This is a genomic window from Acidovorax sp. Root568 (assembly GCF_001427445.1).
In the GTDB taxonomy this organism is placed as follows: domain Bacteria; phylum Pseudomonadota; class Gammaproteobacteria; order Burkholderiales; family Burkholderiaceae_C; genus Acidovorax; species Acidovorax delafieldii.
The window spans coordinates 111567-223493 of sequence record NZ_LMGP01000018.1 but is presented as its reverse complement, the minus strand read 5'-3'; the positions used below and the strand labels follow the sequence as shown (position 1 = coordinate 223493).

The 111927-nt window shown below is 64.3% G+C and carries 111 protein-coding genes, 4 tRNA genes and 1 pseudogene (2 of these 116 running past the window's edge); 64 read left to right on the top strand and 52 right to left on the bottom strand.

Features of this window, described 5'->3' with window-relative positions; translation table 11 throughout:
* The 6 genes from ASD75_RS18930 to ASD75_RS18905 all read left to right on the top strand — a co-directional run.
* Positions 1–215 carry the 3' end of an ABC transporter substrate-binding protein gene (locus ASD75_RS18930; RefSeq protein WP_056747372.1) on the top strand. The gene continues 784 nt to the left of window position 1, outside the view, so the window shows 215 of its 999 coding nt (coding positions 785–999); its start codon lies beyond the left edge, outside the window; it ends in the stop codon at positions 213–215.
* Between the two features lie 197 nt (positions 216–412).
* A complete protein-coding gene (locus ASD75_RS18925) occupies positions 413–1243 on the top strand; it encodes an ABC transporter ATP-binding protein (protein ID WP_056747371.1) in 831 nt (276 codons plus the stop codon).
* A complete protein-coding gene (locus ASD75_RS18920) occupies positions 1240–2160 on the top strand; it encodes an ABC transporter permease (RefSeq protein WP_082565090.1) in 921 nt (306 codons plus the stop codon). Before ASD75_RS18925 ends, ASD75_RS18920 begins: the two co-directional genes overlap by 4 nt.
* Before the next feature lie 101 nt (positions 2161–2261).
* Positions 2262–3650 (top strand): FAD-binding oxidoreductase, encoded by a 1389-nt coding sequence (locus tag ASD75_RS18915; RefSeq protein WP_056747370.1) that lies wholly within the window; start codon positions 2262–2264, stop codon positions 3648–3650.
* 92 nt (positions 3651–3742) lie between these two features.
* Positions 3743–4579: an urease accessory protein UreD gene (locus ASD75_RS18910; RefSeq protein ID WP_056747369.1), complete on the top strand. Its 837-nt coding sequence runs from the start codon at positions 3743–3745 to the stop codon at positions 4577–4579.
* Between the two features lie 23 nt (positions 4580–4602).
* On the top strand, positions 4603–4830 hold the full coding sequence (locus ASD75_RS18905) for a hypothetical protein (protein WP_146872253.1): 228 nt from the start codon (positions 4603–4605) through the stop codon (positions 4828–4830).
* A gap of 44 nt (positions 4831–4874) precedes the next feature.
* Here ASD75_RS18905 and ASD75_RS18900 read toward each other — a convergent pair whose 3' ends face one another.
* The gene (locus tag ASD75_RS18900; protein WP_056747367.1) at positions 4875–5252 is read right to left on the bottom strand and encodes a DUF4288 domain-containing protein; all 378 of its coding nucleotides are present in this window, start codon (positions 5250–5252) and stop codon (positions 4875–4877) included.
* Between the two features lie 148 nt (positions 5253–5400).
* Positions 5401–6627 carry an alanine transaminase gene (gene alaC / locus ASD75_RS18895; RefSeq protein ID WP_056747366.1) on the bottom strand — a complete coding sequence of 409 codons (1227 nt, stop codon included), beginning with the start codon at positions 6625–6627 and terminating at the stop codon, positions 5401–5403.
* 174 nt (positions 6628–6801) lie between these two features.
* On the opposite strand from alaC, the gene ASD75_RS18890 reads away from it, so the two are divergent.
* Both ASD75_RS18890 and ASD75_RS18885 read left to right on the top strand, forming a co-directional pair.
* The gene (locus tag ASD75_RS18890) at positions 6802–7548 is read left to right on the top strand and encodes a haloacid dehalogenase type II (protein WP_056747365.1); all 747 of its coding nucleotides are present in this window, start codon (positions 6802–6804) and stop codon (positions 7546–7548) included.
* A gap of 127 nt (positions 7549–7675) precedes the next feature.
* A complete protein-coding gene (locus tag ASD75_RS18885; RefSeq protein WP_056747364.1) occupies positions 7676–8770 on the top strand; it encodes a beta-propeller fold lactonase family protein in 1095 nt (364 codons plus the stop codon).
* Positions 8771–8882: 112 nt separating this feature from the next.
* Here the strand turns inward: ASD75_RS18885 and ASD75_RS18880 are convergent, their stop codons facing one another.
* Both ASD75_RS18880 and ASD75_RS18875 read right to left on the bottom strand, forming a co-directional pair.
* Positions 8883–9965 carry an adenylate/guanylate cyclase domain-containing protein gene (locus ASD75_RS18880; RefSeq protein WP_056060658.1) on the bottom strand — a complete coding sequence of 361 codons (1083 nt, stop codon included), beginning with the start codon at positions 9963–9965 and terminating at the stop codon, positions 8883–8885.
* Positions 9966–10279: 314 nt separating this feature from the next.
* Positions 10280–11068, bottom strand: a complete 789-nt coding sequence (locus tag ASD75_RS18875; protein WP_056747363.1) for a metallophosphoesterase — start codon at positions 11066–11068, stop codon at positions 10280–10282.
* 197 nt (positions 11069–11265) lie between these two features.
* On the opposite strand from ASD75_RS18875, the gene ASD75_RS24320 reads away from it, so the two are divergent.
* The gene (locus ASD75_RS24320; RefSeq protein ID WP_353937047.1) at positions 11266–11883 is read left to right on the top strand and encodes a hypothetical protein; all 618 of its coding nucleotides are present in this window, start codon (positions 11266–11268) and stop codon (positions 11881–11883) included.
* On the opposite strand, the pseudogene ASD75_RS24315 reads toward ASD75_RS24320, so the two are convergent.
* Positions 11877–12203 (bottom strand): annotated as a pseudogene (locus ASD75_RS24315) (diacylglycerol kinase family protein); the annotation flags it as partial. The gene ASD75_RS24320 and the pseudogene ASD75_RS24315 sit on opposite strands and share 7 nt — an antisense overlap.
* A gap of 312 nt (positions 12204–12515) precedes the next feature.
* On the opposite strand from ASD75_RS24315, the gene ASD75_RS18865 reads away from it, so the two are divergent.
* Positions 12516–13367, top strand: a complete 852-nt coding sequence (locus tag ASD75_RS18865; RefSeq protein ID WP_056747361.1) for a phosphatase PAP2 family protein — start codon at positions 12516–12518, stop codon at positions 13365–13367.
* Between the two features lie 22 nt (positions 13368–13389).
* On the opposite strand, the gene ASD75_RS18860 is transcribed toward ASD75_RS18865, so the two are convergent.
* From ASD75_RS18860 to ASD75_RS18850, 3 genes are read right to left on the bottom strand one after another with little or no spacing between them, the layout of a single operon-like run.
* Entirely contained in the window at positions 13390–15291 is a 1902-nt protein-coding gene (locus tag ASD75_RS18860) for a CocE/NonD family hydrolase (RefSeq protein ID WP_235511658.1), read from the bottom strand.
* A 13-nt stretch (positions 15292–15304) separates the two neighbouring features.
* Positions 15305–16270 (bottom strand): tripartite tricarboxylate transporter substrate binding protein, encoded by a 966-nt coding sequence (locus ASD75_RS18855; protein WP_056747718.1) that lies wholly within the window; start codon positions 16268–16270, stop codon positions 15305–15307.
* Between the two features lie 25 nt (positions 16271–16295).
* Entirely contained in the window at positions 16296–17309 is a 1014-nt protein-coding gene (locus tag ASD75_RS18850) for a porin (protein WP_056747359.1), read from the bottom strand.
* A gap of 199 nt (positions 17310–17508) precedes the next feature.
* Between ASD75_RS18850 and ASD75_RS18845 the strand changes: the two genes are divergently transcribed.
* Complete coding sequence (locus ASD75_RS18845; RefSeq protein WP_056747358.1) at positions 17509–18429, top strand: LysR family transcriptional regulator; 921 nt, start codon at positions 17509–17511, stop codon at positions 18427–18429.
* Positions 18430–18549: 120 nt separating this feature from the next.
* Here the strand turns inward: ASD75_RS18845 and urtE are convergent, their stop codons facing one another.
* The 5 genes from urtE to urtA form a co-directional block, all read right to left on the bottom strand.
* The gene (gene urtE / locus ASD75_RS18840) at positions 18550–19242 is read right to left on the bottom strand and encodes an urea ABC transporter ATP-binding subunit UrtE (RefSeq protein ID WP_056060636.1); all 693 of its coding nucleotides are present in this window, start codon (positions 19240–19242) and stop codon (positions 18550–18552) included.
* A 75-nt stretch (positions 19243–19317) separates the two neighbouring features.
* Positions 19318–20193 carry an urea ABC transporter ATP-binding protein UrtD gene (gene urtD / locus ASD75_RS18835; protein ID WP_056747357.1) on the bottom strand — a complete coding sequence of 292 codons (876 nt, stop codon included), beginning with the start codon at positions 20191–20193 and terminating at the stop codon, positions 19318–19320.
* The gene (urtC, locus tag ASD75_RS18830; RefSeq protein WP_056747356.1) at positions 20190–21329 is read right to left on the bottom strand and encodes an urea ABC transporter permease subunit UrtC; all 1140 of its coding nucleotides are present in this window, start codon (positions 21327–21329) and stop codon (positions 20190–20192) included. The genes urtD and urtC overlap by 4 nt, the downstream gene beginning before the upstream one ends.
* Before the next feature lie 20 nt (positions 21330–21349).
* Positions 21350–22930 carry an urea ABC transporter permease subunit UrtB gene (gene urtB, locus ASD75_RS18825; RefSeq protein WP_056747355.1) on the bottom strand — a complete coding sequence of 527 codons (1581 nt, stop codon included), beginning with the start codon at positions 22928–22930 and terminating at the stop codon, positions 21350–21352.
* Positions 22931–23083: 153 nt separating this feature from the next.
* On the bottom strand, positions 23084–24346 hold the full coding sequence (gene urtA, locus ASD75_RS18820) for an urea ABC transporter substrate-binding protein (protein WP_056641426.1): 1263 nt from the start codon (positions 24344–24346) through the stop codon (positions 23084–23086).
* A 415-nt stretch (positions 24347–24761) separates the two neighbouring features.
* Between urtA and ASD75_RS18815 the strand changes: the two genes are divergently transcribed.
* A complete protein-coding gene (locus ASD75_RS18815) occupies positions 24762–25946 on the top strand; it encodes an MFS transporter (protein WP_056747354.1) in 1185 nt (394 codons plus the stop codon).
* Here ASD75_RS18815 and ASD75_RS18810 read toward each other — a convergent pair.
* Complete coding sequence (locus ASD75_RS18810) at positions 25943–26281, bottom strand: darcynin family protein (protein WP_056747353.1); 339 nt, start codon at positions 26279–26281, stop codon at positions 25943–25945. The two genes, ASD75_RS18815 and ASD75_RS18810, sit on opposite strands and share 4 nt — an antisense overlap.
* 54 nt (positions 26282–26335) lie before the next feature.
* The gene (locus ASD75_RS18805) at positions 26336–27112 is read right to left on the bottom strand and encodes an SDR family NAD(P)-dependent oxidoreductase (protein WP_056747352.1); all 777 of its coding nucleotides are present in this window, start codon (positions 27110–27112) and stop codon (positions 26336–26338) included.
* Positions 27113–27237: 125 nt separating this feature from the next.
* Here ASD75_RS18805 and ASD75_RS18800 point away from each other — a divergent pair, with 125 nt between their 5' ends.
* The 3 genes from ASD75_RS18800 to ASD75_RS18790 all read left to right on the top strand — a co-directional run bounded on the left by ASD75_RS18800 (position 27238) and on the right by ASD75_RS18790 (position 30710).
* Positions 27238–27837 (top strand): Crp/Fnr family transcriptional regulator, encoded by a 600-nt coding sequence (locus ASD75_RS18800; RefSeq protein ID WP_056747351.1) that lies wholly within the window; start codon positions 27238–27240, stop codon positions 27835–27837.
* Between the two features lie 120 nt (positions 27838–27957).
* Positions 27958–30228, top strand: a complete 2271-nt coding sequence (locus ASD75_RS18795; protein WP_056747716.1) for a xanthine dehydrogenase family protein molybdopterin-binding subunit — start codon at positions 27958–27960, stop codon at positions 30226–30228.
* A gap of 20 nt (positions 30229–30248) precedes the next feature.
* Positions 30249–30710 carry a (2Fe-2S)-binding protein gene (locus tag ASD75_RS18790; RefSeq protein WP_056747350.1) on the top strand — a complete coding sequence of 154 codons (462 nt, stop codon included), beginning with the start codon at positions 30249–30251 and terminating at the stop codon, positions 30708–30710.
* Here ASD75_RS18790 and ASD75_RS18785 read toward each other — a convergent pair.
* Both ASD75_RS18785 and ASD75_RS18780 read right to left on the bottom strand, forming a co-directional pair.
* Complete coding sequence (locus ASD75_RS18785; protein WP_235511657.1) at positions 30701–31756, bottom strand: sensor domain-containing diguanylate cyclase; 1056 nt, start codon at positions 31754–31756, stop codon at positions 30701–30703. The genes ASD75_RS18790 and ASD75_RS18785 overlap by 10 nt on opposite strands.
* 57 nt (positions 31757–31813) lie before the next feature.
* Positions 31814–32998 carry a DUF917 family protein gene (locus ASD75_RS18780; protein WP_056747349.1) on the bottom strand — a complete coding sequence of 395 codons (1185 nt, stop codon included), beginning with the start codon at positions 32996–32998 and terminating at the stop codon, positions 31814–31816.
* A gap of 167 nt (positions 32999–33165) precedes the next feature.
* Here ASD75_RS18780 and ASD75_RS18775 point away from each other — a divergent pair, with 167 nt between their 5' ends.
* Positions 33166–33852 (top strand): DUF3334 family protein, encoded by a 687-nt coding sequence (locus ASD75_RS18775; RefSeq protein WP_056062049.1) that lies wholly within the window; start codon positions 33166–33168, stop codon positions 33850–33852.
* 106 nt (positions 33853–33958) lie between these two features.
* On the opposite strand, the gene mgtA is transcribed toward ASD75_RS18775, so the two are convergent.
* The 4 genes from mgtA to ASD75_RS18755 form a co-directional block, all read right to left on the bottom strand.
* On the bottom strand, positions 33959–36685 hold the full coding sequence (gene mgtA, locus ASD75_RS18770; RefSeq protein WP_056747348.1) for a magnesium-translocating P-type ATPase: 2727 nt from the start codon (positions 36683–36685) through the stop codon (positions 33959–33961).
* A 284-nt stretch (positions 36686–36969) separates the two neighbouring features.
* Positions 36970–37215 carry a hypothetical protein gene (locus ASD75_RS18765; RefSeq protein WP_056747347.1) on the bottom strand — a complete coding sequence of 82 codons (246 nt, stop codon included), beginning with the start codon at positions 37213–37215 and terminating at the stop codon, positions 36970–36972.
* A gap of 398 nt (positions 37216–37613) precedes the next feature.
* Positions 37614–38684 carry a response regulator gene (locus tag ASD75_RS18760; RefSeq protein ID WP_056747346.1) on the bottom strand — a complete coding sequence of 357 codons (1071 nt, stop codon included), beginning with the start codon at positions 38682–38684 and terminating at the stop codon, positions 37614–37616.
* Positions 38684–42322 carry an ATP-binding protein gene (locus ASD75_RS18755; protein WP_056747345.1) on the bottom strand — a complete coding sequence of 1213 codons (3639 nt, stop codon included), beginning with the start codon at positions 42320–42322 and terminating at the stop codon, positions 38684–38686. The genes ASD75_RS18760 and ASD75_RS18755 overlap by 1 nt, the downstream gene beginning before the upstream one ends.
* A gap of 269 nt (positions 42323–42591) precedes the next feature.
* On the opposite strand from ASD75_RS18755, the gene ASD75_RS18750 reads away from it, so the two are divergent.
* The 9 genes from ASD75_RS18750 to ASD75_RS18710 all read left to right on the top strand — a co-directional run bounded on the left by ASD75_RS18750 (position 42592) and on the right by ASD75_RS18710 (position 48463).
* On the top strand, positions 42592–42894 hold the full coding sequence (locus ASD75_RS18750) for an urease subunit gamma (protein ID WP_015012806.1): 303 nt from the start codon (positions 42592–42594) through the stop codon (positions 42892–42894).
* Between the two features lie 38 nt (positions 42895–42932).
* Positions 42933–43547 carry a HupE/UreJ family protein gene (locus tag ASD75_RS18745; RefSeq protein WP_056747344.1) on the top strand — a complete coding sequence of 205 codons (615 nt, stop codon included), beginning with the start codon at positions 42933–42935 and terminating at the stop codon, positions 43545–43547.
* A 61-nt stretch (positions 43548–43608) separates the two neighbouring features.
* The gene (locus ASD75_RS18740) at positions 43609–43914 is read left to right on the top strand and encodes an urease subunit beta (RefSeq protein WP_056747343.1); all 306 of its coding nucleotides are present in this window, start codon (positions 43609–43611) and stop codon (positions 43912–43914) included.
* A 93-nt stretch (positions 43915–44007) separates the two neighbouring features.
* Positions 44008–45726 carry an urease subunit alpha gene (ureC, locus tag ASD75_RS18735; RefSeq protein WP_056747342.1) on the top strand — a complete coding sequence of 573 codons (1719 nt, stop codon included), beginning with the start codon at positions 44008–44010 and terminating at the stop codon, positions 45724–45726.
* 11 nt (positions 45727–45737) lie between these two features.
* Positions 45738–46217: a GNAT family N-acetyltransferase gene (locus ASD75_RS18730; protein WP_056747341.1), complete on the top strand. Its 480-nt coding sequence runs from the start codon at positions 45738–45740 to the stop codon at positions 46215–46217.
* A 75-nt stretch (positions 46218–46292) separates the two neighbouring features.
* Complete coding sequence (gene ureE, locus ASD75_RS18725) at positions 46293–46958, top strand: urease accessory protein UreE (protein ID WP_056747340.1); 666 nt, start codon at positions 46293–46295, stop codon at positions 46956–46958.
* A 10-nt stretch (positions 46959–46968) separates the two neighbouring features.
* The gene (locus ASD75_RS18720; protein ID WP_056747339.1) at positions 46969–47679 is read left to right on the top strand and encodes an urease accessory protein UreF; all 711 of its coding nucleotides are present in this window, start codon (positions 46969–46971) and stop codon (positions 47677–47679) included.
* Complete coding sequence (gene ureG / locus ASD75_RS18715) at positions 47676–48356, top strand: urease accessory protein UreG (protein WP_056060569.1); 681 nt, start codon at positions 47676–47678, stop codon at positions 48354–48356. Before ASD75_RS18720 ends, ureG begins: the two co-directional genes overlap by 4 nt.
* 19 nt (positions 48357–48375) lie before the next feature.
* A tRNA-Ser gene (locus ASD75_RS18710) sits at positions 48376–48463 on the top strand.
* Here the strand turns inward: ASD75_RS18710 and ASD75_RS23495 are convergent.
* Positions 48449–48700: a hypothetical protein gene (locus ASD75_RS23495; RefSeq protein WP_156401054.1), complete on the bottom strand. Its 252-nt coding sequence runs from the start codon at positions 48698–48700 to the stop codon at positions 48449–48451. The genes ASD75_RS18710 and ASD75_RS23495 overlap by 15 nt on opposite strands.
* A 401-nt stretch (positions 48701–49101) precedes the next feature.
* Here ASD75_RS23495 and ASD75_RS18705 point away from each other — a divergent pair, with 401 nt between their 5' ends.
* The 13 genes from ASD75_RS18705 to ASD75_RS18650 all read left to right on the top strand — a co-directional run bounded on the left by ASD75_RS18705 (position 49102) and on the right by ASD75_RS18650 (position 56747).
* Positions 49102–50316: a replication initiation factor domain-containing protein gene (locus ASD75_RS18705; RefSeq protein ID WP_056747338.1), complete on the top strand. Its 1215-nt coding sequence runs from the start codon at positions 49102–49104 to the stop codon at positions 50314–50316.
* Between the two features lie 21 nt (positions 50317–50337).
* The gene (locus ASD75_RS18700; protein ID WP_056747337.1) at positions 50338–50658 is read left to right on the top strand and encodes a hypothetical protein; all 321 of its coding nucleotides are present in this window, start codon (positions 50338–50340) and stop codon (positions 50656–50658) included.
* A gap of 16 nt (positions 50659–50674) precedes the next feature.
* Positions 50675–50896 carry a hypothetical protein gene (locus ASD75_RS23810; RefSeq protein WP_156401053.1) on the top strand — a complete coding sequence of 74 codons (222 nt, stop codon included), beginning with the start codon at positions 50675–50677 and terminating at the stop codon, positions 50894–50896.
* Positions 50886–51092 carry a hypothetical protein gene (locus ASD75_RS18695; protein ID WP_056747336.1) on the top strand — a complete coding sequence of 69 codons (207 nt, stop codon included), beginning with the start codon at positions 50886–50888 and terminating at the stop codon, positions 51090–51092. The genes ASD75_RS23810 and ASD75_RS18695 overlap by 11 nt, the downstream gene beginning before the upstream one ends.
* Complete coding sequence (locus tag ASD75_RS18690; protein WP_056747335.1) at positions 51085–51297, top strand: hypothetical protein; 213 nt, start codon at positions 51085–51087, stop codon at positions 51295–51297. The genes ASD75_RS18695 and ASD75_RS18690 overlap by 8 nt, the downstream gene beginning before the upstream one ends.
* A 1-nt stretch (position 51298) precedes the next feature.
* Positions 51299–51502, top strand: a complete 204-nt coding sequence (locus ASD75_RS18685; protein ID WP_056747334.1) for a major capsid protein — start codon at positions 51299–51301, stop codon at positions 51500–51502.
* Positions 51503–51624: 122 nt separating this feature from the next.
* Entirely contained in the window at positions 51625–53295 is a 1671-nt protein-coding gene (locus ASD75_RS23950; protein ID WP_200947622.1) for a virulence factor TspB C-terminal domain-related protein, read from the top strand.
* Positions 53296–53299: 4 nt separating this feature from the next.
* Positions 53300–53599: a DUF2523 family protein gene (locus ASD75_RS18675; RefSeq protein WP_056747332.1), complete on the top strand. Its 300-nt coding sequence runs from the start codon at positions 53300–53302 to the stop codon at positions 53597–53599.
* Complete coding sequence (locus ASD75_RS18670) at positions 53596–54786, top strand: zonular occludens toxin domain-containing protein (RefSeq protein ID WP_056747331.1); 1191 nt, start codon at positions 53596–53598, stop codon at positions 54784–54786. The genes ASD75_RS18675 and ASD75_RS18670 overlap by 4 nt, the downstream gene beginning before the upstream one ends.
* A gap of 160 nt (positions 54787–54946) precedes the next feature.
* Entirely contained in the window at positions 54947–55393 is a 447-nt protein-coding gene (locus ASD75_RS18665) for a hypothetical protein (protein WP_056747330.1), read from the top strand.
* Entirely contained in the window at positions 55390–55968 is a 579-nt protein-coding gene (locus ASD75_RS18660; protein WP_056747329.1) for a recombinase family protein, read from the top strand. Before ASD75_RS18665 ends, ASD75_RS18660 begins: the two co-directional genes overlap by 4 nt.
* Positions 55969–56065: 97 nt before the next feature.
* Entirely contained in the window at positions 56066–56419 is a 354-nt protein-coding gene (locus tag ASD75_RS18655; protein ID WP_056747328.1) for a hypothetical protein, read from the top strand.
* A gap of 112 nt (positions 56420–56531) precedes the next feature.
* Entirely contained in the window at positions 56532–56747 is a 216-nt protein-coding gene (locus tag ASD75_RS18650; RefSeq protein ID WP_056747327.1) for a hypothetical protein, read from the top strand.
* A gap of 475 nt (positions 56748–57222) precedes the next feature.
* Here ASD75_RS18650 and ASD75_RS23800 read toward each other — a convergent pair whose 3' ends face one another.
* Positions 57223–57573, bottom strand: coding sequence for a hypothetical protein (locus ASD75_RS23800; RefSeq protein WP_156401052.1), 351 nt, complete (start codon positions 57571–57573; stop codon positions 57223–57225).
* A gap of 325 nt (positions 57574–57898) precedes the next feature.
* Here ASD75_RS23800 and ASD75_RS18635 point away from each other — a divergent pair, with 325 nt between their 5' ends.
* A complete protein-coding gene (locus ASD75_RS18635) occupies positions 57899–58393 on the top strand; it encodes a hypothetical protein (RefSeq protein ID WP_235511656.1) in 495 nt (164 codons plus the stop codon).
* Between the two features lie 564 nt (positions 58394–58957).
* On the opposite strand, the gene ASD75_RS18630 is transcribed toward ASD75_RS18635, so the two are convergent.
* On the bottom strand, positions 58958–60709 hold the full coding sequence (locus ASD75_RS18630) for a GGDEF domain-containing protein (RefSeq protein WP_056747324.1): 1752 nt from the start codon (positions 60707–60709) through the stop codon (positions 58958–58960).
* Positions 60710–61050: 341 nt separating this feature from the next.
* On the opposite strand from ASD75_RS18630, the gene ASD75_RS18625 reads away from it, so the two are divergent.
* A complete protein-coding gene (locus tag ASD75_RS18625) occupies positions 61051–61392 on the top strand; it encodes an I78 family peptidase inhibitor (protein ID WP_056747323.1) in 342 nt (113 codons plus the stop codon).
* 86 nt (positions 61393–61478) lie between these two features.
* Here ASD75_RS18625 and hemW read toward each other — a convergent pair whose 3' ends face one another.
* From hemW to ASD75_RS18600, 5 genes are all read right to left on the bottom strand, one after another.
* Complete coding sequence (gene hemW, locus ASD75_RS18620) at positions 61479–62657, bottom strand: radical SAM family heme chaperone HemW (protein WP_369817511.1); 1179 nt, start codon at positions 62655–62657, stop codon at positions 61479–61481.
* Between the two features lie 82 nt (positions 62658–62739).
* Positions 62740–63339, bottom strand: a complete 600-nt coding sequence (gene rdgB / locus ASD75_RS18615; RefSeq protein ID WP_056747321.1) for an RdgB/HAM1 family non-canonical purine NTP pyrophosphatase — start codon at positions 63337–63339, stop codon at positions 62740–62742.
* 49 nt (positions 63340–63388) lie between these two features.
* The gene (gene rph / locus ASD75_RS18610) at positions 63389–64123 is read right to left on the bottom strand and encodes a ribonuclease PH (protein WP_056747713.1); all 735 of its coding nucleotides are present in this window, start codon (positions 64121–64123) and stop codon (positions 63389–63391) included.
* A gap of 125 nt (positions 64124–64248) precedes the next feature.
* On the bottom strand, positions 64249–65151 hold the full coding sequence (locus tag ASD75_RS18605) for a PP2C family serine/threonine-protein phosphatase (RefSeq protein ID WP_056747320.1): 903 nt from the start codon (positions 65149–65151) through the stop codon (positions 64249–64251).
* Positions 65152–65233: 82 nt separating this feature from the next.
* Positions 65234–66250, bottom strand: a complete 1017-nt coding sequence (locus ASD75_RS18600; RefSeq protein WP_015012787.1) for a serine/threonine-protein kinase — start codon at positions 66248–66250, stop codon at positions 65234–65236.
* Between the two features lie 90 nt (positions 66251–66340).
* On the opposite strand from ASD75_RS18600, the gene ASD75_RS18595 reads away from it, so the two are divergent.
* From ASD75_RS18595 to ASD75_RS18580, 4 genes are all read left to right on the top strand, one after another.
* Positions 66341–67243 (top strand): YicC/YloC family endoribonuclease, encoded by a 903-nt coding sequence (locus ASD75_RS18595; RefSeq protein WP_056747319.1) that lies wholly within the window; start codon positions 66341–66343, stop codon positions 67241–67243.
* A 36-nt stretch (positions 67244–67279) separates the two neighbouring features.
* On the top strand, positions 67280–67900 hold the full coding sequence (gmk, locus tag ASD75_RS18590; protein WP_056060545.1) for a guanylate kinase: 621 nt from the start codon (positions 67280–67282) through the stop codon (positions 67898–67900).
* A 16-nt stretch (positions 67901–67916) separates the two neighbouring features.
* Positions 67917–68120, top strand: coding sequence for a DNA-directed RNA polymerase subunit omega (gene rpoZ / locus ASD75_RS18585; RefSeq protein ID WP_005794722.1), 204 nt, complete (start codon positions 67917–67919; stop codon positions 68118–68120).
* A 97-nt stretch (positions 68121–68217) separates the two neighbouring features.
* Positions 68218–70497 carry a bifunctional (p)ppGpp synthetase/guanosine-3',5'-bis(diphosphate) 3'-pyrophosphohydrolase gene (locus tag ASD75_RS18580; protein WP_056060542.1) on the top strand — a complete coding sequence of 760 codons (2280 nt, stop codon included), beginning with the start codon at positions 68218–68220 and terminating at the stop codon, positions 70495–70497.
* A 71-nt stretch (positions 70498–70568) separates the two neighbouring features.
* On the opposite strand, the gene greB is transcribed toward ASD75_RS18580, so the two are convergent.
* The 4 genes from greB to hrcA all read right to left on the bottom strand — a co-directional run bounded on the left by greB (position 70569) and on the right by hrcA (position 72629).
* A complete protein-coding gene (gene greB, locus ASD75_RS18575; protein WP_056060541.1) occupies positions 70569–71135 on the bottom strand; it encodes a transcription elongation factor GreB in 567 nt (188 codons plus the stop codon).
* 79 nt (positions 71136–71214) lie between these two features.
* Positions 71215–71291, bottom strand: a tRNA-Arg gene (locus ASD75_RS18570).
* Positions 71292–71496: 205 nt separating this feature from the next.
* A tRNA-Ile gene (locus tag ASD75_RS18565) sits at positions 71497–71573 on the bottom strand.
* Between the two features lie 51 nt (positions 71574–71624).
* Entirely contained in the window at positions 71625–72629 is a 1005-nt protein-coding gene (gene hrcA, locus ASD75_RS18560; RefSeq protein ID WP_056060538.1) for a heat-inducible transcriptional repressor HrcA, read from the bottom strand.
* 28 nt (positions 72630–72657) lie between these two features.
* On the opposite strand from hrcA, the gene ASD75_RS18555 reads away from it, so the two are divergent.
* From ASD75_RS18555 to rapZ, 3 genes are read left to right on the top strand one after another with little or no spacing between them, the layout of a single operon-like run.
* Positions 72658–73554, top strand: a complete 897-nt coding sequence (locus tag ASD75_RS18555) for an NAD kinase (protein ID WP_056060503.1) — start codon at positions 72658–72660, stop codon at positions 73552–73554.
* Positions 73555–73556: 2 nt separating this feature from the next.
* Entirely contained in the window at positions 73557–75266 is a 1710-nt protein-coding gene (gene recN, locus ASD75_RS18550; RefSeq protein WP_056747711.1) for a DNA repair protein RecN, read from the top strand.
* Entirely contained in the window at positions 75266–76129 is an 864-nt protein-coding gene (gene rapZ, locus ASD75_RS18545; protein WP_056060499.1) for an RNase adapter RapZ, read from the top strand. Before recN ends, rapZ begins: the two co-directional genes overlap by 1 nt.
* A 117-nt stretch (positions 76130–76246) precedes the next feature.
* On the opposite strand, the gene mutY is transcribed toward rapZ, so the two are convergent.
* The 3 genes from mutY to mutM all read right to left on the bottom strand — a co-directional run bounded on the left by mutY (position 76247) and on the right by mutM (position 80193).
* Positions 76247–77317, bottom strand: a complete 1071-nt coding sequence (gene mutY, locus ASD75_RS18540) for an A/G-specific adenine glycosylase (protein ID WP_056747318.1) — start codon at positions 77315–77317, stop codon at positions 76247–76249.
* Positions 77314–79275 (bottom strand): dynamin family protein, encoded by a 1962-nt coding sequence (locus ASD75_RS18535; RefSeq protein ID WP_056747317.1) that lies wholly within the window; start codon positions 79273–79275, stop codon positions 77314–77316. The genes mutY and ASD75_RS18535 overlap by 4 nt, the downstream gene beginning before the upstream one ends.
* Positions 79276–79377: 102 nt before the next feature.
* Positions 79378–80193, bottom strand: coding sequence for a bifunctional DNA-formamidopyrimidine glycosylase/DNA-(apurinic or apyrimidinic site) lyase (gene mutM, locus ASD75_RS18530; protein ID WP_056747316.1), 816 nt, complete (start codon positions 80191–80193; stop codon positions 79378–79380).
* 29 nt (positions 80194–80222) lie between these two features.
* On the opposite strand from mutM, the gene ASD75_RS18525 reads away from it, so the two are divergent.
* The 7 genes from ASD75_RS18525 (at position 80223) to pth (ending at position 86190) form a co-directional block, all read left to right on the top strand.
* The gene (locus tag ASD75_RS18525) at positions 80223–82001 is read left to right on the top strand and encodes a tetratricopeptide repeat protein (protein ID WP_056747315.1); all 1779 of its coding nucleotides are present in this window, start codon (positions 80223–80225) and stop codon (positions 81999–82001) included.
* A gap of 125 nt (positions 82002–82126) precedes the next feature.
* Entirely contained in the window at positions 82127–82528 is a 402-nt protein-coding gene (locus tag ASD75_RS18520; RefSeq protein WP_099732208.1) for a lipoprotein insertase outer membrane protein LolB, read from the top strand.
* Positions 82529–82598: 70 nt separating this feature from the next.
* Positions 82599–83456 (top strand): 4-(cytidine 5'-diphospho)-2-C-methyl-D-erythritol kinase, encoded by an 858-nt coding sequence (gene ispE / locus ASD75_RS18515; protein WP_056747314.1) that lies wholly within the window; start codon positions 82599–82601, stop codon positions 83454–83456.
* A 30-nt stretch (positions 83457–83486) separates the two neighbouring features.
* A tRNA-Gln gene (locus ASD75_RS18510) sits at positions 83487–83563 on the top strand.
* Between the two features lie 46 nt (positions 83564–83609).
* On the top strand, positions 83610–84584 hold the full coding sequence (locus tag ASD75_RS18505; RefSeq protein ID WP_056060480.1) for a ribose-phosphate pyrophosphokinase: 975 nt from the start codon (positions 83610–83612) through the stop codon (positions 84582–84584).
* A 160-nt stretch (positions 84585–84744) separates the two neighbouring features.
* On the top strand, positions 84745–85380 hold the full coding sequence (locus ASD75_RS18500) for a 50S ribosomal protein L25/general stress protein Ctc (protein ID WP_056060476.1): 636 nt from the start codon (positions 84745–84747) through the stop codon (positions 85378–85380).
* Between the two features lie 201 nt (positions 85381–85581).
* A complete protein-coding gene (gene pth, locus ASD75_RS18495; protein ID WP_056747313.1) occupies positions 85582–86190 on the top strand; it encodes an aminoacyl-tRNA hydrolase in 609 nt (202 codons plus the stop codon).
* A gap of 101 nt (positions 86191–86291) precedes the next feature.
* On the opposite strand, the gene ASD75_RS18490 is transcribed toward pth, so the two are convergent.
* Positions 86292–86549, bottom strand: a complete 258-nt coding sequence (locus ASD75_RS18490) for a YfhL family 4Fe-4S dicluster ferredoxin (protein ID WP_056747312.1) — start codon at positions 86547–86549, stop codon at positions 86292–86294.
* Positions 86550–86757: 208 nt separating this feature from the next.
* On the opposite strand from ASD75_RS18490, the gene ASD75_RS18485 reads away from it, so the two are divergent.
* The 9 genes from ASD75_RS18485 (at position 86758) to ASD75_RS23795 (ending at position 96579) form a co-directional block, all read left to right on the top strand.
* Positions 86758–87720, top strand: coding sequence for an ABC transporter permease (locus ASD75_RS18485; RefSeq protein WP_056060468.1), 963 nt, complete (start codon positions 86758–86760; stop codon positions 87718–87720).
* Positions 87721–87725: 5 nt separating this feature from the next.
* Positions 87726–88604 (top strand): ABC transporter permease, encoded by an 879-nt coding sequence (locus ASD75_RS18480; protein WP_056747311.1) that lies wholly within the window; start codon positions 87726–87728, stop codon positions 88602–88604.
* 177 nt (positions 88605–88781) lie between these two features.
* The gene (locus ASD75_RS18475; RefSeq protein WP_056747310.1) at positions 88782–89819 is read left to right on the top strand and encodes an ABC transporter ATP-binding protein; all 1038 of its coding nucleotides are present in this window, start codon (positions 88782–88784) and stop codon (positions 89817–89819) included.
* Positions 89816–90709 (top strand): ATP-binding cassette domain-containing protein, encoded by an 894-nt coding sequence (locus tag ASD75_RS18470; protein WP_056747309.1) that lies wholly within the window; start codon positions 89816–89818, stop codon positions 90707–90709. The genes ASD75_RS18475 and ASD75_RS18470 overlap by 4 nt, the downstream gene beginning before the upstream one ends.
* A 105-nt stretch (positions 90710–90814) precedes the next feature.
* Positions 90815–92305, top strand: coding sequence for an ABC transporter substrate-binding protein (locus ASD75_RS18465; RefSeq protein WP_056747308.1), 1491 nt, complete (start codon positions 90815–90817; stop codon positions 92303–92305).
* 130 nt (positions 92306–92435) lie between these two features.
* Positions 92436–93839 carry an amidase gene (locus ASD75_RS18460; protein ID WP_056747307.1) on the top strand — a complete coding sequence of 468 codons (1404 nt, stop codon included), beginning with the start codon at positions 92436–92438 and terminating at the stop codon, positions 93837–93839.
* Positions 93840–93944: 105 nt separating this feature from the next.
* Positions 93945–94553 carry a hypothetical protein gene (locus tag ASD75_RS18455; protein WP_015012762.1) on the top strand — a complete coding sequence of 203 codons (609 nt, stop codon included), beginning with the start codon at positions 93945–93947 and terminating at the stop codon, positions 94551–94553.
* A gap of 23 nt (positions 94554–94576) precedes the next feature.
* On the top strand, positions 94577–95923 hold the full coding sequence (locus ASD75_RS18450) for a tetratricopeptide repeat protein (RefSeq protein ID WP_056747306.1): 1347 nt from the start codon (positions 94577–94579) through the stop codon (positions 95921–95923).
* A 23-nt stretch (positions 95924–95946) separates the two neighbouring features.
* A complete protein-coding gene (locus ASD75_RS23795; protein WP_156401051.1) occupies positions 95947–96579 on the top strand; it encodes a hypothetical protein in 633 nt (210 codons plus the stop codon).
* Between the two features lie 22 nt (positions 96580–96601).
* Here the strand turns inward: ASD75_RS23795 and ASD75_RS18445 are convergent, their stop codons facing one another.
* From ASD75_RS18445 to ASD75_RS18410, 8 genes are all read right to left on the bottom strand, one after another.
* Positions 96602–97273 carry a histidine phosphatase family protein gene (locus ASD75_RS18445; RefSeq protein WP_056747305.1) on the bottom strand — a complete coding sequence of 224 codons (672 nt, stop codon included), beginning with the start codon at positions 97271–97273 and terminating at the stop codon, positions 96602–96604.
* A 390-nt stretch (positions 97274–97663) separates the two neighbouring features.
* Complete coding sequence (locus tag ASD75_RS18440) at positions 97664–97882, bottom strand: hypothetical protein (RefSeq protein ID WP_056747304.1); 219 nt, start codon at positions 97880–97882, stop codon at positions 97664–97666.
* Between the two features lie 84 nt (positions 97883–97966).
* Positions 97967–98815, bottom strand: a complete 849-nt coding sequence (locus ASD75_RS18435; protein WP_056747303.1) for a DUF429 domain-containing protein — start codon at positions 98813–98815, stop codon at positions 97967–97969.
* A complete protein-coding gene (locus ASD75_RS18430; RefSeq protein WP_056747302.1) occupies positions 98812–99693 on the bottom strand; it encodes a DMT family transporter in 882 nt (293 codons plus the stop codon). The genes ASD75_RS18435 and ASD75_RS18430 overlap by 4 nt, the downstream gene beginning before the upstream one ends.
* A gap of 206 nt (positions 99694–99899) precedes the next feature.
* Entirely contained in the window at positions 99900–100322 is a 423-nt protein-coding gene (locus tag ASD75_RS18425; protein ID WP_056060427.1) for a BLUF domain-containing protein, read from the bottom strand.
* 2 nt (positions 100323–100324) lie between these two features.
* Positions 100325–101050, bottom strand: a complete 726-nt coding sequence (gene folE, locus ASD75_RS18420; protein ID WP_056747301.1) for a GTP cyclohydrolase I — start codon at positions 101048–101050, stop codon at positions 100325–100327.
* A 117-nt stretch (positions 101051–101167) separates the two neighbouring features.
* Positions 101168–102412, bottom strand: a complete 1245-nt coding sequence (gene clsB, locus ASD75_RS18415; protein WP_056747300.1) for a cardiolipin synthase ClsB — start codon at positions 102410–102412, stop codon at positions 101168–101170.
* A gap of 37 nt (positions 102413–102449) precedes the next feature.
* On the bottom strand, positions 102450–103187 hold the full coding sequence (locus tag ASD75_RS18410) for an endonuclease/exonuclease/phosphatase family protein (RefSeq protein WP_056060418.1): 738 nt from the start codon (positions 103185–103187) through the stop codon (positions 102450–102452).
* A 356-nt stretch (positions 103188–103543) separates the two neighbouring features.
* Here ASD75_RS18410 and ASD75_RS18405 point away from each other — a divergent pair, with 356 nt between their 5' ends.
* On the top strand, positions 103544–105310 hold the full coding sequence (locus tag ASD75_RS18405) for a tetratricopeptide repeat protein (protein ID WP_056060415.1): 1767 nt from the start codon (positions 103544–103546) through the stop codon (positions 105308–105310).
* Between the two features lie 52 nt (positions 105311–105362).
* Here the strand turns inward: ASD75_RS18405 and nudB are convergent, their stop codons facing one another.
* The 7 genes from nudB to ubiB form a co-directional block, all read right to left on the bottom strand.
* Entirely contained in the window at positions 105363–105839 is a 477-nt protein-coding gene (nudB, locus tag ASD75_RS18400; RefSeq protein WP_056747299.1) for a dihydroneopterin triphosphate diphosphatase, read from the bottom strand.
* 11 nt (positions 105840–105850) lie between these two features.
* Positions 105851–106678, bottom strand: a complete 828-nt coding sequence (locus tag ASD75_RS18395) for a CsgG/HfaB family protein (protein WP_056747298.1) — start codon at positions 106676–106678, stop codon at positions 105851–105853.
* A 137-nt stretch (positions 106679–106815) separates the two neighbouring features.
* Positions 106816–108633, bottom strand: a complete 1818-nt coding sequence (gene aspS, locus ASD75_RS18390) for an aspartate--tRNA ligase (protein ID WP_056060406.1) — start codon at positions 108631–108633, stop codon at positions 106816–106818.
* Between the two features lie 53 nt (positions 108634–108686).
* On the bottom strand, positions 108687–109307 hold the full coding sequence (locus tag ASD75_RS18385; RefSeq protein WP_056747297.1) for a DUF502 domain-containing protein: 621 nt from the start codon (positions 109305–109307) through the stop codon (positions 108687–108689).
* 8 nt (positions 109308–109315) lie between these two features.
* The gene (locus ASD75_RS18380) at positions 109316–109666 is read right to left on the bottom strand and encodes an FmdB family zinc ribbon protein (protein WP_056747296.1); all 351 of its coding nucleotides are present in this window, start codon (positions 109664–109666) and stop codon (positions 109316–109318) included.
* A gap of 64 nt (positions 109667–109730) precedes the next feature.
* Positions 109731–111176 (bottom strand): sodium:solute symporter family protein, encoded by a 1446-nt coding sequence (locus tag ASD75_RS18375; protein WP_056060397.1) that lies wholly within the window; start codon positions 111174–111176, stop codon positions 109731–109733.
* 99 nt (positions 111177–111275) lie between these two features.
* Positions 111276–111927 carry the 3' end of a ubiquinone biosynthesis regulatory protein kinase UbiB gene (ubiB, locus tag ASD75_RS18370; RefSeq protein WP_056747295.1) on the bottom strand. 914 nt of this gene lie beyond the right edge of the window, so the window shows 652 of its 1566 coding nt (coding positions 915–1566); the start codon falls outside the window, past its right edge — the gene reads right to left on this strand; the stop codon is at positions 111276–111278.

Below are 111927 nucleotides of genomic sequence, written 5' to 3'. Positions count from 1 at the left end.
ACGAGCAGCTCGCCTACAGCGTGGCCAAGCTCAAGGAAATGGGCATGGCCACGGGCGGCGATGCCACCACCATGGGCATCGGCATCATGACCGACGCGCGCGCCAAGGCCAGCTACGACTTCCTGGTGGACGCCAAGCTCATCGACCCTGCCAAGGTGAAGCTGGCCGAGACCTACACCACGTCGTTCGTCAAAGACCTCAAGGTTCTTCCTTGATCCCCCCTGAGTCGCTTCGCGCCTTCCCCCAAGGGGGACAACGCCCTCGCTGCGGGGCGGCCCTTGCTCGGCGTTCGCTGGCTCGGGCCGCGCCAGTTTCCAGCGGCTGGCGCCAAGCCAAGCGCGACGACAGATAAGCCCCATCGCCCTGACACAGCGGCCAGCCTCCCCGGCCACATCCATCGAAAGGCACCACCATGTCCATTCCCGCTGCCTCGCCACCTCTGGCACCCGCGCCGCGCCCCACACCTGCCGTGGAGGTGCTCTCGGCCGAAAAAACCTACCCCAATGGCACCCAGGCCCTGCTGCCGGTGGACCTGACCATTGAGGAAGGCGAATTCGTCACCCTGCTCGGCCCCTCGGGCTGCGGCAAGAGCACGCTGCTGAAAATGGTGGCGGGCCTGCTGGAGCCCACCGACGGCCGCCTGCACCTGTGGCGCAAACCTGTGGCACAGCTGGACGAAAGCGGCAAGAAGATGGCGTTTGTCTTCCAGTCGCCCACGCTCATGCCCTGGGCCAGTGTGCAGACCAACGTGCGCCTGCCGCTGGACCTGGCAGGCGTGCCGCGTGCCGAGGCCGACGCGCGCGTGACCGAAGCGCTGGCGCTGGTGGGCTTGTCCAAGTTTGCCAACGCCCTGCCCCGTGCACTGTCGGGCGGCATGCAAATGCGCGTGTCGATTGCACGCGGCCTGGTCACCCAGCCCGACCTGCTACTGATGGATGAGCCCTTTGGCGCACTCGACGAAATCACGCGCCACAAGCTCGACGCCGACCTGCTCGACTTGTGGCGCAAGAAGAAGCTCACCGTGATCTTTGTGACGCACTCGATCCACGAGGCGGTGTTCCTCTCCAGCCGTGTGGTCATGATGGCTGCGCGCCCGGGCCGCGTGGTCGAAGAGTTCCGCATCGACGCGCCCTACCCCCGCACGGCCGACTTCACGGTGTCGCCCGAATTCAGCCGCTACGCCAAGCTGCTGCAGGACAGCCTGCTTCGCGCCAGCGTGGACACCGAGGAGACCGTGGCATGAGCACCCCCTTCCCTTCCGCACCGATGGCGTCGCCCGTGGTCACCGCCCACCCCGCAGCCGCCCCGCGCTCAGCGCCTGCGGCAGTCGCTGCCAAACCTGCCGCCAAGGCCACACCCAAACGCCCGCCGCTCATGGCCCAACCCCGCGTGCAGCGCGTGGTGTACCCCGTGCTGGTGGGCCTGGTGCTGATCGCGCTGTGGCAGGGGCTAGTCACGGCCATGGAGCTACCGCCCTATCTGGTGCCCTCACCCATCCTGATGATGAAGACGCTGTTCACCGACTGGGCCGCCCTGGGCGGCTCGCTATGGGTCACCGTCAAGATCACGGTGCTGGCCTTTGTGGTGGCCACGGTGGCGGGCGTGCTGATCTCGTTCCTGTTCGTTCAGAGCAAACGCATCGAGACCGCGCTCTTTCCCTACGCCGTGCTGCTGCAGGTCACGCCCATCGTGGCCGTGGCACCGCTCATCATCATCTGGGTGAAGGACCCGACGGCGTCGATGGTGATCTGCGCCGCACTGGTGGCCCTGTTCCCCATCATCAGCAACACCACGCTGGGTTTGCGCAGTGTGGAGCCTGACCTGCAAAGCTACTTCCAGCTCAACCGCGCCACGCGGCTGCAGACGCTGCTGCGTCTGCGCATCCCGAGCGCGCTGCCCTACTTCTTTGGCGGGCTGCGCATTTCCAGCGGCCTGGCGCTCATCGGCGCCGTGGTGGCCGAATTTGTCGCGGGCACCGGTGGCCAGGGTGCGGGGCTTGCGTACCAGATTTTGCAGGCGGGCTTTCAGCTCAACATCCCCCGCATGTTTGCTGCACTGCTGCTGATATCGCTCACCGGCGTCGCGCTCTTCGTGCTCATGGCATGGCTCACACGCGTCGCCCTGGGCGGCTGGCACGCCAGCGAAACGTCGCACGACTAGCCCTTTCACCCCCATCGCCAACACACCGCGCGCAGCCACTGGCGCGCGGCAAGGGCTTCCTTTTGCCCCAAACGGCCACCAGCGGCCAAGGAGATACAGAAATGACCACCACCACCGCCCAACAACTCCCCGACCTGCTGCCCGACCTGGACTGGATCGCCGACCCGCTGCGCGTGGGCCGCCTCTCGCAGGACTTTGCCTGGTTCAGCCCCGTGCTCAAGCGTGACCTGGCGGGCAAGCGCGGCGACATCGCCGTGCGCCCGCGCACCGAAGCAGAAATCCGCCAAGTGGTGGCCGCCTGCGCCAGCGCGGGCATCCCCCTCACCGTGCGCGGCAGCGGTACCGGCAACTACGGCCAGAGTACGCCGCTGCACGGCGGCGTGATCCTGGACCTGTCGGGCTACAACGCCTTTGGCTGGGTACGCGGCGGGGTTGGCCGTGCGCAGTCAGGCATCCGGCTGGCGGACTTTGACGCGCAGGCCAAGCCCCACGGGCAAGAGCTGCGCTGGCTGCCCAGCACCTACCGCAGCGCCACGCTGGGCGGGCTGTTTGGCGGCGGCTTTGGGGGTGCGGGCTCCATCAACCACGGCCCGCTGGCCGCGCCCGGCAATGTGCTGGCCGTGCGCGCCATGACGGTAGAGCCGGAACCCCAAGTCATCGAACTGCGCGGCCCCGAGGCCATGCTGCTACACCACACCTACGGCACCAACGGCATCGTGCTAGAGCTGGAAGTGGCCCTGACCCCCGCCGTGGAGTGGACCGAATGCATCGCCACCTTCGAGCAGTTTGACGCCGCGCTGGACTTTGCCGACCGCTTTGGCAGCGCCCCCGGGCTGGAGAAAAAAGAGGTGTGTTTTGTGGCCGCCCCCATCCCGCAGTACTTCACCAGTCTGGCAGAGCACCTGCCTGCCGACCAGCACGCGGTGCTGCTGCTGGTGGCCCCGCACTCCGAGGCCGGCATGCGCGACATGGTGGCGCAGCACGGCGGCCAGGTCACCTACCGCAAGACGGCCGACGAAGTGGCCAGCAGCCACAAGACGCTGCTCGAATACACCTGGAACCACACCACCCTGCACGCCCTCAAGGTGGACAAGGGCCTGACCTACATCCAGAGCGGCTTCAACCCCATGCACCGCCTCAAGCAGGTGAAGGCGCTGGAGGCCGCGCTGAAGGGCGAGGTGATGATGCACCTGGAGTTCTTGCGCACCAAGGAAGGCGCCTTCAACTGCAGCGGCCTGCAGATCATCCGCTACACCACCGAAGAGCGCCTGAACCAGATCATGCAGATCTACCGCGACCACGGCGTGCAGATCAACAACCCACATGTGTACATCGTGGAAGACGGCAAGCAGAACAACCTGGACCCGGCCGTGGTGGACATGAAGCGCCGCTTTGACCCCCAGGGCCTGCTCAACCCGGGCAAGCTGCGCAGCTGGTACACGGCCGAACCCACAGCCCCCGTGCAGACACCTGTACGCCAAACAGCGTAGAGAAAACGGGTGGCGCGTGTCGCACCCACGGGCCTCTACCGCTTACCTGCAGGGCATAATCAGCTACTCATTTAGTAGCAACCCATCGAAACATGCCCTGGCACGCCCGCCTTCAGCTCGACTACACGGCAGAACATAGCGCCCGCACGGTAGCCCGCTACGAGCACAACGGGCCGCTGCGCATCCTGCAAAGCCTGTACCCCGAGGGCGACGCCATCTGCCACAACGTGCTGGTGCACCCGCCCGGCGGCCTGGTGGGTGGCGACACGCTGGACATCACCGCCACCGTGGGCCCAGGCGCCCACGGCCTGATCACCACGCCCGGCGCCACACGCTTCTACCGCTCCACCGGCCCGCTGGCGCTGCAACGCAGCCACCTCACCCTGGCCGAAGGCGCGCGCCTGGAATGGCTACCGCTGGAAGCCCTTTGCTACAGCGCCTGCCACGCCGAAAACCACCTCACGCTGAACCTGGCCTCCGGCGCCGAATGCATCGCCTGGGACGTGACCGCGTTGGGCCTGCCGCACGCGGGCCAGCCGTTTGAACAAGGCCGCTTCACCCAGCACCTGGAAGTGCCCGGCCTGTGGCTGGAGCGCGGCGTCATCGACGCCGCCGACGACCGGCTGCTGAGCAGTCCCTTGGGCTTGGCAGGCCACCGTTGCATGGCCAGCATGTTCTTTGCCGCAGGCACGCCCCTTGACCGCACCCGCCGCGACGCGGCCCTGGACGCGGCCCGTGCAGTGATGGATCAGCACCCCCAGGTCAAGGCCACTGCAGGCGCCACCAGCCCCAACGACCGCATGGTGGTGGTGCGCGTGCTGGCGCCGCAGGTGGAGCCCGCGATGAGGCTGCTCAAGGCCGTGCGGGTGGTTTGGCGGGAGGTGTTGTGGGGGTTGGAGGGGGAGGCGCCCAGGATTTGGGCGATGTAGGTGGGCCGCGTGAGGCGGCGCATGTGGCCGACGACAATCCGGCTGAATTGAAAGGTTGTATGGACGCCCTTTTTGAACTGATCACGATGTTGGCGTTTCACTGGCGCATTGGACTCGCGGTGCTTTTTGCGCTGATTTCAGCCGTCTTTTTGGCTATCAACATCAGTTGGTTCACCGGGTGGTACGGCGTGTTGCTAGTGATATTCAGCTTTGGCGCAGGGCTGATTTGGGAAAGCGCCCCCAGGGATTGATTTCGAAAGCCGATGATTTCCAACATCCGCGTAGGGATTGGCATCTACTGCCGAAAATCCCCCTTCTGCCTGACCATCTGTTTGAGGTTCTTGAGCTTTCGAGGGGCACGCTCCGTCCACATGATTTCCGCCCCATCTGCCAGCTCTTCGTAGATAGGCAGGACATCAGTGATACCTACCAACCTCCATTGAACAGGTACACCTTCGGGCCCACCCTTGTAGGGTTTCGAGTTCTCGCGAGCAACCGACAGACCCTTTTGATGGGCTTCATCGAGGTTTGACGCACGTACAAGAACGGTGTTTTCCCAAGACAGGAATCGAGCTTCATCATCGTCTTTCCTGTCGTCATTCAACTCCACGAAGCGCAGCAGGTAGGAAACCACATACCAGCCCACAGGTGAAATATTCTTGTCGTATTCCATTGAAGAATTCCATGCATGGGGCCGCTACAGCCTGTCAATTGAAATGCTCTGCAGCGGTTTTTTCGGACACCGAACGGTGGCCCCGTTCAAGGCCAACCGCTCGGAGTCCGTGTGTAGTGTGATCCTCAAACCGGCAGTTCTCGCTGGCTTACACCGGCGCCACAGTTGGCACCTTCAGTAAGCCATCGGCCTTGAACATCCCCCGAATCCCCCGCACCGCCTGCCGAATCCGCGCCTCGTTCTCGATCAACGCAAACCGCACGTACTCGTCCCCCTGGTCGCCAAACCCAATGCCAGGCGACACACACACCTTGGCCTTGTCCAGCAACTGCCGCGCGAACTCCAGCGAACCCAGCGCGCGGTAGGGCTCGGGGATGCGGGCCCAGATGTACATGCTGGCCTTGGGGCAGTCCACGGCCCAGCCGGCTTCGGTGAGGCCCTTGTAGAGCACGTCGCGGCGGCGCTGGTACTGGGCGGCGATGTCTTTCACGCACTGCTGGTCGCCCTCCAGCGCGGCGATGGCGGCCACCTGCAGGGGCGTGAAGGTGCCGTAGTCGTGGTAGCTTTTGATGCGGGCCAGCGCGGCCACCAGGTCGGGGTTGCCCACCATGAAGCCCACGCGCCAGCCAGCCATGTTGTAGCTTTTGCTGAGCGTGAAGAACTCCACCGCCACGTCCTTGGCGCCGGGCACTTCCATGATGCTGGGCGCGCGGTAGCCGTCGTACACGATGTCGGCATAGGCCAGGTCGTGCACCACCAGGATGTCGTGCTTCTTGGCCAGGGCGATGACGCGCTCGAAGAACGAGAGGTCCACGCACTGCGCGGTGGGGTTGCTGGGGAAGCCAAAGATCATCATCTTGGGCTTGGGGTAGCTGCCGCGGATGGCCTTTTCCAGCTCGGCAAAAAAGTCCACATCGGGCGCCACGGGCACGCTGCGGATGTCGGCACCCGCAATCACCGCACCGTAGATGTGGATGGGATAGCTCGGGTCAGGCACCAGCACGGTGTCGCCCCGGTCCAGCGTGGCCAGCATCAGATGGGCCAGGCCCTCCTTGGAGCCGATGGTGACGATGGCCTCTGTGTCGGGGTTGATGTCCACCGCGTAGCGGTCTTTGTACCAGTGGCTGATGGCGCGGCGCAGGCGCGGGATGCCTTTGCTGGCGCTGTAGCCGTGGGTATCGGGCCGCTGGGCCACTTCGGTGAGCTTGGCGACGATGTGCGGTGGTGTGGCCCCGTCGGGGTTGCCCATGCTCATGTCGATGATGTCTTCGCCCCGGCGGCGGGCGGCGAGCTTGAGCTCGGCCGTGATGTTGAAGACGTAGGGAGGGAGGCGATCGATGCGCGCAAAACGGCGCTTGCCCTGCGATGCAGACATGCGGTGTGACTTTCACGTAAGCGCCCGGAACCGTCCGAGCGACGTGGCTGGCAGAAAGGCCAGCCCGCAGCCAATGTAGCGCAAGCTGCGGGTAGCGCTCCAGCCCTTTGTGCGCAGTGTGGCGGCAATGCCGCAGTGGGGACGAGGGCTTGCCGCCGCCTCTACGATGGGCGCATGAACACCCTCCCATCCACCAACCCCACTGCCCTGCCTGCCGACCATCCCTTTGCCCAGGTGCAGGTGCTGGCCTTCGACATCTTTGGCACCGTGGTGGACTGGCACGGCAGCATTGCGCGCGAGGTGCGGGCACTCTATCCCCAGGTGGATGCCGATGCGTTTGCACTGGCGTGGCGCGCGGGCTACCAGCCCGCCATGGCGCGGGTGATGCGCGGCGAACAGGGCTGGACGCTGATCGATGCCCTGCACCGGCAAATCCTGGACGAGATCCTTCCGCGCTTTGGGCTGGCACACCTGGGCGATGCCGAGCGCCACCACCTCAACCGCGCGTGGCACCGGCTCCATGCCTGGCCCGACAGCGTGCAAGGCCTGACGCGGCTCAAGCAGCGCTACACCATCACCACGCTATCGAACGGCAACTTCGGCCTGCTGACCAACATGGCCAAGCGCGCCGGGTTGCCCTGGGATTGTGTGCTGAGCGCCGAGGTGTTCAAGGCCTACAAGCCGCATCCCAACACCTACCTGGGCGTGGCGCGGGTGTTTGACCTGCCGCCACACCAGGTGGCGCTGGTGGCGGCGCACCACGACGACCTGGCCGCTGCGCGGGGCTGTGGCCTGCGCACGGCGTACATCGAACGGCCACACGAGTTTGGCGTGGCACAGCCCAAGGATGTGTCGCCGCAGCCGGGCAATGACTTGCATGCCAAGGACCTGAACGATCTGGCGCAGATGCTGGGCTGCTGAATGTGTGCCGGACACGCCATCTACACAGGCGATGGCCCCTTGTTGTGGACTCGCCACAAAGGAAACAAAACACGGAGTTACGCTTGCTCCACCCCCACGCCCTGCCCCTCTCACCAAAGGTTTTCCCATGCGACCTTCACTCCCCACCCTGCGCGCCGGCCTGCGGAACCTGCTGCTGCTCACTGCCTGCGCCCTGGCCAGCCTCGCCCAGGCGGCGCCATTCGCCTACATTCCCAACCTCAGTTCCAACAATGTCTCGGTGATCGACCTGGCCAGCAACGCCGTCACCACCACCGTACCCGTGGGCAACAGCCCCTATGGCGCGGCGGTGAACCCGGCCGGCACCCGCGCCTATGTGACCAACGCCGACTCCAACACGGTCTCGGTGATCGACCTGGCCACCAACACCGTCACCACCACCGTGCCCGTGGGCTTCTTCCCCCATGGCGTGGTGGTGAACCCGGCCGGCACCCGCGCCTATGTGACCAACAACGGCACCAACACGGTCTCGGTGATCGACCTGGCCAGCAACACTGTCACCGCCACCGTGACGGTGGGCTTCTTCCCCCATGGCGTGGCGGTGAACCCGGCCGGCACCCACGCCTATGTCGTCAACAACGGCACCAGCACGGTCTCGGTGATCGACCTGGCTACCAACACCGTCACCGCCACCGTGCCCGTGGGCGTAGACCCAATTGGCGTGGCGGTGAACCCGGCCGGCACCCGCGCCTATGTGACCAACAGCAACTCCGGCACCGTCTCGGTGATCGACCTGGCCACCAACACCGTCACCGCCACCGTGACCGTGGGGGCCATTGCCTTTGGCGTGGCGGTGAACCCGGCCGGTACCCGCGCCTATGTGGTCAACAGCAACTCCGGCACTGTCTCGGTGATCGACCTGGCCAGCAACACTGTCACCGCCACCGTGCCCGTGGGCTTCTTCCCCTATGGCGTGGCGGTGAACCCGGCCGGCACCCGCGCCTATGTGGCCAACAACGGCACCAACAATGTCTCGGTGATCGACCTGGCCACCAACACCGTCACCGCCACCGTGCCCGTGGGGGCGAACCCTGTAGCACTGGGCCTGTTCATCGGTGGACCCGGGCTCGCTGCCCCGGCCGCTGTGCCCAGCCTCCAGGCTTGGGCCCTGCTGCTGTTGGCGGCCACCCTCGGTGGCCTGGCGCTTTCGCGCCTGCGGACTGCGCAGCGCCATCGCTCCTGACGCTGGCTTTGGGTGCCGCCCGGCCCAGGGAAGGCATGCCGCAGCCGGGCCATGGCCTGCACGCCACGGGCCTGAGCAATCTGGCACGGATACTGGGGTGTGGAGTCGGCCTTCAGTGCGCCACCAGCAGCTGCACAAACATCTGCACCTTGGCGCGGCACTCGGCGCTGATGGAGGTGAACTCCAGCCCGGCCACCCATTCGTCGCCCTCTTGCTTGAGGGTGATGACCCGCGCATACACATCGGCCACGCGGTAGTCCACCAGCGGCAGCTCGAACTCCAGCTTGATCTCACTATGGGGTTCCAGCGGCTCGATCAGCTCGACCAGCAGGCCGTGGTAGCCAATGTCGCGGATGGCACCGTGCACGATGTGGGGCACCACGATCTTGTCCTGCATGCGCTGGCACAGGCAGGGCAGGCGAGCGTCCACACGGTGGCTGCGGCGGAACTCCTGGCGGGGCACCTTGAGCTTGTGAGAAGGGATGGCAATCAGCTCACGCAGGCTGACAGGCTGCGTGCGCCCCTTGACGAACACCTGCATGGGCGCAGACGCCGACACCAGCCCCCAGCAGCGCTGGTAGGTGGAGTCGCTGATGAGCACCTGGCCCCGCAGGCTCAGCGCCTCGATGCGCGACGCCAGGTTCACGGCCTCGCCGATCACCGTGTATTCGGAATACACATCCGAGCCAAATCGCCCGGCCATCACCGTGCCCGTGTTCACGCCAATGCCCAGAAACACCTCCGGCAGGCGCTCGGTCAGGTGGGCCAGGTTCAGCTCGCGCATGGCGATCTGCATCTCCACCGCACACAGCAGCGCGCGGTCCACATCGTCGTCGCGGGCCACCGGGGCGCCGAACAGCACCATGATCGAGTCGCCCATGAATTTGTCGATGGTGCCCTGGTACTTGAACACCACCTCCGACAGCCGTGCCAGGCAGCGGTTGAGCGCCGCAATGACCACCGACGCGGGCTGTGAGCCCGACAGTGCAGTGAACCCGCGCAGGTCGGCCAGCAGGATGGTGACCTCGCGCGGCGCCACCTCCAGGCCGTTGGCGGCAGCACCTTCGGGGTTTTCCATACCGTGCAGGATGCCCGCCATCTCGGCCTGCGCCGCCTCGCCCAGGGGCTTGCCGGTTTCGCGTTCGATCAGCGCCTGCAGGCGGCGCACAGCGTCGTGGTGGAATTCTTTGTGCATGGAGGTCTGGGGCGTGGAGCGGCCGGGTTTTTGTGGGTGGGGGTAAGAACCTGTTCAGGTTCTAAAGGCAATGCCTGCCATTCACCACCCAGAATAGGCGCCGCCCCACGGCTGGTCAACCGGTGAAAACACCCCAGGCAAAGCAGCAACAGCGAGGTCAGCGGCACCTGCCCGCTATCAGCAAACCGGTGTGGGGCGTGCCAGCAGCGCCGCAGCGCTTCCCGGTAGAAAAATTGGGTCTTTTTGGCTTGAAGCGCTACATCCATATGCACCAAATGCTATCAACAAGATAGCAATTGATGCGTCTTCCGCCGTCACCTGGCAGTCACCCGGTCCACACACACAAACTCGCCCACCGCGCCGTCATAGTCCCACCGTGCCGCCACCCTCGCCTGGCCGTCTGGCACAGCGCCTGATACCTCGGTGCTGAGCACCACCAGGCTGTTGGGGCTGCCGTGCCGCAGGCGGTGCGACACTGCCGTGCCCGCGCTGCTGGCCCACAGCCCCGGCATTGGCTGCAACAGGCGCGGCTGGTGCACGTGGCCGGACAGCAGCATTTGCGCGCCGGCAATGCGCCAGCGCTCCACGGCTTCGTCGGCGCGGTGGGGTCGGTGGTCGCGGTCCTCGGCGTCGCGCGCTACCAACGGGTGGTGGCTGGCCACAATGCGCCATGCACCCGGGGGTGCACGCGCCAGCAGCAGCGCCACATGCTCGATCTGGGCAGACGACAGGCTGCCGCGCTCGTGCCGCCAGGCACGCGTGGTGTTCACGCCCACCACGTAGAACGCTCCCATCTGCCGCACAGGCTCCTGGTCCATGCCGAACTGTTCGGAGAATCTTTCGTACGAACGGCCCCAGCGCATCCACCACGCAAACAGGGGCAGGTCGTGGTTGCCCGCCAGCACCAGGGTGCTGCGCGCATGCAGGCCCTGCACAAACCGCGCGGCCTGCTCAAACTGCTCGGCCGTGGCGCGCTGCGTGAGGTCGCCCGACACCACCACCATTGCCACCCTCAGGCGCTGCGCCAGCCGCTGCACAGCAGCACACACCAACGGGTCGTGCGCACCGAAGTGCAAGTCCGACAGGTGCATCAGAACAGTCATTGCAGGTGGTCGCAGGCAGTGGGCAGGCGCACGGGGGGCCCCATCATGCAGGCAGCAAGCCGGGGGCGGGGGTAGTGCCGGGCGCAGGCGTGTCGGTTGCGGAGGCTGCGAAAGCGGTATCTTCTGGTGGTGGGGTCTGCGCTGCACCATCGCGCACCAGCGGGCTCGGTGCCACCAGCCACAGCGGCCGCGCACTGATGCGGAAATGCAGGGGTGGAGCCATCCACTCCCGCTCGCCGTCAAACGCCACCTTGACCTGCGGGGGCCGCCAGCTGGCGGGCGCCACGGTCAGCTCGGCACACGCCATGCTGACCACCGCGTTGTCCTTGTCGAGCTGGCCGGTGGCCGCGTTCCACACGGTGCGGGCGATGGCCCAACGCCCCTGGGGCTTGAGCATCACCACGGCCAAGTGCCCGCCGTCTGCCACCTTCTGCGCCTGCGGCAGGCCCATGCGGTCCAGCTGCAAGGGGTTGTTGCCCACAAACAGGGTGGTGACCAGATGCTCCTCCTGCTGCGCCTCGGCGCCCTGGTGCGTCTTCATCACCACGCGCCAGCGGCGGCCCGATGCGGGACGAAACAGGCTCCACACCGCCGCCGCTATGGCCACCCAGCGCTTGCGGCCAAAGCGGCGCGATGCCATCTCGCGGTCGGCCAGCATCTTGGGGTACAGGCCCACGCTGGCGTTGACCACAAACATGCGGCGGTTCACAAACCCCACCTGCACTGGCCGCAGGTCGCCCGCATGCAGCGCCTGCAGCAGGTCCTGCACAGCGGTCTCGGGGTCCAGCGCCAGACCATGTTCACGGCTGAAGTAGTTGAACGTGCCCATGGGCACCACACCCAGCGGCACCCCGGCGCGCAGCGCCGCCGACGCCACTGCGTTGATGGTGCCGTCACCCCCGGCGGCCACCACCAGTCCACCATCGTCCTGCGCGGCCTGGGCGGCTTGCTCGGCCAGCTGCACGATGTCGGCACGCCGGTCAGGCACGTGCCACACCACGTCGTGCGCCTGCAAGGCAGGCACACCTTCGAGCTTGGCGCGCAGCAGGTCCAGGTCGGCACCTGGCCGCCGTGGCACTACCAGATGGATGGGGCCACGGGGCTGGGGAGGGAGGGTGTGTTCCGAAGGTGTCATTCAAAAACTCTGCAACAAACAAGAGCAACCCCACACCGCGCTGAGCCAATCGCAGCGACCGGGCGAGCCCGCAGGGCCACACCACACGATGATTGTCAACACGGATTGCAGGGCACTCCATGGTGACAAACGGCTGTCCCCCGCGCAGCCGGTAGCCACGCCTACCCTTTGTCAGCCGGCTCCGACAGCGGCAGTGACGATGCAATACACCCATCACGCAACGGGATGTTGGGAACTTCGGTACAACCCGCGGCTTCTCTCCATGGGCCGCCCGCCCTGCGGGTGCATCCAAAGAAAGGACCCACTATCTCCATGACCACAACCTCCAGCGCTTTGGCCGCCACCGACATCGGCGCCCTGCTGGCGCAACACCCCCTGGGCTGGTGGATGGCTGGCGTGCTGTCGTTTGCCCTGCTGGGTAGCGTCGCCTTGACCGGCTTGCGCCGCCTGCGACAACACGCAGGCGCCCCGCTGGGCCGCATGTTTCCGGCGCAAGCGCGCTGGGTGTTGATGGCCGCCATGGCCGCATCGGCCTGCACGCTGGCTCTGGCAGGTGCCGCGCTGGCAGAGCTGGCCGAAAGCGGGCGCGCCCCGGGCACCTGGGGCGCACTGGACGACGCACTGGCTGCAGGCCTGCAAGCACAGGCATCCGCCGGCGTGCTGCAATGGTTTGCCACCCTCACCCACCTGGGCGACACCTGGGTGCTGACCGCGCTGGCGCTGGGCGTGGCCGCCCTGCTGTGGCTGCGCCAGCACCGCCTGCTGGCCACCGGCTGGCTGGTGGCCATGGCGGGCAACGGCGCGTTGACCAAGGTGCTGAAGCGTCTGTTCGAGCGCGTGCGGCCCGAGCACACGCACGGCATCGCCGAGGCCAGCGGCTACAGCTTTCCCAGTGGGCATAGCAGCGCATCGATGGTGGCCTACGCCATGCTGGCCTACCTGGCCACGCGGCTATTGCCCCGCGCCTGGCACCTGCCTGCGGTGGTGCTGGCCGGCGCGCTGATCTTCACCACCGGCTGGAGCCGCGTGGTGCTGCACGTGCATTACGCCAGTGATGTGCTGGCAGGCTGGCTGCTGGGCGGCACGTGGATGGTGTGCACGGTGCTGATCATGGAGAGCGTGTCGCGCTGGCGCGGCGCTGCGCCCCCGGCGACGCGCCGCTGAGCCGCCGCCCGGGCGCCCCGGTTTACCGTGCGGGGGAGTCCTCGGCAGACTCCATAGGCTGCATCGGCAAGACCACACAGGACGCACGCCCCGGCCCCATGTGCACGGTGTTGAACGCCACCACCCGTGGCCCCGCACTGCCCTCCGGAGCGCCGGTGTTGGGGTTGACGTCGAACCGCGGGAAGTTGCTGCTCGAGATGTCCAGCCGTATCCGATGGCCCCGGCGGAAGAGGTTGGACGTGGGCATGGGCTCGATGGTGATCTCCACCACCTCGCCAGGCGCCATCAGCCCCGGCTGCTCCCACGAGTCGCGGTAGCGGCAGCGCAGGATGCCGTCGGTCAGGTTCATCGCATACCCCTCGGGGTAGTCCTCGCTGGGCGGGTACTGGTCGATCAGCTTGGCCGTGAAGTCGGTGTCGGGTGCGGTGGACGACACCCACAGCGCGATGGTCACCGGGCCGGTGATCTCCACATCGCCGTCGAGCGGCGGCGTCTGGAACACCAGCACGTCGTCCCGGCCCGCCAGCGGCCCGAACGGCGCCTGCGCACCGAACAGCCCGTCGTGCGTGCGCTGGTCGTAGGCACCGGCCACCATCAGCGGTTCGCCCGAGGTGACGGAGCCCCCGATGGTGGGTACCGGCCTTGCGGGGTCGAAGCAAAAACCGGCCTGGGCCTCGGCCTGCGGTACGGACTGCGACAGCAGCCCGCCCGGCGCGAGGTACCAGGGCACCAGCGTGGTCGCCGGCACGGGCCAGCGGGCCGCGCTGCGCCAGGCCCCGCCGTGGTCGAGCCGGCCTTGCGGCGTGCGCCGCCCGGAGCCCCCACCCATGCGGAAATAGCGCACGGCATCGTCCTGCCCCTCGGGCAGCGGCTGCCCGCGCAGCCAGTGGTTAAACCACGCGAGCCGCATGTGCACGTAGTCGGGTGCAAGCGTGCCATCCAGCACCGCATCGCGGCCGAAGTCCATATCGCCCGCGTACGGCACGCTGCGCTCGCCATGCGTCCAGGGGCCCAGCACCATGCGCACGTCGCCCTGTCCGCGCTGCGAGAGTCCGAGGTAGTTGTCGGTCGTGGTCTGCGCATACGGGTCCCACCAGCCGCACATCAGCATCACGGCCACGCCTTCGAAGGCGCTGTAGTGGCCTGCCGCATACAGCTCGGGCTGGCGCCAGTGGTCATCGAAACTGCCGCGCTCCCATTGGCCGAAGAGATAGTCCTCGTACTCGGGCGCCCACTGCAGCGGCGAATCGCCGCGCGTCCAGGGCAGGCGCAAGAACCATTCGCCGATGTCGGCCTGGTCGAGCGCCTGGCGGGCGGCGTCGCTCAGGCTGTTGCTGCCGCTGCGCGCATTGCGCAGGGCCCACACGGCCTGCTTGAGCTCGAAAGCACCCCCATGGCGGATGCCGCCCCGGTAGGCATTGGCAAAGCCGCCGCATTCGAGAAACATGGCCTTGAGACCGGCGGGCCGCTGGCTGGCCAGCGCCGTCTGAGTGTGTGCCGCGTACGACAGGCCGTAGGTACCCACGGCGCCGTTGCACCAGGGCTGCGCCACGATCCACGCCATGGTGTCGGCGCCGTCGTGGGCCTCGCCCAGGTATTTGGTGAACTGCCCCTCGGAGTCGAAGCGGCCTCGGCAGTCCTGCACCACCACCGCGTAGCCCTCGCGCGCAAAACGCTCGGCCACCTCGCCGCGCCGCAGCGGCGCGGGGTCGGCGGCGGTGCGCTCGCGCCGGGTGGGCTCGTCCTTGCCGTAGGGTGTGCGCTCCAGCAGCACCGGCAGGGGGCCGGTGTGGCCGGCCGGCAGATACACATCGGTGGCCAGGCGCACGCCGTCGCGCATGGGCACCCAGCAGGTGTGACGCACCACCCCGCCCACACCGGCCGGAGCGGCGGACGGCGCCATTGGATTCATCATCGTGGTCATTGAAGGTCCTGCCTCAGTCGAGCTTGAGGTTGCGGTCCTTGACCAGCTTGGCCCAGCGCGCCGTGTCTTCCTGGATGAAGCGGCCGAGCTCCTGCGGCGTGGTGGGCGCGGGCTCCGCACCCTGCGCCACCAGCGAGGCGGTCACCTCCGCGTCGGCCAGCGAAGCGCGCAGCACCTTGCTGATTTTTTGCACCGCCTCCGCCGGCGTGCCCGTGGGGGCGAACAGGGCGTACCAGATGTCGTACTCGAAGTCCTTGAGCCCCGCCTCGGCCATGGTCGGCACCTGCGGGAAGGCGCGCGAGCGCTTGGCGCTGGCCACCGCCAGCGGCACCAGCTTGCCCGCCTTGATGTGCGCAGCCACGCTGGGCACCGCATTGATGCCCAGCTGCACATGCCCGCCCGCCAGCTCGTTCACCGCCGGGCCGCCGCCCTTGTACGGGATCTGCACCATGCGCGTGCCGGTGGCCGCCTGGAACATCTCCATCGACAAATGCCCCGGGCTGCCGTTGCCGCTGGTGCTGTAGTTCAGGCCGCCAGGGTTCTTGCGCGCCAGCTCGATGAGCTCCTGCACCGTGCGAACCTGCAGGCTCGGGTGCGTGGTGAGAATGGGCACGTTGACCACCACCCGCCCCACCGGCACGAAGTCGCGCGACGGGTTGTACGTGAGCTTGCTGGACAGCAGCGGCGCCGTCACCATGCCGGAACCTGCGCCCATCAGCAGCGTGTACCCGTCGGCCGGCGCCGAGGAGACCGCCTGGAAGCCGTGCGCACCGGGCCGGTTGTCGATGACGACAGGCTGCCGCCACTGGTCCGACATCTTGCGTGCCACCACACGCATGGCCGTGTCCGCAGCTGCCCCTGCTGGAAACGGAATCACGATGCGCACGGGCTTCTCGGGGAACTCGGCCGCGCCCGCGATCAGCGGGTGGCACAGCATGAAGGAACACAACAGCGCGAGCGTTTGCGGCATGCGGGACATCCAGGGAATCATGCGGTGCTTGTTATCAGAAATCATGGCGAACTCCCGCGCCAATGGCGCGCACGGACACATTGCTGCGGCTCGAATCGACGCCGTCGCGGTCGATGAAGGCCTGCAGCTCGGTGCGTTTGGACAGGGCATAGGTATAGGCTACCTGCTGGCGCTTGCGCAGGCCGCGCAGCGACGCCTGCACATCGCGCTGCATCACGTTGACGACGATGGCGTGCTGGCCAGCTGAAAAGCGGGTGCCCACCAGCCAGTAGTCCACATCGGCGCGGGTGGTGGCCGACGTCCTGGCGTACGTATCGCGGCCCAGCAGCACATAGGGCTCGATCGCGCCGAAGTCGTAGCGCACGCCGGCCTGCCATTTGCTGGAGAACTCGTTGGCCAGCAGTACACCGGGGCGCGTGTCCTTGCCGTAGCCGATGCCTGCCGACCAGGGCCCGTCGGCATAGTTGAGGCCCAGGTCCAGCGACTTGGCGCCGTTTTCCTGCTCAGGCGTCTTGGCATCGCCGCGCAGGTAGTAGCGCGCCCGCAGGTTGACGCCGCCCCAGGCGGGGCTTTGGTAGCCGATGGCGTTGGACGTGCGGTTGCGCGCGTTCAGGATGGAGGTGCCGATGGCCGTGGCCCCGGCATCGTTGGCGGCGAACGAGGTGATGCGCGTGACTTGCGAGTACAGCGGCGAACCGGTCGGGTTGGCGGAGTCGAGCCGCCCCAGCGCCACCGTGCCCAGGCTGCCGCGCAAGGCGGCATAGCTGTTGCGAAACGCTGGCGTGGTGGCGGCGCCGGAGTCGGCTTCGAGCCCCATCTCCAGGCCGAACAAGGCGGCCAGGCCATCGCCCAGGTCTTCCTTGCCGCGAAAGCCCAGGCGGGATGCATTGTCGCGCTCTTCCGTGACGGAACCGGCGTTGCCGGTCTTGACATTGTTGACGGTGAGTCGCACCTGGCCATAGACCTGCAGGTCCTGTGCGGCAGCGGGCCCCGCAGCCGAAACGGAAAGGCCGCAGGCGGCCAGCGCGAAGGGAAATGAGCGCCTCATGAAATCTTGCTCCTTGAAGGGGTGGTGCCAGGTTGGCTGATGACGCCGCCGATTCTGTGGAGCGAGGTGCTTGGCCACAACGCTATGACGAACGCTGATGACCCTATGCAATAGGCCGCAGGTTTGCGCTGTCGTGGCAGCAGTGCAAAGATGCAGGCCGGCTGCCTGCATACCCGAACGTCTGCCCCTTCTCCATCCCATGAACTTCAAGCAACTCGAGGCCTTCCAGGCCATCATGCTCAGCGGCTCCACCACCGGCGCGGCCGAGCGCATGGGGCTGTCGCAGCCCGCCATCAGCCGTTTGCTGGCGCAGCTGGAGGAAGACCTGGCCCTGCGTCTGTTCGTGCGCGAAAAAGGCCGCCTGAGTCCCACGGCCGAAGCCCATGCGCTGCTGCACGACGCCCAGGTGCTGATGGACTCGGCGCAGTGCTTTCGCCGCCATGCCGAACAGTTGCGCCTGGGCGGCTTCAAGCGGCGCCTGCTGAAGGTGGCGGTGCCCAGCACGCTGGCCACCACGCTCATGCCGGTGCTGGCCAAGCGCTTCATGCAGGCGCACCCGGACGTGGTGCTGGAGGTGCTGTCAGGCTCGTACAACGACACGGAGCGCGCGCTGCTGAGCCGCGATGCGGACATCGGCCTGGTGCGCCTGCCCATGGAAATGCAGGGACTGAGCACCCGCGCCAGCCTGGACTCCGAAGCCGTGTGCATCATGCCCCGGGGCCATGCGCTCGAAGGCCTGGCAGAGGTCAGCCCCACCGACCTGATCGACGTCAGCCTGATCCTGCTGGGGCGCCAGCGGCAGATCCGCCACGACATCGACATGGCCTTTCGCCAACGGCGCGTGCAGCCGCGCGTGGCGCTGGAGGTGCACTCCATCAGCGAGGCCTGCGCCCACGTGGCCCAGGGGCTCGGGGTCTCGATCGTGAACGCCTTGCTGGCGCAGCACTGCCCGTACGAGGCGATCACGTCGCGCCCGTTCAGGCCCCGCATCGCCTACCAGCTGGGCATCGCCACGGTGAACAACGCACCGGCTTCGCCGTTGCATGACACCTTCACCCGGCTGCTGGTGGAGGCGATGGAAGCGCCTTCCCCCGCCGTGGCATTGCCTTCAGCTCTCTGAAACTGGCGCGCCCCTCGCCAGTGCACCCGTGGAACTGGCTTCGCCAGGCCACCGGGTGCGTCCCCCTCCCGCGCAGCGAGAGAGGGGGAAGGCGCCGCAGGCGACTCAGGGGGTGCGGCCTTAAATCGCCACGAGGTTGCGAATGCCCTTGGCTTCCATCTCGGAGCCCGGCCCGCGGGCGATGACCTCGCCGCGTTCCATCACCAGGTACTCATCGGCCAGTTCCTGCGCAAAGTCGTAGTACTGCTCGCACAGCAGGATGGCCATTTCTCCCTGGTCGGCCAGCATGCGGATCACGCGGCCGATGTCCTTGATGATGCTGGGTTGGATGCCCTCGGTGGGCTCGTCCAGGATGAGCAAACGCGGGCCGGGGGCCAGCGCGCGGGCAATGGCCAGCTGCTGTTGTTGCCCGCCCGACAGATCACCGCCCCGGCGCTTGAGCATCTGCTTGAGCACGGGGAAGAGTTCGTACAGGTGTGCAGGCACCGGCGTCGATCCGCTTTTGTAGGCCAGGCCCATGCGCAGGTTTTCTTCCACGGTCAGGCGGCCGAAGATTTCGCGGCCTTGCGGCACAAAGCCGATGCCTGCGCGCGCCCGGTCGTAGGGCGTGGCTTTGTCGATGGGTTTGCCGTCGAAGCTGATGCTGCCGCTCTTGATGGGCACCAGCCCCATGAGGCTTTTGAGCAGCGTCGTCTTGCCCACGCCGTTGCGGCCGAGCAGCACGGTGACCTTGCCCGGGGTGGCGGTGAGGCTCACGTCACGCAGGATGTGGGAGCCGCCGTAATACTGGTTGATGTTCTGGACGGTGAGCATGGTGACTTAGGGTTTTTTAGCCTCTAGCGCCCGTTCTATAAGCGCTGACAGCTATATTTTTGATAGTGAATACCTTCACCGACCGAGGTACACCTCGATCACGCGTTCGTCAGCCTGCACCTGGTCGAGCGTGCCTTCGGCCAGCACCGATCCATCGCACAGCACCGTCACTTTTTCGGAGATGGTGCGGATAAAGCCCATGTCGTGCTCCACCACCATCAGCGAATGTTTGCCCTTGAGCGTGAGGAACAGCTCCGCCGTGCGGGCAGTTTCTTCGTCGGTCATGCCCGCCACGGGTTCATCGAGCAGCAGCAACTTCGGGTCCTGCATCAGCAGCATGCCAATTTCGAGCCACTGCTTTTGCCCATGGCTCAGGTTGCCTGATTGCCGCGTCACGCTGTCGGCCAAATGAATGGTGTGCAGGACCTCGGCCAGGCGGTCCGACTGTGCGGAGTCGAGCTTGAAGAACATGCTGGACTTCACGCCCTTGTGGGTCTTGAGCGCCAGCTCCAGGTTCTCGAACACGCTGAGCTGCTCGAACACCGTGGGCTTCTGGAACTTGCGGCCGATGCCCAGGCTCGCTATCTCGGGCTCGTTGTGGCGCAGCAGGTCGATGGTGGAGCCGAAGAACACCGAGCCTTTTTGCGGCCGTGTCTTGCCGGTGATGATGTCCATCATCGTGGTCTTGCCTGCACCGTTGGGGCCAATGACGCAGCGCAGCTCGCCGGGGGCAATGTCCAGGCTCAGGCCGTTGATGGCCTTGAAGCCGTCAAAGCTCACGTGCACGTCTTCCAGGTACAGGATGCGGCCGTGGGTCACGTCCACTTCGCCCGGCGTGGCGATGCGCGAGAAACCTGCCGCGCGGCCGCCCGACTCGGTCTGGCCCAGTGCGACGGGCGCCAGCGTCTTCTGCAGCCGCCGCGCGCCTTCTTCCATCAGATCGGGCGTCATTGCGCGGCTCCCTTCGTTGTTGTCATTTTTGCCTTGAGCTTCTTGACCAGCCCCACCACACCGTCGGGCAGGAACAGCGTGACCGCAATGAACAGCGCGCCCAGAAAGTACAGCCAGAACTCCGGCGCCGTCACCGTGAGCCAGCTCTTGGCACCGTTGACGATGAACGCCCCCACGATGGGTCCGATGAGTGTGGCGCGCCCGCCCACGGCCGCCCATACGGCGATCTCGATGGAGTTGGCGGCGCTCATCTCGCCGGGGTTGATGATGCCGACCTGGGGCACATACAACGCCCCCGCCACGCCGCACATCATGGCGCTGATGGTCCAGATGGTGAGCTTGTAGGGCAGCGGCGAATAGCCCGAGAACATGACGCGCGTTTCGGCATCGCGCACGGCCTGCAGCACGCGGCCAAACTTGCTGCGCACCAGCCAGCGCGCCAGCAGGAAGAAGCCCAGCAGCGACAACCCCGTCAGCACGAACAGCGTCATGCGCATGTTCTGCGTGGCAATCGGCGTGCCCAGGATGCGCTTGAAGTCGGTAAATCCGTTGTTGCCGCCAAAGCCGGTTTCGTTGCGGAAGAACAGCAGCATGGCCGCATACGTCATAGCCTGGGTGATGATGGAGAAGTACACACCCTTGATGCGCGAGCGGAAGGCGAAGTAGCCGAACACAAACGCGATCACGCCCGGCACGGCCACGATGAGGATCAGCGTAGCGATGAAGCTGTCGGACAGCGCCCAGTGCCAGGGCAGCTCCTTCCAGTCCAGGAACACCATGAAGTCCGGCAGGTCGCTCTTGTAGTTGCCGTCGCGGCCGATCTGGCGCATGAGGTACATGCCCATCACGTAACCGCCCTGCGCAAAGAACAGGCCGTGGCCCAGGCTCAGGATGCCGGTGTAGCCCCAGATGAGGTCCATGGCCAGCGCACAGATGGCGTAGCACATGATCTTGCCGAGCAGCGCCACGGCGTAGTCCGACAGGTGGAACATGCTGCCTGCGGGCACCCAGAGGTTGAGCACGGGTGCCACGGCGCACACCACGATGAGCGCCACGATAAAGGCCGACCAGCCACCGCGCGTGAGCAGCGGCGCCGGTGCGGGCAGTTGGATGTTGGGAGAGGTTGGCGTAGTCATGATCAGTCGTCTCTGGTGCTTCAGTCGGCCGTACGCCCTTTGACCGCGAAGATGCCCTGGGGCCGCTTCTGGATGAAGATGATGATGAACACCAGCACCGCAATCTTGGCCAGCACCGCGCCCGCCCAGCCTTCGAGGAACTTGTTCAGGATGCCCAGGCCCAGCGCGGCATACACCGTGCCCGCCAGCTGGCCCACGCCGCCCAGCACCACCACCATGAAGGCATCGACGATGTAGCTCTGCCCCAGGTCCGGCCCCACGTTGCCCACCTGGCTCAGCGCGCAACCCGCCAGGCCCGCAATGCCTGAGCCCAGCGCAAAGGCCATGGTGTCGATGCGCGCAGTGTTCACGCCCATGCACGAGGCAATGGGGCGGTTCTGCGTCACACCACGCACGAACAGGCCCAGGCGCGTGCGGCCGATCAGGTAGCCCATGCCCAGCAGCACGGCGATGGCAAAGCCGATGATGACGAGGCGGTTGTAGGGCAGCGTGAGGTTGGAGAGCACCTGCACGCCACCGCTCATCCACGCGGGGTTTTCCACACCCACGTTCTGCGCGCCAAAAATCGTGCGCACCAGTTGCATCAGCACCAGGCTGATGCCCCAGGTGGCCAGCAGCGTCTCCAGCGGGCGGCCGTACAGAAAGCGCAGCACGCCGCGCTCCAGCACCGCACCCACGGCGGCCGAGGCGCCAAAGGCCAGGGGCAGCGCAGCGACCAGGTACCAGTCGAACGCACCCGGAAAATACTTCTGGAAGATGCCCTGCACCACATAGGTGGCGTAGGCGCCGATCATCATCAGCTCGCCGTGGGCCATGTTGATCACGCCCATCAGGCCGTAGGTGATGGCCAGGCCCAAGGCGACGAGCAGCAGGATGGAGCCCAGGCTGATGCCCGAGAACGCGGCGCCCAGGCGTTCGCCCCAGGCGAGCTGGCCTTCCATGGCGCGCAGTGCGGCCTGCAGTGCGGCCTTGACCTTGGCGTCTTCTTCGACCGTGACGCGTTCGTTGAGCAGCAGCCGCGTATCCGGTGTGGCGCTGAGCGACAGTGCCTGGGCGGCCGCGATGCGTTGTGCGGGGTCGTCGCTGCCCAGCAGCGTGGCGGCGCGCGCCAGCTCCAGCTGGGTCTTGATCTTGTCGTTGGTTTCCTGCGCCAGTGCCTTGTCGAGCAGGGGCAGTCGGCCTGCATCCGGCTCCTTGGTCAGTGCCTTGGCGGCGGCCATGCGCTGGGTTTCGTCCTTGCCAAACAGCGCCAGGCCCGCCAGGGCCGTGTCGATCTCGCCGCGCATGCGGTTGTTGTTGATGATGTCTTCGGCATCGGCTGGCACAGGGACCTCGGCGCCAGTGACAGGGTCGATGCCCTTGTCATCGCGCACGATCAGCGCCTTGCCGTCGGCCACCTTCACCGCGTCGTCGGCCAGCGCCTGCAAGAAGGCAGCGGTGCGTTCGCTGGGCTCCACCACGGCCTGCTGCACGGCGGCCACACGGTCGTCGGTGTCACCAGCGGCCATGGCCAGGGCCTGCTCAGCGGTGAGTGCTTGTGCCTGCGCAGTTGCGTAGAGCAAGAGGCAGACAATGAGGCGAGATACGAAAGAGAAATTCATGGAGGGGCCAGTCGGTCAATATGCAAAGGCCCATGCAGAGGGCAGGGCCTAGACCAGGGCCCCCGCGCAAGGGCCGCCCCGCCGCGCTGGGGGCGTCCCCCTCCCACGCGCAGCGTGAGAGAGGGGGAAGCGGCGTAGCCGCTCAGGGGGAGATCACTTCTTCTCGGGTTCGTCTTTTTTCTTGTCGTTGCCTTCGATGTAAGGAGACCATGGCTTGGCCTTCACGGGGCCGGGGGTCTTCCACACCACGTTGAACTGGCCGTCGGCCTTGATCTCGCCGATGAACACGCTCTTGTGCAGGTGGTGGTTCTTCTCGTCCATCTTGGAGACGATGCCCGACGGTGCCTTGAAGGTCTGGCCGGCCATGGCGGCAATCACCTTGTCCACATCGGTGCTCTTGGCCTTTTCAACCGCTTGCTTCCACATGTTGATGCCGATGTAGGTGGCTTCCATCGGGTCGTTGGTGAGCGGCTTGTCCTTGTGGCCGGCAATGCCCTTGGCCTTGGCGTAGTCGCTCCACTTCTTGATGAACTCGGTGTTGGCCGGGCTCTTGATGGACTGGAAGTAGTTCCAGGCAGCCAGGTGACCCACCAGCGGCTTGGTGTCCACACCACGCAGCTCTTCCTCGCCCACCGAGAAGGCGACCACGGGCACGTCCTTGGCCTTCAGGCCGGCGTTGCCCAGTTCCTTGTAGAAGGGCACGTTGGAGTCACCGTTGATGGTGGAGACCACGGCCGTCTTGCCGCCCTGGCTGAACTTCTTGATGTCGGCCACGATGGTTTGGTAGTCAGAGTGGCCAAACGGGGTGTACTTCTCGTCGATGTCGCTGTCCTTCACGCCCTTGCTCTTGAGGTAGGCGCGCAGGATCTTGTTGGTGGTGCGGGGGTAGACATAGTCGGTGCCCAGCAGCACCCAGCGCTTGGCGCTGCCGCCGTCCTTGCTCATCAGGTAGTCCACCGCAGGGATGGCCTGCTGGTTGGGCGCGGCGCCGGTGTAGAACACGTTCTTGGACAGTTCTTCACCTTCGTACTGCACGGGGTAGAACAGCAGGCCGTTCATTTCTTCCACGACCGGCAACACCGACTTGCGCGACACCGAGGTCCAGCAGCCGAAGATGACCGAGACCTTGTCCTGGCCCAGCAGCTGCTTGGTCTTTTCGGCGAACAGGGGCCAGTTGGAGGCCGGGTCTACCACCACGGGTTCGAGCTTCTTGCCCAGCACGCCGCCCTTGGCGTTGATCTCGTCGATCGCCATGAGCACGGTGTCTTTCAGCACGGTCTCAGAGATGGCCATGGTGCCCGACAGGCTGTGCAGGATGCCGACCTTGATCGTGTCCTGGGCGTGGGCTGGCAGCGCAGACAGGCCAGCGAGCGTAGCGACGGCCGCGAGGGCCTTGAGGGAATAACGACGTTGCATGTGTGCTTCTCCGGTGGTGGTTTCAATCAGGAAATCAATCAAACCGCTTCGCCCGGTGGGCCCCGGTGTGGAGCCCCTGTGGATCGGGCGATGGAATGGATTCTGGAGAGCGGGGCCGGTTGGCGAAATACGCCGGGTGGCGTACACGCCCCGCTGCGAGCCCGCATCACACGGGGGCCGTTGCGAGGCGACTCACCACCCCTGATGCACGCCACAGGCGCACAAGGGCAAGGATGGCATTCACTATGAAAACAATAGCTGTTACGGCATATATCACTAGCGCTACCAGCCCATTTCATGCAAAAACCTTGGCCTGCAAAGGTTGTGGGGCCTCCGTAGAATCCAAGGGTTTTCCCTAGTCTTGCGCGCCTGACCCCATCGGCCCCGGTGCTGCCCTTTAGTCCCTCTGCGCTCCATGAACCTCCCCCTGCTGGCCCTGGCCATTGCCGCTTTTGGCATTGGCACCACCGAATTCGTGATCCTGGGGCTGCTGCCCGAAGTGGCAGGTGACCTGTCCGTCTCCATCCCCGCCGCCGGCATGCTGGTGTCGGCCTACGCACTGGGCGTGGCTGTGGGTGGACCGCTGCTGGCGGTGGCCACCGCGCGCTGGCCGCGCAAGACCACGCTGACCTGGCTGATGGTGCTGTTCATCGTGGGCAATGTGGGTTGCGCGCTGGCCTCCAGCTATGCGTGGCTGATGGTGGCGCGCGTGGTCACCTCGTTCTGCCACGCCGCGTTTTTTGGCATTGGCGCCGTGGTGGCCGCCAGCGTGGTGGAGCCCCACAAGCGCGCCCAGGCCATGGCGCTGATGTTCACCGGACTCACGCTCGCCAACGTGCTGGGCGTGCCGCTTGGCACGCTGCTGGGCCAGCACCTGGGCTGGCGCTCCACCTTCTGGGCGGTGGTGGTGATTGGGGTGCTGGCCGTGGCCGCCGTGGTGCGCTGGGTGCCACACCTGCGCCACCAGATCAGCGGCAGCGCGCTGGGCGAGTTCCGCGTGCTGCGCATTCGCCAGGTGTGGCTGGCGCTGGCGGTGAGCGTGCTCGCATCCACCAGCATGTTCACGCTGTTCACCTACATCACGCCCATCCTGCGCGACGTGACCGGTGTCTCGCCCCAGAACGTGAGCGGCGTGCTGCTGCTGTGCGGCGTGGGCCTGACCATTGGCAACCTGCTGGGCGGCCGCCTGGCAGACTGGAAGCTGCTGCCCTCGCTGATGGGCATCTTTGCCGTGCTGGCGGGGGTGCTGGCAGCGTTTTCGTTCACCAGCGTGTGGCTGTGGCCTGCCGTCATCACCGTGGTGGTGTGGGGCATGGTGTCGTTCTCGGCGGGCACGCCGCTGCAGGCGCGGGTGGTGTCGCAGGCGGGCGACGCGCCCAGCCTGGCGTCCACGCTCAACATCGGCGCATTCAACCTCGGCAATGCCATTGGTGCCTGGCTGGGGGGCGCGGTCATCACGGCCGGGTGGTCGCTGCAGACCATTCCGCTGGTGGCGGCCGCCGTCACGCTGAGTGCGCTGGCGCTCACGGCCTACATTGCCTGGCTGGACCGGCAGCCCACGCACAAGGCTCCGGCGCTGGTCGACTGCAAAGCAGCCTAAGCCGTTTCGGCGCGCTCGAACGCCACATAACCGTCTTCGATGGCAGGCAGGATCTGCAGCACCTCGAAATACGGCACGGTGAGCAGGGGGGAATCGCGCAGCCGCTCCATGAAGTCGTAGTGCTTGAGCGGGTCATCGGTTTCCACCAGCATCAGGTCGCTGCAGGGCGCTGCGAAGGCCTCGGCATCGAAGTGGCGCAGGCGCAGGGCTCCCTGGTAGCGGGGCAGCAGGTCATGCAGGTGCGCCTCACCCAACTCACGCCTTTGCTCACGGGGCAAACGCAGCCACTCGGGCAGTGCACGCAGGTGGATGAAGAAGGCATAACGGGTTGCCATGGGGTGATCTCCTGGGGTCGATGAGAAGACAGGTGTTGAGCCAGCGGGCTTGGATCAAGCCGTGCGCAGCAGGCGGGCCAGCAGCCCGGGCGCCCAGCGCTGCAAGTGCCAGGCCGCGCGCGCCTTGCCGATGCGGATGTCGGTGTGCCCCGCCATCAGGCCGCGGACCAGTGCCTGTGCAGCGACATCGGCAGGGATCTTGCCGCGCCCTCGGCCCCGGGTCATGGGCGTGTCCACCAGCGGCATCACAGCGTGAACCACCCGCACTGGGCTGCCTTGCATCTGCACCCGCAGCGCCTGGGTGAACAGGTCCAGCCCCGCCTTGGTGGCGCTGTAAACCGCCGCCGTGCGCTTGGGGCAAGAGCCCAGCACCGACCCGACATTGACCACCCATGCGCGCTGCTGGGCCTGCAAATGGGGCAGCAACGCACGCGTCAGCGCCATCGGCGCCAGCAGGTTGATCCCGACCTCCGCGCGCATGTCCTGTGCCCTGTAGCCGGCATCGTCCACCCGCAGATCGTGCTGGATGCCTGCGTTGTTCACCAGCGCGCCAATATCGGGATAGCGCAGCAGCCACTGCGCCGCCAGGCCGTCCATCTCTTCGATGCAGGACAGGTCGGCCACCCAGGGCTCGATCAGTCCATGGGCATCTGCCAGCGCCTGCAGCGGCTCGGCCTGCCGTGCCACGGCCAGCACCGGCACGCCGCACCGTGCCAGCTCCAGGGCCAGCGCCCGGCCAATGCCCGAGCTGGCGCCGGTGACGATGGTGCGTGGCAAGGCGCCTGCGGGCGCGGCCTGGCGTGCGGTGGTGGGGGTGCGAGCGTGTGACATGGGCCGCACTCTAGGCACGGCTCCGTCCGTCGTCATCAACCCAGGTTAATTGGCGAACGAAGGAGGCTCTCACCCCCAGGCGCGGCGGAAACTTCGCCACGCTGCCACGCGGCATACTGCGCGCCATGGCCCCCATCCAGCACCCCGCCTTCTGGTCGCTCCTCACACAGGCGGCGGGCACGCAGGCCCTGCCCGACTGGGCCACGGCAGAGCGCGCCATCACCAAGCACGCAGTACAGGCAGGCGGCACGGTCTTTCTGCAGGGGGTACAGCACCCGTATGTTTACGCGGTTCAAGCAGGCTTGTTCAAGCTGAGCTACCTGCAGGATGACGGCACGGAATGGATCAAGTCGTTTGCCGAAGAAGGACGTTTTTTTGCCAGCGTATCCGCCCTGCAGCCTGGCGGCCGCACGGCCTTCATGGTGACGGCCATCGAGCCCGCCACCCTGGAGCGCATCGACCACGGCGTGCTGCTCGCGCTGGCCGAACGCCACCTGCCCTGGGCAAAGGCGCTGTACCAGCTGACCCTGGTGTACGCCGCACGCAAGGAGGCGCGTGAGCGCGAACTGCTCACCCTCACCCCCGAGGGCCGCTACCGTGCCTTCCTGGCATCACACCCCAACCTGGCGCTGCGCATCCCGCAAAAAGACCTGGCCCGCCACCTGGGATTGACGCCCGTCGGGCTCAACCGCATTGCCGTGCGCGTGCGGCGCAGCGTCACATAGCCGACATTCGCCAGCAGCGCAGCGCTGCACAGTGGCGCTAGGATGGCCCCCTGCCCTTGCCACGCGGTGATTGCCATCGAAGGCGCCGGCGTGCACTTTCTCAACCGCTCAGGACAACCCATGGTGAAACGACGCACAGTGCTTCTCGGTGGCGCCGCAACAGCCGGCGCGCTGGTCATCGGCTGGGGCGTGGTGCCCCCGCGCCAGCGGCTGCACACCGCGCAGCCCCTGCCCCGGGGCACGGGCCAGGTGGCGCTGAATGGCTGGCTCAAGGTAGCCGCCGACAACACGGTGACGGTGATGATGGCCAAGTCCGAAATGGGCCAGGGCGCGCACACCGGGCTGGCCGCCATCCTGGCGGAAGAGCTGGACGCCGACTGGGCCCAGGTGCGGCTGGAGATGGCGCCCATCGACGACATCTACAACAACCTGGCCACGGTGGTGGACGGCCTGCCGTTCCACCCCGACAACGACGGCTCCATCAAGGCCGTGGCGGGCTGGCTGACCGCCAAGACCATGCGCGAAGTGGGCGTGATGATGACTGGTGGCTCCAGCAGCATCAAGGACCTGTGGCGCCCCATGCGCGAGGCCGGTGCCCACGCCCGCGCCATGCTCATCAACGCAGCGGCCGTGCAATGGAAGGTGCAGGCCGCCGAATGCAAGGCCAACGCTGGCGTGGTGGAACATGCGGCAGGCCAGCGCGCCACGTATGGCGAGCTGGCTGCACTGGCGGCGCAGCAGCCGCCACCGGGCAAGGTGCCCCTCAAGGCGCCTGCTGAATTCAAGCTGATCAGCAAGCCGCTCACCCGCATCGAGGCGCCCTCCAAGCTCGACGGCAGTGCGGTATTTGGCATCGATGCCCACCCGCCCGGCCTGCTGTACGCCAGTGTGGTGATGTGCCCCACGCGGGGCGGCAAAGTGGTCCAGTTCGATGGCGCAGCCGCGCAAAAAATGCCCGGGGTGAAGGAGGTGCTGGCCGTAGCGCCGTACCACGGCGGCACTGGCGGCGTGGCCGTGATTGCCGACACGCCCTGGCACGCCAAAAAGGCCGCCGCCGCAGTCAGCGTGCAGTGGGACCATGGCCCCGCCGCCACGCTGTCGAGCGCCGCTGTCATGACCCAGCTGACCCAGGCGCTGGACCAGGCCCAGGGCTTTGGCTACCACAGCGTGGGCGATGTGGACCAGGCCCTGCAAGGCGCTGCAACCACCCTCACTGCCGACTACCGCGCGCCTTACCTGGCCCACGCCACCATGGAGCCCATCAACTGCACCGTGCAGTTCAAGGATGGCGCGGCCAGCGTGTGGACATCCACCCAGGTGCCGGGCCTGGCGCGCATGGCGGCCGCCAAGGCCCTGGGCATCGACGACACCAAGGTGACCGTGCACCAGCTGCTGCTGGGCGGTGGCTTTGGCCGGCGGCTGGAGGTGGACTATGTGGCCCAGGCCGCCGCCATTGCCAAGGCCGCGGGCGGCATACCGGTGCAGACGCTGTGGTCCCGCGAGCAGGACCTGCAGCACGACTTCTACCGCCCGGCCTGCGTGGCCCGGTTCAAGGCCGGGCTGGACGCACAGGGCCAGCTGGTGGCCTGGCACAACGTGTCGGCAGGCCAGGCCATCGTGCCGCAGGTGCTGGCCCGCACCTTTGGCCTGCCGGGCGCCGGGCCGGACAAGACCGCGTCCGAAGGCGCGTTCGACCAACCCTACGAGTGGCCCCACGCACGCATTGCCCACGAGATCATCGACCTGCCGCTGCCCGTGGGCTTCTGGCGCTCGGTGGGGCATTCGCACCAGGCGTTCTTCAAAGAGAGTTTTGTGGACGAAGCGGCCCACGCCGCCAAGAAGGACCCGGTGGCGTTCCGCGCCGCGCTGCTGCAAAAACACCCGCGCCACCTGAAGGTGCTGCAAAAGGCGGCCGAGTTGGCGGGCTGGGGCCAGCCCTTGCCGCCCGATGCGTCGGGCGTGCAACGGGCGCGCGGCGTGGCGCTGCACCAGTCGTTCGGCTCCATCGTCGCGCAGGTGGCCGAGGTGTCGGTGGGTGCCGACAAGGCCATCCGCGTGCACCGCGTGGTGTGCGTGATCGACTGCGGTGCGGCCATCAACCCCAACCTCATTGCCCAGCAGATGGAAAGCGCCGTGGTCTATGGCCTCACCGCTGCGCTGTGGGGCGAAGTGACGATCAAGGATGGCCAGGTGCAGCAGAGCAACCTGCACGACTACCCCTTGCTGCGCATGGCCGACTGCCCCCGCGTGGAGACCCACATCATCGCCAGCGCCGAGCCCCCCGAGGGCGTGGGCGAGCCCGGCGTGCCGCCCATTGCACCCGCCGTGGCCAATGCCTTGTTTGCCCTCACCGGCCAGCGCCTGCGCGCGCTGCCGCTCAAGCTCAGCTGACCCGACGCACCGGAGCCCCCATGACCACGACCCTGAACCTCAACGGCAAACCCGTCGCTGTCAACGCCGAACCCGACACGCCCCTGCTGTGGGTGCTGCGCGGCGAACTGCAGATGAACGGCACTAAGTTTGGCTGCGGCATGGCGCTGTGTGGCGCCTGCACGGTGCACCTGAACGGCGAGCCGGTGCGCGCCTGCATCACGCCCCTGTCGGCCGTGGGCAGCGCCCAGGTCACCACCATCGAGGGCCTGCAAGGCCCCGAAGCCTCTGCACTGCGCACCGCATGGACCGCAGTGGATGTTGCGCAGTGCGGCTACTGCCAGAGCGGGCAGCTGATGTCGGCCTGTGCCCTGCTGAAGAAAACGCCGCAGCCTACCGATGCCGACATCGACGCCGCCATGTCGGGCAATGCCTGCCGCTGCGGCACCTACCCGCGCATCCGGGCGGCGATCCACCAGGCTGCGCGCGGGCCTCAGGGCTGAGAGATCCCCCCTCCCAGGTCGAGCGAAACCTGCTCGACCACGCCCCCTTTTTCGGGCGGCATGTCGGCGCAGTACACGGCATTGCGCCCTGTGCCCTTGGCTTGGTAAAGGGCCTGGTCGGCACGGTTCACCAGCTCTTCAAAATTCATCCCCGAGCCCTTGTACAGGGTGGCTACGCCAATGCTCACGGTGACGGCCACCTCCTGCCCTTCGTCGCCCACGCACACCAGCAAGGACTCGACCTCGCGGCGCAGCGACTCTGCCACTTGCAACGCGCTCGCGCTGTCGGTCTCGGGCAGCACGACGACAAACTCCTCGCCCCCAAACCGCGCGACGATGTCCACACCGCTGCGCTTGTGCCCAGCACACACCTGGGCCACGGCGCAGATCACGCGGTCGCCCGCCAGGTGGCCGTACAGGTCGTTGACGGTCTTGAACAAATCGATGTCTGCCACCAGCACGGACATCGGGTGCCCAAAACGCTCCGTGCGCTTGTATTCCTTGGCGCCCAGCTCCATCAGCGTGCGGCGGTTGGACAGGCCCGTGAGCGAGTCGTTGGCGGCCAGCCGCTCCAGCGTGGCGTTGAGCTGCTGGAGCAGGCGGTTCTGCTCGGTGAGCTGCTGGTTGATCTGGGCGATCTCGGTCTCGCGGCACTTGCGGTCGTGGATGTTGAACGTGACGCCGATCAAGCGCTTGCCGGGCGTCTCGCTGTGGCCGTCCATGATGCGGCCATAGTTGGCAAACCAGATCCACTCGCCACTCTTGGAGCGCAACCGGAACTCACACCGGTACTGCGGCGTGACGCCTGTCAGGTGGTCGGCCACGGCCTTGCGCACGGTGTCGATGTCGTCGGGGTGGAACAGGCCGTAGATGTCCTGCACGCCCGAGACGATTTCATCCTCGGAGAACCCCAGCTCTTCAAACGTCTTGGTCGCCTTGCGCGTGACGTTGCCGGTGATGAGGTCGTTCTCCCACAGGTCGAGCCCGGCGGCCTCCAGGGCCAGCTCCAGCCGCTCCTTGTTCAGGTCCGCCTCACCCATGGCCATGACCACCTTTTTTCACAGCGTTCCGTTTCTCTCGTGCGTCGGTGCGGGCTTCAGGGCTCAGCCGGGCGGCATGCCACCCGCGTAACCGATATTGCGCAGCAGCGCGGCAAACGATGCCACGACACCAGGGGTGTCGTAGAGCTGGGGCGCTGTCTGCACCGCAATCACGCTCACCTGGTTGCCGGTGCTGCGGCCCGTTTTAGGGTCGAAATACTGGGCCAGGTCGTCGCTGGCGTTGGAGAACCCACGACCCGTGCTCTCGGAGTAGTAGCAGATCGAGTCGGGTGCAATGATGTCGGGGGTGGTGCTGGCCGCCGAATACATGATCAGGTTCTCGTTGAGGTTGTAGAGGTAATGTGTCTCGGTGCTCTGGGCCGGGTCGGATGCATTGTCCAGCCGGATGATGCCCGAGTCCAGCGACGCGCTGGACGTGGACTGGCTGACCGAGGTGATGAAAAAGTTGGTGACCACGGCGCGCGCGGCACGGCCGGTGAGGTTCTGGATGCCCGCCGCCACGGCCTGGGTGCTCAGCGGCGTGACCGCCTGCAAGAGCTGCAGGCCCAGCTGGCGTGCCTGCTCCAGCGTGCCCGGAATGTAGCTGCCCGACAACGCGAACTGATTGCCCGCGTTGGAGGGCCACATCGCAATGCCCGAGTACCCGCCAAAACCTCCCACCACCCCGCCCGCCAGCGACTCGATGCCCGACGCCGTGGCGGAGCCCAGCACCGCGTACTCCGCCGCCACAAGCGTGGACGCATCGCTGGCCAGCACGGCGGGACTGGGCGCTGGCCCGGAAGGGGCGGTGAAGGTGGTCTGGGGCAGCTCAGGCACGGCACGGCCTGCGCCATCGCCGTTCACCACCCAGATGCTGCCGCCCGACATGGCCGCGCCAATCAGCGGCACCAGCGAATTGATGGGCCCGATCTCCACCGGGATGAAGGCGCCTGGCTGCATGCCGGTGTACGCCTGCATCACGGCCACGGTGTTGCTGATGGAGTTCTGCACCGCCGTGAGGGTGAGGTTGTCGGCCGCGTCGGGCGAACCCATGATGGCCAGCACACAGGCATTGGTGGCGCCGTCGTAGTCCTGCACCTGCACCGTGCCCGTGTAGCCCTGGTCTGCCAGCTGCTGCACGATGGCGCAGGCGTCTTGGTAACTGCCACCACCGCCGCTGGCCAGCACGGCCGCCCCGGTGGCAATCGCCTGGAAATCGGTCAAGCCATAGAAATAGACATTGCCCATCGGGCCCCCCTCTCTTATTTGGATGAAAAGCACGATATCCGAGCCCCGTCGAAAGTCAATGACCGGGATACCACGGGGGGATCGGCACCACGGCAGGGCCTGCACTCTGGTTTACGGCGGCATCATCGCCTATGCTGTGCACCAAGTTGTTTTCCGCTACCCCCACCATGAGCACCCCCGAAAAATCCCCCGTTTACGGCACCGAAGACCTTTTGATCAGCCTGTGCAACTCCGTCACCCGCGTTCTGGGCGTGGCTACACACAGCCAGATCCACTACTCCGGCATGGTGCAGCGCATCAGCAAGACCTGCCTGAAACCCGACATTGGCTGCTTTGTGCTGTTTGACGGCGGCTTTTCGGGGCTGGTGATCATCAATTTCTCAGGCCAGGCGGCGATGGAGCTGTACGCCAACTACCTGCTGAACATGGGCATGTCCAAGGACGACCTGGTCAGTTCGTACACCTCCGACGAGGTCAGCAACGTGATGGGCGAGCTGATGAACCAGGTGGTGGGCGACTTCACCGGCAAGGTGCGCCGCGAACTGCAGACCCACATCACGCAAAACCAGCCCAAGATGCTGGTGCTGAACAAGCAGGTGCAGCTGTCGGTGGACGCCAACCTCGACAAGCCCGAGGCCCGGCGCGTGACCTTCTACACCAGCAACAACAACATCTTCTACCTGGAACTCGCCATCGACCGCACCGAGTTCATCAAGCTCTACGACTTTGAAGCCCAGGAAGCTCCCGACCCGGACGCGCTGATGGCCCAGTCGCAAGAAGCGCCGCCCGTGCCCGCCCCACCGCCAGCCGGCCAGGACGACACGGATGCGCTGCTCAAGTCCCTGGGCATGTAGAAACACTACAAAAAAGATAGCTGCCAGCGCATAATTTACTAGCGCTTGCAGCCATTTTCTCTTCAAAACACGGGGGCAGACGCTCCACCAGCACCTGCCCCGGCATTCACTGCCAGCCGTAGCGCCGCACGTACCAGCGCTTCATCACGGTCGTCAGCAGCACGTAGCCCGCCAGAATCCCCACCAGCCACGGAAAGTAAGCCAGCGGCAGCGCCTGCAGCTTGAAGTGCCCGGCCAGCGGCCCCATGGGGATGAAGATGCCCACCGCCATGATGAGCACCGTGGCCGCAAGCAGCGGCACCGAGGCCACGCTTTGCACAAAGGGCAGCTTGGGGGTACGGATCATGTGCACGATCAGCGTCTGCGTGAGCAGCCCCACCACGAACCAGCCCGACTGGAACAGCGTCTGCGCCCCGACGTTGTTGGCACCAAACACGTGCCACATGACGGCGAAGGTGGTGATGTCGAACACCGAGCTGATGGGCCCGAAGAACACCATGAAGCGGCCGATGTCGCCCGGGTTCCACTTCAGCGGGTTGCGGATGAGCTCCTCGTCCACGTTGTCGAACGGAATGGCGATCTGCGACAGGTCATACAGCAGGTTCTGCACCAAGAGGTGCAGCGGCAGCATGGGCAAAAAAGGCAGGAACGCACTGGCCACCAGCACCGAGAACACGTTGCCGAAGTTGGAGCTGGCCGTCATGCGGATGTACTTGAGCATGTTGCTGAAGGTCTTGCGCCCCTCCATCACGCCCTCTTCCAGCACCATCAGGCTTTTCTCCAGCAGGATGATGTCGGCCGCCTCCTTGGCAATGTCCACCGCGCTGTCCACGCTGATGCCGATGTCGGCCGCACGCAGCGCGGGGGCGTCGTTGATGCCGTCGCCCATGAAGCCCACCACATGGCCGCCCGCGCGCAGCGCGCGCACCAGCCGCTCCTTGTGCAGTGGCGAGAGCTTGGCAAACACGTTGTGGGTGTCGGCCGCGCGCGCCAGGGTGGCGTCGTCCATGGCGTCCACGTCCTTGCCCAGCAACACGCCCTGCACCGCCAGGCCCACCTCGCGGCAGACCTTGAGCGTCACCAGCTCGTTGTCGCCGGTCAGCACCTTCACGGCCACACCGTGCGCGGCCAGCGCCTTGAGCGCAGGGGCGGTGGATTCCTTCGGTGGGTCCAGAAACGCCACGTAGCCGATCAGCGTGAGGCCCGATTCATCGGCCACGCTGTACACCGTCTGCTGGGGTGGCGTCTCCTTCATGGCCACGGCGACCACGCGCAGGCCTTCGTTGTTCAGGCCGCGCGTCACCTCCAGCACCCGTGCGCGCAGGGTGGCGTCCAGCGGCAGGTCTTGCGCGCCGGTGTCCTCCACCACGCGCACCTGGGTGCACACGTCCAGCATCTCCTCCACTGCGCCCTTGCAGATCAGCTCGTGGTGGTCGTTGCGCTCGCTGACGATGACCGACATGCGCCGGCGCACGAAGTCGAACGGCACCTCATCGACCTTGCGGTAGTCCTGCGCCAGGCGCAGGTCGGTCTGCAGCTCTACATGCTCCAGCACGGCGTGGTCCAGCAGGTTCTTCAGGCCGCTCTGGTAATGGCTGTTGAGGTAGGCAAAGGCCAGCACCTCGTCGCTGTTGTGGCCGAACACGTCGGTGTGGCGCTCCAGAAAGATCTTGTCCTGCGTGAGCGTGCCGGTCTTGTCGGTGCACAGCACGTCCATGGCGCCAAAGTTCTGGATCGCGTCCAACCGCTTGACCACCACCTTCTTGCGCGACAGCAGCACGGCCCCTTTGGCCAGCGTGCTGGTCACGATCATGGGCAGCATCTCGGGCGTGAGGCCCACGGCCACCGACAGCGCGAACAGAAACGCCTCCAGCCAGTCGCCCTTGGTAAAGCCGTTGACCACCAGCACGATGGGCACCATGACCAGCGCAAAGCGGATCAGCAGCCAGCTCACGCTGTTGACGCCTGCCTGGAACGCTGTGGGCGTGCGGTCGGTGGCCGTGACGCGGGTGGCCAGCGTGCCAAAGTAGGTGTGGTTGCCCGTGGCCACCACCAACGCCGTGGCCGAGCCCGAGACCACGTTGGTGCCCATGAACAGCAGGTTGGTGGCCTCCAGCGCACTGGTGCCGGGCTGGCTGCGCTCGGCAAATTTTTCGACCGGCAGCGATTCTCCCGTCATGGCCGACTGGCTCACGAACAGGTCCTTGGCCGTGAGCACGCGGCAGTCCGACGGGATCATGTCGCCCGCCGACAGCACGATGTGGTCGCCCGGCACCAGCTGGTGGATGGGCAGCTCGCGCGGCGTGGATGCGGCCTCCGCGCCGCTGCGGCGCAGCACCGTGGCGGTGTTGCTGACCAGCGACTTGAGGCGCTCGGCCGCGCGGTTGGAGCGGCCCTCCTGCACAAACCGCAGCAGCGTGGAGAGCACCACCATGGCCAGAATCACGACGGTGGCCTCGTGGTCCTCGGTGAGGTACGAGATCAGTGCCAGCACCGTGAGCAGCACGTTGAACGGGTTCTTGTAGCAGTGCCACAGGTGCAGCCAGGCGGGCAGCGGCTTTTCGTGCTCCACCTCGTTGGGGCCGTGCTGGGCCAGGGCGGCGGCAGCCTGGGCGTCACTCAGACCCGCAGGGTCAGACTGCAGGCGCTCGATCAGTGCGGGCAGGTCATCGCTGGCGGCGCGCTGCAGCTCGCGGCTGAGCAGGTCGGGCGAGGTGGCGGGGGTGGGCGCGCGGCCCAGGGTCAGCGTGTCCAGGATCAGCCGCCGCGCAAAGTGGCGCGTCACATGGCGGGTGTGCAGAAAGCGGTCGAACAGGTGGTGCAGGAAGCTCATGGCGGTCTCCCTAGCAGCAAGCGCTGACGGCGTTGCGCGTCACGGGCAGTGGTGCCGTGTGCGCAGAAATGTTGATGAAACGGAACATGGTGAGTCACTCCTTCTGGCCGGCAACGGCCAGAGGCGTGAGGCTCACGCCGTCACGCGAGCCATCGCCCCGGGCCCTGGGCCTGGTATGCAAAGTTCAATGGGGATGTGGTGTGGGGCGGCGCTTCGGAGCGCCTGCGCGGGTCTGGGTCCATGGGGCCTCCTGGGTAGTGGTTGCAATACCGGCGTGGGCCGGCTTAAAGCGGCCGCGCCCGGCGTCGCAATGCCCGCGCAGGCGGCTGGCCATGCAGGTAGCAGCGAATGCGGTGCGTGGGCCACAACGTAGTGCCGTCAAGTTCGGCCACGGCTTGCAGGCTGCCAGCGGCCCCATGGGCAGGGCCCTGTGCGCCTGAAGGCAGCGATGCAGCATGCTCGGCGCGTTCAGCGCCAGGCGCCACCGCACGCTGGAAAAGGCTGGGCAGATCCACAACAAAAAAACGCATGGCCGTTGTCCTTGGCAGGCAGGGCAGAGCACGCAGACGCAGATGGGCGCCAGGGGGCACCGTCACAGCAGGCGGGCCATGCCCCAGCCAAAGGGGCGCGGCCCGTGCAGACGGCACAGATGCAGCAAAGCGGCAAGACGGTAAAGCCACCCACACCGCCATGGCCGACGGGGGCGCACGGGGTACAACAGGGGCTGGGAGAGACGGGGCCGGAGCTTGCACAAGGCAATCCACGGCCCGGGAGCGGGCGTCAGGAGGCCTGGCAGGCAGCAGCCGTCACGGCTTGCTGGGGTTCACTGCAACAACTGGCACTTTCCACGCTGGGGCTCCGGAAATGAAGGTGCGCGATTATTGCGCTGCAACATGACGAGGTCAATGCGTTTTTTTGGCCCTGATGGTCACCCTTCAAACTGGGGATGTAACTGCCGGATGCGGTTCATGGCCATGGCCGCTGCTGCGGTGCGCGTTTCCACCCCCAGCTTGGCGAAAACACGCTCCAAGTGCTTCTTGACGGTGGCAGGGCTGGCGCCCAGGATGTCGCCGATGTCGCGGTTGATCTTGCCCTTGACCACCCAGTACAGCACCTCGGCCTCGCGCGCGGTGAGCTTGAAGGACAGGCTCATGGATTCGATGATCTTGGCATCCGACACCTCGCGCATCACGATGAGCCAGTCGCCGCCGCCGGCGCTGTCGCCAGCCTGCTGGTGCAGACGGAAGGTCAGCCTGCGGGCGCCCTGCTCCACCGCAAGGCGCGGGGGCTCGGCCAGCGAAGCGGCCAGCAGCTCGGCCGCGTTGTCGGCCAGCACATGGCGACGCAGCCAGGCCTGCACCGGCTCGGGCGCCCACTGGCCGAAGGCGGTGGGCGCGCCGTCCGGGCCCACTTCACCAAAGTAACTTTGCAGCAGCTCGCGCGCCAGCGGGGTCTGCCACACGATGCGGCCGTCCACCGCACGCACGGTGATGCTGGCGTAGCCAAACGCATCGAGCGCGTTGCGCGCCTCGCGGGCCTGGCGCGCGTCCTGCCGGGCCTTGCGGGCAGAGCCCAGGTGCACCCCCATGCGCGCCATCACCTCCCGGGGTTTGATGGGCTTGGTCACATAGTCCACGCCGCCCGCCTCCAGCGCGGCCACCAGGTGTTCGGTCTCGGTGAGGCCGGTCATGAAGATGATGGGAATGTGTGCAGTGGCGGGCGATGCTTTGAGGCGCCGGGCCACTTCAAAGCCGTCCATGCCGGGCATCATCGCGTCCAGCAACACGATGTCGGGCAGGGCCTGCGCGGCGCGCTGCAGGGCGGCCTCGCCATGCGTGGCCACCAGCACGGTGTAGCCCGACTCATCCAGCGCGTCGTGCAGCACGGCCAGGTTGTCCGGCACGTCGTCCACGATCAGCACCACATCGCTGTCGGTGCGGTCCAGCGCGGCACCCGGCGCGGCAGGAGCCTGGAAGGGAGGTGGGTTGGCGGTGGTCATCACGAGGGTGCCTGTTCCAGGATCTGGCCCATGGCATCGAACTGGAACTGCTTGGCCAGCTGCCGCATGGTGTCCACAAAAGCGCTGTGCGCGGGCTGGCTGCGTTCAATGTCGTCCAGGGTGTTGAGAATGCCCCGGTAGTAGCCCAAAGACACTGCCTGCGCCAAAGCCGCCAGCGCAGTGGTATTGGGGTATGTGAGGGGTGCGGGCGCCGCAGAGGCCGCCGTGGGCGCTGGCCCGGTGGGGGCCTCGGCAGCCTCGTCGTATTGCCATTGCAGGCCCAGGCGGCGCTCCAGCCAGTCCAGCAGCTCGCTGTGGCGCACGGGCTTGACGATGAAGTCTTCGGGGCTGATCTCCACGTCATTATCGAGCGCCTTGTCGAAGGCATTGGCGGAGACGATGGCACATTGCACGTCTGGTAACCGCATCTGCCGCACACGTCGCAAAGTCTCCCAGCCGTCGATGCCCGGCATGGCCAGGTCCATGAAGATGGCGTGCGGCCGGTAGCCGGTGGCCAGCAGGTCCAGCGCATCGTGGCCGCTGGCCGCTTGGCGCAGCTCAAAGCCCAGGGGTTCCAGCAGTTGCAGCAGCAGTTCGCGGTCGGGCTCTTCGTTGTCCACCACCAGGATGCGGCGGCGCTCGCCTGCATACCCTCTGCGGGCGCGCTGGGCTTGCACCGCCACGGGCGCCGCCGCCTTGCCCAGCGCATCCCCATGCACCTCGGGCAGGAACAGCTTGACGTGGAACACCGAGCCCACGCCGGGGGTGCTGCTCACCGTCAGTTCGCCGCCCATGAGCGCGGTGAGCATCTTGGCAATGGTCAGGCCCAGGCCTGCGCCCGGCGCGGCCGTGGTGCTGCCGCCGCCCGAGCCGCCGCGTGCAAAGGGCTCGAAGATGCGCTCGATCTCCTCGGCCGTGAGGCCCGGCCCCGTGTCCTGCACCTCGATGCGCGCCATCTCGCGCGCATGGCGCACGCGCAGCGTGACAGTGCCGTGCACGGTGAACTTGACGGCGTTGCCCAGCAGGTTGATGAGGATCTGGCGCAGTCGCTTGTCGTCGGCGCGTACCACTTCAGGAATCACGCCTTGCACATCGAAAGTGAAGGCCAGGCCCTTGGCGGCAGCTTGCAGTTCGAACAGGCTGGCCATCTCGTGCAGCCCGTCCGCAAAGCGCATGGGCGCCACGTCGAGCGTGAGCTTGCCCGACTCGATGCGCGCGATGTCGAGCGTGCCCTCGATGAGCGACAACAAATGCTCGCCGCCGCGCCGGATCACATGCACCGCCTGCTTGCGGTGCGGGGGCACACCCGCGTCTTCGCCCATGAGCTGGGCATAGCCCAGGATGGAGTTGAGCGGCGTGCGGATCTCGTGGCTGATGGCGCTGATGTAGCGGCTCTTGGCCTGGTTGGCCTGGTCAGCCGCGCGCTGAGCCGCTTCGGCCACCTGGCGCGCCTGCTCGGCCACGCTGCGCGCGGTCTGCAGCGCCTCATCAGTCTGGCGGTGCAGCTCGATCTCGCGCACCAGCAGGCCGGTCTGGCGATTGGATTCCTCCTGCGCCACCTGGCGGCTCTTGTGCGCCAGCACCAGCCACCAGGCCACGATGCCCGAGATCACCAGCAGCGCGAGATACGCCTTGAGCAGACCCGAGCGCAGCGCCACTTCGGGTGCCGCCATCACCTCGGTGTCCGTGGCCGCCTGGGCGATGGTGTTGAGCTCCTGGTGGTACAGCAGGCCCATCACCGAGGCCAGCAGCGGCGCAATCACCAGCATCAGCAGCAAAAAGTGCCCCAGGCCCGTGTCCAGGTACCGCCACATGGCGCGCGGCAGCACCCAGCGCAAGGCGGCCGACCACTGCACCGCCATGCTCGCGTGGGGCTTGCACAGGTCGCCGCAGCGCGCATCCAGCGTGCAGCACAGCGAGCAGATGGCGCCCCGGTACGCGGGGCACTGGGCCATGTCCGGGGCTTCGTATTCACGCTCGCAGATCACGCAGCGCTGCACGGTGTAGCGTACGTAGCTGCCCAGGTCAGCACCTCGTTGGCCGCTAACCGGTCCGTGCATGGGCACTGCCACCACATCGGTCATCACATCGGTCAATGTGGCGCGCTCGGGCTGGCGCGCAATGTAGTAGCGCCCCCCGGTGGCCCAGGCAATGAGCGGCGCGGTGACAAAGGCCACCGCCATCGCAATCACCGCCGAAAACGCCTGCGGCAGCGGGCCAAACAGCCCCAGGTGCGCGCTGATGGAAAGGATGGACGCCAGCGCCATCGAACCCACGCCCACCGGGTTGATGTCGTACAGATGCGCGCGCTTGAACTCGATGCCCTTGGGCGACAAGCCCAGCGGCTTGTTGATGACGAGGTCGGCCACCACGGACATGATCCAGGCGATGGCGATGTTGGAGTACAGCCCCAGCACCTCGCCCATGGCGCGGAACACGTTCATCTCCATCAGCATGAAGGCAATCAGCGTGTTGAACACCACCCACACCACGCGCCCCGGGTGGCTGTGCGTGAGGCGCGAGAAGAAGTTGGACCACGCCAGCGAGCCCGCGTAGGCGTTGGTCACGTTGATCTTGAGCTGCGAGACCACCACAAACAAGGCCGTGGCCGCCACCGCCCAGCCGTAGTTGGGGAACACATATTCATAGGCGGCCAGGTACATCTGGTTAGGGTCCACCGCCCGGTCGGCGGGAACCATGTGGGTGAGCGCCAGATAGGCGAGCAGCGCGCCGCCCAGCATCTTGAGAACCCCCAGCACCACCCAGCCCGGCCCGCCCACCAGCACGCCCAGCCACCAGAGCCCGCGCGTGGCAGGCGTGCGGGCGGGCATGAAGCGCAGGTAGTCAGCCTGCTCCCCCATTTGGGTGATGAGTGCAATGCCCACCGTGAGTGCTGCACCAAACAAGGGCAGTTGGAACGTGGCGCCGCGCATCGATTCACCACCGTAGTGCACAACCCCGGAAAACGCACCAGGATCGCGCACTAGCACATAGGCAAACGGCACCACCAGCATCACCAGCCACAGCGGCTGCGTCCACACCTGCAGGCGGCTGATGGCGGACACGCCGTGCGTGACCAGCGGAATCACCACAATGGCGCAGATGAGGTAGCCCCAGGTGGGCGGGATGTCGAGTGCCAGCTCCAGCGCATAGGCCATCACGGCCGCCTCCAGCGCGAAGAAGATGAAGGTGAAGCTGGCGTAGATCAGCGAGGTGAGCGTGGAGCCGATGTAGCCAAAGCCCGCGCCGCGCGTGAGCAGGTCCATGTCCACCCCATAGCGCGCCGCATACACGCTGATGGGCAGCCCCGCCAGGAAGATGATGAGCCCCGTGGCCACGATGGCCCAGAAGGCATTGATGAAGCCGTACTGCACCAGCAGCGTGGCGCCCACGGCCTCCAGGATCAGGAACGAGGCCGCACCAAACGCCGTGTTGGCCACCCGCCATTCGGACCATTTGCGAAAGCGCTGCGGCGTGTAGCGCAGCGCGTAGTCCTCCATGGTCTCGGTGGCCACCCAGCTGTTGTAGTCGCGCCGGACCTTCACGACCTGCTGCGGCGCCTGCGCGTCGGCATCCGGCCCCAAGGCTGCTGCCGAGGCCGCGTCGGGCGGTGCAAGGGGGGCGGTGGAAAGGGGCATGGGCAAAGGACGACGGCAGCCCTTGCAAGTGCAGTTTCCATGCCACGATTCGCCTTCACGTCCAGCGCACCTTCGCCCTCTGGCGTATGGCGGGCACGGGGCTTGCTGCCTATGATGAATCCGTTGCCCTCAGGACCGCCCGGTCAGGACAACCTGCCACACGAGCCCATCCAGCCTTGAATTGAGTAGAACGACATGGAACTGACCCCTCGCGTTCGACCGCCTCGGCGGTCGCGCGAGCCATTTACCCCAGCATTGAGTGCAACGATATGGAACTGACTCCTCGCGAAAAAGACAAGCTGCTGATCTTCACTGCCGCCCTGCTGGCCGAGCGCCGCAAGGCCCGGGGGCTGAAGCTCAACTACCCCGAGGCTGTCGCCCTGATCAGTGCCGCCGTGATGGAAGGCGCGCGCGACGGCAAGACCGTGGCGCAGCTCATGAGCGAAGGCCGCACCGTGCTGACCCGCGCGGACGTGATGGAAGGCATCCCCGAGATGATTCCGGACATCCAGGTGGAGGCTACCTTCCCCGACGGCACCAAGCTCGTCACCGTCCATCAGCCGATCGTCTGACCCCTTTTCTCCCCCTCTTCTCTCCGTGGAGCCCCCCCATGCGCATCACACCCTCACACCGTCACACAGCCGCTCTTCTCTTCATAGCAGCCAGTGCAATCAGTTCTGGCGCCTTCGCCCATACCGGCGCTGAATCCCACATCCACAACAGTTTTCTGAGCGGCTTGGCCCACCCCCTGTTCGGCCTGGACCACCTGGCCGCCATGGTGGCCGTGGGCCTGTGGAGCGCCCTGTCCGCGCGCCGTGCTGGACGCGAACTGCTGTGGGGCCCCGTGGGCTTTGCGGCCATGTTGCTGGCAGGCGCCGTGCTGGGCCTGCAGGGCGTGACACTGCCTGCGGTGGAGCCGATGATTGCCGCGTCGCTGCTGGCCACGGGCCTGCTCGTCGTGTCGCGCCTGCGCGTTCCCGGCCTCATGGCCGCGCTGAGCGTGGGCGTGTTTGCCGTCTTTCACGGCGTGGCCCACGGCGTCGAGCTGGCGGGCAGCCACAGCGCCTGGCAAACCCTGGCGGGCATGCTGACGGCCACCGTGCTGCTGCATGGCGCGGGGCTGGCGGCAGGCTGGGCACTTCGCCATCGCACCGTGTGGCTCAGCCACGCTGCAGGCGCTGCCGTGGCGCTGATGGGTGGTGCCCTGCTGGCCCAGATGGTCTGACAGGTCTGACTGGCGTCATGCATACCGACACCGCAGCAGCCCACCCCTCAAGGACCCGACCATGATCCCTGGCGAACTCTTTACCGAACCCGGCGAGCACGCGCTCAACACCGGCCGCCGTACGCTGACCGTCGTGGTGCGCAACACCGGCGACCGGCCCATCCAGGTGGGCTCGCACTACCACTTTGCCGAGACCAACAACGCCCTGGGCTTTGACCGTGTGGCTGCACGCGGCATGCGGCTCAACATCGCATCCGGCACCGCCGTGCGCTTTGAACCCGGCCAGGAGCGCACCGTGGAGCTGGTGGACTACGCGGGCGAGCGCCGCGTGTTCGGCTTTCAGGGCCTGACGCAGGGCCCGCTGTAGCAAACTCAAGCCCAATTGGCCGATAGCGCCGGTATCAATTGCCCCAGCAGCTATCAAAAACATAGTAAACCGTTCTTGCGGAGCACCCCTCACATGGCAACCATTGGACGACGCGCCTACGCCGAGATGTTCGGCCCCACGGTGGGCGACCGCGTGCGCCTGGCCGACACCGAACTCATTCTCGAAGTCGAGGCCGACCACACCCTGCGGGCTGGCAGCTACGGCGAAGAGGTGAAGTTTGGCGGCGGCAAGACGATTCGCGACGGTATGGCACAGAGCCAGCGCAGCAACGCACAAGGCGCGGTGGACACAGTGCTGACCAACGCCCTGGTGGTAGACCACACCGGCATCTTCAAGGCCGACATCGGCCTGCGCGCAGGCCGCATCGCCGCCATCGGCAAAGCCGGCAACCCCGACACCCAGCCCGGCGTGGACATCGTCATCGGCCCCGGCACGGAGGTCATCAGCTGCGAGGGCAACATCGTCACCGCAGGCGGCATCGACAGCCACATCCACTTCATCTGCCCGCAGCAGATCGAAGAGGCCCTGGCCAGCGGCGTGACCACCATGCTGGGCGGCGGCACTGGCCCCGCCACGGGCACGCTGGCCACCACCTGCACGTCGGGGCCCCTCAATATGGAGCGCATGCTGCAGGCGGCCGACGCCTTCCCCATGAACCTCGGCTTCCTCGGCAAGGGCAACGCCAGCCTGCCCGATGCGCTGCACGAGCAGATCAACGCGGGCGCCATTGGCCTCAAGCTCCACGAAGACTGGGGCACCACGCCCTCGGCCATCAGCAACTGCCTGGATGTGGCCGAAGCCACCGACACGCAGGTGGCCATCCACAGCGACACGCTTAACGAATCGGGCTTTGTGGAGAACACCATTGCCGCCGTGGGCGGGCGCGGGATCTGCGCCTTCCACACTGAGGGCGCGGGCGGCGGCCATGCACCGGACATCCTGCGCGTGGTGGGCGAAGACAACTTTCTGCCCAGCTCCACCAACCCCACCATGCCGTACACGCACAACACGCTGGACGAGCATGTGGACATGCTCATGGTGTGCCACCACCTCGATGCCAGCATTGCCGAAGACCTGGCCTTTGCCGAGAGCCGCATCCGCAAGGAGACGATTGCGGCCGAGGACATCCTGCACGACCTGGGCGCCATCAGCATGATGTCGAGCGACAGCCAGGCCATGGGCCGCGTGGGCGAGGTCATCCTGCGCACCTGGCAGACGGCGCACAAGATGAAGGTGCAGCGCGGCAGCTTGCAAGGTGACACGGCCCGCAACGACAACACGCGCATCAAGCGCTACGTGGCCAAATACACCATCAACCCCGCGATTGCGCATGGCATCAGCCACGAGGTGGGCTCGCTCGAAGTGGGCAAATGGGCCGACATCGTGATCTGGAAGCCCGCATTCTTCGGCGTGAAGCCCGCGCTCATCCTGAAGGGCGGGCTGATCGCCATGGCTGCGATGGGCGACCCCAATGCCTCCATCCCCACACCGCAGCCCGTGCACTACCGGCCCATGTTTGGCGCGTTTGGCGGGGCCATCGCCAAAACGTCGCTCACCTTTGTCTCGCAGGCAGGGTTGGCTGCTGGCATTGGCGAGCGCTTTGGCCTGCGCAAGACGCTTTCCGCCGTGCGCAACATCCGCGGCATCCGCAAGCGCGACATGGTGCACAACAGCTACACGCCCAAGATGGAGGTGGACGCGCAGACCTACACCGTGCGCGCCGACGGCCAGCTGCTCACCTGTGAAGCGGCCACCGTGCTGCCCATGGCACAGCGCTACTTCCTGTTCTGAGGTCGCTTCCCATGAATGCCTTGCTGCAAGACCTGCGGATCCGCCTGGACGACCTGACCGATCCCCGCATCGAAGCCTTCATGCAGGAGCATTTGAAGGACATGCGTGCCACCTCACCACCGGAGAGCGTGCACGCGCTCGACATGGTGCAACTGCGCCAGCCTGAGATCCGCTTCTGGACGGCCTGGCGCGGCGATGACGAGCTGGTGGGTACTGGTGCACTCAAGCACCTGGATGCCGACCATGCCGAGCTCAAGTCCATGCGCACAGCAGCCAGCGTGCGTGGCCAGGGGGTGGGCCGGGCCGTGCTGGAACACATCCTGGGCCAGGCGGTCGACCTGGGCTACCAGCGCATCAGCCTGGAAACGGGCACCCAGCCCTTCTTTGAACCCGCGCACCAGCTCTACCTGCGCTATGGCTTTACCGACTGTGCACCATTCGGCAGCTACCGGCCCGATCCCCACAGCCGCTACATGAGCCGCACCCTGTAGCGCATCCGCGCATCGCCTTTCGGCCAGGGCCACAATGTTGACCTCGCCTTTCCGGCTCCGCCCTTCCCTCTTGCCATGATCCAGGTCTCCAAACTTCTCCCCCAAGGCCAAGGCCTCGCTCCCGTACTGCTCAAGCGCGCCACCACCGTCGAGCTGGACTGGGACGTGCGCCAGAAAAGCCGCTTTGCAGCCACCGACTCGGCCGGACGCGCACTGGGCATCTTCCTGCCCCGTGGCACCCTGGTGCGCGGCGGCGATGTGCTGGTGGCCGAAGACGGTTCCATGGTGCGCGTGATCGCAGCGCCGCAGCCGGTGCAGGTCATCACCCACTGCCAACAACACGGCACACCGTTTGACCTGACCCGCGCCGCCTACCACCTGGGCAACCGCCACGTGCCCATCGAGCTGCAGCCCGACCACCTCAAGATCGAGCCTGACCACGTGCTGGCCGACATGCTGCGCGCCATGCACCTCATCGTGAACGAGCAAAACCTGCCGTTTGAACCCGAAGGCGGTGCCTATGCTGCGGGGCATGGCGGCGGGCACCACCATGGGGGTCACGGCCATAGCCACGATCACGACCACGAGCATGGTCACGCGCACGATCATGGCCATGACCACGGGCACACTCACACAGAGGTACCGGCTGCGGCCACGCCCCTAGCCCGAGGCCGCACGGTGCCCATCCCCGTGGTGGCCCAAGGGCACGTGCACGGCCCGAACTGCAACCACGACCACTGAGCCACCGCCCATGCGCCTGGACCGCCCCACGCGGCTGCCGGCCGCCAGCTTTTTGCAGCTGATGTGGCTGGCCTCCCCTGCACTGCCGGTGGGCGGGTTTTCGTATTCCGAGGGGCTGGAAAGCGCCATTGAAAACGTGGGCCTCGCCAGCGAAACCGCCGTGGGTGACTGGCTGCAGGACCAGCTCCACATCACCCAGGCCCGGGGCGACATGGCCCTCATCGCCAAGGCTGTGGGTGCGTGGCGGCGCGCCGACTGGGCGCATGTGCGCGAACTCAACGACTGGGTGCTGCACACCCGAGAAACGAGCGAACTGCGCCTGCAGACCGAGCAAATGGGCCGATCGATGGCCGACTGGCTGCGCAATCAGAACCAGGGCGACGAGACCCTGATGCCCGCCGTGCGCCACCTGGCCGCATTACCCCCCACCTACCCTGTGGCATTCGCACTGGCCTCATCCACCACCCAGGCGCCCGTGCGCGACGTCCTGCTGGCCTACGCTTTTGGCTGGGCGGAGAACATGGTGCAGGCCGCCCTCAAATCCATGCAGCTGGGCCAAAGCGCCGGCCAGCGCATCCTGGCCCGGCTGGCCGATGCCATCCCAGCCGCAGCCGACCATGCCATCGGGCTGATGGACAGCGAGCGCCAGGCCTTTTCGCCCATGCTCGCCATCCTGTCAGCCCAGCACGAAAACCAATACTCCCGACTCTTCCGATCATGACCACCAGCAACCTGCACCACGTCCCGAACCGCACCAAGAACCTGCCGCCCCTGCGCGTGGGTATCGGTGGCCCCGTTGGCTCCGGCAAGACCACGCTGCTGGAAATGCTGTGCAAGACCATGCGCGATGACTATGACCTCATCGCCATCACCAACGACATCTACACCAAGGAAGACCAGCGCCTGCTCACCGTGAGCGGCGCGCTGCCCGCAGAGCGCATCCTTGGCGTGGAAACCGGCGGCTGCCCCCACACCGCCATCCGCGAGGATTGCTCCATCAACTTGGAGGCCATCGACCGCATGCTGGGCGAGTTCCCCAACGCCGACATCGTGTTTGTGGAAAGCGGCGGCGACAACCTGGCCGCCACCTTCAGCCCCGAGCTGAGCGACCTCACCATCTACGTCATCGACGTGGCCGCTGGCGAAAAAATCCCCCGCAAGGGCGGCCCTGGCATCACCAAAAGCGACCTGTTCATCATCAACAAGACCGACCTGGCCCCCCACGTGGGCGCCAACCTGGATGTGATGCACGCCGACACCACCCGCATGCGCACCAACGCCCAGGGCCTCAAGCCGTTTGTGATGACCAACCTCAAAACCCTGGCCGGCGTGGCCGATGTGGTCAAGTTCATCGAGACCCGGGGCATGCTGAAAAAATCAGCACCCGCAGTCGGCTAGAATTCGCGCCTTCCCTCCCGGAGACTTGGGTGAGTGGTTTAAACCAGCAGTCTTGAAAACTGCCGACGGGCAACCGTCCGTGAGTTCGAATCTCACAGTCTCCGCCATGCCTTGACGCGGCTTTTCAGCCGTGCAAGCAGCTCGCTTTCCTTCTCTGCCTCCATGGCCGCAATGGCCATCCACGGTTCGGGCTCTTCTCCCAATTCGATAGCAAAGTTCCCAGCAAGCACTGGGCTTAGCCGTCCCTGCTTGATCGCATGTGACAGCGCTCCAGGAGTGATATTGAACTCTCGCGACCACGCGGCAGCGTTCTTCAAGACCAGCGCTTTTTGCAGCAAATCCATCGTCTGAGGCATGTTTAGAACCCTTCAATATTGAGGGGATTTCACCACAAAGCGCTTTGTGATTGTTTGAGGGGCTTTCAACATTCGGGCTATTGAAACCATTTCAATACGCACGGAGCCGCCATGAGCCCAAAACCACTGTTTCGCACACCCTCAGCCACCAAAGGCGCTGCACGCGCTGTGGCGGCTCCTGCAGCGCCTGCGCTGGGGGTGTGCACCCTCAAGGGCCAATCCGGCGCCGGGATGCTCAACACATGGCATTCGATTGCAACCCTCGTTGAGGGCATGCCGCAGCGCGCCGCAGCCGCGCCCAGCAAGCGGAGCGCGGGCGCGGCAGCGACGCGCGGTATCCCAACCCTCCCCGTTGGTAATCACGGGGAGAACCTGAACGAGTCACAAGCATGACCCGCGCAAAGAAAACCGACCTCGTTCTCGACGGCAACGAAGTGAAGTTGCGTCTCACTGCAGAGCGGACCAAAACGAAGCAGCCCGTTCATGTCGATTGGGTCCGCTTCACCTGCACCCTGCGCAACGCGCCCACGCCCACGATTGAAGACCTGTTCCCTCTGCACGACGGTGCGCGCTGGTCTGACGATGTGCCCCACGTTGAACGCGCTGCACGCCTTGCCGAACTGCTGCGAGACATGCCCGATGCAGACTTTGCGGCCAGCGTCCAGGCCAAGGCCCTGGCCGAGCAAGCATGCGAAGCCCTCGGCCCAGAGTTCAGCGTGTTCCCTGAAATCCGCAAGGGCCACGACTTCTACCGCTTTCGCTGGTCCATCGTTCGCAATGAGGTTGAATGCGGTTGGGTCGGCTACCTCTCCAGTGGCGACAGCCCCCGCCAGCACGCGCAGGCCCGCACCATTCACTGCAACCTCTACGGCACCGCCTGCACCTTCGCCCGCCACGGCTTCAATCAACGTCTCGCCGCCATCGTGGAGCGCACCGAAGCCACGATCACCCGCGTAGACCTCGCCCTCGATTTCTTCGACGGTTTCGCCGGTGGCATGGACCGCGTGCAGGCCGACTACAAGGCAGGGTTGATGGACCACCATGGCCGCACACCCAGCTGCAATCAGGTCGGTGATTGGTGCAACGGGCGCGCCCGCTCCTTCTACTTCGGCAGCAAGGAAGCAGGCAAACAAACCAACGTGTACGAAAAGGGGCACCAGCTCTTCGGCCCGAAGGATGACAGCCCATGGCTGCGCGTTGAGCTGCGCTACGGCAACAAGCTGCGCGTTCTCTCGCCCGACATGCTGCGTCGTCCTGCCGACTTCTTTGCAGGGGCCAGTGAATGGCACGCAGCCATGCTGCGCGAAGCCGGATCACAGGCCACGCCCGAGCCTGTACGCACCACGCAGCGCCTCGCCGCTGAAACCATTTGCGCCGAGGTCAAGCGCAACGTGCAGTGGCTCATGGACACCGCCGCGCCCAGCATCGCGCTGTGCTTCAAGCACCTCGGCAACACGCAGTTCATCGAAGAAATCCTGTTCAACAAAAAAGCGCCTGGACGGCTCCAGCGCTTCAACGAAAACGAGATTGCAGGTGCATTTGATCGCGCCTTCCATCGTGTTCTCGCACCTGGGCGTGGCCGGTCCGGGATGCAACCAGCTTAGGCCGTAACCAAGGATCAAAAAATGAAGATGACCAGCAAAGCCGTGTTGCACGGTATCAAGCAATCCAAGGGCGAGATTGAAGGCCGTCCCTTCGACTCCACCACCTTCCACCTGTCCGTGGACATTGCCCAAACCAGCAGCGGCGAATCCATCGGCGTTGTCACTCGCCCCTTCAAGCTCGGTGATTCCACAGAGTTCCAGAAGTGGGCACACCTCAAGAACTCTTGGCCCCTTGGCGGCGTCATGTGCGAGTGCGAATTCGACATCGTGGCCGGTGCTGAGAACACCACGAAATTGACGCTGCTGGCGATCAAGCCCGCTGCCCAAGCCAAGGCCGCGTAAGGCCCGAAGGCACCCCATGCGCAACGTGATTCAGTCCCGCACAACAGGCGCTTTCCTTGCGCCGTCTTTCGAGGACGGACAGCCGGAGTGGGTCATGTTGCTCTGCGAAGCCGCAGTGGTGGAAGACCTCGAAACCTGCGTGCAGCTGATCGAGGACCACACCGAGCCATTCCACCGGCCACAGGTCATCGACCTGGACGACCTCTACAAAAAGCAGGAGCCACACTTTGGAAATTGACCTCGCATTCTTCGCCCAGCGCGTGGCAATGCTCGCCCTCCTGGCGGGCTTCGTCGGCGGGTTGTTGTTCGTACTGGTGCATGGCGCGGTAGTCGCCCTCTCTGAGCGTCTGCGCTCTCGCGCAAGCACTGCCGAGCGCATCGCCCAGGCACGCCTGCGGGCGCAAGCAATCCTGCGGGCCATGCCACGTGGCTGACCCCACCGTCATCGAATGCCCCAGCGCCTGCACGGTGACTGTGGTGCATGAATTAAGCCTCCCTCCGCTGCAACTCGATACAGCGGATGGAGCAGCCATCGCGGGCGCCGTCCTCGCGGTCTGGGCTGTCGGCTGGGCATTTCGCATGCTCATCCGCGCCCTGCACATCGACGGCAATTCATCAACTACCAAAGAGGAAATCTGACATGCAAAAAACCTTCAATCGCTCGCTCGTCGCCGTTGCCGCTCTGGCCGGTGCTGCTGCTGCAAACGCCGCCGCAGTCGACGTGACGGCCGTCACTGCAGACATTGCTTTGCAGGCTGCACCTATCGCCGCTGTCGGCGCCGCTGTGCTCATCCTGCACGTGGGCGTCAAGGCCTTTAAGTGGGTGCGTCAAGCCCTGTCCTAAGCGGCCCTCGCATGTGTCCCTGACCGGCCGGCAGGGGCCTTGCAAAAGCTCACGAGGGGTGAGCTTCTACAAGGTGCAAAACAAATGGGCCTCTTTGTCATCATCGCAATCTTGGGGGCCGCATGGCTGATCTTTACCGCCTGATCGTCGCGGTCCTGCTTCTGTGCTTCGGGCCTCCCGCGCTGGCCGACGGTGGCCCCTTCCCTGCAACGCCCGGGCAGTGGAATACAGCCTCTTGCAACTCCACCAATTTCCCTGTCGGTCAACTTGGCGCCGGTATCTCCGCCAGTTGGACGTGCAAGGCCACGGCGAATCCCAAGGTGCAGGACTGCGGCTACACCTACAACAACGGGTATTACGACGGCAAATGCACCCAGCAAAAGGGGCCAGACTCCTGCCCCTCCGGCTCAACCATGAGCACTAGCGGCTCTGGTGCCTCTGTCTGCACATGCGGCGCTGGCTTGGTGCCATTCGATGGCGGCTGCAAAGAGAAGCCTCAATGTCAGCCGGGCACTCACGATGACGGCACAGGTCATTGCGTTCGCGACAACTGCAAAGAGGACGAAACCCGGGTTGGTGAAGACTGCATCAAAGACCCGCCATGTCCTCCCGGAACCACCCGCGTTGGTAAGAAGTGCAAGCCCAACAAATGCAAGGCGGGCACCTCTGCTGGCGACTACACCGACTTAAGCGATAGCGTCACCTACCTGTGCGAAATGTCCGATGGGCTCAACTGCCAAGTGCGTGTAAAGCCCACCATTTGCGTCCGTTTCGACGGTCAAGAAAGCTGCACCGGAGCGGGCGTCTTCACTGGCGCCGCTTGTACCGGTGGCAACGGCGGCACAGGCGGCGGCAATGGCCCCAGCGATAACGGCGGCGACAACGGTGGCAGTAACGGCGGAACCGGTAATGGCGGCACCGGCAACGGTGGCACCGGCAACGGCGGCACAGGTAACGGCGGTAACGGTACGGGCGGCGGCGGCACAGGTAACGGCGGCACCGGCAACGGTGGCACCGGCAATGGCGGCACAGGCAACGGTGGGACCGGCAATGGCGGCACAGGTAACGGCGGTACTGGCAATGGCGGCACCGCCAATGGCGGCACAGGTAACGGCGGCACCGGCAATGGTGGGTCCGGCCCCAGCACCGGCACTGGTGGCCCTACGCTTCCGCCTCCGATCGTTATTCCTCCCCCGCCCGATGGCAAGTGCCCTCCTGGCTTTCACAAAAGCGGAGATTGGTGCGTCAAAAACCCTGAAGCACCAGACGGCGACGGCAAATGCCCCGAGGGCTCCATAAAGATCAACGGCAAGTGTGTCTACACAGAACCCCCCTCGGGTGGCGGTGGTGGTACTGGCACAGGTGGTGGCGGCACCGGCAATGGCAACGGTGATGGAGAGGATGACGGCAGCGGCTTTGGTGGCTCCTGCATGTCTGGCTACGCTTGTGAAGGTGACGCGATCCAGTGCGCCATAGCGAAAGAGCAGTACGCCCGCAACTGCAAGCTGTTCGACGATACAAGCGCTGAATCTGACCTCTACAACGCCAACAAGGGCAAGACCGGCAACCAGACCGGCGACCTGCCCGGCAATGAAACCATCAGCCTGAGCGGTCGCATCGACACATCAGACCCGCTCGGCGGCGGTGGCTGTATCGGAGATTTGAGCGTCACTGTGTGGGGCCAGGGCGTGTCATTGCCCCTGTCCAACCTCTGCCAGTACCTCGCCATGCTCGGCAATATCTTGGTGGCCGTGTCAATGCTCCTGGCCGCCCGCATCGTCACAAGGGGATAACACCATGCCCATTTTTGTTGCTGCCATCGGCGGCATGTTGATCAACCTCGTAGGCACGCTCGCGGGCCGCATCCTGATCGCCTTGGGCATCAGCGTTGTGACCTATACCGGCGTGTCATCGTCCCTCGATTGGATGAAGGCCGGGGCACTGGCCGCGCTCGGTGGCCTGCCTGCTGAATTGATCGGACTGATTGGCTTCATGAAGGTGGGTGTGTGCATCAGCATCATCACCAGCGCCATTGCGGCCCGGGCCATCGTCAGCGGCATCAGCGGCGACAGCTTCAAGAAATGGGTCATGAAATGATCTACCTGACCACCGGAGCGAACGGCGCCGGAAAAACGTTGATCACCCTGCGCGATGTGCGCGCACAGCAGCTCAAGGAAAACCGCCCGGTCTACTATCACGGCTTCGACATGGACGAGGCCAAGGCAGCGGAATTCGGCTGGCAGAAGTTCGACCCCAAGAAGTGGCAAGACCTGCCTGATGGCTCCATCTGCGTGATGGACGAATGCCAAAACGAATTCCCGCTCAGGCGCTCAGGCTCTGACGTTCCGGACTACGTGCAGGCCATCGCACAGCATCGGCGGCGGCGCGGCTTTGACTTCTGGATGATCTGCCCGCACCCATCGCTGATCGATGTGTTTGTGCGTCGCCTGATCGACAAGCCTTCATGGCACCGCCACCTGAAGCGGGCCTTTGGCGCCGATGTGGTGAGCGTTCTTCGCTTCTCAAGCCCGGACATGAAGTGCGAAGAACCCGGCGCAGGCGCACGCGGCGAAGTCTCGATGGTGGGCTATCCGAAAGAGGTCTACAGCTGGTATCGCTCGGCCAGCCTGCACACCGGGAAAAAGAAGATCCCTCGGGCCGTCTTTGTCCTGGCCGCGTGCGCCATCGCCGTTCCTGCGGCGCTGTACTTCGCAGTCACCGGCGTTTACAAGAACGCCACTAAGCAGGCCAAACCCGCTACAGAAACCACAGCAAACCAGCCAGGCACAAATGCGGCCAGTTCACCTAGTCAAAACCTGCGGCAAGTCGCCCAGGTGATGACTGCGGATGAATACATTGCGCACCGCGTGCCTCGGCTGCAGGACTTTGCGCACACTGCACCGGCTTACGATGAAGTCACGAAGCCCACCGAGGCTCCATACCCTGCCGCGTGCGTGCACATGGGCAAGGTCTGCAACTGCTACACCCAGCAAGCCACCCTATTGCATGTGAGTCCGGCTGTGTGCATGCAGATCGTGGCGCAAGGCTTCTTCATGGACTGGAAAACGGCCAGCAAGGGCGAATACAGCCACCGCGACAGGGGCGACTATCAGCAGGGCCGCAACATGCCGCCAACGGGCCAGCAAATGGCACAAGCAGCCCCGGTTCGCACCGTGCCAGTGCCCGACCCAGCGCACAAACATCCGCAGGTGCAATCGACGTCTGAATGGGCGCAAGGGCTCGCAGCGCGCAATGCACAAGTGCGCTCCAGCTTGATCCAGTGAGGCTGGTTCTTCACTGAGAGACAACGGGGACCCAGCCCATAGCCCATGTGGCGCAGGGCTGGGGCGGGGGTATGGGGCCGCAGGGCACCATGTCAGACCGCAGTGCAACTCGTGCCCTTTGCTACTGCACACAGATACACTCATCGCAAGGAGAGAGAGCATGAACAGGCGCCCGTTTCGACCTGAAGAAGAAGACACCGGCAAATTCTTGGTTGATGTATTCAAGATCGCCCTTGGCGTGTTTATTGGCGGGCTTGCAGCCGCATTCGCCTACGAAGCAATCCTGACCTACCGGGCCGAAGAAGCGATGCGCAAAGCCGCTCAAGAGATCAAGGCTCAAGCCGCACGCACGAATGCGGAGATTGCCAAGCAGAATGAACTGAATCAGCAGGCCAAAGAGGAAGAGCGCCAGCACATGGAGGGCCTACGTGCTGCACAAGCCCTAGAGAAACGGCTTGAGTCTGAAAGGCGACAGCGGAAAGAGGACGCATGGGCAAGATTCCACCAACCCTCTCCAAACTGCAAACTGGACTCAGGCACCACTGCGTGCGCCAATGAATACATGGCCGCTCGAAAGCGCTTTGAGAGCCAGTACGTGGACCGTTGACGGTCTACGGATACGCGCGCGTTTCCACCACCGAGCAAAACACTGCCGTCCAGCTCGCGGCATTCAAACGCGCAGGAATCAAACACGTTGTGCAAGAGAAGCGCAGCGGCGTCGCGCGACGCCCTGAGCTGCAATCCCTCCTTGCAAAACTGCGCCCAGGTGACGTGCTGGTGGTCTACAAACTGGACCGCCTATCCCGCAGCCTACGGGACCTACTACGGCTGCTGGAATCGCTGGAGCAATCCAGCGTCGCATTCCGCAGCCTCACAGAGTCGATAGACACCAGTACCCCTGCTGGCCGCATGTTCTGCCACATGCTGGGCGCCTTCGCAGAGTTCGAAAGAGCCATGATCCGCGAGCGTTGCGCCGCTGGATTTGAAGCCGCAAAAGCTCGGGGTCAGAAGTTCGGAAGGGCACGCGCCATGCCCGAAAAAACCGAAGCCAAACTGGTCCGCATGTACCTCTCAGGCAACTACACCATGCAGGCCCTTGCGGACCACTTCGACGTGCACACCTCCAGCGTGAAACGAGCCATCTATCGGGTCACTAAACCCGACCACAGCAGCCTCAGATAGCCGAATGACAATGATCGCGTTTTGTCCTTCTGGAGCCCGCTGCTACGATGGCTGCAACCGGCCAGAAGCGGACATTGATCTTGGAAGAGGAAACGACATGAGCCAAGCCACAGACGGGCTGTCACAACCTGAGAGGCCATCGTCGGCATTTGAGCGGATAGGCGGGAAAGCGATCCTTCTTATGCTCGCCACCATGTCGGGTAGTGCAGGAGTCATCGCCTTGCAAACCGGAGAACTTGCCGAGGGAGGATCGCGTAGCGCCCCTTTACAAGTTAACGTTCTGCACGGAGTAGCCGCGTACACCAGTGGTGCGTTTCTCCTCTCCGTTAGTGCAACACTGCTCGTGTGCGCGCTGTCAGGGTTCAGATTCCGGCGGACGCTATTCGCCTTACTTACCTTTAACCTTGCGGCGTTCTTTGCGGCAATCGCCGGACGTATTTTTGCTCTGTAACCAAGGCGTTGACTTCCCGCTTTGGGCCCGCTAGCGCCCCTCGCCGTGGGGCAGAATGCGGCCACTACCGGCCGCTGGCTGATGCCGTTCAACTCGACCAGAAGAAGCCGCTATGACCAAGTATCAAGTCGCAATAATTCTGCTCATATTTGCCGTTGTGCAGCTAGTCATGGCGGTAAAGATCGCCAGGCTAAGCAAGCGAAAGTCTTCAGAAAAATCTGCGCAACTCGATGTAGAAATTGACCGTCTGAATGCAATTAGCAAGCGTATTCAGGTGGCGGCTTTCAGCGCACTTCTTGTTTGGCTGGGAATTCTATACTTCGCATAGCGGCCACAAACGGACATCTGTAAGACCAAATGACAGAAAAATTTGGAAGTGCAATCTATCTAGTGCTTGCGCTGCATGCGTACATGCTGTTTGTTGCGCTGTACTGTGGCTGGATAGGGTGGCGCGTCCGATTTCTAGGGGACTTAAAGTTGGTTCGCGACGCCAGTCACGCTCCACTCCCGCACGGGGCAGCTATTGCTAAGCGGTACGGAACCTCTTACATGGTTGTTGCGACCATGCTTGCCTTGCTCGCGGCCGGGACTCCCCTCGGTCTGCCGTTTGCGGTGTGGCTTGTGCTGAGCATCGTTGTAGTGATCGCTCAGCGGCTCTACCGCAGTGAGCTCGAAAGCCAAGCAAAAGGGCATAAATCGCCCTAGCACTGAGAGACTGCTCAGGGCCCAAAAGAGACATCGCGGATTCCTCAAGCCCGACGTTGATGGCAAAGTATTAAACGCGTTGCATTTCACCTTTGGCATCAGCCCTGCTGCGATTTGCCAGATTCATTCGCGCGCAGTGTTCTCCTCATTAAGAACCCCAGAGCCGCACTCAGCAGGCCGAACGCACCGAAGCCGTACACGCCTGCCTGCCAGAGGTTGCTGTGCGCGCTCTTAAACGCAGCAGTGTTCCCGCGAATCCATCCAGCAAGCCAATCGAGATACTCTAATTGCTTTGCATCAAAGCTCATGCGTACAACGAATGTTCTTTCAATTTCATCAATCGCGGACTCTGTGCTGACCTTGTCGAAAGGAATTTGTAGAAAGCAATAGGCGCACAGGCATAAAGCTGCTACTGAAAGAATAAAGTGGGCGACTACAAATTTGCGCATCTTGAGGAGTCAATTGGGGCTTTTTACCTTAGCGTGTCGGTCCCGAGTTCATAGGTTGCAAATGTCGACTTCTGGCCGAATTCTGCCGCACGTTGTAGGTTCGAAATGGTGCTGCGCAGCATCCACTTGCCCCCTTCCTGCGTTGGTTCGAAAACCACAGTCTCCGCCAGTTCTTGGCCCGGCGCAGCTACAACAGCGAAATGTGCGCAAAGGCCAGTGCAGCAACATGTCTGTGGCTGACCACCCCTCACCCAACCCAATTCACAAGAACGCATCTGCCCCCTAGACTGCGTTTTTACTGAACCTTGCCGCATTCATGGGCAGGATGGAGAAATTGGGTACGGGCCTGCGGCCTGAAGTGACCAGCCATGTTGAGGAGAGAAAGATGTTGTCGTCGGCCCTCTACGCATCGTTCTTTTTCACGGTGGCCCTGCTGGTCACCACCGCCTACTTCTTGATGGGTGGTCTGCCGCTTCTTACGCTAAAACATGACACCCCACTGGACGCGCGGTTCGTTCGGGGGTTTTTCAACGTGTACTACCGTGCTGCGTTCTGGGCGTCGCTGGGGGCGTTTGTCAGTTATGCGCTTTGGGGCAGGTACCCCTTTGCCATCGGCGTGGCGGTCAATGCCTGCATCGTCTCGCTGCTGCGCAAGCACTTGTTGCAAGCCATGCAGCAGCTCGGTGCACAGATCGAGGCGAGTAGCGACGGAGCGATTCACCACTTTCGCCGCGTGCATTCGGCGGCGCTCTTCGTCAACCTGGTTCAGCTGGTGGCGATCGTTTGGGGGCTGTTGTGGTTGTCCCAGCAGCTCAAGTAGACCTCCCGGTGGGGTGCCACGCCGGGCCTGTGCTCTGCGTGTGGCCTTTCTTTCACCTCGTCAGTCCCGCTCCCTGCGGTGCGATGGGGGTCAAATCTTCAGGGCGGCATACCTCTTCGCTGTGCGCCAACCGAATCCACAGACCGGTGCGTTTGATGATGACGTAGTCCACGCTCACCGTTCTGCCTTTGTAGAGAAATTGCGTGCCGGGTTTGTACAGAATCATTCTTGTGATGTAGCGCGCTGGGATGGCTGGGTGATGACGGCATCGCCCATACCGCAATGGTGCCGACAGATGGACACTGGGGCTTCGCGGCTCGGCAAAAGGCCTACGGCGCAGTCGCTTTTTCACCCCCGTGTTGATGCCTGAGGGCGGGAAAAAAAAGCCCGCAGGCTGCGGGCTTAACACTTGCGCGATGCAAGCGGGAGGGATGTCGAGGGGATCGACAGACCAATGTTAGGACGGTGACCAATGTGGGCATGTAGGACAGGACCGATTCCTCTAAGCTCCGTCGATCAGCAGCAGAAAGGGATCGTGGGTTAAGCGCCCGGGCAGCCCAACGTTCACGTTCCGTAAATCCTTGCGCAGCCCCGCCCCGTGGCCTTGGCCAGGTACATCGCGGAATCGGCCTTGCGCAGGAGTTCTTCGGCCTCGGTGCCGTCACCGGGCGACAGGACAATACCGATGGACGCGCCGATTTGCAGCGCATGCGCTTCGATCTCGGTGGGCCGGCCCAGGGCTTGAACCAGGCGGTCGGCCAGGCGGTACGCACTGTCACCGTCCGATACGCCCCGCTGCAGCAACGCGAACTCATCGCCGCCCAGGCGCGCCACCACATCGTCCTCGCGCGCGGCCTGCGTCAGTTGCCGGGCCACCCAAACCAGCAACTGGTCACCTACGGCGTGCCCGTGGCGGTCATTGACGGGTTTGAACCCATCCAGATCCACGTACAAGACAGCGAAGCCACGGCCCGACCGGTGCACGTCGGTGGCTGCGGCCTGCAATGCTTGCAAAAAGGCGGTGCGGTTGAGCAAGCCCGTCAAGCCGTCGTGCTCTGCCACATGGCGGATCTGCTGCTCGGCCTGCTTGCGCTGGGTGACATCGGTGAAGGTGCGCAGCGCGCCGCCGCCTTTGATGGGCACGGTCTGGACCTCCAGGATGCGGCCATCGGGCCGGGGACGGTCATACACCTGGGGCTGATCGACCCCGCCATTGCTGTGTCGCAGCAGGTCCTGCACTTCCTGCGATGCGCCCTGGAATTCGCCACGAGCCCGCAGGTAGGCCAGCACATTCACCAGCGTGGGCTTGGATGCCATCAGCTCGGCCGGCAGGTCCAGCAGTTCCATGGCCCGGCGGTTGCACAGCTCGACCACCCCCGTGGCGCTGATCTTGGCCACGCCCTGGTCCATGTGCTCCAGCGTGGCTTCGAGCAGGATGGATTTCTCGCGCAATTGCGCCTCGCTGTCGCGGGCGCTGCGTTCCGCCTGGGCCAGCAGGCGCTGCTGGCGCTTGAGCTCGGTGATGTCCACATGGGCGTAGAACACCGTGCCGTCGCTGCCCTGCTTGGCGATGACGCGGCTCCAGCGGCTGCGCGGCAAGGGCACCTCAAACGGCGCCCCAGCAAAACGCATGTGCTCCTGCAAGATCGACAGGCCGTCGTAAAAAGGCGCCATATCTCCCTGGCCTTCGACGGACCAGGCGTGGCGGTACACCTCGTCAAACGCCAGACCCATTGCGGCAGCGCGGTCTGGCAGGTGGTACATCTGCATGAAGGGCTGATTGACCCACTGGATGCGCTGGTCTTCAGCGCAGATCATCAGCCCATCGGGAATGCGGTCAAACAGTTCGGTGCTTTCGATCACCGGACTGCGCAGGTAGCCGGGTTCGTGGATGTCGGCGCTGGATTGCGCGGCCATGTCAATGGATGCGCTCTGAGCCGGTAGCGCCTCGGCACGCCACACACGCACCCGCCCCCCGCCATCGATGGGCAACGACGACACATGGACGCGCAGCCCCCGGTGCTCAAAGCTGTAAGGCCGGGTCTGTGCGCGGTGCCGCTCAACACCGGCCGTGATGTAGCGTTCGATGTTGGGCAGCTCCTGGGCATCCAGCCGCTGGGTGTAGAAGCGGCGCAGGTTGGCCTCGTAAGGCTCGCCCACGTACACATGCCCCGCGTGCTCTGGAAAGAACTTGAAGAAGGTACTGTTCCAGGCCAGCGTGCGGTCGGTGTCGTCAAACGCACACAGCGCAACATCCAGACCATCCAGGGTGTCGCCCAGGGCACGGATGAGGCGAAGGCGGGAATCGTCAGGCATGGTCAGAAGGTTCGGTACGGCGACGTCGACACAGGCCCGCGCATCACGCAGCCCCAGATGGCAAGGGCCCGCCGTTGCCAACACACAACGCACAACGGCGGACGCTCCATTGTGCGGAACCGGGCTTACGGCAACCCGTCGAGGAGTGGTGGCCCCGCGATCAGTTGGCGAGCATGTTGCCATCTCACAACACATCTTGATACAAGTCAAGAACCCGCTCCAGCGGAGACGGATGCAGGCAACAGCCCGTTACGGCTGGAAACCGGCCCATATTGCTACGGAAACCCCATGGCACCTGCATTCCGCTATGGTGGGCGTTTTGAACTCAGGAGCCCGCTGCCATGATGAAGACCCGCCCCACTTTTGCCGTCGCCTGCTGCCTGGCCCTGGGAGCGGCCGTCACCGGTTGCGCGGGTTATGGGCAGACACCCGCGCTATCGGCGGGCTCGGCCGCCGCAGGGTCTGGATCACCCCCCGCCAGCGTGTGCAACGCCCAGCCCGCGCAGTTTGTCGTGGGGCAAAACAGCACCGCATCGGTTGTTGAATCTGCTCGTCAGCGCTCGGGCGCGCAGACGGCGCGCATCCTGCGCCCAGGGCAAATCATCACCAAGGAATACGACACCCAGCGGCTGAACCTGGAGGTAGACGGCAATGGCCGCATCCTTGCGGCAAAGTGTGGCTGAGCTTGCCCCCGGCTGCTGAATGGCCTGAGGGCCTGCCAACAATCTCCCGGGAGATCACAAACCGGCTTTGATGGAGCCTCCCTCCGTCAGTCCGCCAGGAACAGCTCCTGCAGATCGCTCAGAAAGTCAAAGCCCCGCTCGGTAGGCCACACGCGCGCCATGTCGCGCTCGATCAGGCCCTTGCGCTCGGCTGCTTCCAGGCCCTTGGCGATGGCGGTCAACGGCAGGCCTGTGCGGGCCATGAAGTCCTGCAGCGCAAAGCCTTCGCGCAGGCGCAGGGCGTTGAGCATGTACTCAAACGGCAGATCGGCGCGGCGCACCTCGTCGTCCTGCGCCACGGCATGGCCTGCCAGGGCGTTGTCCATGTAGCGCGCGGGGTCCCGAAAGCGCACCTGCCGCACCACGCGGTGCGCAAAGCTCAGCTTGCTGTGCGCGCCCGCGCCGATGCCCAGGTAGTCGCCAAACTGCCAGTAGTTGGTGTTGTGAAAACACTGGTGGCCCGGCTGCGCATACGCAGAAATCTCGTACCGCGCCATGCCCGCCTGCCCCGTCATCTCGGTGATGCGGTCAAGCATCGCGTAAGCCTGGTCGTCCTCGGGGATGGCCGGGGGGAACTTGGCGAAGTAGGTATTGGGCTCGATGGTGAGGTGGTAGATGGAGATGTGCGGCGGCTTGAAGGCCAGCGCCGTTCGCAGGTCCTGCTCCAGCTCTGGCAGCGTCTGGCCCGGCAAGGCGTACATGATGTCGAGGTTGAAGGTGTCGAAGGACGCAGCAGCCTCCTCCACCGCCGCCATCGCCTGGGAACGGTCGTGCACGCGGCCCAGGGCCTTCAGGTGCTGGTCGTTAAAGCTCTGCACCCCCACCGACAGGCGCGTGACGCCCGCCGCGCGGAAGGCGCGAAAACGGTCTTTCTCGAACGTACCGGGGTTGGCCTCCATCGTGATCTCGCAATCTGGCTCCAGCCGCAGGCGGGCGCGGATGTCGCCGATCAGCCGGTCGATGGCTGCCGGCGAAAACAGGCTGGGCGTGCCGCCGCCGATGAAGATGCTGTGCACGGACCGCCCCCAGACCAGGGGCAGCGCGGCCTCCAGGTCGGCCATCAGGGCATCGATGTAGCGCTGCTCGGGCACCTCGCCACCAGTGGCATCCGCGCGAAATTCGTGCGAGTTGAAGTCGCAGTACGGACATTTCTTGAGGCACCAGGGCAGGTGTACGTACAGCGACAGGGGCGGCAGGCTGGGCAGCTGCAACAGGCCCGGACGCATGTAGTGCTGGATGTCGCGCACCACGGCAGGTTCGGCCTCGGCCTGTGGCGTGATCGGAATATGAACCACGGTCAGCGCCCTTCTACAACCAGCGTTCGCGCATCAGCGCCAGCATCTGTGCGGCCGATCGACCCCGGTGGCTGTGGGCGTTTTTCACCTCCACAGGCAGCTCGGCAAAGGTCTTGCCGAACTCAGGGATGAACATCACGGGGTCGAAGCCAAAGCCGTTGCTGCCCCGGGGTTCGGTGGTGATCTCGCCCACCACGCGGCCTACGGCGATCAGCGGCTCCGGGTCTTGCGGGCTGCGCACGGCGACCAGGGTGCTGACCATGGCGGCGCGGCGGTTGGTCACGCCTTGCAGTTGCTCCAGCAGCGCGCGCACGTTGTTGTCGTCGCTTTTCTCGTAGCCGAACTGGGTGCAGTAATACGCGGTGTCCACGCCCGGCAGGCCGCCAAAAGCGTCCACACACATGCCGGCATCGTCGGCCAGCGCCGGCAAGCCCGTGTGTTCGGATGCAAACCTTGCCTTGGCCAGGGCGTTTTCGACAAAGGTGCGGTAAGGCTCCTCGGCCTCACCCACACCCAGGTCGGCTTGGCGCACCAGTTCCACGCCCAGGGGCGCAAACATGGCCTGCAACTCGGCCAGTTTGCCGCGGTTGTTGGATGCCAGAACAATTTTCATGGTCAAAATGGCCGCAAGCGCTAGTGAAATATGCGCAAGCAGCTATCAATTAAGGAGTATTTTGCAGGGCTTGCTGCTGCAGCTGCACCAGCTGGGCGATGCCCTGTTCGGCCAGCCCCAGCAGTTGGTCCATCTCGGCGCGGGTAAAGGCCACGCCTTCGGCTGTGCCCTGCACCTCCACATAGTGGCCTGCGCCCGTCATTACGACGTTCATGTCGGTGTCGCAATCCACGTCCTCCACATATTCCAGGTCCAGCAGCGGCGTGCCCTGCACGATGCCCACCGAAATGGCTGCTACGGGCTGCAGCAGCGGCGACTGGGCGATTTTGCCGCTGGCCAGCAGCTGGTTGACCGCATCCTGGGCCGCGACCCAGGCGCCCGTGATAGCGGCGGTGCGTGTGCCCCCATCGGCCTGGATCACGTCGCAGTCGATCTGTATGGTGCGCTCACCCAATAGCTTGAGGTCAAACACGGCGCGCAGGCTGCGGCCGATGAGGCGCTGGATCTCCTGCGTGCGGCCGGTCTGCTTGCCCCGTGCGGCCTCGCGGTCGCTGCGGGTGTGGGTGGCGCGCGGCAGCATGCCGTACTCCGCCGTGACCCAGCCCTCGCCGCTACTGCGCTTGTGCGGGGGCACACGCTCTTCCACCGAGGCGGTGCAGAGCACCTTGGTGTTGCCAAACTCAATCAGCACCGAGCCTTCGGCGTGCATGGTGTAGTGGCGCGTGATGCGCACAGGGCGCAGTTGGTTGGCGGCGCGGTTGCCGGTGCGGATGAAGGTGGTCATGTGATTCTCTGTATGGAGCGGGTCGCCCACCTGCGCCATGAGGTGGGCGATGAAAGGCGAAAAAACCTGGTTCCATGCATTCGCATGGAGGGAGCCTGGATGCAACCCACAGCGCCGATGGCAGTTCAGGCCTTGCGGGCAGCAGAGCGACGGATGGCTTCGTTGATTTCGGCGATCGACCGCTCGATGGCCGCATCGTCCAGGTCATCCACCAGCCCATCGAGCGGGCCCGCCTGGATGGTGGACGCAAACACGTCGTCGCTGATGCTGTCCGTGGACACCCCCTGGGTGGACTCGAACGCATCTGGCGTCTCCCACTCCAGAGCCACCACGGTCACGTTGTCACTGCTGTCCCCGGCTTTGCGAAGCGCATCTTCCACCAGCTCGGGCACAGCGTGCGACACGGTATTGCGGCCCAGCTGCTTGGCGATGTCTTCGTCGCTGAGCGTGCCCCACAGGCCGTCTGAGCACAACAGAATACGGTCGCCCTGCTCCAGGTACACAGGGCCGGTGATGTCGTAAATGGGCTTGGTGGGCGAACCCAGGCAGGTGAACAGCACGTTGCGGTTGATCTTGTCCAGACCAGGGGGCGGCGTGTTGCGCAACTCCATGTACGAGTGGTCCCGCGTACGGGTCAGCAGATCGCCATCGCGCACCATGTACAGGCGCGAGTCTCCGCAATGGATCCAGGTGGCGGTACCGGCCTGCAACACCGCCGCGACCAAGGTGGTGCGCGGTGTGTCGAGCATGCCTTTCTCCGTGGCGTAGCGCAGGATCTGGTGGTGTGCCGCGAGCAACGCGCCGGACAGGAACTCCTGCACATCCTTGAGCTGGGGCTTGGCCTGGCGCTGGAACAGCGCCGAGATGGTCTGCAGCGCGATCTGTGCGGCCACTTCACCTTCAGGGTGGCCACCCATGCCGTCGGCCAATACAAACAGGCCCGATTCGCGCGTGTAGCAATAGCCCATGCGGTCTTCGTTCTTCTCGCGGCCGCCACGGCGGCTGATCTGGAATACCGAGAACTTCATAAGGACTCACGCAAACAAGGATGCACCCGGGCGCCATCCGTGGACATGTACCTCGCCCGAACCCGCATTGCGTGCGCCTGGTTCATTTGGGCTTGGCTCCGATACCGGTGGCTTCACCCACCTTCTGCACATTTTTCTTGGTGTCAGACACCAGGGTGTCCAATTGCAGCCGCATCTTCTCGGCCACCGTGAGCTTGGTGTAGCGGCGCTCACCCTCGCGGCTGAGCTCTTTTTGCAAGGCAAACACCGACTGGGGGCGGGACAGCGGGTCAAGCGCCATGCACCACTCCACCACCTCAATCAGGTTGTCGGAATACACGCCACGCAACTTGGTCAGGGCGAGCGACAGGCGGTCCTTGTCCACGCGCTGCGGCGCCTCGTTGGGCGGAAAGCCCTGCATGCAAGCGTAAATGCAGGCGCCGATGGCATAGATGTCGGTCCACGGCCCCATCTGCGAATCGCGCCGGTACATCTCGGGCGCAGCAAAGCCGGGGGTGTACATGGGGCGGATGAAATTGCCTTCCTTGCTCAGCACTTCGCGCGCCGCGCCGAAGTCGATCATCACGGCCTTGTTGTCGTCGGTGATGAAGATGTTGGCGGGCTTGATGTCCAAGTGCAGCATCTTGTGCTGGTGCACGATGCGCAGGCCGCGCAGCACTTCATCGAACAACGAGCGGATGGTGGACTCGCGGAACACCTTCTGTGTCTTGAGGTCGCGGGCGGTGATGATGAAGTCCTGCAGGGTCGCGCCCTCCAGATAGTTCATCACCATGTAAACGGTTTCGTTCTCGCGGAAGAAATTGAGCACGCTCACCACGGAGGCGTGCGAGATCTGAGCCAGCGAGCGGCCCTCTTCAAAGAAGCTCTTAAGCCCCAGGCGGTACAGCGAGAGCTTTTCGGGCGGCACCTTCGGAAGCAACTCACCAGGAGCGCGGGTCGCCAGGGACGAAGGAAGGTACTCCTTGATGGCCACCTGCTGGCCTTCGGCGTCGAGGGCCAGATAGACCACACCAAAACCACCGGAGGACAACCGGCGCACCACACGGTAACCGCCAATTGCGGTATCGGGCGGCAAGGGGGCCGGTTTGATTTTTGACATATTTTGCGAAGATGATTCGGGGGTAAGGCGGAACCCGGATAATCGCCGGATCGCAAGCAACCATCAAAAAGTCCAATGCCAGTTTACAGCATGACCGGATACGCCAGCGCACAGCATGGCGCATCTGCCACTGGCGCTGAAACCGACGCCCGCGCCCCCCAGACGCGCCGGCTGGGACTGGAAATCCGATCCGTCAACAGCCGCTTTCTGGACCTGTCGTTTCGCCTGCCTGACGAGCTGCGCGCTACGGAGCCCACGCTGCGCAGCCTGCTCACAGCGCGCCTGAAACGTGGCAAGGTCGAAGTGCGAGCCGCCCTCGACACCGACGACAGCAACAGCCTGCAAGACCCGCCAGCGCGACTGCTGCAGCGGCTCAACTCTTTGCAGGATTCCGTCAGGGCTTGGCTGCCCAGCGCAGCCCCCCTCACCGTGGCCGACGCTTTGCGCCTGTGTGCCAATGCACATTCGGGCACCGAGGACTGGAGCGAAGCCGTTCCGGCCCTCGCCGAAGAAGCCCTGACCGCCTTGCTGGCCGCCCGCGAACGTGAGGGCAAGCGCCTCGCGACCATGCTGCTGGATCGCGTCAAGCAGCTGCGGGCCTTGGCCGAACAAGCCGTCCCCATGGTTCCGCTGCTGGTGGAGCAGCAACGCCTGCGATTCATGGAGCGCTGGAAAGAGGCGATGGCCCTCACCGACGGCTCTACCCTCCCCGAGGCAGCCCGTGACCGCGCATTGACCGAGGCCACGGCGTTTGCCATCCGCATCGACGTGGCAGAAGAGATCACGCGGCTGGATTCGCACCTGGATGAAATCGAGCGCCTGCTGAAAAAAGGTGGCGAAGTGGGCAAGCGCCTTGACTTCCTGATCCAGGAACTCCACCGCGAAGCCAACACGCTGGGCTCCAAATCTGCCGCGCTCGACCTCACCCGCATCAGCGTGGACATGAAGGTGCTGATCGAGCAGATGCGCGAGCAAGTGCAAAATATCGAATGACACTCATTTTTTGATAGCGCCTTGCGCACATCAACCATGGACTATCCAGGAAATCTCATCGTCGTGGCAGCACCCAGTGGTGCTGGCAAGTCCAGCTTGGTCAAGGCCTTGCTGGAGCTGGACTCGCATGTCCACCCCTCCATCTCGCACACCACCCGTGCGCCCCGCGGCCAGGAAAAGCATGGCCGCGAATACTTCTTCGCGTCGGAGTCCGAGTTCGATGCCATGGTGCAAGGCAACGCGTTTGTCGAATGGGCCCATGTTCACGGCAACCGCTACGGCACCTCCAAGAAAGCCATCGAAGAGCGCATTGCCCAGGGCTCAGATGTGATTCTGGAAATCGATTTCCAGGGCGCACTGCAGATCAAGCAGGCATTTGCCAATGCGGTGCTGGTTTTCATCCTCCCGCCCAGCTGGGAAGAACTGCGATCGCGGCTGGAGCGGCGGGGCGAAGACTCTGCGGATGTCATCGAGGTACGCCTCAAAAATGCTGCCATCGAGATGGCCCAGGTCAGCAAATTCGACTTCGTTATAATTAACGAGTTGTTTGAGCGCGCGCTTTTCGACCTGAAAGCCGTAGTTCACGCCCAGCGACTCAAGTACGCCGCTCAGCGCCGCGCCCGTGCTGACACCTTTCAGTCGCTCAATATCACCTGAATCCCCGGAGTAAACGATGGCACGCATCACCGTAGAAGACTGTCTGGAAAAGATCCCCAACCGCTTTCAGCTCGTACTGGCCGCCACGTACCGTGCCCGCATGCTCAGCCAGGGCCATGCTCCACGCATCGAAAGCCGCAATAAGCCCGCCGTGACTGCCCTGCGTGAAATCGCCGAAGGCAAAGTGGGTCTGGAGATGCTCAAGAAGGTTCCCGGTTGAACGTTCTGCTGGGCAATGCCCACCCAAAAGCACCGCGCCAGCGGTGCTTTTTTTTGCCCGAAAGCCCTCTGGCGCAGTCCCGCGCTACATTTAAGGCATGAACGCGGTGCTCAATTCACCTTCTGCAACGCAGCCCCGCCCGGGTGACCCATCTCCGGCAGGCAATCTCTCGGCAGCCGCTGCGGCCGCCAATGCGGCTGCGGCCAGCTTCGCCGCACTGACCGATAGCCTGGACTACCTGGACGCCGTCAGCATTGAGCAGGTGCGCCAGGCGTACCGTTTTGCTGACGAAGCCCACCTGGGGCAGTTGCGCAACAGCGGTGAGCCCTACATCACCCACCCTATTGCAGTGGCCGCACAGTGCGCGGCGTGGAAGCTCGATGCCCAGGCGCTGATGGCCGCGCTACTGCACGACGCCATGGAAGACTGCGGCGTGACCAAGGCCGACCTGATCGACCGGTTTGGCGCCCCTGTGGCCGAACTGGTGGATGGCCTTACCAAACTGGACAAACTGCAGTTCAACACTCGCGAAGAAAATCAAGCCGAGTCGTTTCGCAAAATGCTGCTGGCCATGGCGCGTGATGTACGCGTCATCCTCATCAAGCTGGCCGACCGCACGCACAACATGCGCACGCTGTCGGACATGCCGCGCAGCAAATGGGGCCGCATCTCGTCCGAGACGCTGGAAATTTATGCCCCCATTGCCCACCGCCTGGGCCTGAATCAGACCTATCGTGAACTGCAGGACCTGGCCTTCCGACACCTGCACCCCTGGCGCTATGCGACCTTGGCCAAGGCCGTCAACAAATCCCGCAACCGCCGACGCGATCTGGTTCAGAAGGTGCAGGCCGAAGTGGATGCCGCCTTCTCCAAGATCGGCATGAAGGTGCGCCTGGCAGGCCGCGAGAAAACGCTGTATGCCATCTATCAAAAGATGGACCTCAAGCACCTGAGCTTTGCCCAGGTGACGGACATCTATGGCTTTCGAGTCATCGTGCCGACTGTGACCGATTGCTACACCGCCTTGGGTGTACTGCACCAGATGTACAAGCCGGTACCTGGAAAGTTCAAGGACCATATTGCCATTGCCAAACTCAACGGCTATCAGTCTCTGCACACCACCCTGGTGGGGCCTTCGGGCGTGAACATCGAGTTCCAGATGCGCACCGATGAGATGCACGTGATTGCCGAAGCCGGCGTGGCAGCACACTGGCTGTACAAGGCCCAGGACGGGGAAGGCACGGCAGCCGAGCGCCTTGGAACCAAGTGGCTGCAGTCCTTGCTGGACATACAGAACGAAACGCGGGATGCGGCGGAGTTCTGGGATCACGTCAAGGTGGACCTGTTTCCCGATGCGGTCTACGTCTTCACACCCAAAAGTCAGATCATGGCGTTGCCGCGCGGCGCCACGGTGGTGGACTTTGCCTATGCCATTCACAGCAATGTGGGTGACCGGACGACCGCCGCCAAGATCAATAACGAGCAGGTTCCGCTGCGCACCGAACTCAAGAACGGGGATGTGGTTGAGATCATCACCGACCCCGTTTCCACACCCAACCCAGCGTGGCTTGGTTTTGTGCGCACGGGCCGGGCACGGTCCAAGATCCGCCATTACCTCAAAACCTTGGCCCAAACCGAGTCCGAAGGGCTGGGTGAAAAACTGTTGACCCAAGCCATCCGAGCGGAAGGCCTCGAACAACTGCCCCCCGTCAGCGCTGAGACCCAACCGCTGTGGGACAAGCTGCTGCGCTTCACCGGCAATCGCACGCGCAGCGAGCTGATGACCGATCTGGGCCTGGGCAAACGCATTGCCAGCATCGTCGCCAAACGGTTGATGGTGCTGATGTCGGAGCATGGCCACCGTCCGGATGCTCTGCTCATGACTCGTGAGCGCTACACATCTCACGAAACCCTGTCGCAAGGGGCCGTCACGCTGGATGGCAGCGAGAATGCCTCTGTGCAATATGCCACCTGCTGCCGCCCCGTGCCGGGCGACAGCATCGTCGGTTATCTGGGCCGCGGTGAGGGACTGGTCGTGCACAACGCACATTGCAGTGTCGCCAAACGTCTGCAGCATAAAGACAGCGAACGCTTCATTGCCGTGGACTGGTCGGACGAGCCCACCCGAATGTTCGAAACGGGCGTGGTCGTTACCGTGAACAACGGCAAGGGGGTGCTGGCACGCGTGGCAGCGGAGCTTGCAAATTCAGAGGCCGACATCACCCACGTGGACATGGACGATGAGGCAGCCTTGGACACCACGGATCTGCGATTCATCGTGGCGGTTCGCGATCAGGCCCATCTCGAGCTGGCATTGCGCAACCTGCGCCGCACACAGGCTGTGCTGCGTGCAGCCAGGATTACTCCACAACCCTGACACCTCAGCACGGCACCAAGCCCTGAGGTCGATACGACAGGCGCGCAGCTCGGCGTCTGTGTGCGAACGGCTTACGTAGCGACACTACGAGGCGGGTACTGCACCTCCACCACCTCCAAATGGCGCACTCCGCCCGGCGTGGGTAACTGCACCTCGTCCCCAACGCGCGCTTTCAGCAGCGCCCGGGCCACAGGTGAAATCCAGCTGACCTGACCCATACGGCTGTCGGCCTCGTCGATGCCCATGATGGTGATCGTGCGCTCACCATCCTCGTCGTCGGAGTAGGTGACGGTGGCTCCAAAGAAGACCTGTTCACTGCCCGCATGCAAACTAGGGTCCACCACCTCGGCGATCTCAAGCCGCTTGGTCAAAAAACGAATGCGCCGATCAATTTCGCGCAGGCGCTTCTTGCCATAGAGGTAGTCGCCGTTTTCAGACCGGTCTCCGTTGCTGGCCGCCCAGTGCACCACATCCACGATCTTCGGCCGCTCGCTATCGATGAGATCTAGAAGCTCTGCCCTCAGCCGTGCATAGCCTGAAGGGGTGATGTAGTTTTTGCCACCCGGCGGCAAAGGAGGCAGTGCCAATCCTTCGTCATCATCGGCGTTATCGGTTTCCTTGGTAAAAGCCTTGCTCATTGCCAGAACTCTCCAATCAGCGCAAAGCGCCTGGACAAATGAAAAAGCCTGCAATCTCACGATTGCAGGCTTTAAACATTGGTGCGGCTGGCAGGAATCGAACCCACGACCCCTTGGTTCGTAGCCAAGTACTCTATCCAGCTGAGCTACAGCCGCTAAGCTTTGAATTATAGCATGATTTCTTGGCGACCCTTGAAACTTGCTTTTTTTCTGATTGCCTTCCTGAATCAGGCTACGCAAACAGACAGTCAATTCAACGCAAGCCAAGATTGTAATGCACGATGAAGGCTCCAAAAACAAACTGAGCGATTTGGATCACAAAACACATCGTTTGCCGATACATCCACCCTGCGAGCTAGGGTGGTAGGGCGTGTTGGACTTGAACCAACGACCAAAGGATTATGAGTCCTCTGCTCTAACCAACTGAGCTAACGCCCCCAAGCCATGCTCCAGCGCTATACAACGGGGCAAGCGCCGTATTGTAGGGGCTTACTTGCGGTGGCTGAGCGCGTTGGACACCAGCTTGGAGGTGATGTCCACAATCTGGATCATGCGGTCGTATGGCATGCGCGTAGGACCAATTACGCCCAAAGTCCCCACCACCTTGCCATCAACCTCATAGGGGGAGCTGACGATCGAAAGCTCTTCAAAGGGCACAACCTGGCTCTCGCCACCGATGTAGATGCGCACCCCCTCCGCTTGGCTGGAGATGTCCAGAAGGCGAAGGATTTGTGTCTTCTGCTCAAACAAGTCAAATGCCCTACGCAGGTTGCCCATGTCGCTGGAGAAATCACTGACGGACAGCAGGTTGCGCTCTCCAGAAATCACCACCTCGTCCTGCGCCTCGGACAGTGCCTCTGAGCCTACGTTGACTGCCGCCTGCATAAGCGATGCAATCTCTCCGCGCAATACATCGACCTCGGACTTCAAACGTTCTCGCACCTGCTCCATTGCGAGTCCGGCGTAGTGGGCATTCAGGAAGTTGGAGGCCTCTACCAGTTGCGACTGGGAGTGATCCACCTCGGTGAAGATCACGCGATTCTGTACGTCACCTTCCGGCGACACGATGATCACGAGGAAGCGCTTTTCGGAGAGTCGAAGAAACTCTATGTGGCGAAATACCGAGGTACGCCGAGGTGCCATCACCACTCCAACGAACTGGGAGAGGTTGGACAACAGCTGTGCGGCGTTGGCGATGACTTTTTGCGGCTGTTCAGGTGCCAGCTGGGGCGGCATGACAGACTCCCGCTGCACCGTGAGCATCGTGTCCACAAACAATCGGTATCCACGCGCTGTGGGAATACGGCCAGCGGAGGTATGGGGACTCGCAATCAGCCCCAGCTCTTCCAGGTCCGCCATCACGTTTCGTATCGTGGCAGGCGACAAATCCAACCCGGACGCGCGCGAAAGGGTACGCGACCCTACGGGCTGCCCATCAGCGATGTAACGCTCGACCAGGGCTTTGAGCAACAACTTGGCACGGTCATCGAGCATGGAATGATTTTAATGATGTAATTTCGCGATGACGTCCAATTTCCGCCATGTCGCACTTATAGGCAAGTACCAGACTTCAGCTGCAGGCGCCCCCGGTGATGGCTCTCGCCGGGCTTTGGAGGATATTGCGCATTTCTTGGAGCGCCAGGGATGTGAGGTGGTGCTGGAAGCGGAGACCGCCAGCAATACCGGATTGACACACTACCCTTCCTTGAATGTAGACCAGATCGGTGCACGGTGCGATTTGGGGCTGGTGGTGGGGGGGGATGGAACGATGCTCGGCATTGGCCGACGCTTGGCGCGTTTCGGAACGCCGCTGATCGGCATCAACCAGGGCCGGCTCGGCTTCATCACCGACATTCCCTTCGACACCTATCAGACCACATTGCCACCGATGCTGCGAGGTGCCTACGAAGAAGACCAGCGGCCTTTGATGCACGCAACAGTCGTTCGCGATGAACGTGTGGTGTTCGAAGCCTTGGCCATGAACGATGTGGTGGTCAACCGTGGCGCGACATCGGGCATGGTGGAATTGCGTGTCGAAGTTGGTGGGCAGTTTGTGGCCAATCAAAGGGCCGACGGCCTCATCATTGCTTCCCCCACCGGATCGACCGCATATTCGTTGTCTGCGGGCGGGCCCATGCTTCACCCATCCATCCCGGGCTGGGTGCTGGTTCCTATAGCGCCACATACGCTGTCCAACCGCCCCATCGTGCTCTCCGATGCGACTGAGGTGGCTGTCGAAGTAGTGAGCGGGCGCGATGTCAGCGCGAACTTTGACATGCAGTCCCTTGCGTCCTTGCTGCATGGCGACCGCATCCTCGTCAAACGCTCTGAGCACCGCGTGCGATTTCTACACCCTCAAGGCTGGAACTACTTCGCGACTTTGCGCAAGAAGCTGCGCTGGAACGAAGGGGGCTCATGACCATGGCACTGCGGCGGATAACACTGCGGGATTTTGTGATCGTTCAAACGCTGGAACTTGACTTGCGCAGCGGCTTTACCGTGTTGACTGGTGAAACCGGGGCGGGCAAGTCCATCTTGATTGACGCATTGCAACTGGCACTGGGAGCACGCGCGGATGCCGGGGTAGTACGGGAAGGATGCAGCAAGACCGACATTTGCGCGGAATTCGAATGCCCTGCCCATGCCCGCCCATGGCTGGAAGAAGCCGGGTTTGAAACCGATGACTGGCTGCTACTGCGCCGTACCGTCGACACACAGGGCAAGAGCCGCGGTTGGATCAATGGGACACCAGCGACAGCTTCACAGTTACGTGCCTTGAGCGAGATGCTTCTCGACATCCACGGTCAGCACGCATGGCAAAGCCTGACCCGCCCAGAGTCGGTGCGCGGCTTGCTGGACGCTTTTGCCGGTGTGAATACCCGCGATACAGCATCGCGTTGGACGCAATGGCGCGCTGACCTCAAGGCATTGCAGCAGGCACGCGCAGCACAGGCAACGCTTCAGCAAGAGCGCGAGCGCCTGCAGTGGCAAATCAGCGAAGTGGACAAGCTCGCGCCAGGCGACCTGGAGTGGGAGGATCTTGACGCGCAACACAAGCGCCTATCGCACGCGCAGGCGTTGCTGGATGGGGCCCATGGAGCGCTTCAAGCTTTGCAAGAAGACGACGCGGGAGCCGTTTCCGCACTGACCCACGCACATTCGCTGCTTCAGGCGCAAGAACACATTGAGCCAGAGTTCGCCAATCTGGCCGATATCCTGGCGTCGAGTCTGGCGCAGACGACAGACGTGGTGCATTCTCTGCACACCTATTTACGCCATGCGGACATTGACCCCCAACGTTTGGCAGAACTGGACGAACGCATGTCCTTGTGGATGGGACTGGCTCGCAGGTACAAACGCCCTCCTGCAGAACTACCCGCTCTGCTCAAGGACTGGAAAGCATCCATGCGCCAGCTTGATGCCGCCACCGATCTGGAAAAGCTGCAGGCCAACGAATCCGCCAGCGCCAAGGCGTACCATGCGGCGGCGCGCGCACTGTCTCTGGCTCGCGCCAAAGCAGCACCAAAGCTCTCCGTGTCCATCTCTCAGGCCATGCAAGGTCTTGGGATGGAGGGCGGCAAATTCGAGGTGTCAGTGACGAAGGCGTCGGACCCCTCTCCCGACGGGATCGATGATGTCGTGTTTTTGGTTGCGGGACACCCCGGCATGACCCCCAAGGCGGTCGGCAAAGTCGCCTCCGGCGGGGAGTTGTCCCGCATTTCGCTGGCGATCGCAGTCACAACCAGTGAATTGGGCTCAGCCCCCACACTCATTTTTGACGAGGTGGACTCCGGCGTGGGTGGCGCAGTCGCCGAAACCGTGGGACGTTTGATGCAGCAGCTGGGACGCGACCGCCAAGTGCTGGCAGTAACTCACCTGCCCCAAGTAGCAGCATGTGCGCATCACCACCTCAAGGTGGCAAAAAACAAAAGCGCTCAAGGCACAACCAGCACCGTGCTGGTTGTGCAGCAAGACGAGCGTGTGGCAGAAATCGCCCGCATGCTGGGTGGGGAGCGCGCTACCGAGACCACGCTGGCGCACGCGCGCGAAATGCTGGGTACTGCGGCACCTGAGTTGGTCGCGGCGCCTACCCCACCCGCTCCCTCATCTAACGCCGCTAGGAAACGCTGATGGCCCTTGAAATTGTTGTCATCACGGGCATGTCGGGATCTGGAAAATCCGTCGCCTTGCACGCACTGGAAGATGCTGGCTACTACTGCGTAGACAACCTGCCGCCGGAGCTACTGCCAGCCTTCGTAGCGCTCGAACACAAACACCATGGCAACCGCGTAGCCATTGCAGTGGATGTCCGCAGCGCAACGTCCTTGCATCAAGTGCCTCAAGAGTTGAGCCGTTTGCGCAGTCAGGGCGTGGCCGTCAAATCCCTTTTTCTGGATGCCACGATTGATACTCTGGTGCGGCGTTTCTCCGAGACGCGCCGCCGCCATCCCCTGTCGCACGACGACCTCCAGCAAGGACGCAGGGCCTTAGTTCAAATCATTGAGCTGGAGCGTGAGTTGCTGGCTGAACTGCGCGAACAGTCACACGTGATCGACACCAGCACCATCCGCGCCTCCCAGTTGCAAAGTTATGTCAAAGGCCTGATGTCCACGGCGCAAGGGCAATTGACCTTGGTTTTCCAGTCATTTGCTTTCAAACGCGGTATTCCCATGGATGCCGACTACGTCTTCGACGTCCGCATGCTGCCCAACCCACACTATGAGATCGCGCTCCGGGACCTCACAGGACTGGACCAGCCGGTGGCTGACTTTCTGGACCTGCAACCCGAGGTAGACCTGATGCGGGCCCACATTGAAAAATTTCTAGCGCACTGGCTGGACATGCTGGATCGCAATCACCGAAGCTACGTCACTGTAGCCATCGGCTGCACCGGCGGACAACACCGCTCTGTCTATCTGGTGGAGAAACTGGCGCAAGCGTTCAGCGACCGATGGACTGCATTGAAGCGGCATCGTGAACTGGATGGGCGCTGACCATTGCCTTCACAAGCGAGCTCTTGGAGCCAAACCCCTTGGGAACAAGTTGTAGAGCTTGGCGCCAACGAAACGAGACGAGCCCCCCCGCGACTGAGAGAGCGCTCCCGTTTGAATTCACCATAGCGAAGATTGCGTAGTGTCCAGCAACTTACGGATGGGCGCCGGCAACCCCACCAAGGACCACTGATCTGGCCCCAGCCACTCTCCGCCCTCCACGGTAGGCACCATTCCGTCGGTCTGTATCACCAAGGGGTGAAGATGCAAGTCCCGGTGCGTGAGGACATGCACAAATGGCTGCAACTCTTGCTGCGCATACTGCCCATCGCTACCCAAAGCACTCACAAAAATATCCCGCGACTCCAGGTCAGCGAACACGGGCACGCAGTGCATTCCCGCCCAGATCCCAGTGGGTGGGCGGCGTTGCAGCCAGATGCGCCCCTCGCCATCGCGCAGGATCACCAATTGCCAGGATTCAGCCCGGCGTGACAGTTTGCGGGTTCTGACGGGATAGCGTTCAGGCCCCCCCTCCTTGAAAGCTGCGCAATCGCCCATCAAAGGGCAATCGGAGCATTTTGGAGAGCGGGGTGTGCACAGGGACGCCCCCAAGTCCATCAGGCCCTGGGTGTAACGGGGCATCGCCACATCAAGATCGCGCACTGGCAACAGCGCATCGGCATGCTCCCATAGAAGGCGTTCGTTTTTGGCAGAAGCCATATCTTGGCCAAAGCCCAGCAGGCGCGTGAGCACCCTCCGCACGTTGGCATCCAGAATGGGCACGCGCTCTGAAAAACAAAACGCGGCAATGGCGCCTGCGGTTGAACGCCCAATGCCCGGCAAAGACGCCAACAGCGACGCCGTTCGCGGGAAGGCGCCACCATGGTCGGTCATGATCTGCTGAGCGCAGCGATGGAGATTGCGTGCACGACTGTAGTAGCCCAAACCACTCCACAAGCCCAGGACCTCATCTTGAGGGGCTGCCGCCAGGGCGCTCACATCAGGAAATCGGCCCAGAAAGCGGGCGTAGTAGTCCAGCACAGTAGTGACCTGAGTCTGCTGCAACATGATCTCCGACAACCAAACCCGGTATGGATCGCGGGTCTGTTGCCAGGGCAGATGGTTGCGCCCATGTACAGCTTGCCAAGCGACTACCCGCGCGGCCACACCCTCCCGGGATTCAGCACTCATGCGGAAACCGGATGCGCGTCAGTCAATGCCGGTGCAGCCCCTGGCAGAGCCACCAACTTGGAAGTCAGCTCATGCAACTTGTTCTCCAACTGGCCGAGTTCCTCCTCGCCAGCCTCGATCTCCGAGATGCGCTCCACCAAGCCGCTGGCAGCCTGTTGTATGCGGTCTACGGCCTCCATGCGGCGAGCAAAGCTGCGACGCCGTTCTCGCAGCTGTGCGTCCAATTGCGCAGTGGCTGATTTGCTCCACAGTTCCAGATCATTGGCCGCTGACTCGTACACCGTGCGCAAACGCATGGCCAGCGCGCGCACCAGGCGCTCCGCAAACTCGGGTTGCGCCAACTTGAGAGCATTGCCCATACCCAGGTACTGCAAATGACTCTGCTCGATCTGGTACAGGTCTTGCGCAAAGTGTTCAAGCTGCGGCGGCGTGGGCACCTGCAAAGAAAACCCGAACTCTGCATTGAGCTGCCTGAAGGTCCCGCTGAGCATGGCCTGAATCTCGGTACCAGAGGCTTGCGCCTTGTCCAAGGTGCCGCGCAGTTTGTCAAAGGTCTGGACGTATATTTTCTTCACGCCCAGCTTGAGCCCCTTTTGCTGCAATGTCTGGGCCAGCTCGGCCAGCTCTGCTTTGAGCGCCTTGGCGCCCAACTGCTGAAAAACGTCACGCAGCAACTTGAGGTGAACCGCACGCACCGCCTGGATCTTGGCAGTGCTGAGATCAAACTCACGCTGCTCCTGCTCAATGCGATGGCGCATGGATTCGATCACCGATGCGTTCTTGCCCCGGAGACTGCGCAACTCGGCCATTTGGTCATCGAGGTCGCGGCGTCGGATATTGATGACCCGCGACGTTTCCGTACGCAGGCTCGCCACCCCTGCCGCTACCGCAGCGCGCAGTATGGACTGACGTCTGCCCATGATGCCTTTGGCAAGGGCCTCTTCCAACGCTGGCAGTCCACTGGTTTCCAGCAAAACGTCGTCCGCAGTGATCTTGGCCACCAAGCCTTTTTGCGCAGACACAGGCACCACACGGTCCAGAGACACGCCGAGCATCTCGGCGGAAGTCGCGCACTGGCGCTCCATCTGCGCCTGGACCTGCTCGGCGGTGTTGAGCGTATCCCAGAGGGTGTCGATCTTGTTCAGCACCACCAAACGCGCTTCCATGCTCTCGGGCGAGATGGCCAGGTGCTCGCGCCAGATCGACAGGTCAGAGCGCGTCACGCCGGTGTCCGCACTCAGGATGAACACAACTGCATGCGCCTGGGGGATGAGGTTGACCGTCAGCTCGGGCTCTGCACCCACTGCGTTCAGGCCAGGCGTATCCAGAATCACCAAACCCTGCTTCAAGAGCGGATGGGGAATATTGATGATGGCGTGGCGCCACATGGGCACCTCTACCAAGCCCTGCGCGTCCGGCACAGGGTTTTCATCTGTCAGATCGTCATGCCAGAAACCCAGCGCACGCGCATTGTCCAGACTGACCTTGCGAACCTCGGCCACTTTTTCCAGTGCTTTGGCAATCTGGTCAGCGTTGCCAACATCCAGCGGGATCTCCTGCCAACGGTCGGTTTTGACCCGCCACTCCGCCAGGCTCTGCATCTGAAGTCGAGTCTCAATGGGCAATAGCCGCAAGCTGGGTGCAACATTCGCGTCGTACCCCAGTTCGGTGGGGCACATGGTCGTGCGGCCCGCACTGGCAGGCATGATGCGGCGACCATAGTCAGCAAAAAAGATCGCGTTGATCAGTTCGGATTTTCCACGCGAAAACTCCGCCACAAACGCCACCATGACCTTGTCGCTGCGTACCTGCTCTTCCAGCCGCTGCAGGCGCTCTTGCACTGCTGCATCCATCAGGTCGTGCGTGGCCATCCAATCGGCCAGCCGCTTGAGCTGCTGGGCGAACTCCCGTCGCCAGACGCCATGCTGGTCAAACTGTTCGTTGAATGAAGGTCCCACTTTGCTCCCAGAGATCTATGGATGGCCCGCGAGGCAGGTATATACAAAATATAGCATCGACCGTCCGCCAGCTGTCACAAACCGTCCATCGGACGGCAGCATCTATGGGCGCTGGCACTGGCGGCAGAAGTAAGTGCTTCTCTGTCCCTGGCGAATCAGCTCGATGGCTGTACCGCATACATGGCAAGGCTGACCATCGCGGCCATACACGTTCGCGGCCGTCTGAAAGTGGCCAGCCATTCCTTCGGCATTCGAAAAATCGCGCAGCGTGCTACCGCCCATCTCCACAGCGCGGGCCAGCACCGAGCGAATGGCCTGATGCAGCTTATGTACTCGTGCCGGACCAATGCGTGATGCAACGGTAGTAGGACGGATGCCAGACAAAAAAAGCACCTCAGAGGCGTAGATATTCCCGACCCCCACGACCACGCGCCCCGCCAGAAGCAACTGTTTGATAGGCATCCGGCTTTTCTTGAGTCCTGCCTGAAAAGTCGGAAGTAGAAACTCCTCAGACAAGGGCTCCATACCTAAGCCGCCCAGCAATTTGGCGGCTACCGGCGAGTTCTCTGATGGCGCATAGACCACCGCGCCAAATCGTCGCGGGTCATGCAGGCGCAGCGTGCCCCGGTCGGTGACAAGGTCAAAGTGGTCATGCACCCCCGCTTCTGGCATGTCTGAAGCAAAACGCAGGCTACCCGACATCCCCAAATGCAGAAGCAGAACGCCTTGGTTCATATCGAGCAACAGATACTTGCCCCGCCGGCGCAATCCGACCACTTGTTGGCCTCCCAGCAACTGGGGGTCACAACCCAGAGGCCACCGCAGGGGCTTGCCCATCATCACAGCCTCGATCCGGGCTCCAGCGATCGCGGTAGCAAAACTGCGCCGCGTCACTTCCACTTCAGGCAACTCAGGCATACAAACAACCGGGCAACGGCTTAACAGGCATGGATTATTATGGCCCGATGGTGTTATCCCACAGCTTTCGTACCGTCGCCTTGGTCACCGTGATTGCGGCGTCCGCCCACTCAGCTTGGGCCCAAAAGCCCGCCGGCGAAAACCGCCCCCCGAGCGAGCCCCCTCCGGTAGAGTCCAACCCCGCGTTGGACGCAGAGCTGTTCTACGAAATCTTTCTGGGCGAGATCAGTGCACGAACCGGGGACCCAGGCGCAGGCTACGCGTTCATGCTGGAGGCTGCGCGCCGAAGCGCTGACGGGCAGCTCTACCAAAGGGCTGCAGACATTGCCTTGCAATCACGATCAGGCGAATACGCCCTGGCTGCAGCCCGAGCCTGGAAGGAAGCCCTGCCCCAGTCGCGCGAGGCCAATCAATATGTGCTGCAGATCCTGATCGCATTGAACCGCATCGCCGAAACACCGGACTTGCTGCGCCAGGAACTTGCACAAGCCTCTCCTAGGACCAAGGCGTCAACGCTGGCATCTTTGCCACAACTGTATGGACGCGCAAGTGACAAAGCGCTGGCCGCCAAGGTGGTGGAACAGGCCCTGGTCAATGAACTCACCAACCCTGCCACCGGACCCGAGGCCTGGGTGTCGCTGGGTCGATTGAGGCTTGCAGCGGGCGACAAGGCCGGTGCGCTCGACGCAGCACGCAGGGCCCAGGGCCTGGACAATGCCAGCGAAAGCGCGGCCCGGCTGGCGCTGGAGCTGATGGACGAAGGCCTGCTGGACGCAGAGCCCATCGTGACGCAAACGCTGTCCAGACAACCCATCCCGGACCTGCGCATGGCGTATGCCAGGGTATTGCTGGGCCTTCAGCGCTATCCAGAGGCCAGTCGCCAGCTGGAGACGGTCACCAAGGAAAAGCCTGACCTGGCAGAGGCATGGTTGGTGGCCGCCACCTTGCAGTACCAGGACAACCGCCTGCCTGCCGCAGAGGCATCGCTGCAACGGTTCATGGAACTGGCATCTGCAGCTGGTGACACCGACCTGCGGCAAAAGAGCCTCACGCAAGCGTACCTGCTGCACGCGCAGATTGCCGAGAAAAAGAAAGACTTTGCGGGCGCAGAAGCGTGGCTCGCACGGATCGACAACGCAGAAGAAGTCTTTGGTGCGCAGACGCGCCGCGCATCATTGCTGGCACGCCAGGGCAAGCTCGCCCAGGCGCGGGCCTTGTTGCGCAACCTGCCAGGCAATTCAGCAGACAGCCAACGCATGAAGCTGATGGCCGAAGTGCAGCTGTTACGCGACCAGCGCCTGTACCAGGAAGCCTACAAGGTACAAGTCGAACTGGTGGCCCTGGCCCCGGACGACGCCGAACTGGTCTATGACCAGGCCATGCTGGCAGAAAAGGCGGGCCAGCCAGACACGATGGAGAAGCTGTTGCGTCAGGTGATCGCACGCCAGCCAGAGTACCACCACGCCTACAACGCCCTTGGCTATTCGCTCGCAGACCGCGGAGTGCGGCTGGCCGAGGCCAAACAGCTCATCCTGAAGGCATTGGAATTCGCCCCCAACGATCCCTTCATCATGGACAGCCTTGGCTGGGTGGAGTTTCGCCTGGGCAACAAGGCAGACGCCCGCAAACACCTCGAAGTAGCCTTCAAGGCACGGCCTGATGTGGAGATTGCTGCACATCTGGGTGAGGTGCTCTGGAGCATGGGCGACAGGGACGGTGCAACACGCGTCTGGAAAGAAGGTCAGCGTGCCAGTCCTGACAATGACACCCTCAAAGAGACCCTGCAACGCCTCGGGGCCTCCCTCTGATGCAAGGCCTTTTCAGCGCTACTTCAAACAGTCGGCTACGGACTCTTCCTCACCGGTGGGCATGGTGGCTGGTGTTGTGGGCGCTGTGGCTCGCAGGTTGTGCGCAGCCAATGGCCACAGCCCCCATGGATGAAGACAGCTGGAGTGGGCGCATTGCCTTGCAGATCGACGGGCAGGCCTCGCAGTCTTTTTCTGCCATGTTCGAGCTGCGCGGCACCGCCCAGGCGGGTGGACTCGTTTTGCTCAGCCCCTTTGGCAATCGCATTGCGCAACTCGACTGGAAAGATGGTCACGCGCAGCTGCTTAGCGGTCAGGACACCCGTACCTCTGATTCCCTGGACACGCTGCTCCAGGACGTGACCGGCACTCGCATTCCCGTGACCGCCTTGTTCAGCTGGCTCAAGGGCACCCAGGCCAGTGCGACGGGGTGGCAAGCAGACCTTACCGGCATTGCAGACGGGCGGCTGACGGCACGCCGCAGCGACCCGCAGCCTACCGCCACGCTGCGCATTGCGCTGACTCCCTGACGGCCTGCAAACTGCTGCGGCCAGCAGAGCCGTTCGCACAGCAAAACCTCGCTCCCCACTCTTTCGCCCCATGCAAGCCTTGTATGACGTGCCAGCCCCGGCCAAGCTCAATCTTTTTTTGCACATCACCGGACGGCGTGCTGACGGCTATCACCTGCTGCAGTCCGTGTTCATGCTTGTGGACTGGTGCGACACCCTGCACTTCCAACGCCGCACGGATGGATTGATTTCGCGGGAAGACCTGTCCACAGCGCTGCCCGAAGTGGACCTCTCGGTCCGCGCTGCACGTGCACTGCAGGCTGCAACGGGCTGCAGCGAGGGCGCTCACATTGGCGTTCTGAAACGCGTGCCGGCACAGGCAGGCATGGGAGGCGGCTCTTCAGATGCCGCCACCACGCTGCTGGCTTTGAACCGGCTGTGGGGGCTGAACCTGCCAAGACACGCATTGGCAAAGATCGGTTTGCAGCTGGGCGCTGACGTTCCGTTTTTTTTATGCGGCCACAACGCTTGGGTGGAGGGAATTGGTGAGACAATCACGCCGCTTGAGAAAGTGCACCAGCTACCGCAAGCGAGCTTTGTGATCGTGAAGCCCGCAGCAGGTTTGGAGACAAAAGAAATTTTTTCGTCACCAAGTTTGAAACGCGATTCAGATAGTGCTACAATCTTAGGCTTTGCTGCAGCACACTTTGACTTCGGTCGAAACGACTTGCAGCCAGTTGCTCAGGCTCTTTGCCCCGATGTTTTTCAAGCCATTGAATGGCTCAAAGATCGCGGCCTCAAAGGCAGAATGACAGGCTCAGGCAGTGCGGTGTTTGCGCAACTATCACACGCAGTTGACTTGAACGGAGCCCCCGAGGGCTGGCAAGTGAAGGCATGTGAAAATCTGATGATTCATCCTCTGGCAGGTTGGGCATCAGGAGAAATTTAAGGTTGGTTGCCCTCGGCAATTGACCTGTGTAGGGGAGTCGCCAAGCTGGTTAAGGCACCGGATTTTGATTCCGGCATGCGAAGGTTCGAATCCTTCTTCCCCTGCCAAACGCTTTCCGCGTACGGGCTTTTATTTCAGACTGCTGGGACGCTCATGCAAGCCAACCACCCCGACTTCATGGTTTTCACCGGCAATGCCAATCCTGGCATGGCAGCTGAAATTGCCCAACACCTCGGCACCACCCTCGGTGCGGCTGACGTGGGTCGCTTCTCTGACGGTGAAGTCACCGTCGAAATCAAACAAAACGTGCGCGCACGTGATGTTTTCGTGGTGCAGTCCACCTGCGCACCCACCAACGAAAACCTCATGGAACTGCTGATCATGGTCGATGCGCTCAAGCGCGCGTCGGCTGAGCGGATCAGCGCCGTGATTCCTTATTTCGGTTACGCCCGCCAGGACCGCCGCCCCCGCTCTACCCGTGTGCCCATCACGGCCAAGGTGGTGGCCAACATGCTGCAAGCCGTGGGCGTGGCCCGCGTGCTGACCATGGACCTGCACGCTGACCAGATCCAGGGCTTCTTCGATATTCCCGTGGACAACATCTATGCGTCGCCGGTGCTGCTGGGCGACCTGCGCCAGAAGAACTACGAAGATCTGATCGTCGTCTCCCCCGACGTGGGCGGCGTGGTGCGCGCACGTGCCCTGGCCAAGCAACTGAACTGCGATCTGGCCATCATCGACAAGCGCCGTCCTAAGGCCAATGTGTCGGAAGTGATGCACGTGATCGGCGAGATCGAAGGCCGCAACTGCGTGATCATGGACGACATGATCGACACCGCCGGCACGCTGGTGAAGGCTGCCGAAGTGCTCAAGGAGCGCGGTGCCAAGAAGGTGTACGCCTACTGCACGCACCCCATTTTCTCGGGTCCTGCCATCGAACGCATCGCCAAGGGCACAGCCCTCGATGAAGTCGTGGTGACCAACACCATCCCGCTGAGCGACAACGCCAAGGGATGTTCCAAGATTCGCCAACTCTCCGTGGCCCCGCTGATCGCCGAAACGATCCAGCGCATTGCCAAGGGTGAGTCGGTCATGAGTCTGTTCTCGGACCAGGACAACCTGTTCTGACACGCTCCCCCGGGAGCGTTGCAGTCGGATTGCACGCAGGCCTCCTTCGGGAGGCTTGTCTGTTCGAGAGCAATGCGCAGGCCTGCCGCCATGAAGGCGTCACAGGTCTTTTTTAATCGGGGTACGACTGGTCGCGGTCCACCCTTTTCAGGAGCTAACTATGAACTTCGTCGCTTTTGAGCGCGCCAAGCAGGGTACGGGTGCGAGCCGCCGTCTGCGTAATTCGGGCAAGACGCCTGGCATCGTGTACGGTGGTGCTACCGAGCCACAACTGATCGAGGTGGACCACAACGCACTGTGGCACGCCCTCAAGAAGGAAGCGTTCCACTCCAGCGTGCTGGACATGGAAGTGGCTGGCGCCACGTCCAAGGTTGTGCTGCGTGACGTGCAATACCACCCCTACAAGCAACTGGTGCTGCACATCGACTTCCAGCGCGTGGACGACAAGACCAAGCTGCACCTGAAGGTGCCACTGCACTACAGCGGTGCAGAAGAGTCCAACGCCGTCAAGGTGGACAAGTGCATGGTCAACCCGATCGTGAACGAACTGGACGTGACCTGCATGCCTTCGGACCTGCCCGAATTCATCGCTGTGGACCTGTCCAAGCTGGAAAAGGGTGCTTCCCTGCACCTGAAGGACATCAAGCTGCCCAAGGGCGTGGTGGCCAAGGTCCGTGGTGGCCAGAACAACAACCCCGTGCTGGTGTCCGTGGTGCCTCCAGTCGTGGTCGTCGAGACCCCTGCTGAAGCCGCTCCTGCTGCCGATGCCAAGGGCAAGGGCAAGGGCAAGAAGTAATTCGCCGGTCAACGACCTCGATCACTTCACCCGGTCAACCCGCTTTGCGGTGTTGACCACGAATCGGCCCACCTTGCGTGGGCCGTTTTCATTGGTGTGGCGCACTTTGCACGCCGCACCTCTCTCTCGCCGACTGCATCCTCAGGCAGCGGCAGCAATGCCGACGGCCTTTCCACACCCCAGCCACCGATAATCCCGCACATGATCAAGCTGTTTGTAGGCCTGGGAAACCCCGGGCCAGACTACGAGGACACGCGGCACAACGCCGGCTTCTGGTGGATTGATGCCCTGGCGCGCGAACTCAAGACCACGCTGGTGCCAGAGCGCAGTTACCACGGCCTGGTGGCACGCACCACGGTGCACGGCCAGAACGTGTGGCTGCTGGAGCCGCAGACCTTCATGAACCTCTCGGGCAAGTCGGTGGCTTCGCTGGCGCGCTTTTTCAAGATCCTGCCCGAGGAAATCCTGGTGGTGCACGACGAACTGGACATTGCACCGGGCCAGGTCAAGCTCAAGCGCGGCGGCAGCCATGCCGGACACAACGGCCTGCGTGACATCCACGGACAGCTGGGCTCGCCGGACTACTGGCGCCTGCGCATCGGCATCGGCCATCCGGGCGTCAAAAGCGAAGTCGCCAACTGGGTGCTCAAGAAGCCGTCGCCAGACCAGCGCACGCTGATCGAGGACAGCATCGCCCACTCGCTCAAGGCCTACCCCGCTCTGTTGGCGGGGGACATGGAAAAGGCCACGCTGCTCATCCACACCACCAAACCGCCCCGCCCCAAGCCCCCTCGGCCCGTGGAGGACTGAGGGGCCACCAGTCCATCCAGCCGTTGCGCTGTGGATATTGCTATTTATTCAATAGCGCCCAAGGCATGACCTACTAGCGCAAGCGGTCGATTTGGTTCAAATTACGTCGGTGTGGCCGCCTGCAGCCGCTGGAACTTCTGCCACAGGGTTTCGCGGCTTTCCACGTGCTGCGGGTTCACGGGAATGCAGGCCACAGGGCAGACCTGCACACACTGGGGCTCGTCGAAATGCCCTACACATTCTGTGCACTTGTTCGGGTCGATTTCGTAGATCTCCTGCCCCAGGTAGATCGCCTGGTTGGGGCATTCGGGCTCGCACACATCGCAGTTGATGCACTCGTCCGTGATCATCAGCGCCATACAGCCTCCCAGTGCACAGGGCCAAAAACAGGGGCAACGGAGCGAGCGGCGCAGTTCATGCTCCGTATTATCCCGCGCCGGTGGCATGTGCCTTGCGTGCCACACTGCAACCCACCACCGCTGACGGGGACGTTTTTACCGTTATGCTGTGTATACACATTAATTTTGACGCCCCTGCGTCTGACCCACCTGCCAACGCACCCCACCCATGGGCCTGTTTTTTCTCAAGCGGTTTGTCACCCTCCTGGCCACGTTGATTGGCGCCTCCATCGTCGTGTTCCTGGTGCTGGAAATCCTGCCGGGCAATGCCGCGCAGATTCTGATGGGTCCCGATGCCTCTCCCGATGCGGTGGCAGCTCTGGCCACCAAGCTGGGTCTGGACCAGCCCGCCAGCCTGCGCTACTGGCAATGGGTGAGCGGCCTGGTGGTGGGCAACATGGGCGACAGCTACGCCTACAGCTCGCCCGTGCTCGACCTGGTGCTGGAGCGCCTGGCACTTACCGTGCCGTTGGCCCTGATGGCCATGGTAATCACCACGGTGCTGGCATTGGCCGCCGGTGTGTACGCCGCGGCGCGCCACAACAAGCTGGGTGACGTGGGCGTGATGGGCCTGGCGCAGATCGGCATTGCCATCCCCAACTTCTGGTTCGCCATCCTGCTGATCCTGCTGTTCTCGGTGAAGCTGCAGTGGTTCTCGGCCGGCGGCTTTCCGGGCTGGACGGAAGACGCTGGCGGCAGCCCGCTAGAAGCCCTCAAAGCCCTGCTGCTGCCCGCCATTGCGCTGGCTGTGGTGCAGGCTGCCATCCTCGCGCGCATCACCCGCTCGGCCGTGCTGGAGGTGCTGCGTGAAGACTTTGTACGCACGGCCCGCGCCAAAGGTCTCACGCAGCGCGCAGCGCTGTGGGGCCATGTGCTGCGCAACGCCATGATCCCGGTGGTCACCGTGATGGGGCTGCAGTTTGCCAACCTGCTGGCGGGCACCATCGTGGTCGAGAACGTGTTCTATCTGCCCGGCCTCGGGCGCCTGATCTTCCAGTCCATCTCCAACCGCGACCTGATCGTGGTGCGCAATTGCGTGATGCTGCTCGCCGCCATGGTGGTGATCGTGAACTTCGTCGTGGACATCCTCTACGCCGTGATCGACCCCCGCGTGAAGGCTTCCGACATCTGATCCCCATGAGCGCCGCCGTGTCCACCCTCTCCTCTTCCACACCCTCCGCCCCCGGCTGGCTGCACCGCGCGCTGCGCCACCGCAGTTTTGTCATCGGTGCGGTGTTGTCGGCGCTGCTGATCCTTGCTGCGCTGCTCTCCTTTGTCTGGACGCCCTGGTCGCCCTACGAGATGGACCTGGCCAACAAGCTGGCGAGTCCCTCCGGCACCCACTGGCTGGGCACCGATGCCTTTGGCCGCGACGTGGCCTCGCTGCTGCTGGTGGGCGCCCGCAACTCCATCCTGGTGGGCGTGATCGCGGTGGGCATCGGCCTCACCATCGGCACGGCGCTGGGCCTGCTGGCCGCCGCCAAGCGCGGCTGGGTGGAAGAACTGATCATGCGGCTGGCAGACTTCACGTTCGCCTTCCCCGCCATCCTCTCGGCCATCATGATGACGGCGGTGTTTGGTGCAGGCATTGTGAATTCCATCATCGCCATCGGCATCTTCAACATCCCGACGTTTGCACGCGTCACGCGCGCATCGGCCAACGCCGTGTGGTCGCGCGAATACATCCTGGCCTCACGTGCCTGCGGCAAAGGCAGCTGGCGCATCACGCTGGAACACGTGCTGCCCAACATCCTGTCGGTGCTCATCGTGCAGGCCACCATCCAGTTCGCCATCGCCATCCTGGCCGAGGCCGCCCTGTCGTACCTGGGCCTGGGCACCCAGCCGCCCCAGCCCTCTTGGGGCCGCATGCTGAGCGAGGCACAGACACTGATGTTCCAGGCCCCGCTGCTGGCGGTGTGGCCCGGCATGGCGATTGCGCTGGCCGTGCTGGGGCTGAACCTGCTGGGCGACGGGCTGCGCGATTTGCTCGACCCCCGCCTCTCCAGAAAAAGATGACACCCCCTGAGTCGCTTCGCGCCTTCCCCCTCTCTCGCATTGCTGCGCAATGCGGGAGGGGGACACCCCCAGTGCGGCGGGACGGCCCTTGCACGGGGGCGCTGGCTTGGGTCGCGCCAGTTTCACAGACCCGTTTAGCTGAGATGAAATTACTGCGAACGATGACGATCCTCTGCCATGCCTTTGCTTGAAGTCTCCAACCTCCGCATCCGCCTGCAGACGCACCGGGGCCCCGCCGATGCCGTGCGCGGCGTGAGCTTTTCGCTGGCGCGCGGTGAAACCCTGGGCCTGATCGGTGAATCAGGCTGCGGCAAGTCGATCACCGCCATGTCGCTCATGGGCCTGCTGCCCGAGAGTGCACAGGTCACCGGCAGTATCCGCTTTGATGGGCAAGAGCTGGTGGGCCGCACCGATGCACAGATGTGCAAGATGCGCGGCAACCGCATTGGCATGGTGTTCCAGGAGCCCATGACGGCCCTGAACCCCGTGCACACCATTGGCCGCCAGGTGGCGGAGCCGCTGCGCCTGCACCGGGGCATGAATGCAGCAGCCGCACGCACCGAAGCGATTGCCTTGCTGGACCGCGTGGGCATCCCCAACGCCGCACAGCGCTTTGACGCCTACCCGCACCAGTTCTCGGGCGGGCAGCGCCAGCGCATCACCATTGCGATGGCGCTGGCCTGCGGGCCCGACCTGCTGATTGCCGACGAGCCCACCACGGCGCTCGACGTGACCATCCAGCAGCAGATCCTGGACCTCATCAGCGACCTGGTGGCCGAGCGCAACATGGCGCTGATCCTCATCTCGCACGACCTGGGGGTGATCTCGCAGAACGTGGACCGCATGATGGTGATGTACGGCGGCAGCGTGGTCGAAAGCGGCTCCACTGCCTCGGTCTTCTCGGCCATGGCCCACCCTTACACACGCGGTCTGTTCGCCGCACGGCCCCACCTGGGTGCCGTGCATGCCCCCGGCGAGCGCCCGCGCCTGTCCACGATTCCGGGCACGGTGCCCGAGCTGGTGGACCTGCCCGCTGGCTGCCCGTTTGCAGGGCGCTGCAGCTACACGGTGGATGACTGCCACCACAAGCAGCCCGAGGCCACGCTGGTCGCCACCGATGCCGACGGCGACCACCTGGTGCGCTGCCTGCGGCGCGAAGCCATTGCCGAGGCGCAGAGTGCGGACGTGGTGAACATCATCGAGGTGGCTGCATGACCCAGGCCCCCCCCACCACCGTCGCGCCAGCCACCGCGCCGCTGCTCCAGGTGACCGACCTGGTGCGCGAATACACACTGCCCCGCGAGCACCTGTTTCGCCCGCCGGGCAAGGTGCATGCGCTCAACGGCGTGAACTTCTCGATTGCCTCTGGCCGCAGCCTCGGCATCGTCGGCGAATCGGGCTCGGGCAAGTCCACCCTGGCACGGCTGGTGATGGCGCTCGATGCACCCACCTCCGGCACGGTGGAGCTGCTGGGCCGCAACCTGCACCAGTTGCCCGCCGAGCAGCTGCGCCAGGCGCGCCGCGATTTTCAGATGGTGTTCCAGGACCCGTACGGATCGCTGGACCCGCGCCAGACAGTGGAGCGCATCGTGACCGAACCGCTGCAGGCACAGGGCCAGACCACGCGCGCCGAGCAGCGCGAGCAGGCCGCCCAGGTGCTGTCGCAAGTGGGCCTGCGCACCAACGACCTGGGCAAGTACCCGCACGAATTCTCTGGCGGCCAGCGCCAGCGCATCGCCATTGCGCGTGCCCTCATCACCCGGCCCCGCCTCATCGTGGCCGACGAGCCCGTGAGCGCGCTCGACGTGTCGGTACAGGCCCAGGTGCTGAACCTGATGCAAGACCTGCAGCAGCAGTTCGGCATCACCTACATGCTCATCAGCCATGACCTCGCGGTCGTCAACCACCTGTGCGACGAGGTGGTGGTGCTGTACCAGGGGCGCATCGTGGAGCGTGGCTCGCCGGGCGAGCTGTTCCGCAACGCGCAGCACCCTTACACACAGTCGCTGGTGGGAGCCGTGCCGCAGGTGCTGCCCGGCCGGGCACGGGCACGCCGTGCGGCTGCCGCCGCTGCAGCGACTGCGGCAACGGCAAAAACCGCATAACCACATGCAGGTGTGATGGTGTAAAAAGCTTCTTTCCTCCCCGGTAACAAATTGCACCGGGGTCTCTATGGTTGTTGTCTGGTTTTTTGTCTGGAGAGTCCGAACATGCTGAACCGCCGTACCGTCCTTGCCACTGGCGCCATCGCCGCTGTGCCCTTGACCACCTCGCTTGGCGCCCTGGCGCAAGGCCGCAAAGATGCGGTGACGCTGGCGATGACGCTGGAGCCCCCAGGCCTGGACCCCACCGCCGGTGCAGCATCTGCCATCGCCGAAATCGTTCAGTACAACATCTTCGAGACGCTCACCAAGATCAACCCCGACGGCAGCGTGTCGCCCCTGCTGGCCGAAAGCTGGGAGGTCTCGCCCGACCTCAAGACCTACACCTTCAAGCTGCGCCGTGGCGTGAAGTTCCAGAATGGCGAGCCCTTCACTGCTGCGGCCGTCAAGTTCTCGTACGACCGCGCGGGCGGCGAGAAGAGCACCAACAAGGACAAGCGCACTTTTGCCGGCATCACCACCCAGGTGGTCGACGACTACACCGTGGTGCTGCTCAACAAGGAGATCGACCCCGACCTGCTGTTCGTGCTGGGCCAGGCCACCTCCATCATCGTGGAGCCCAAGAGCGCCGACACCAACGCCAACAAGCCCGTGGGCACCGGCCCCTACCAGCTGCAGGCCTGGAACAAGGGCTCTTCAGTCGTGCTCACTGCCTGGGACGGATACCGCGACGCCAAGGCCATCAAGATCAAGCGCGCGACCTTCCGCTTCATCTCCGACCCCGCAGCCCAGGTGGCTGCCCTGCTGGCGGGCGACGTGGACGCATTCCCTCGCGTCACGCCGCGCAGCGTGGCGCAGTTCAAGGCCAACCCCAAGTTCCAGGTGGTGGTCAGCGGCTCGCGCGCCAAAACCATCGTGGCCATCAACAACGGCAAGAAGCCGCTGGATGACGTGCGCGTGCGCCGCGCCATTGCCGCAGCCATTGACCGCAAGGCCGTGATCGAAGGCGCGGGCGACGGCTACGGCGCACCCATCGGCAGCCACTACGTGCCCGGCGCGTTTGGCTATGTGGACACCACGGGCGTGAACCCCTACGACCCTGAAAAGGCCAAGAAGCTGCTGGCCGAGGCCGGCATCAAGACGCCGCTGGAGCTGACCATGACGCTGCCTCCCACGCCTTACGCCCGCCAGGGCGGTGAGGTGGTGGCTGCCCAGCTGGCCAAGGTCGGCATCATCGCCAAGATCCAGAACGTGGAATGGGCGCAGTGGCTCAGCGGCACCTACGGCAGCAAGAACTACGACCTGACCATCATCAGCCACGTGGAGCCCTTTGACCTGGGCAACTTTGCCAAGCCCGACTACTATTGGGCCTACAACTCGCCCAAGTTCAACGACCTGTTCAGCCAGATCAAGAACGCCGCCCGCCCTGCCGACCGCGCCAAGCTGCTGGGCGATGCGCAGCGCCTGCTGGCCAACGATGCGGTGCACGCCTTCCTGTACTCCAACCAGTGGATCACGGTGGCCAACAAGAACCTCAAGGGCCTGTGGAAAGACATGCCCGTGTTCGTGAACGACATCTCCGCGCTGTCCTGGTCCTGACAGCCACGCGCCGCAACGCGGCGCGTGCAGGAGCCAAGACTCCTAAAACAATAGCTGCCAGCGCTTTATCCACTAGCGCTTGCAGCCTTTTTTATTGATAAACATCGCTACGGCGACCACCCACCCCGCCATGACCGAACTGCACGACCTGCCCGCCCACGACCTGATTGCCGCCTACCGCCAGCGCAAGCTGTCACCGGTCGAGGTCACGCAGTCCGTGCTGGCCCACATTGAACGGTGGGAGCCCCACATCAAAGCCACCTACCTGCTGCGCCCCGAGGCCGCCCTGGCCCAGGCCCGTGCCTCCGAGGCCCGCTGGCTGCGCGGCGAGCCCAAGGGACTGCTCGACGGCGTGCCCAGCACCATCAAGGAAAACATTGCCACCGAAGGCGACCCCACCCCGCTGGGCACGGCCGCCGTTGAGCTGGTGCCCGCCGCAGCTGACGCCCCCCCCGCCGCCCGCATGCGCGAGGCAGGTGCCGTCATCGTCGCCAAGACCACCATGCCCGACTACGGCATGTTGTCATCCGGCCTGTCCACCTTTCACCCGCTTTCGCGCAACCCCTGGGACGTGAGCAAGGGCCCGGGCGGCTCAAGCGCCGGCGGTGGCGCGGCGGCCGCTGCGGGCTACGGCCCGCTGCACATCGGCACCGACATTGGTGGCTCGCTGCGCCTGCCCGCCAGCTGGTGCGGCATCTTCAGCCTCAAGCCCAGCCTGGGCCGCATCCCGATCGACCCGCCCTACACTGGCCGCGCCGCCGGCCCCATGACCCGCACCGTGGCCGACGCCGCGCTGATGATGCAGGTGCTGAGCCAGCCCGACGCACGCGACAGCATGAGCCTGCCCTACCAGGACATCGCCTGGAGCCAGTTCAACAAGGGCGCCGAGCGCCTGCGCGGCCTGCGCATCGGCCTGCTGCTGGATGCAGGCTGCGGCCTGCCAGTGGAGCCCGAGGTGAAGGCCGCCGTGGAGCGCGCAGCCCAACTCATGGAGGCCGCCGGCGCCACCATCGTGCCCATGGCACCTTTCATGACCCAGGCCATGCTCGACGGCATGGACCACTTCTGGCGCATGCGTTCCCACATCGACCTGCAGGCCCTGCCTGCGGCGCGGCGCGACAAGGTGCTGCCCTACATCCGCACCTGGGCCGACAGTGCCGCCGGCATGAGCGGCACCGAGGTCTTCACCGCCAGCCACCAGTTCCACCTGACGCGCGTGGCCACCGTCAAGGCCTGCAGCGCGTTCGACTATGTGATCTCGCCCGTGGCGCCCAACGTCGCCTTCCAGGCCGAGCTGCCCTCGCCCACCGACGACCCGCTGCGCCCGCTGGAACACATCGGCTTTACCGTGCCGTTCAACATGTCCGAGCAACCTGCGGCCTCGGTCAATTGTGGCTACACCCGCGCTGGTTTGCCCATCGGCCTGCAGATTGCGGGCGCACGTTTTGACGACCTGGGCGTGCTGCAGGTGGCGCACGCGTTCGAGCTGATCCGCGAACCCCAGCGGGCATGGCCCCAGCCGCCTGCGGCATAACCCTGCATCTGTCGTGCGTTGTTGTTGGTAACCTTGGGGGAATATGCTCTGACGCTGGCACCACCGCTGGAGCCCCCACCTCACAAACCACCATCCCACCACCGCATGGACATCATCATCCTGGCGATCCTCATCGCCACCGGCACCTTCATGCTCAATGCCAAAGAGCAGCGCAAGCGCATTGCGCTGCTGGGCAAACACCTGGCCAACTACCAGATCGAAAAGCTGATGGAGGCGCTGACCGACGGCTACCTGCGCGCCCTGGGTGAAAGCACCGACGAGCGCCGCAGCCAGATCTGGAGCCTGCTGAGCACCACCGAGTCGCAGCTGAGCGAGCAGTTCAGCCGCTTTGCCGCCGACTTTGCCAAGGTGGACGAAGCCCACGCGCGCGTCAGCCGGCTCTCCGTGCCGATCCCGTTTGCCGACAAGCTGCTGCCCGCCATGACCTTTGACGTGCGCCGAGCGCTCGCCATCCACGCGCGCGGCATTGCCCATGTGGTGCAGAACACCAGCCACCTGTCGCCCAAGGACCGCGCCTACATGATGACGGCCGAGCTGTTTCTGATGCAGCACACCTGCCACTGGTACTGCAAGTCCAAAACCGTGGCCAGCGCCCGCATGCTGGCGCGGCACCAGACGCCGCACGAACAACTCGTGGCTTCGGTGTCTGCCGAAACCCGCAACGCCTACCTGACCTTGATCAACGGCGGCTGAGCCCAGCGACCCAACAATGCCCCATGCCATCCTCCACGCACACCCGCATGACCGACAGCCTGGGCAACCCCATCACGCTGCACGACGAGGCCAGCGCGACAGCGCTGAATGACTTTGTAGAAGGCTTCATCGCCTGCGAGGCCCGCGCGGTGAAAGTGCTGAACGCGGCGGCCGACACCAGCCCCATCGTCCAGGCCAGCTGCGCCGCACTGCACATGTTTGCCGAGTCGGCCGACGCTCCGCGCAACGCCCGCCCCTTCATCGACCATGCCCTGGCCCGCGCCGCAGAGGCTACCGAGCGTGAACAACGCTTTGTGGCCGCCATCGCCGCCTGGGTGGATGGCGACCTGCCCCGCGCCATTGCGCTGCACGAGGAGCAAGCCCGCCTGCACCCGCGCGACCTCGCCTCCCTCAAGCTCGGCCAATACCATTTGTTCAACCGCGGCGACTCGCCCGGCATGCTGCGCCTGGCGCTGCAGGCCCTGCCCACAGCAGCCGAGGTGCCCTACCTGCACGGCATGCTGGCCTTTGGCTGGGAGCAATGCCACCGCCTGCAAGAGGCCGAAAGCGCCGCCCGCCATGCCATCGCCCTGTGCCGCAAAGAACCCTGGGCCCACCACGCGCTGGCCCACGTCATGCTGACCCAGGGCCGCATCCGCGAAGGTACCGACTTCATGGCCAGCGTGGGCGACACCTGGACGGGCCTGAACTCCTTCATGGTCACGCACAACTGGTGGCACCAGGCGCTGTTTTTGCTGGAGCAGGACCGGCATGCCGAAGTGCTGGCGCTCTACGACAGCCAGGTCTGGGGCGTGGTCAAGGAATACACCCAGGACCAGATCAACGCCGTGTCACTGCTCGCCCGGCTGGAGTTGGCAGGCGTGGATGTCGGCGACCGCTGGACCGACGTGGCCGACTACCTAGCGCCGCGCCTGGCCGACCACGTGCTGCCCTTCCTGGACCTGCAATACCTCTACGGCCTGGCCCGCGCCGGGCGCATGGAGGCCGCACGCACGCTGCAACAAAACATCGAGGCCCACGCCGCCACCCGCACCGAGGCGCAGGAGCGCACCGTGTGGCAACAGGTGTGCGTGCCCGCCGCCCACGGCCTGCTGGCGCATGCGCAGGGCGACTGGGCGACGGCGGTGGAGAAACTGGGCGTGGCCCTGCCCCGGCTGGTGGAGATTGGAGGAAGCCACGCGCAGCGGGATTTGTTCCACCAGATCTGGGTGGATGCGCTGCAGCGCAACGGTCAGTGGGCGGCGGTGCAGAACGTAGTGCAGCCGTTAGTGAATGGGCAGCCGGAGTCGGTGAGGTTGGCGCGGCAGGTGGGAATGGTGAATGGGGTGCTGGGGTTGCCAGTGGCGTGAGTCCACTAGCGACTGTCACAACCATGGCCTCTGAGCACAAGACCGAAACGTCTGCGTTCGCCTCTATGGATTTCCATACTCGTATCAGTACAGCAGGCCAATTCGTTGAACTGCTTCGGCGACAGGTGCATGAGAAAACCATCTCCGCCTCAAATCGCTCACGTGCTGCAGCAGCATGCTTCGCGCTTGCACAAGAACACCACCATTCCATCGTCGTTCTTGTCGAGCGCTGCTTATATGGTTCAGCATTCTCTCTCGTCCGTGTCGAATTTGAAGCCTACGTACGAGGCGAGTGGCTGGCCCACTGCGCCACAGACGCCCAGGTCGAATCATTTATCGGCGGTGGAAATCCACCAGATTTTTCAGCCTTAGTCTCTGCCGTAGAGAGGGCCCACGACTTCGCTGATGCCAATCTGGAAGCGCTGAGGAAGGCGCACTGGTCATCCATGTGCGCATATACGCACACAGGAGGTTTACACGTCCAGCGTTGGCAAAGCGAATTTGCAGTCGAACCTTCGTACGATGAAGAAGAAGTTCACGCAATCCTGAAGTTCGCTGAAATATTCGGGGCTATCGCTGCAGTTGCATTTCTGGGGCTGGCAAACGACGCAGAGAGCGCTGAAAAGATAACTCGGGCCTTTCTCGCCCGGTCCTGATATTGAACTATGCGTTAGTCAATTACCGCACCACCAACTTCGTCTGGTCATACACCGGCTGCTCCGGTAAATCCGCCAGGTGCCGCACGTCGGCCCAGTCCAGCACTTCCACGGCATCGCCGCTCACCCGCACGCGGTTGAGCCCTGCATTGGGGATGTCGCTCTGGCGCGGGCCGTCCAGCCCCGTGCCACGTGCCGTGCGCCAGATCATGTCGAGCACGCCGCCGTGGGTGACCACCATCACGGTCTGGCCGCTGTGCTGCTGGGCGATGCGATAGACGGCGTCCATCACGCGGGTGTGGAACTGGCGGGTGGTCTCGCCGCCGGGCATGCCGTAGTCGGCTTCAAAGCGCAGCCATTGGTTCCAGGCATCGGCGTGTTCCTGCTTGACGTCGTCCACGCGCTTGCCGTCCACCACGCCAAAGTTTTGCTCGCGCAGGGCGCTGTCGGTCAGCGTGTCGATGCGGGCCTGGGGGAACAGCAACTGCAGGCTGGGCGTGGCGGTCTGCTGGGTGCGGATGAGGTCGCTGCAGATGAGGTGGTGCACCACGGGGCGCTCTGCAGCCAGGCGCTCGGCCAGGCGGCGGGCCTGTTCGTGGCCAGTGGCGTTGAGGGGCACATCCACGTGGCCCTGGAAGCGCAGTTCGCGGTTCCAGTCGGTCTCTCCGTGGCGGATCAGAATCAGTTCAGTCATAGGAGCGTGCTATGTGCTTTTACGTGTCCACGAAAGCCGGGGAAAGGCCCGGCAACTAGGCGCAAGGCGCGCAGCAGTATGCATACTGCAAGCGGCTTGTAACAACGTTGCCGGGCCTTTCCCCGGCTTTCCCACAGGGTTGGGCCAGTAGGCCAGCGCTCGCGGCGTTGCAGACTTCGCCAAGGCCACCAGCCTTGGCAGCAGTCCGCGCCTTGCGATCACTGGCCTACTGGCCCAACGTGGGCACGTAAAAGCACATAGCACGCTCCCGCCATTATCGAATGTACACACAGCATTGCAAGCTCTTTTGCCCGCAAGCGCTTATGCAATAAGCGCTGATAGCTATGTTTTTTATAACAGCCGACTGTACACCACCCGCCGTGCGGCCCGTCACCGCATGGGCACGACCAGTACCTTGCGGCGCGGCTGGCAGCCGGGGCCTTCGTGGGGTGCGCTGTCGCGCTCCCAGCCCGGGCCGGGCGAGGTTTGTGCACACGCGCGCTGGCCATCGACCAGGCTGCGCCAGTAGTACCAGGGGGCGGGGGCGGCCTGCAGCAGCAGCGGGGCCAGCAAAACCAGCGCGAACCAATGGCGGGGGGCGAAAGGCATGGGCAAACAAAGCATCCAACGTGTCCCGCCCATGCTAAGCAGCCTGCGGCGGGCCGATGCCTGGAAAAGCGGCGGAATCGTCGGTCAGGGCTTGTCCGCGGTGACGATCCAGCCTTCGAGTGGATCGAGCCCCGGCGGCAGGCCGTAAAGCGCGTCGCCCTCGGCATGGCGCTGCTCGGCCCAGGCGGCCTGCAGCAGGCACAGCACGGCGTCCAGGCTGTCGCCGCTGGCGTCATCCACCAGGGTGTCGCGCTGGGCATGGCTGAGCTTGAGGCGCAGGCCGAGGCGGGTCTGGCCCAGCTCCAGCGCGTTGACCAGGTCTTTGCGGGCGATGAGGCGGTCGGGGGTCTGCTTGGCGCGGTCGTCGCTTTTGTAGCTGCGCCGCTGCAGCACCTCGCGCGCCAGCAGGCCGGGGTAGGCCTCCAGCGCCACGCGGCGCGGGTCGCCAGTGTGCAGGCCGGGCAGGTGCACACCCGCATCCAGCAGCCGCGGCAGGCCCGCGTGCAGCATGTAGGCCACGGGCGGGTTCACCCATTTCATCGAGGGGCTGGAGCCTGCGGGCCCGTCGGTCGCACGGTGCGCAAACTTGCCGCCCACGGGGCGCGCATCGCAGAACGCCGCAAACTGCGCGCGGATCTGGTCGCGGCTGAGGCTGCGGTAGTGCTTCATACACGCCAGCCAGTCGGTGGGCCAGCCCAGCGCCTGCACCAGCTCGCGTGGCAGGCCAAAGGGCAGGTCGAACCCGCCCACCCAGTCGCCGGGCTGAGACAGCCATTGGCCGCACGCGGCCAGGGTGTCGAACGGCTGCAGGGCGTTGAGCTGCACGCGCGTGCCATGGCGCCGGCCCAGCGCGAGCACGATGGGTTTGCGCCGCGTGGGGCTGCTGGAGAAGTCGCAGCCCAGCAGCAGGGATTGTGGTGCGGCGGCCGTCATCCCAAGGCCAGCGCCGTGACGCCTGCCGCAATACACAGCGCGCCAAAAATGCGCGCCACGCGGTCACCCTCGCCCAGCAGGTGCCCACCGATGAGGGCGGCAAACAGCATGGACACCTCGCGCGCCGGGGCCACGTGCGACAGGGGCGCCTGCTGCATGGCATACAGCACCAGCACATAGGCCACCGGGCTCACCACCGCCACGGCCAGGGCAAAACGCCACTGCGCCAGCCACAGGGTGCGGGCAGTGGGCAGGTCGCGCAGCACCACGGGCGCCAGCAGGCCCACACGCACAAAGTTGCCCATGTAGTCCACCAGGATGGGCGACATCAGCAGAAACTTGACCGCATAGCCGTCGACCACCGTGTAGCTGGCAATGAAGGCCCCCGTGAGCAAGCCATACAAAATGCCCTTGTGCACGCGAGCCCGCGCAGCGGGGTCGTGCGCGGCGCGCAGCAGGCCCGGGCCACCCGCGATCAGAAACACACCACCCACCACGCCCACGATGCCCAAGGCACCCAGCGCCGAGATCTGCTCGCCCAGCAGCGTGATGGCCACCAGCGACGACAACAGCGGCCCCGAGCCGCGCGCCAGCGGGTAAACCACCGTGAGGTCCGCCACGCGGTAGCCGCGCAGCAAGATGACGAAATACGCCACATGCAGCAGCCCGCTAGCGGCAACAAAACCCCACTCCACCGCGCCCCACTGCGGCACCGCGTCGCGCCCCAGGTACCAGCCCAGCGGCGCCCAGACGACCATCATGATCACCGAGGTGAAGAACGCAAACCGCGAGTCCCCCCCGGCCTTTTTGGCCGCGATGTTCCAGCACGCGTGGATGAGGCCGGCGAGGATGATGAGGGCGAAGGCGGTAAAGGTCACGGGTCAGAAAGAGAGAGGGCTGGAATGCAAAAAGCCGCAGCCCCTGTGGGCTGCGGCTGCAATGACGAGTTCAGGACAACGACGAAAAGTGGGGCGATTGGCGTAGCGAGCGGCCTCAGCCTGGGTGGAGGAACGCAGCCGCACTCCCGTGCGGCGAGTACCGCAGGCCCGGGATCAGGCCGCGCAGTAGCCAAGCGCCCCGCTTTTCAAGCTCGGCCGATGATGGAGGCGGTGGCCATCAACTCTTCAAGCAGCGCAAACGACACCTTGCCCGACACCGCATACGGGTCCAGTTCGGGCTTTTCGGAGTATTTGAGCAGGATGGAGTGGTTGATCTTGGACAGGTTGACCTGCCCCATGGTCCAGCCGCCAAAGCGGCGCTCGGCGATTTCTTCGTAGTGCAGCAGCTCCACGTTCTTGTGGCGCGTGTCCTTCTGGATGTGGCCATACAGCTCGCTCACCGCAGAGCGTCCGCCCTCGATGGCTTGCAAAAACACGCCGCCGCCGTAGCACAGCACGCCGGTGATGCCGCTGCCGGGGTTGTGCTGGCGCGACTGCGTCAGGATGGCTTCAATGGCGGCGGGCGAGGTATCGACCGCGCGACTGGCGTAAAGCAGGCGTACCAGCATGGTCAGTTCTTTCCAGGGATGAGGGACAAAAATTCACGGCGCAAAGCGCTGTCCTTGAGGAACACGCCACGCATGACCGAGTTGATCATGCGGCTGTCGTTGTCGCGCACGCCGCGCCAGGACATGCAGAAGTGGCTGGCTTCCATGACGATGGCCAGGCCGTCGGGCTGGGTCTTTTCCATGATCAGGTCGGCCAGCTGCACCACGGCTTCTTCCTGGATCTGGGGGCGGCCCATGATCCAGTCCACCAGGCGCGCGTATTTGGACAGGCCGATCACGTTGGTGTGCTCGTTGGGCATCACGCCGATCCAGATCTTGCCGATGACGGGGCAGAAGTGGTGGCTGCAGGCACTGCGCACGGTGAGCGGGCCCACGATCATCAGCTCGTTCAAGTGCTCGGCGTTGGGGAACTCGGTGATGGGCGGCTGTGCCACATAGCGGCCGCGGAACACCTCGTTGAGGTACATCTTGGCCACGCGGCGCGCGGTGTTGTTGGTGTTGTGGTCGCCCTGGGTGTTGATCACCAGGCTGTCGAGTACGCCCTGCATCTTGACCTCGACCTCGTCGAGCAGCTTTTCCAGCTCGCCGGGCTCGATGAATTCGGCAATGTTGTCGTTGGCGTGAAAGCGCTTGCGCGCGGCGGCAAGGCGTTCTCGGATCTTGACGGAAACGGGCGTGCCTTCGTCCGGTGGGGTGGGCGTCATATCGGCGGCAGGTTGGCTGGACATGGCTGGCATCGTACCAGCGAACCCAGGTTGATCAATTACAAGGGTTTTAGGCAGCAAGCGCTAGTGGAATATGCCTGAGAAGCTATCAATAAAGTAGCAATCTCGACAAAGGCGCCCTCAGTACCGCTTGCCCGTCACCCACAGCGCCAGGCGCATGAGACCAAACGCCACGCGGTCCAGCACCCGCTGGCGCAGCGGGCGGCCGGCATAGCGCGCAGGGTCCATGCGGCGGCCCGCGTGCTGCATGGCGTGCACCAGGCGCTGGCGCAGGTCGATGGCAAAGGCGGCGTCTTCCACCACCACGTTGGCCTCGCGCGCCAGCAGCAGCGAGAGCGGGTCGAGGTTGGACGAGCCCACCGTGGCCCAGGGCCGGTCGCCCTGCGCATCGATGACGGCCACCTTGGCGTGCAGAAAGCTGGGGGCGTACTCGTAGATCTCGACCCCCGCCTCCAGCAGCGCGCCGTACACGGGACGGGCCGCGTGGTACTGCATGAAGTATTCGTACCGTCCCTGCAGCAGCAGGCGCACCCGCACGCCCCGGCGCGCGGCCATCACCAGCGCGCGGCGCAGCTTGCCGCCGGGCATGAAGTAGGCATTGGCAATGATGACCTCGTGCCGTGCTGCGCCGATGGCGCGGCGGTAGGCCTTCTCGATGCGGCTGCGGTTGCGCACGTTGTCGCGCAGCACCAGGGTGGCGCGCACAGGCGGGCCTGCGCCAGGGTCGCCGCCCTGCTCCGCGTGCCGCGCCGCGCTGGCCGCGCGCAGGGCCTGCAGGGCCTCTGGCAAGCGGCGCTGGCGTGCGTCGCGCACGGCCTGCATGCGCCACCAGAGCTGGTCCATGGTGTCGCTGGCCGATGCCACCAGGCTGCCCGTGGCCCGCACGGCAAAGTCAAAACGGGGTGCCTCCAGCGCGCCGTGGTTGGGGTCGTGAAAGTCGTCCAGCACATTGATGCCGCCGCAAAACAGCACCCGCCCATCCACCACACACAGCTTGCGGTGCAGGCGCCGCCAGCGGTGTGGCAGCAGCAGCCCCAGCGGCCCCAGCGGCGAATACACGCTGCACAGCACCCCGGCGGCCTGAAACTGATCGGCCCAGGCCTTGGGCAACGCGCCCGTGCCCACGCCATCGACCACCAGATGGGTGCGCACGCCGCGCGCTGCAGCGCGCATCAGCGCCTGGGCCACGGTGGCTCCGGCGCCGGTGAAGTCAAAGATGTAGGTCTCGAACTGGATGTCCGCCATCGCAGCATCCATGGCCTCGGTGAGCGCCGGAAAGAACTCCTCGGCGCCTTGCAGCAGCCGGACCTGGTGGTCGTCGGCGGGCCCGGTGCCCGGGGCCTGCGCAGAGGGCTTGCGCCTCATCCCGTCACCCCGCCACCGCGCACACCCCGGCAGCGCCTCACAGCCGGAACTCCGCGATCAGGGGCAGATGGTCCGACATGCGCCACCAGATGCGCCCACGCGGCACCTGCAGCGACAGCGGCGTGAGCCCGCGCGCATACACATGGTCCAGCTGCGCCAGGGGCAGGCGCGCGGGGTAGGTGAAGGTGCGGGGCGCATCCCATTCATACAGGCCAAAGCCAGCCAGCATGCGCTTGAGCAACTGCCCCCAGTCGTTGAAGTCACCGGCCACCACCAGCGGCGTACCGGGGGGCACCTCGCGCTCGATGAAGCCCTGCAGGCGCTCGACCTGGCGGATGCGGCTGCCAGGGATCAGGCCCAGGTGCACCACGATCACGTGCACGTTGCGGCCCTGCACATCCACCTCCACATGCAGCAGCCCGCGCTGTTCAAAACGGTGGTCCGAGATGTCTTCATGCTGGTGCCCGATCACCGGCCAGCGGGTGAGCAACGCGTTGCCATGTTCGCCGTGTTTGGTGACCGCATTGGTGCGGTACACCGCCTCGTAGCCTTCGGGCGCCAGGAACTCGGCCTGCGGCAGATCAGGCCAGCGCTGAAAGTAGGCCGCCTCGCGCCGGTGCAGCTTGCGCACCTCCTGCAGGCAGACGATGTCGGCGTCGAGCTGCTCCACCGCAAGGCCCAGGTTGTGAATCTCCAGCCGCCGCGCGGGCCCGATGCCTTGCACACCCTTGTGGATGTTGTAGGTGGCTACGCGCAGGATGTCGTCGTGTTGCATGGTCCTAGGAGGGGTAATTGAACGCGCTCGCCAGCGTCGCGATGGGTGCGCCAGGCAAGGCGCGAGGACGCGGCGGGCTCATGCCCGCAAGAAGGAGCAATGCCGCATGGCGCGCCCAGCGCGGTGCTGGCGAATGCGTAGCGTGCCCACTCGACAAGCGAACGTCAACGAAGCAGCGAGAGTCAGTATCCATGAGGCGCCCTTGAAAACGGCAAGCGGTCAATTGCCGCTCCTAGGACTGGAGATTGTGTCGCAAGCCGTGGTGGCAAGGGGTTTGCCCGACGCAGGCAGGGGGCGGCAGCGCTTTACACTGGAGACTCCAACATTTTGAGCACGCAGGGACGGCCCCGACCCCCATGGCTACCGAGAGCGGCCCCAATCCCGCCCCACAGACCCAGGCGCTGATCGTGGACAGCAATGCCACATCGCGCAGCATTCTGGTGGGGCAGCTGCGCGAGTACGGCGTGACCCGCATCGTGCAATGCTCCCGTGTGCAGGACGCGCGCGCCCGGCTGGAGCACACGGTGTTCGACTACGTGTTGTGCGACCAGTTTTTTGGCGAATCCAACTACTCGGGCCAGACCCTGCTGGACGACCTGCGGCGCGCGCAGCTGCTGCCGTTTTCGACGGTGTTCTTCATGGTCACGGCCGAGGCGTCGTACGCCGCAGTGGCCGAGGCCGCCGAGTCTGCCCTGGACGGCTACCTGCTCAAGCCCTTCACGCCCAGTGCGCTGTTCGAGCGCCTGAGCCTGGCGCGCCTGCGCAAGATCCACCTCAAGCCCATTTTCGATGCCATCGAGGCCGAGGACTTCGAGCAGGCTGCCGCGCTGTGCGTGGAGCGTTTCGAGGCCCGCAAGCCTTACTGGCTCTACGCTGCCCGCATCGGGTCGGAGCTGCTGCTGCGCCTGGGCCGCCACGACGAGGCGCGCACCCTGTTCGAGGCCGTCATCGCGGCACGGGCCCTGCCCTGGGCCAAGCTGGGCGTGGCCCGCGCACAGATCGAATCAGGCCAGGCCGCGCGCGCCATCACCACCTTGCAAGAGCTGATTGGCGAAGACGCGTCGTTCGCCGACGCCTACGACGTGCTGGGCCGCGCGCAGGTGGAGATGGGCAATTTTTCGCAGGCCATCGAGACCTACCGCACGGCCAGCACCCTCACGCCCGACTCGGTGGTGCGGCTGCAGAAGCTGGGGATGATGTCGTACTACATGGGCGACCGCGCCACCGCCACCAAGGTGCTGGCACGCGCCACAGTGCTGGGCATTGATTCCAAGCTGTTCGACTACCAGTCGCTGGTGCTGCTGACGTTCGCGTATTACGCCGAGAACGACCGCAAGGGCATCGAGCGCTGCATGGCCGACTTTGCGCGCATCCTGGAGCGCCACTACGGCAGCGCGCGCATCCGGCGTTTTGCCGAGGTGGCGCGGGCGCTGCAGCTCATCCAGCAGCGGCAGTTTTCGCAAGCGGTTGAATCGGTGCGTGGCATGGCCCGCGAGATCACTTCCAGCACCTTCGACTTTGAGGCTGCCTGCAACCTGGGCAGCCTGCTGGCCGTATTGGCCGTCACGTCGATCGAGCTGCCCGAGGGCGACAGCTGGGTGCTGGCACTGGGCATGCGCTATGCCAACACACGCGGCTTGACCGAGCTGATGGCCAACGCCTGCAACCTGCATGAGCCTTACAGCCAACTGGTGCGAGACTGCCTGCAGCGCGTCAACAAGACGGCCGAAGTCGCCATGGCGCAAAGCCTGGGCGGCGACCCTGGCGGTGCCGTGCAAAACCTGCTGGCCGAAGCCGAACGCACCCTCAACTCCAAACTGCTCGATATGGCACAGCAAGTGCTGCTACGCCATGGCGCGCGCATGGCCGCCCCCCAACCGCTGCAAGAGAGCATCGACGCACTGCGCGCACGCATGGGCAGCACCCCGGCGAGGGCCATCCTGGGGCAAGACAGTGAACGCCACCCCGGCGGAGTGGCGCTGAGGGTGCGGGGCAGCAGCGACAACACACCCACGCGCACTCCGCAGCCATCGCCCGACAGCTCGGCCCTCGGCCCGTCGCCCGCAGACGATGCCGACGATCCTGCTGCCGCCCTGCGCTTGCGGCCTCCAGACGCCTCTTGAGGCGACGCCGCCCGGCCTTGCCCCCGTTGCCGCCGGGCCATTCGGAGTCGACTCACCCGAGATGCAAAAACCGGGGGAGTAACAGGCACGCCTCGGCATTGGACGCTGAAAAACACCGGTCAGCGGCCTGCTGCCAGGGCAGCCACTCATAGGCGTCGTGCTCACGCGGGCTCAGCACCACGGGCGTGCCTGCGGGCACACGCAGGCCAAACACGCGCTCGCGGTTGCGCACCACGCCAGGGGCATAACGGTGCAGCCATTGGGGCCAGATGTCGTACACGTTCTCCAGCGCCCAGTCGCTCAGCAGACAACCCGGTGCCAGGGTGTCCATGCCGGTTTCTTCGGCCACTTCACGGCGTGCGGTCTCGGCAAAAGGCTCGTCCAGCGCATCCTTGCTACCGGTGACCGACTGCCAATGCCCCTCGCCCCCGGTGCGGCGGATCAGCAGCACCTCCAGCGCGGGGGTGTGGATCACCACCAGCACCGACTCTGGAAGCTTGTAAGGCCGCTGTGGCTCGGCGGCTGCCATGGCCTGTGCCTTCAGCCCCCCTTGGGGCGCTGGGCTGCCGTGGTGGTGGGCACGGGCGGGGGCAGCTCCTTGGCCTGCAACGCACGCGCCTGCACCACCAACTGGTTGTGCGCGTCCAGAAACGCCGCGGCAATGACCTTGCCTTCGTTGGTATTGCTCCAGCCAGCGCCCGCGGCACCGCCCAGCTTGCCAAACACCAGGCCGCCCACTCCCAGGTCGGTGGTGCGCGCTGAGCCTGTGGCCGCCGCTACCTGTTCGGTGGTTTCGTTGTCGGACAGCAGCAAGGCCGTCTGTGCTTCCTTGAACTTGACCTGCTCCACCAGCCCGGCCAGGCCTGCGATGTCGCGCAGCACCGGGATCATGGCGATCACCCCGGCCAGGCCCCGGCCCGCATCCTGCTCGCTGAACGTGAGGCTGGGCGTGAGCGTGTACTGCGCCTCGTACCCCTTGCCCTTGGCCACGGTGGAGTTGTTCTTGCGCAGGATGCCGGCGTCCTTCAATTCCTGCTCCTGCACAGTGCCCTTCAGGCCCGCTGCCCGGTCCACCACGCGGAAACACCCGCTCTGCTGGGCCAGCAGCTTGACCAGCGGCACCGGCGACGCGGGCAGCTGGTAGCCCGAGCCCATGATGTAGCCATTGGGGTTCTCGGCCAGCGCCAGCGTGGCCACCGGCGCATCGCAACGCACCAGCTCACGGGCCGCGTTCTGCGCGCCCTGGGGCCCGGCCGAGCCCGTGACCACCGAGCCGCCCTGCCCCAGTTCGGTCTTCTTCTCGCCGCATCCGGCCAGGGCGATGCATGTGGCCGCAAGCAGCCAATGGGAGCGTGTCAACAAACGCATGGAAGTACCTCTTTCAGTCCGTGCACGGCGGCCAGTGCCCGATGCGCCGCACATGAAAAAAGCGGCCAGGGCGCAAGGCCCGAGCCGCTTGGTGTGCGATGCATGGCTGCATGCGCGAAGGACGTGTGCGTCCGGAATCAGGCCGCAGTCTTGACCGCGTCGGGGTTGCGCAGGCGGATGTGCAGCTCGCGCAGCTGCTTTTCGTCCACAGGGCTGGGCGCCTGCGTGAGCAGACACTGGGCACGTTGGGTCTTGGGGAAGGCGATCACGTCGCGGATCGACTCAGCACCGGTCATCAGCGTCACGATGCGGTCTAGGCCAAAGGCCAGGCCGCCGTGCGGAGGCGCGCCGTACTGCAGCGCATCCAGCAGGAAGCCGAACTTGAGCTGGGCTTCTTCGGGCGTGATGTTGAGGGCGTCAAACACCTTCTGCTGCACATCGGCGCGGTGGATACGGACGGAGCCGCCACCCATTTCCCAGCCGTTGAGCACCATGTCGTAGCCCTTGGAGATGCACTTCTCGGGCGCAGTGACCATCCAGTCTTCGTGACCATCCTTGGGGCTGGTGAAGGGGTGGTGCACCGAGTTCCAGCGCTGGTTTTCCTCGTCGTACTCGAACATCGGGAAGTCGACCACCCACAGCGGGGCCCAGCGGTTCTCGAACAGGCCGTTCTTCTTGCCGAACTCGCTATGACCGATCTTGATACGCAGCGCGCCAATCGCGTCGTTGACGATCTTTTCCTTGTCCGCACCGAAGAAGATCAGGTCGCCATCCTGTGCGCCAGTGCGCTCCAGCACGGCTTGCAGGGCTGCGTCGTGGATGTTCTTCACGATGGGCGACTGCAGACCGTCACGGCCCTTGGCCAGTTCGTTGACGCGGATGTAGGCCAGGCCCTTGGCGCCGTAGATCTTGACAAACTCGGTGTAGGCGTCGATTTCGCCACGGCTGATGCCGCCGCCTTCGACCGAGCCACCGGGCACGCGCAGGCCGACCACGCGGCCATTCTTCATGTTGGCTGCGCCCGAGAACACCTTGAAGTCCACGTCCTTCATCACGTCGGTCAGCTCGGTGAATTCGAGCTTCACGCGCAGGTCGGGCTTGTCGGAGCCATACAGGCGCGCAGCGTCCTGGTAGGTCATGACGGGGAACTCGCCCAGGTCCACGCCCAGCGTGTTCTGGAACACCGTCTTGATCATGCCCTGGAACATGTCGCGGATGTCCTGCTCTTCCATGAACGATGTCTCGATATCGATCTGGGTGAATTCAGGCTGGCGGTCAGCACGCAAGTCTTCGTCGCGGAAGCACTTGGTGATCTGGTAGTAGCGGTCGAAGCCCGCCACCATCAGCAGCTGCTTGAACAGCTGGGGCGACTGGGGCAATGCGAAGAAATGGCCATCGTGCACGCGGCTGGGCACGAGGTAGTCGCGCGCGCCTTCAGGCGTGCTCTTGGTGAGCATGGGGGTTTCGATGTCGATGAAGCCATTCGCATCGAGGAACTTGCGCACTTCCATTGCCACCTTGTAGCGCAGCATCAGGTTGTTCTGCATGTACGGGCGGCGCAGGTCCAGCACGCGGTGCGTGAGGCGCGTGGTTTCCGACAGGTTTTCCTCGTCGATCTGGAACGGAGGCGTGACGGAGGGGTTGAGCACGTTCAGCTCATGGCACAGCACTTCGATCTGGCCGGTCTTGAGCTTGTCGTTGGTGGTGCCTGCGGGGCGTGCGCGCACCACACCCTTGACCTGCACGCAGAACTCGTTGCGCACGCCTTCGGCGACCTTGAACATCTCGGCGCGGTCGGGGTCGCACACCACCTGCACGTAGCCTTCGCGGTCGCGCAGGTCGATGAAGATCACGCCACCATGGTCACGGCGGCGGTTCACCCAGCCCGACAGGGTAACGGTTTGGCCCAACAGGGCTTCGGTCACAAGACCGCAATAGTGGGAACGCATGGCCATGACAAAACTTCCGGCGCCGCAGGGCGCGTTGACGTTGAAAGAGATTGCTTTTCTTACTTGGGTGGGGGCAGCGTGGGGTCCGCTGGAGCCACCACACCCATGGAGACGATGTACTTGAGGGCGCTGTCCACACTCATTTCGAGCTCGACGCAGTCGCTCTTGCGCACCATCACAAAATACCCCCCCGTGGGGTTGGGGGTGGTGGGCACGTACACGCTGACGAACTCGTCGCGCAGGTACGCAGCCACTTCACCATTGGGGGCGCCGGTGACGAACGCCACGGTCCATACCCCTTCGCGGGGCCACTGCACGAGCACGGCCTTGCGAAAGGCATTGCCGCTCTCGGAGAACAGCGTGTCCGACACCTGCTTGACGCTGGAGTAGATAGAGCGCACCACCGGAATGCGGTGCACCAGCGCATCGCCCCACTGCACAAGCTTGCGGCCTGCAAAGTTGCTGGCAATGGCGCCCACCACGAGCAAGATGGCCAGCGTGAGGACCACACCAAAGCCCGGGACATGCACTCCGAGCAGCTTGTCGGGCTGCCACGCGCCGGGCAGGATCTGCAGGGTCTGGTCGAGCGTGCTCACAATCCAGTTGAGCACCCAGGCCGTGATGACACCGGGCACGATGACCAGAAGGCCTGTCAACAGCCATTTGCGCAGGGCAGCCATGCAGGTCCTCAGCTCGAAGAGGAAGAAGTGCCACTGGTACCAGTGGTACCGGTAGCGCCAGCAGTGCTTGTGCTGGCCGCTTCCTTTTTAGGAGCATCACTGCCACTGGCAGGTGCCGCTGATTCTGTTTTGGACTCCGACTTGGCCTCGGTGGCCGGGGCGGAATTGCCACCGTTTCCGCCACGGAAATCGGTCACGTACCAGCCCGAGCCCTTGAGCTGAAAACCTGCGGCAGTGACCTGCTTGGAGAAGGCTTCGGCGCCGCAGGCGGGGCACACCGTCAGGGGTGCGTCGGAGATTTTTTGCAGCACATCCTTGGCATGGCCACAGGAGCCGCATTTGTAGGCGTAAATAGGCATGTCAGTGTGTTGAGGGAAAGTGCAAAACCCTCAATTATAGGCGGCATGCCCCTTGACCCCCGCGTTACTCGACCCCAACCATCTTGTGGTGGGAGGCATGGCTGTTGCGGATGGCCTGTGGCCCGAGGGAGCCGATCAGCATGCCCGCCAGCGCGGCCAGCAAACCCGCCAGCTGCGCAGGAAAGATTGCCCCCGCCGGAGTGGACAGGAACAGCAGCCAGGTCACCAGGCCCAGCACGATGGCAAAGATGGCGCCCTGCGTGGTGGCACGCTTCCAGTACAGGCCGAACACCAGTGGCACAAACGCTCCCACCAGCGGCACCTGGTAGGCACCCGACACCAGCTCATAGATGGAAGTACCCTGCATGTAGATGGCATAGGCCAACACGCAGGCGCTGAAAACGAGCGTGGTGATGCGCATGGTGCGCAGATGCTGCTTGTCCGAGCTGTGCGGGCGGAACTGGCGCCAGATGTTTTCGGTGAAAGTGACGCTGGGCGCCAGCAGCGTGGCGGAGGCCGTGGACTTGAGCGCCGACAGCAGGGCCCCAAAGAACAGCACCTGCATCACAAAAGGCATCTTCTCCAGCACCAGCGTGGGCAGCACCTTTTGCGGGTCGTCCTTGAGCAGCGCAGCCGTTTCCGTGGGCATGATGATGAGCGCGCTGGCCACCAGGAACATGGGCACAAAGGCGAACAGGATGTAGCAGATGCCACCGATCACGGGACCGCGCGTGGCGGCCTGGATGTTGTTGGCCGACATCACACGCTGAAAGACGTCCTGCTGCGGGATGGAGCCGAACATCATGGTCACGCCCGCGGCGATGAAGAACACCACGTCATGGAACTTGGGCTCAGGCAGGAACCGGAACAGCTCACGACTGGACGCGAACTCGATCACCTTGTCGGCCCCCCCGGCCATGTTGCCCGCAAACACGGCAATGACGGCCAGGCCCACCACCAGGATGATCATCTGGATGAAATCGGTGACCGCCACCGACCACATGCCGCCGAACAGCGTGTACGCCAGGATGGAGACCACACCAATTGTCATGCCCACCGGAATGCTGATGGCACCGCCAGACAGCAGGTTGAACACCAGGCCCAGCGCTGTGACCTGGGCAGAAACCCAGCCCAGGTAGCTCAACATGATGATCAGCGAGCAGACGATTTCCACCGTGCGGCCATAGCGTTCGCGGTAATAGTCGCTGATGGTGAGCAGCGTCATGCGGTACAGCTTGCCGGCAAAGAACAGGCCGACCAGGATCAGGCAGAAGCCCGCGCCGAATGGGTCTTCCACCACATTGCCCAGACCGCCCTCGATGAACTTGGCGGGAATGCCCAGCACGGTCTCCGACCCAAACCAGGTGGCAAACGTGGTGGTGATGATCATGTACAGCGGCAGGTGGCGCCCGGCAATGGCAAAGTCCGCAGCGTTCTTCACACGCCGGGCTGCCAGCAAGCCGATGCCGATGGTGATCAGCAGGTAAACGATAACCAGGGTCAGCAGCACAGCGCGCTCCTCTCTCTTTTTGTCTCGGTCGGTCCAGGGTGAAGAAATCCGACCTGCACCCCGGCGCTCCCCACACCGGGGCACCGGGCATGCAGATCGTCAGAAAAGCCGGATTCTGATCAGCAGTTGGATGAGCAGCAAGCCCAGCACAAACCCGACCCCAGCAAAAATGATGCCTTGCAGCAGCCGGTTGGTGCGTTTTTGCGCTTCCAGCAGTTCACGCAGTGCAGGCTCGTGGTCTGCCGGGCGCTGGCGCAGCGCGTCGTAGATGAGTCGTGGCAGCTCGGGCAGCAGCTTGGCATAGTGCGGCGCCTCGGCCCGCAGCTCGCGCCACAGGCGCTGGGGGCCCATCTGCTCCAGCATCCACTTTTCAAGGAAGGGCTTGGCCGTGCTCCAAAGGTCCAGGTCCGGGTCCAGCTCGCGGCCCAGGCCCTCGATGTTGAGCAGGGTCTTTTGCAGCAGCACCAGCTGGGGCTGAATCTCGACATGGAAGCGGCGCGAGGTCTGGAACAGCCGCATCAGCACCAGGCCCAGCGAGATTTCCTTGAGTGGGCGGTCAAAATATGGCTCGCACACGGCGCGGATGGCCGACTCGAGGTCATTGACCCGCGTTTCGGGCGGCACCCAGCCGCTTTCGATGTGCAGCTCTGCCACCCGCTTGTAGTCGCGCCGGAAGAACGCCACAAAGTTCTGCGCCAGGTATTCCTTGTCCACTTCGGTCAGCGTGCCCACGATGCCGAAGTCCAGCGAG

Bases quoted from the DNA above. Each gene is read 5' to 3' on its own strand.
- ASD75_RS18925 (WP_056747371.1), top strand. From the start codon at position 413: ATGTCCATTCCCGCTGCCTCGCCACCTCTGGCACCCGCGCCGCGCCCC.
- ASD75_RS18920 (WP_082565090.1), top strand. From the start codon at position 1,240: ATGAGCACCCCCTTCCCTTCCGCACCGATGGCGTCGCCCGTGGTCACC.
- ASD75_RS18915 (WP_056747370.1), top strand. From the start codon at position 2,262: ATGACCACCACCACCGCCCAACAACTCCCCGACCTGCTGCCCGACCTG.
- ASD75_RS18910 (WP_056747369.1), top strand. From the start codon at position 3,743: ATGCCCTGGCACGCCCGCCTTCAGCTCGACTACACGGCAGAACATAGC.
- ASD75_RS18900 (WP_056747367.1), bottom strand. From the start codon at position 5,252: ATGGAATACGACAAGAATATTTCACCTGTGGGCTGGTATGTGGTTTCC.
- alaC (WP_056747366.1), bottom strand. From the start codon at position 6,627: ATGTCTGCATCGCAGGGCAAGCGCCGTTTTGCGCGCATCGATCGCCTC.
- ASD75_RS18890 (WP_056747365.1), top strand. From the start codon at position 6,802: ATGAACACCCTCCCATCCACCAACCCCACTGCCCTGCCTGCCGACCAT.
- ASD75_RS18885 (WP_056747364.1), top strand. From the start codon at position 7,676: ATGCGACCTTCACTCCCCACCCTGCGCGCCGGCCTGCGGAACCTGCTG.
- ASD75_RS18880 (WP_056060658.1), bottom strand. From the start codon at position 9,965: ATGCACAAAGAATTCCACCACGACGCTGTGCGCCGCCTGCAGGCGCTG.
- ASD75_RS18875 (WP_056747363.1), bottom strand. From the start codon at position 11,068: ATGACTGTTCTGATGCACCTGTCGGACTTGCACTTCGGTGCGCACGAC.
- ASD75_RS24320 (WP_353937047.1), top strand. From the start codon at position 11,266: ATGCGGAAATGCAGGGGTGGAGCCATCCACTCCCGCTCGCCGTCAAAC.
- ASD75_RS18865 (WP_056747361.1), top strand. From the start codon at position 12,516: ATGACCACAACCTCCAGCGCTTTGGCCGCCACCGACATCGGCGCCCTG.
- ASD75_RS18860 (WP_235511658.1), bottom strand. From the start codon at position 15,291: ATGACCACGATGATGAATCCAATGGCGCCGTCCGCCGCTCCGGCCGGT.
- ASD75_RS18855 (WP_056747718.1), bottom strand. From the start codon at position 16,270: ATGTCCCGCATGCCGCAAACGCTCGCGCTGTTGTGTTCCTTCATGCTG.
- ASD75_RS18850 (WP_056747359.1), bottom strand. From the start codon at position 17,309: ATGAGGCGCTCATTTCCCTTCGCGCTGGCCGCCTGCGGCCTTTCCGTT.
- ASD75_RS18845 (WP_056747358.1), top strand. From the start codon at position 17,509: ATGAACTTCAAGCAACTCGAGGCCTTCCAGGCCATCATGCTCAGCGGC.
- urtE (WP_056060636.1), bottom strand. From the start codon at position 19,242: ATGCTCACCGTCCAGAACATCAACCAGTATTACGGCGGCTCCCACATC.
- urtD (WP_056747357.1), bottom strand. From the start codon at position 20,193: ATGACGCCCGATCTGATGGAAGAAGGCGCGCGGCGGCTGCAGAAGACG.
- urtC (WP_056747356.1), bottom strand. From the start codon at position 21,329: ATGACTACGCCAACCTCTCCCAACATCCAACTGCCCGCACCGGCGCCG.
- urtB (WP_056747355.1), bottom strand. From the start codon at position 22,930: ATGAATTTCTCTTTCGTATCTCGCCTCATTGTCTGCCTCTTGCTCTAC.
- urtA (WP_056641426.1), bottom strand. From the start codon at position 24,346: ATGCAACGTCGTTATTCCCTCAAGGCCCTCGCGGCCGTCGCTACGCTC.
- ASD75_RS18815 (WP_056747354.1), top strand. From the start codon at position 24,762: ATGAACCTCCCCCTGCTGGCCCTGGCCATTGCCGCTTTTGGCATTGGC.
- ASD75_RS18810 (WP_056747353.1), bottom strand. From the start codon at position 26,281: ATGGCAACCCGTTATGCCTTCTTCATCCACCTGCGTGCACTGCCCGAG.
- ASD75_RS18805 (WP_056747352.1), bottom strand. From the start codon at position 27,112: ATGTCACACGCTCGCACCCCCACCACCGCACGCCAGGCCGCGCCCGCA.
- ASD75_RS18800 (WP_056747351.1), top strand. From the start codon at position 27,238: ATGGCCCCCATCCAGCACCCCGCCTTCTGGTCGCTCCTCACACAGGCG.
- ASD75_RS18795 (WP_056747716.1), top strand. From the start codon at position 27,958: ATGGTGAAACGACGCACAGTGCTTCTCGGTGGCGCCGCAACAGCCGGC.
- ASD75_RS18790 (WP_056747350.1), top strand. From the start codon at position 30,249: ATGACCACGACCCTGAACCTCAACGGCAAACCCGTCGCTGTCAACGCC.
- ASD75_RS18785 (WP_235511657.1), bottom strand. From the start codon at position 31,756: ATGGCCATGGGTGAGGCGGACCTGAACAAGGAGCGGCTGGAGCTGGCC.
- ASD75_RS18780 (WP_056747349.1), bottom strand. From the start codon at position 32,998: ATGGGCAATGTCTATTTCTATGGCTTGACCGATTTCCAGGCGATTGCC.
- ASD75_RS18775 (WP_056062049.1), top strand. From the start codon at position 33,166: ATGAGCACCCCCGAAAAATCCCCCGTTTACGGCACCGAAGACCTTTTG.
- mgtA (WP_056747348.1), bottom strand. From the start codon at position 36,685: ATGAGCTTCCTGCACCACCTGTTCGACCGCTTTCTGCACACCCGCCAT.
- ASD75_RS18765 (WP_056747347.1), bottom strand. From the start codon at position 37,215: ATGCGTTTTTTTGTTGTGGATCTGCCCAGCCTTTTCCAGCGTGCGGTG.
- ASD75_RS18760 (WP_056747346.1), bottom strand. From the start codon at position 38,684: ATGACCACCGCCAACCCACCTCCCTTCCAGGCTCCTGCCGCGCCGGGT.
- ASD75_RS18755 (WP_056747345.1), bottom strand. From the start codon at position 42,322: ATGCCCCTTTCCACCGCCCCCCTTGCACCGCCCGACGCGGCCTCGGCA.
- ASD75_RS18750 (WP_015012806.1), top strand. From the start codon at position 42,592: ATGGAACTGACTCCTCGCGAAAAAGACAAGCTGCTGATCTTCACTGCC.
- ASD75_RS18745 (WP_056747344.1), top strand. From the start codon at position 42,933: ATGCGCATCACACCCTCACACCGTCACACAGCCGCTCTTCTCTTCATA.
- ASD75_RS18740 (WP_056747343.1), top strand. From the start codon at position 43,609: ATGATCCCTGGCGAACTCTTTACCGAACCCGGCGAGCACGCGCTCAAC.
- ureC (WP_056747342.1), top strand. From the start codon at position 44,008: ATGGCAACCATTGGACGACGCGCCTACGCCGAGATGTTCGGCCCCACG.
- ASD75_RS18730 (WP_056747341.1), top strand. From the start codon at position 45,738: ATGAATGCCTTGCTGCAAGACCTGCGGATCCGCCTGGACGACCTGACC.
- ureE (WP_056747340.1), top strand. From the start codon at position 46,293: ATGATCCAGGTCTCCAAACTTCTCCCCCAAGGCCAAGGCCTCGCTCCC.
- ASD75_RS18720 (WP_056747339.1), top strand. From the start codon at position 46,969: ATGCGCCTGGACCGCCCCACGCGGCTGCCGGCCGCCAGCTTTTTGCAG.
- ureG (WP_056060569.1), top strand. From the start codon at position 47,676: ATGACCACCAGCAACCTGCACCACGTCCCGAACCGCACCAAGAACCTG.
- ASD75_RS23495 (WP_156401054.1), bottom strand. From the start codon at position 48,700: ATGGATTTGCTGCAAAAAGCGCTGGTCTTGAAGAACGCTGCCGCGTGG.
- ASD75_RS18705 (WP_056747338.1), top strand. From the start codon at position 49,102: ATGACCCGCGCAAAGAAAACCGACCTCGTTCTCGACGGCAACGAAGTG.
- ASD75_RS18700 (WP_056747337.1), top strand. From the start codon at position 50,338: ATGAAGATGACCAGCAAAGCCGTGTTGCACGGTATCAAGCAATCCAAG.
- ASD75_RS23810 (WP_156401053.1), top strand. From the start codon at position 50,675: ATGCGCAACGTGATTCAGTCCCGCACAACAGGCGCTTTCCTTGCGCCG.
- ASD75_RS18685 (WP_056747334.1), top strand. From the start codon at position 51,299: ATGCAAAAAACCTTCAATCGCTCGCTCGTCGCCGTTGCCGCTCTGGCC.
- ASD75_RS23950 (WP_200947622.1), top strand. From the start codon at position 51,625: ATGGCTGATCTTTACCGCCTGATCGTCGCGGTCCTGCTTCTGTGCTTC.
- ASD75_RS18675 (WP_056747332.1), top strand. From the start codon at position 53,300: ATGCCCATTTTTGTTGCTGCCATCGGCGGCATGTTGATCAACCTCGTA.
- ASD75_RS18670 (WP_056747331.1), top strand. From the start codon at position 53,596: ATGATCTACCTGACCACCGGAGCGAACGGCGCCGGAAAAACGTTGATC.
- ASD75_RS18665 (WP_056747330.1), top strand. From the start codon at position 54,947: ATGAACAGGCGCCCGTTTCGACCTGAAGAAGAAGACACCGGCAAATTC.
- ASD75_RS18655 (WP_056747328.1), top strand. From the start codon at position 56,066: ATGAGCCAAGCCACAGACGGGCTGTCACAACCTGAGAGGCCATCGTCG.
- ASD75_RS18650 (WP_056747327.1), top strand. From the start codon at position 56,532: ATGACCAAGTATCAAGTCGCAATAATTCTGCTCATATTTGCCGTTGTG.
- ASD75_RS23800 (WP_156401052.1), bottom strand. From the start codon at position 57,573: ATGCGCAAATTTGTAGTCGCCCACTTTATTCTTTCAGTAGCAGCTTTA.
- ASD75_RS18635 (WP_235511656.1), top strand. From the start codon at position 57,899: ATGGAGAAATTGGGTACGGGCCTGCGGCCTGAAGTGACCAGCCATGTT.
- ASD75_RS18630 (WP_056747324.1), bottom strand. From the start codon at position 60,709: ATGCCTGACGATTCCCGCCTTCGCCTCATCCGTGCCCTGGGCGACACC.
- ASD75_RS18625 (WP_056747323.1), top strand. From the start codon at position 61,051: ATGATGAAGACCCGCCCCACTTTTGCCGTCGCCTGCTGCCTGGCCCTG.
- hemW (WP_369817511.1), bottom strand. From the start codon at position 62,657: ATGCGTCCGGGCCTGTTGCAGCTGCCCAGCCTGCCGCCCCTGTCGCTG.
- rdgB (WP_056747321.1), bottom strand. From the start codon at position 63,339: ATGAAAATTGTTCTGGCATCCAACAACCGCGGCAAACTGGCCGAGTTG.
- rph (WP_056747713.1), bottom strand. From the start codon at position 64,123: ATGACCACCTTCATCCGCACCGGCAACCGCGCCGCCAACCAACTGCGC.
- ASD75_RS18605 (WP_056747320.1), bottom strand. From the start codon at position 65,151: ATGAAGTTCTCGGTATTCCAGATCAGCCGCCGTGGCGGCCGCGAGAAG.
- ASD75_RS18600 (WP_015012787.1), bottom strand. From the start codon at position 66,250: ATGTCAAAAATCAAACCGGCCCCCTTGCCGCCCGATACCGCAATTGGC.
- ASD75_RS18595 (WP_056747319.1), top strand. From the start codon at position 66,341: ATGACCGGATACGCCAGCGCACAGCATGGCGCATCTGCCACTGGCGCT.
- gmk (WP_056060545.1), top strand. From the start codon at position 67,280: ATGGACTATCCAGGAAATCTCATCGTCGTGGCAGCACCCAGTGGTGCT.
- rpoZ (WP_005794722.1), top strand. From the start codon at position 67,917: ATGGCACGCATCACCGTAGAAGACTGTCTGGAAAAGATCCCCAACCGC.
- ASD75_RS18580 (WP_056060542.1), top strand. From the start codon at position 68,218: ATGAACGCGGTGCTCAATTCACCTTCTGCAACGCAGCCCCGCCCGGGT.
- greB (WP_056060541.1), bottom strand. From the start codon at position 71,135: ATGAGCAAGGCTTTTACCAAGGAAACCGATAACGCCGATGATGACGAA.
- hrcA (WP_056060538.1), bottom strand. From the start codon at position 72,629: ATGCTCGATGACCGTGCCAAGTTGTTGCTCAAAGCCCTGGTCGAGCGT.
- ASD75_RS18555 (WP_056060503.1), top strand. From the start codon at position 72,658: ATGACGTCCAATTTCCGCCATGTCGCACTTATAGGCAAGTACCAGACT.
- recN (WP_056747711.1), top strand. From the start codon at position 73,557: ATGGCACTGCGGCGGATAACACTGCGGGATTTTGTGATCGTTCAAACG.
- rapZ (WP_056060499.1), top strand. From the start codon at position 75,266: ATGGCCCTTGAAATTGTTGTCATCACGGGCATGTCGGGATCTGGAAAA.
- mutY (WP_056747318.1), bottom strand. From the start codon at position 77,317: ATGAGTGCTGAATCCCGGGAGGGTGTGGCCGCGCGGGTAGTCGCTTGG.
- mutM (WP_056747316.1), bottom strand. From the start codon at position 80,193: ATGCCTGAGTTGCCTGAAGTGGAAGTGACGCGGCGCAGTTTTGCTACC.
- ASD75_RS18525 (WP_056747315.1), top strand. From the start codon at position 80,223: ATGGATTATTATGGCCCGATGGTGTTATCCCACAGCTTTCGTACCGTC.
- ASD75_RS18520 (WP_099732208.1), top strand. From the start codon at position 82,127: ATGGATGAAGACAGCTGGAGTGGGCGCATTGCCTTGCAGATCGACGGG.
- ispE (WP_056747314.1), top strand. From the start codon at position 82,599: ATGCAAGCCTTGTATGACGTGCCAGCCCCGGCCAAGCTCAATCTTTTT.
- ASD75_RS18505 (WP_056060480.1), top strand. From the start codon at position 83,610: ATGCAAGCCAACCACCCCGACTTCATGGTTTTCACCGGCAATGCCAAT.
- ASD75_RS18500 (WP_056060476.1), top strand. From the start codon at position 84,745: ATGAACTTCGTCGCTTTTGAGCGCGCCAAGCAGGGTACGGGTGCGAGC.
- pth (WP_056747313.1), top strand. From the start codon at position 85,582: ATGATCAAGCTGTTTGTAGGCCTGGGAAACCCCGGGCCAGACTACGAG.
- ASD75_RS18490 (WP_056747312.1), bottom strand. From the start codon at position 86,549: ATGGCGCTGATGATCACGGACGAGTGCATCAACTGCGATGTGTGCGAG.
- ASD75_RS18485 (WP_056060468.1), top strand. From the start codon at position 86,758: ATGGGCCTGTTTTTTCTCAAGCGGTTTGTCACCCTCCTGGCCACGTTG.
- ASD75_RS18480 (WP_056747311.1), top strand. From the start codon at position 87,726: ATGAGCGCCGCCGTGTCCACCCTCTCCTCTTCCACACCCTCCGCCCCC.
- ASD75_RS18475 (WP_056747310.1), top strand. From the start codon at position 88,782: ATGCCTTTGCTTGAAGTCTCCAACCTCCGCATCCGCCTGCAGACGCAC.
- ASD75_RS18470 (WP_056747309.1), top strand. From the start codon at position 89,816: ATGACCCAGGCCCCCCCCACCACCGTCGCGCCAGCCACCGCGCCGCTG.
- ASD75_RS18465 (WP_056747308.1), top strand. From the start codon at position 90,815: ATGCTGAACCGCCGTACCGTCCTTGCCACTGGCGCCATCGCCGCTGTG.
- ASD75_RS18460 (WP_056747307.1), top strand. From the start codon at position 92,436: ATGACCGAACTGCACGACCTGCCCGCCCACGACCTGATTGCCGCCTAC.
- ASD75_RS18455 (WP_015012762.1), top strand. From the start codon at position 93,945: ATGGACATCATCATCCTGGCGATCCTCATCGCCACCGGCACCTTCATG.
- ASD75_RS18450 (WP_056747306.1), top strand. From the start codon at position 94,577: ATGCCATCCTCCACGCACACCCGCATGACCGACAGCCTGGGCAACCCC.
- ASD75_RS23795 (WP_156401051.1), top strand. From the start codon at position 95,947: ATGGCCTCTGAGCACAAGACCGAAACGTCTGCGTTCGCCTCTATGGAT.
- ASD75_RS18445 (WP_056747305.1), bottom strand. From the start codon at position 97,273: ATGACTGAACTGATTCTGATCCGCCACGGAGAGACCGACTGGAACCGC.
- ASD75_RS18440 (WP_056747304.1), bottom strand. From the start codon at position 97,882: ATGCCTTTCGCCCCCCGCCATTGGTTCGCGCTGGTTTTGCTGGCCCCG.
- ASD75_RS18435 (WP_056747303.1), bottom strand. From the start codon at position 98,815: ATGACGGCCGCCGCACCACAATCCCTGCTGCTGGGCTGCGACTTCTCC.
- ASD75_RS18425 (WP_056060427.1), bottom strand. From the start codon at position 100,322: ATGCTGGTACGCCTGCTTTACGCCAGTCGCGCGGTCGATACCTCGCCC.
- folE (WP_056747301.1), bottom strand. From the start codon at position 101,050: ATGTCCAGCCAACCTGCCGCCGATATGACGCCCACCCCACCGGACGAA.
- clsB (WP_056747300.1), bottom strand. From the start codon at position 102,412: ATGAGGCGCAAGCCCTCTGCGCAGGCCCCGGGCACCGGGCCCGCCGAC.
- ASD75_RS18410 (WP_056060418.1), bottom strand. From the start codon at position 103,187: ATGCAACACGACGACATCCTGCGCGTAGCCACCTACAACATCCACAAG.
- ASD75_RS18405 (WP_056060415.1), top strand. From the start codon at position 103,544: ATGGCTACCGAGAGCGGCCCCAATCCCGCCCCACAGACCCAGGCGCTG.
- nudB (WP_056747299.1), bottom strand. From the start codon at position 105,839: ATGGCAGCCGCCGAGCCACAGCGGCCTTACAAGCTTCCAGAGTCGGTG.
- ASD75_RS18395 (WP_056747298.1), bottom strand. From the start codon at position 106,678: ATGCGTTTGTTGACACGCTCCCATTGGCTGCTTGCGGCCACATGCATC.
- aspS (WP_056060406.1), bottom strand. From the start codon at position 108,633: ATGGCCATGCGTTCCCACTATTGCGGTCTTGTGACCGAAGCCCTGTTG.
- ASD75_RS18385 (WP_056747297.1), bottom strand. From the start codon at position 109,307: ATGGCTGCCCTGCGCAAATGGCTGTTGACAGGCCTTCTGGTCATCGTG.
- ASD75_RS18380 (WP_056747296.1), bottom strand. From the start codon at position 109,666: ATGCCTATTTACGCCTACAAATGCGGCTCCTGTGGCCATGCCAAGGAT.